The sequence below is a fragment of the Aeromonas sp. FDAARGOS 1403 genome (assembly GCF_019047325.1).
GTDB lineage: Bacteria > Pseudomonadota > Gammaproteobacteria > Enterobacterales > Aeromonadaceae > Aeromonas > Aeromonas dhakensis.
On sequence record NZ_CP077249.1, the window covers coordinates 2,877,998 to 2,991,001 of the forward strand.

The 113,004-nt window shown below is 61.4% G+C and carries 107 protein-coding genes, 3 tRNA genes, 3 other RNA genes and 1 riboswitch (2 of these 114 only partly in view); of the genes, 57 read left to right on the top strand and 56 right to left on the bottom strand.

The window, feature by feature from the left end; translation table 11 throughout:
- On the top strand, positions 1-527 hold the final stretch of the coding sequence (gene purL, locus I6L33_RS13600) for a phosphoribosylformylglycinamidine synthase (protein ID WP_216972693.1). It extends 3,379 nt beyond the left edge of the window; 527 of the gene's 3,906 nt are visible here — the last part of the coding sequence; its start codon lies off the left edge, out of view; the stop codon is at positions 525-527.
- A 60-nt stretch (positions 528-587) separates the two neighbouring features.
- Here the strand turns inward: purL and I6L33_RS13605 are convergent, their stop codons facing one another.
- The 25 genes from I6L33_RS13605 to mepA all read right to left on the bottom strand — a co-directional run bounded on the left by I6L33_RS13605 (position 588) and on the right by mepA (position 25,747).
- Positions 588-2,114 (bottom strand): HD domain-containing phosphohydrolase, encoded by a 1,527-nt coding sequence (locus I6L33_RS13605; protein WP_216972694.1) that lies wholly within the window; start codon positions 2,112-2,114, stop codon positions 588-590.
- Positions 2,115-2,130: 16 nt separating this feature from the next.
- Complete coding sequence (locus I6L33_RS13610) at positions 2,131-3,564, bottom strand: HD domain-containing phosphohydrolase (protein ID WP_216972695.1); 1,434 nt, start codon at positions 3,562-3,564, stop codon at positions 2,131-2,133.
- The gene (locus tag I6L33_RS13615) at positions 3,561-4,691 is read right to left on the bottom strand and encodes an FIST signal transduction protein (protein WP_216972696.1); all 1,131 of its coding nucleotides are present in this window, start codon (positions 4,689-4,691) and stop codon (positions 3,561-3,563) included. The genes I6L33_RS13610 and I6L33_RS13615 overlap by 4 nt, the downstream gene beginning before the upstream one ends.
- A 188-nt stretch (positions 4,692-4,879) precedes the next feature.
- Positions 4,880-6,343, bottom strand: coding sequence for an NADH-quinone oxidoreductase subunit NuoN (gene nuoN, locus I6L33_RS13620; protein ID WP_010634280.1), 1,464 nt, complete (start codon positions 6,341-6,343; stop codon positions 4,880-4,882).
- Between the two features lie 61 nt (positions 6,344-6,404).
- Positions 6,405-7,925: an NADH-quinone oxidoreductase subunit M gene (gene nuoM / locus I6L33_RS13625; protein WP_216972697.1), complete on the bottom strand. Its 1,521-nt coding sequence runs from the start codon at positions 7,923-7,925 to the stop codon at positions 6,405-6,407.
- Between the two features lie 78 nt (positions 7,926-8,003).
- The gene (gene nuoL / locus I6L33_RS13630; RefSeq protein ID WP_216972698.1) at positions 8,004-9,851 is read right to left on the bottom strand and encodes an NADH-quinone oxidoreductase subunit L; all 1,848 of its coding nucleotides are present in this window, start codon (positions 9,849-9,851) and stop codon (positions 8,004-8,006) included.
- Positions 9,848-10,156: an NADH-quinone oxidoreductase subunit NuoK gene (gene nuoK / locus I6L33_RS13635; protein WP_005299823.1), complete on the bottom strand. Its 309-nt coding sequence runs from the start codon at positions 10,154-10,156 to the stop codon at positions 9,848-9,850. The genes nuoL and nuoK overlap by 4 nt, the downstream gene beginning before the upstream one ends.
- Positions 10,153-10,704 (bottom strand): NADH-quinone oxidoreductase subunit J, encoded by a 552-nt coding sequence (gene nuoJ / locus I6L33_RS13640; RefSeq protein ID WP_094696078.1) that lies wholly within the window; start codon positions 10,702-10,704, stop codon positions 10,153-10,155. The genes nuoK and nuoJ overlap by 4 nt, the downstream gene beginning before the upstream one ends.
- 10 nt (positions 10,705-10,714) lie before the next feature.
- Positions 10,715-11,257 carry an NADH-quinone oxidoreductase subunit NuoI gene (nuoI, locus tag I6L33_RS13645; protein ID WP_005299827.1) on the bottom strand — a complete coding sequence of 181 codons (543 nt, stop codon included), beginning with the start codon at positions 11,255-11,257 and terminating at the stop codon, positions 10,715-10,717.
- 128 nt (positions 11,258-11,385) lie between these two features.
- Positions 11,386-12,354, bottom strand: coding sequence for an NADH-quinone oxidoreductase subunit NuoH (nuoH, locus tag I6L33_RS13650; RefSeq protein ID WP_010634276.1), 969 nt, complete (start codon positions 12,352-12,354; stop codon positions 11,386-11,388).
- On the bottom strand, positions 12,351-15,080 hold the full coding sequence (nuoG, locus tag I6L33_RS13655) for an NADH-quinone oxidoreductase subunit NuoG (protein ID WP_216972699.1): 2,730 nt from the start codon (positions 15,078-15,080) through the stop codon (positions 12,351-12,353). Before nuoG ends, nuoH begins: the two co-directional genes overlap by 4 nt.
- A 68-nt stretch (positions 15,081-15,148) precedes the next feature.
- Positions 15,149-16,516: an NADH-quinone oxidoreductase subunit NuoF gene (nuoF, locus tag I6L33_RS13660; protein ID WP_024941389.1), complete on the bottom strand. Its 1,368-nt coding sequence runs from the start codon at positions 16,514-16,516 to the stop codon at positions 15,149-15,151.
- Entirely contained in the window at positions 16,513-17,055 is a 543-nt protein-coding gene (nuoE, locus tag I6L33_RS13665) for an NADH-quinone oxidoreductase subunit NuoE (RefSeq protein WP_010634273.1), read from the bottom strand. Before nuoE ends, nuoF begins: the two co-directional genes overlap by 4 nt.
- A gap of 61 nt (positions 17,056-17,116) precedes the next feature.
- Entirely contained in the window at positions 17,117-18,922 is a 1,806-nt protein-coding gene (gene nuoC, locus I6L33_RS13670; protein ID WP_017780025.1) for an NADH-quinone oxidoreductase subunit C/D, read from the bottom strand.
- Positions 18,923-18,924: 2 nt separating this feature from the next.
- A complete protein-coding gene (locus tag I6L33_RS13675; protein WP_005299840.1) occupies positions 18,925-19,599 on the bottom strand; it encodes an NADH-quinone oxidoreductase subunit B family protein in 675 nt (224 codons plus the stop codon).
- Between the two features lie 29 nt (positions 19,600-19,628).
- Positions 19,629-20,033: an NADH-quinone oxidoreductase subunit A gene (locus tag I6L33_RS13680; protein WP_005299842.1), complete on the bottom strand. Its 405-nt coding sequence runs from the start codon at positions 20,031-20,033 to the stop codon at positions 19,629-19,631.
- 258 nt (positions 20,034-20,291) lie between these two features.
- The gene (locus I6L33_RS13685) at positions 20,292-21,170 is read right to left on the bottom strand and encodes a flagellar motor protein MotB (RefSeq protein ID WP_010634270.1); all 879 of its coding nucleotides are present in this window, start codon (positions 21,168-21,170) and stop codon (positions 20,292-20,294) included.
- Entirely contained in the window at positions 21,145-21,903 is a 759-nt protein-coding gene (locus I6L33_RS13690) for a flagellar motor protein (RefSeq protein WP_005299846.1), read from the bottom strand. The genes I6L33_RS13685 and I6L33_RS13690 overlap by 26 nt, the downstream gene beginning before the upstream one ends.
- Positions 21,904-22,335: 432 nt before the next feature.
- Positions 22,336-22,464, bottom strand: a non-coding RNA gene (locus tag I6L33_RS13695) — RtT sRNA.
- Between the two features lie 54 nt (positions 22,465-22,518).
- Positions 22,519-22,647: non-coding RNA, RtT sRNA (locus I6L33_RS13700), on the bottom strand.
- 53 nt (positions 22,648-22,700) lie between these two features.
- A tRNA-Ser gene (locus I6L33_RS13705) sits at positions 22,701-22,788 on the bottom strand.
- Between the two features lie 177 nt (positions 22,789-22,965).
- Complete coding sequence (locus I6L33_RS13710) at positions 22,966-23,583, bottom strand: TPM domain-containing protein (RefSeq protein WP_216972700.1); 618 nt, start codon at positions 23,581-23,583, stop codon at positions 22,966-22,968.
- A 20-nt stretch (positions 23,584-23,603) separates the two neighbouring features.
- Entirely contained in the window at positions 23,604-24,338 is a 735-nt protein-coding gene (locus tag I6L33_RS13715) for a YgcG family protein (protein ID WP_017787265.1), read from the bottom strand.
- Positions 24,335-24,940, bottom strand: coding sequence for a LemA family protein (locus tag I6L33_RS13720; protein WP_017784544.1), 606 nt, complete (start codon positions 24,938-24,940; stop codon positions 24,335-24,337). Before I6L33_RS13720 ends, I6L33_RS13715 begins: the two co-directional genes overlap by 4 nt.
- A 42-nt stretch (positions 24,941-24,982) precedes the next feature.
- On the bottom strand, positions 24,983-25,747 hold the full coding sequence (gene mepA / locus I6L33_RS13725) for a penicillin-insensitive murein endopeptidase (protein ID WP_216972701.1): 765 nt from the start codon (positions 25,745-25,747) through the stop codon (positions 24,983-24,985).
- 166 nt (positions 25,748-25,913) lie between these two features.
- Between mepA and I6L33_RS13730 the strand changes: the two genes are divergently transcribed.
- Both I6L33_RS13730 and I6L33_RS13735 read left to right on the top strand, forming a co-directional pair.
- Entirely contained in the window at positions 25,914-26,456 is a 543-nt protein-coding gene (locus I6L33_RS13730) for a hypothetical protein (RefSeq protein ID WP_216972702.1), read from the top strand.
- Positions 26,457-26,675: 219 nt separating this feature from the next.
- The gene (locus I6L33_RS13735; protein WP_005299863.1) at positions 26,676-26,954 is read left to right on the top strand and encodes an RNA-binding protein; all 279 of its coding nucleotides are present in this window, start codon (positions 26,676-26,678) and stop codon (positions 26,952-26,954) included.
- A gap of 70 nt (positions 26,955-27,024) precedes the next feature.
- On the opposite strand, the gene I6L33_RS13740 is transcribed toward I6L33_RS13735, so the two are convergent.
- Entirely contained in the window at positions 27,025-27,924 is a 900-nt protein-coding gene (locus tag I6L33_RS13740) for an aldo/keto reductase family oxidoreductase (protein ID WP_216972703.1), read from the bottom strand.
- Between the two features lie 116 nt (positions 27,925-28,040).
- On the opposite strand from I6L33_RS13740, the gene I6L33_RS13745 reads away from it, so the two are divergent.
- From I6L33_RS13745 to ltaE, 3 genes are all read left to right on the top strand, one after another.
- The gene (locus I6L33_RS13745) at positions 28,041-28,448 is read left to right on the top strand and encodes an XRE family transcriptional regulator (protein WP_216972704.1); all 408 of its coding nucleotides are present in this window, start codon (positions 28,041-28,043) and stop codon (positions 28,446-28,448) included.
- An 80-nt stretch (positions 28,449-28,528) separates the two neighbouring features.
- Positions 28,529-29,230, top strand: coding sequence for a short-chain dehydrogenase (locus I6L33_RS13750; RefSeq protein WP_216972705.1), 702 nt, complete (start codon positions 28,529-28,531; stop codon positions 29,228-29,230).
- 90 nt (positions 29,231-29,320) lie between these two features.
- A complete protein-coding gene (gene ltaE / locus I6L33_RS13755; RefSeq protein ID WP_139398367.1) occupies positions 29,321-30,340 on the top strand; it encodes a low-specificity L-threonine aldolase in 1,020 nt (339 codons plus the stop codon).
- A gap of 60 nt (positions 30,341-30,400) precedes the next feature.
- Here ltaE and I6L33_RS13760 read toward each other — a convergent pair whose 3' ends face one another.
- The 4 genes from I6L33_RS13760 to I6L33_RS13775 all read right to left on the bottom strand — a co-directional run bounded on the left by I6L33_RS13760 (position 30,401) and on the right by I6L33_RS13775 (position 33,643).
- Entirely contained in the window at positions 30,401-30,832 is a 432-nt protein-coding gene (locus I6L33_RS13760) for a PAS domain-containing protein (protein ID WP_005299876.1), read from the bottom strand.
- An 8-nt stretch (positions 30,833-30,840) separates the two neighbouring features.
- Positions 30,841-31,875: a response regulator gene (locus I6L33_RS13765; RefSeq protein ID WP_117404237.1), complete on the bottom strand. Its 1,035-nt coding sequence runs from the start codon at positions 31,873-31,875 to the stop codon at positions 30,841-30,843.
- A gap of 54 nt (positions 31,876-31,929) precedes the next feature.
- Positions 31,930-32,868 (bottom strand): LysR family transcriptional regulator, encoded by a 939-nt coding sequence (locus I6L33_RS13770; RefSeq protein ID WP_017787271.1) that lies wholly within the window; start codon positions 32,866-32,868, stop codon positions 31,930-31,932.
- Positions 32,869-32,941: 73 nt separating this feature from the next.
- Positions 32,942-33,643: a DUF2982 domain-containing protein gene (locus I6L33_RS13775; protein WP_208199916.1), complete on the bottom strand. Its 702-nt coding sequence runs from the start codon at positions 33,641-33,643 to the stop codon at positions 32,942-32,944.
- Positions 33,644-33,808: 165 nt separating this feature from the next.
- On the opposite strand from I6L33_RS13775, the gene I6L33_RS13780 reads away from it, so the two are divergent.
- The 4 genes from I6L33_RS13780 to I6L33_RS13795 all read left to right on the top strand — a co-directional run bounded on the left by I6L33_RS13780 (position 33,809) and on the right by I6L33_RS13795 (position 38,058).
- Positions 33,809-35,746, top strand: coding sequence for a bifunctional diguanylate cyclase/phosphodiesterase (locus I6L33_RS13780; protein WP_010634259.1), 1,938 nt, complete (start codon positions 33,809-33,811; stop codon positions 35,744-35,746).
- An 86-nt stretch (positions 35,747-35,832) separates the two neighbouring features.
- Complete coding sequence (gene nfsA / locus I6L33_RS13785; protein WP_042008172.1) at positions 35,833-36,558, top strand: oxygen-insensitive NADPH nitroreductase; 726 nt, start codon at positions 35,833-35,835, stop codon at positions 36,556-36,558.
- Positions 36,559-36,745: 187 nt separating this feature from the next.
- On the top strand, positions 36,746-37,510 hold the full coding sequence (locus I6L33_RS13790) for a hypothetical protein (protein WP_010634258.1): 765 nt from the start codon (positions 36,746-36,748) through the stop codon (positions 37,508-37,510).
- Positions 37,504-38,058, top strand: a complete 555-nt coding sequence (locus tag I6L33_RS13795) for a VOC family protein (RefSeq protein ID WP_216972706.1) — start codon at positions 37,504-37,506, stop codon at positions 38,056-38,058. The genes I6L33_RS13790 and I6L33_RS13795 overlap by 7 nt, the downstream gene beginning before the upstream one ends.
- Before the next feature lie 46 nt (positions 38,059-38,104).
- Here I6L33_RS13795 and I6L33_RS13800 read toward each other — a convergent pair whose 3' ends face one another.
- Positions 38,105-39,313 (bottom strand): MFS transporter, encoded by a 1,209-nt coding sequence (locus I6L33_RS13800; protein WP_216972707.1) that lies wholly within the window; start codon positions 39,311-39,313, stop codon positions 38,105-38,107.
- 93 nt (positions 39,314-39,406) lie between these two features.
- Between I6L33_RS13800 and I6L33_RS13805 the strand changes: the two genes are divergently transcribed.
- A complete protein-coding gene (locus tag I6L33_RS13805) occupies positions 39,407-40,282 on the top strand; it encodes a LysR family transcriptional regulator (protein ID WP_095592934.1) in 876 nt (291 codons plus the stop codon).
- 73 nt (positions 40,283-40,355) lie between these two features.
- Positions 40,356-41,330, top strand: a complete 975-nt coding sequence (gene cysB / locus I6L33_RS13810; RefSeq protein WP_010634254.1) for an HTH-type transcriptional regulator CysB — start codon at positions 40,356-40,358, stop codon at positions 41,328-41,330.
- Positions 41,331-41,408: 78 nt separating this feature from the next.
- Here cysB and ribA read toward each other — a convergent pair whose 3' ends face one another.
- Positions 41,409-42,002, bottom strand: a complete 594-nt coding sequence (ribA, locus tag I6L33_RS13815) for a GTP cyclohydrolase II (RefSeq protein ID WP_010634253.1) — start codon at positions 42,000-42,002, stop codon at positions 41,409-41,411.
- A gap of 249 nt (positions 42,003-42,251) precedes the next feature.
- On the opposite strand from ribA, the gene cmk reads away from it, so the two are divergent.
- The 6 genes from cmk to pyrF all read left to right on the top strand — a co-directional run bounded on the left by cmk (position 42,252) and on the right by pyrF (position 47,509).
- A complete protein-coding gene (gene cmk / locus I6L33_RS13820) occupies positions 42,252-42,944 on the top strand; it encodes a (d)CMP kinase (protein ID WP_017786162.1) in 693 nt (230 codons plus the stop codon).
- A 94-nt stretch (positions 42,945-43,038) separates the two neighbouring features.
- The gene (gene rpsA / locus I6L33_RS13825) at positions 43,039-44,709 is read left to right on the top strand and encodes a 30S ribosomal protein S1 (protein ID WP_005299919.1); all 1,671 of its coding nucleotides are present in this window, start codon (positions 43,039-43,041) and stop codon (positions 44,707-44,709) included.
- 94 nt (positions 44,710-44,803) lie between these two features.
- Positions 44,804-45,088, top strand: coding sequence for an integration host factor subunit beta (ihfB, locus tag I6L33_RS13830; protein WP_005299934.1), 285 nt, complete (start codon positions 44,804-44,806; stop codon positions 45,086-45,088).
- Between the two features lie 156 nt (positions 45,089-45,244).
- Positions 45,245-45,529 (top strand): LapA family protein, encoded by a 285-nt coding sequence (locus I6L33_RS13835; protein WP_005299936.1) that lies wholly within the window; start codon positions 45,245-45,247, stop codon positions 45,527-45,529.
- Positions 45,530-45,538: 9 nt separating this feature from the next.
- Complete coding sequence (gene lapB, locus I6L33_RS13840; protein WP_017765879.1) at positions 45,539-46,705, top strand: lipopolysaccharide assembly protein LapB; 1,167 nt, start codon at positions 45,539-45,541, stop codon at positions 46,703-46,705.
- Between the two features lie 99 nt (positions 46,706-46,804).
- Entirely contained in the window at positions 46,805-47,509 is a 705-nt protein-coding gene (gene pyrF / locus I6L33_RS13845; protein ID WP_139432491.1) for an orotidine-5'-phosphate decarboxylase, read from the top strand.
- A 45-nt stretch (positions 47,510-47,554) separates the two neighbouring features.
- Here pyrF and rrtA read toward each other — a convergent pair whose 3' ends face one another.
- Positions 47,555-48,133 (bottom strand): rhombosortase, encoded by a 579-nt coding sequence (rrtA, locus tag I6L33_RS13850; protein WP_172442662.1) that lies wholly within the window; start codon positions 48,131-48,133, stop codon positions 47,555-47,557.
- On the opposite strand from rrtA, the gene I6L33_RS13855 reads away from it, so the two are divergent.
- From I6L33_RS13855 to I6L33_RS13875, 5 genes are all read left to right on the top strand, one after another.
- Positions 48,063-48,749, top strand: coding sequence for a tRNA-uridine aminocarboxypropyltransferase (locus I6L33_RS13855; protein ID WP_208199920.1), 687 nt, complete (start codon positions 48,063-48,065; stop codon positions 48,747-48,749). The genes rrtA and I6L33_RS13855 overlap by 71 nt on opposite strands.
- Before the next feature lie 22 nt (positions 48,750-48,771).
- Positions 48,772-49,479, top strand: a complete 708-nt coding sequence (queC, locus tag I6L33_RS13860; RefSeq protein WP_216972708.1) for a 7-cyano-7-deazaguanine synthase QueC — start codon at positions 48,772-48,774, stop codon at positions 49,477-49,479.
- A 61-nt stretch (positions 49,480-49,540) separates the two neighbouring features.
- On the top strand, positions 49,541-50,212 hold the full coding sequence (queE, locus tag I6L33_RS13865; RefSeq protein ID WP_216972709.1) for a 7-carboxy-7-deazaguanine synthase QueE: 672 nt from the start codon (positions 49,541-49,543) through the stop codon (positions 50,210-50,212).
- Position 50,213: 1 nt separating this feature from the next.
- Positions 50,214-50,444, top strand: a complete 231-nt coding sequence (locus tag I6L33_RS13870; protein ID WP_216972710.1) for a DUF3820 family protein — start codon at positions 50,214-50,216, stop codon at positions 50,442-50,444.
- Positions 50,441-51,004 (top strand): cob(I)yrinic acid a,c-diamide adenosyltransferase, encoded by a 564-nt coding sequence (locus I6L33_RS13875; protein WP_216972711.1) that lies wholly within the window; start codon positions 50,441-50,443, stop codon positions 51,002-51,004. The genes I6L33_RS13870 and I6L33_RS13875 overlap by 4 nt, the downstream gene beginning before the upstream one ends.
- Positions 51,005-51,071: 67 nt before the next feature.
- Here the strand turns inward: I6L33_RS13875 and I6L33_RS13880 are convergent, their stop codons facing one another.
- Positions 51,072-51,476, bottom strand: a complete 405-nt coding sequence (locus tag I6L33_RS13880) for an H-NS family nucleoid-associated regulatory protein (protein ID WP_005299952.1) — start codon at positions 51,474-51,476, stop codon at positions 51,072-51,074.
- 320 nt (positions 51,477-51,796) lie between these two features.
- Positions 51,797-51,968: riboswitch (Lysine riboswitch) on the top strand.
- Positions 51,969-52,054: 86 nt separating this feature from the next.
- Here I6L33_RS13880 and I6L33_RS13885 point away from each other — a divergent pair.
- Both I6L33_RS13885 and I6L33_RS13890 read left to right on the top strand, forming a co-directional pair.
- Positions 52,055-53,635, top strand: coding sequence for a Na+/H+ antiporter NhaC family protein (locus tag I6L33_RS13885; RefSeq protein WP_216972712.1), 1,581 nt, complete (start codon positions 52,055-52,057; stop codon positions 53,633-53,635).
- An 86-nt stretch (positions 53,636-53,721) separates the two neighbouring features.
- Positions 53,722-54,303, top strand: a complete 582-nt coding sequence (locus tag I6L33_RS13890; RefSeq protein WP_005299956.1) for a thymidine kinase — start codon at positions 53,722-53,724, stop codon at positions 54,301-54,303.
- A gap of 68 nt (positions 54,304-54,371) precedes the next feature.
- Here I6L33_RS13890 and I6L33_RS13895 read toward each other — a convergent pair whose 3' ends face one another.
- Positions 54,372-55,709: a flavohemoglobin expression-modulating QEGLA motif protein gene (locus tag I6L33_RS13895; protein ID WP_216972713.1), complete on the bottom strand. Its 1,338-nt coding sequence runs from the start codon at positions 55,707-55,709 to the stop codon at positions 54,372-54,374.
- A 158-nt stretch (positions 55,710-55,867) separates the two neighbouring features.
- On the opposite strand from I6L33_RS13895, the gene I6L33_RS13900 reads away from it, so the two are divergent.
- The 3 genes from I6L33_RS13900 to I6L33_RS13910 all read left to right on the top strand — a co-directional run bounded on the left by I6L33_RS13900 (position 55,868) and on the right by I6L33_RS13910 (position 56,740).
- Positions 55,868-56,323: a YbjN domain-containing protein gene (locus I6L33_RS13900; protein ID WP_005299960.1), complete on the top strand. Its 456-nt coding sequence runs from the start codon at positions 55,868-55,870 to the stop codon at positions 56,321-56,323.
- A 146-nt stretch (positions 56,324-56,469) separates the two neighbouring features.
- Positions 56,470-56,557, top strand: a tRNA-Ser gene (locus I6L33_RS13905).
- Between the two features lie 54 nt (positions 56,558-56,611).
- Positions 56,612-56,740: non-coding RNA, RtT sRNA (locus tag I6L33_RS13910), on the top strand.
- A 165-nt stretch (positions 56,741-56,905) separates the two neighbouring features.
- Here the strand turns inward: I6L33_RS13910 and I6L33_RS13915 are convergent.
- Positions 56,906-57,484: a TetR/AcrR family transcriptional regulator gene (locus I6L33_RS13915; RefSeq protein ID WP_010633703.1), complete on the bottom strand. Its 579-nt coding sequence runs from the start codon at positions 57,482-57,484 to the stop codon at positions 56,906-56,908.
- A gap of 82 nt (positions 57,485-57,566) precedes the next feature.
- Here I6L33_RS13915 and I6L33_RS13920 point away from each other — a divergent pair, with 82 nt between their 5' ends.
- Positions 57,567-58,418 carry an alpha/beta fold hydrolase gene (locus I6L33_RS13920; RefSeq protein ID WP_010633704.1) on the top strand — a complete coding sequence of 284 codons (852 nt, stop codon included), beginning with the start codon at positions 57,567-57,569 and terminating at the stop codon, positions 58,416-58,418.
- 132 nt (positions 58,419-58,550) lie between these two features.
- Here the strand turns inward: I6L33_RS13920 and alr are convergent, their stop codons facing one another.
- Complete coding sequence (gene alr / locus I6L33_RS13925; protein ID WP_208201317.1) at positions 58,551-59,663, bottom strand: alanine racemase; 1,113 nt, start codon at positions 59,661-59,663, stop codon at positions 58,551-58,553.
- A gap of 1,060 nt (positions 59,664-60,723) precedes the next feature.
- Between alr and hybO the strand changes: the two genes are divergently transcribed.
- The 11 genes from hybO to I6L33_RS13980 all read left to right on the top strand — a co-directional run bounded on the left by hybO (position 60,724) and on the right by I6L33_RS13980 (position 71,790).
- The gene (hybO, locus tag I6L33_RS13930; RefSeq protein ID WP_011706350.1) at positions 60,724-61,857 is read left to right on the top strand and encodes a hydrogenase 2 small subunit; all 1,134 of its coding nucleotides are present in this window, start codon (positions 60,724-60,726) and stop codon (positions 61,855-61,857) included.
- Between the two features lie 2 nt (positions 61,858-61,859).
- On the top strand, positions 61,860-62,885 hold the full coding sequence (hybA, locus tag I6L33_RS13935) for a hydrogenase 2 operon protein HybA (RefSeq protein WP_216972714.1): 1,026 nt from the start codon (positions 61,860-61,862) through the stop codon (positions 62,883-62,885).
- On the top strand, positions 62,878-64,065 hold the full coding sequence (hybB, locus tag I6L33_RS13940; RefSeq protein WP_054544724.1) for a Ni/Fe-hydrogenase cytochrome b subunit: 1,188 nt from the start codon (positions 62,878-62,880) through the stop codon (positions 64,063-64,065). The genes hybA and hybB overlap by 8 nt, the downstream gene beginning before the upstream one ends.
- The gene (gene hybC / locus I6L33_RS13945) at positions 64,062-65,765 is read left to right on the top strand and encodes a hydrogenase 2 large subunit (protein WP_216972715.1); all 1,704 of its coding nucleotides are present in this window, start codon (positions 64,062-64,064) and stop codon (positions 65,763-65,765) included. The genes hybB and hybC overlap by 4 nt, the downstream gene beginning before the upstream one ends.
- Positions 65,765-66,295: a HyaD/HybD family hydrogenase maturation endopeptidase gene (locus I6L33_RS13950; RefSeq protein WP_216972716.1), complete on the top strand. Its 531-nt coding sequence runs from the start codon at positions 65,765-65,767 to the stop codon at positions 66,293-66,295. Before hybC ends, I6L33_RS13950 begins: the two co-directional genes overlap by 1 nt.
- Positions 66,277-66,837 carry a hydrogenase-2 assembly chaperone gene (hybE, locus tag I6L33_RS13955; protein ID WP_017778888.1) on the top strand — a complete coding sequence of 187 codons (561 nt, stop codon included), beginning with the start codon at positions 66,277-66,279 and terminating at the stop codon, positions 66,835-66,837. The genes I6L33_RS13950 and hybE overlap by 19 nt, the downstream gene beginning before the upstream one ends.
- Before the next feature lie 107 nt (positions 66,838-66,944).
- The gene (locus I6L33_RS13960) at positions 66,945-68,576 is read left to right on the top strand and encodes an ABC transporter substrate-binding protein (RefSeq protein ID WP_216972717.1); all 1,632 of its coding nucleotides are present in this window, start codon (positions 66,945-66,947) and stop codon (positions 68,574-68,576) included.
- 11 nt (positions 68,577-68,587) lie between these two features.
- Complete coding sequence (locus I6L33_RS13965; RefSeq protein WP_216972718.1) at positions 68,588-69,565, top strand: ABC transporter permease; 978 nt, start codon at positions 68,588-68,590, stop codon at positions 69,563-69,565.
- Positions 69,555-70,367, top strand: a complete 813-nt coding sequence (locus I6L33_RS13970) for an ABC transporter permease (protein WP_216972719.1) — start codon at positions 69,555-69,557, stop codon at positions 70,365-70,367. The genes I6L33_RS13965 and I6L33_RS13970 overlap by 11 nt, the downstream gene beginning before the upstream one ends.
- On the top strand, positions 70,361-71,149 hold the full coding sequence (locus tag I6L33_RS13975) for an ATP-binding cassette domain-containing protein (RefSeq protein ID WP_216972720.1): 789 nt from the start codon (positions 70,361-70,363) through the stop codon (positions 71,147-71,149). Before I6L33_RS13970 ends, I6L33_RS13975 begins: the two co-directional genes overlap by 7 nt.
- On the top strand, positions 71,149-71,790 hold the full coding sequence (locus tag I6L33_RS13980) for an ATP-binding cassette domain-containing protein (RefSeq protein ID WP_216972721.1): 642 nt from the start codon (positions 71,149-71,151) through the stop codon (positions 71,788-71,790). The genes I6L33_RS13975 and I6L33_RS13980 overlap by 1 nt, the downstream gene beginning before the upstream one ends.
- 346 nt (positions 71,791-72,136) lie before the next feature.
- Here the strand turns inward: I6L33_RS13980 and hypB are convergent, their stop codons facing one another.
- Entirely contained in the window at positions 72,137-72,997 is an 861-nt protein-coding gene (gene hypB, locus I6L33_RS13985) for a hydrogenase nickel incorporation protein HypB (RefSeq protein ID WP_216974135.1), read from the bottom strand.
- On the opposite strand from hypB, the gene I6L33_RS22045 reads away from it, so the two are divergent.
- The gene (locus I6L33_RS22045) at positions 72,878-73,252 is read left to right on the top strand and encodes a hypothetical protein (protein WP_254204933.1); all 375 of its coding nucleotides are present in this window, start codon (positions 72,878-72,880) and stop codon (positions 73,250-73,252) included. The genes hypB and I6L33_RS22045 overlap by 120 nt on opposite strands.
- On the opposite strand, the gene hypA is transcribed toward I6L33_RS22045, so the two are convergent.
- The 16 genes from hypA to I6L33_RS14065 all read right to left on the bottom strand — a co-directional run bounded on the left by hypA (position 73,230) and on the right by I6L33_RS14065 (position 90,031).
- Positions 73,230-73,571 carry a hydrogenase maturation nickel metallochaperone HypA gene (hypA, locus tag I6L33_RS13990; RefSeq protein ID WP_216972722.1) on the bottom strand — a complete coding sequence of 114 codons (342 nt, stop codon included), beginning with the start codon at positions 73,569-73,571 and terminating at the stop codon, positions 73,230-73,232. The genes I6L33_RS22045 and hypA overlap by 23 nt on opposite strands.
- Positions 73,572-73,640: 69 nt before the next feature.
- On the bottom strand, positions 73,641-74,645 hold the full coding sequence (gene hypE, locus I6L33_RS13995; protein WP_216972723.1) for a hydrogenase expression/formation protein HypE: 1,005 nt from the start codon (positions 74,643-74,645) through the stop codon (positions 73,641-73,643).
- Between the two features lie 85 nt (positions 74,646-74,730).
- Positions 74,731-75,849 (bottom strand): hydrogenase formation protein HypD, encoded by a 1,119-nt coding sequence (gene hypD, locus I6L33_RS14000; protein WP_216972724.1) that lies wholly within the window; start codon positions 75,847-75,849, stop codon positions 74,731-74,733.
- Positions 75,843-76,094, bottom strand: a complete 252-nt coding sequence (locus I6L33_RS14005) for a HypC/HybG/HupF family hydrogenase formation chaperone (protein WP_124253047.1) — start codon at positions 76,092-76,094, stop codon at positions 75,843-75,845. Before I6L33_RS14005 ends, hypD begins: the two co-directional genes overlap by 7 nt.
- A gap of 5 nt (positions 76,095-76,099) precedes the next feature.
- Complete coding sequence (gene hypF, locus I6L33_RS14010; protein WP_216972725.1) at positions 76,100-78,538, bottom strand: carbamoyltransferase HypF; 2,439 nt, start codon at positions 78,536-78,538, stop codon at positions 76,100-76,102.
- On the bottom strand, positions 78,535-80,418 hold the full coding sequence (gene selB / locus I6L33_RS14015) for a selenocysteine-specific translation elongation factor (protein WP_216972726.1): 1,884 nt from the start codon (positions 80,416-80,418) through the stop codon (positions 78,535-78,537). The genes hypF and selB overlap by 4 nt, the downstream gene beginning before the upstream one ends.
- A 4-nt stretch (positions 80,419-80,422) precedes the next feature.
- Entirely contained in the window at positions 80,423-81,850 is a 1,428-nt protein-coding gene (gene selA, locus I6L33_RS14020) for an L-seryl-tRNA(Sec) selenium transferase (protein ID WP_216972727.1), read from the bottom strand.
- Between the two features lie 269 nt (positions 81,851-82,119).
- Positions 82,120-82,211: transfer RNA gene (locus I6L33_RS14025), tRNA-Sec, on the bottom strand.
- A gap of 193 nt (positions 82,212-82,404) precedes the next feature.
- Positions 82,405-82,914 (bottom strand): hydrogenase maturation peptidase HycI, encoded by a 510-nt coding sequence (hycI, locus tag I6L33_RS14030; protein WP_216972728.1) that lies wholly within the window; start codon positions 82,912-82,914, stop codon positions 82,405-82,407.
- The gene (locus I6L33_RS14035; protein ID WP_016350983.1) at positions 82,914-83,327 is read right to left on the bottom strand and encodes a formate hydrogenlyase maturation HycH family protein; all 414 of its coding nucleotides are present in this window, start codon (positions 83,325-83,327) and stop codon (positions 82,914-82,916) included. The genes hycI and I6L33_RS14035 overlap by 1 nt, the downstream gene beginning before the upstream one ends.
- Positions 83,320-84,135 (bottom strand): NADH-quinone oxidoreductase subunit B family protein, encoded by an 816-nt coding sequence (locus I6L33_RS14040; RefSeq protein ID WP_005301886.1) that lies wholly within the window; start codon positions 84,133-84,135, stop codon positions 83,320-83,322. Before I6L33_RS14040 ends, I6L33_RS14035 begins: the two co-directional genes overlap by 8 nt.
- The gene (locus I6L33_RS14045) at positions 84,135-84,704 is read right to left on the bottom strand and encodes a formate hydrogenlyase complex iron-sulfur subunit (protein WP_216972729.1); all 570 of its coding nucleotides are present in this window, start codon (positions 84,702-84,704) and stop codon (positions 84,135-84,137) included. The genes I6L33_RS14040 and I6L33_RS14045 overlap by 1 nt, the downstream gene beginning before the upstream one ends.
- A gap of 9 nt (positions 84,705-84,713) precedes the next feature.
- The gene (locus I6L33_RS14050; protein WP_216972730.1) at positions 84,714-86,432 is read right to left on the bottom strand and encodes an NADH-quinone oxidoreductase subunit C; all 1,719 of its coding nucleotides are present in this window, start codon (positions 86,430-86,432) and stop codon (positions 84,714-84,716) included.
- An 80-nt stretch (positions 86,433-86,512) separates the two neighbouring features.
- Positions 86,513-87,466, bottom strand: a complete 954-nt coding sequence (locus I6L33_RS14055; RefSeq protein ID WP_025201576.1) for a respiratory chain complex I subunit 1 family protein — start codon at positions 87,464-87,466, stop codon at positions 86,513-86,515.
- Between the two features lies 1 nt (position 87,467).
- Positions 87,468-89,366: a hydrogenase 4 subunit B gene (gene hyfB, locus I6L33_RS14060; protein WP_216972731.1), complete on the bottom strand. Its 1,899-nt coding sequence runs from the start codon at positions 89,364-89,366 to the stop codon at positions 87,468-87,470.
- Positions 89,366-90,031 (bottom strand): 4Fe-4S dicluster domain-containing protein, encoded by a 666-nt coding sequence (locus I6L33_RS14065; RefSeq protein ID WP_216972732.1) that lies wholly within the window; start codon positions 90,029-90,031, stop codon positions 89,366-89,368. The genes hyfB and I6L33_RS14065 overlap by 1 nt, the downstream gene beginning before the upstream one ends.
- A 985-nt stretch (positions 90,032-91,016) precedes the next feature.
- On the opposite strand from I6L33_RS14065, the gene I6L33_RS14070 reads away from it, so the two are divergent.
- From I6L33_RS14070 to I6L33_RS14090, 5 genes are read left to right on the top strand one after another with little or no spacing between them, the layout of a single operon-like run.
- Positions 91,017-92,261 (top strand): aspartate aminotransferase family protein, encoded by a 1,245-nt coding sequence (locus I6L33_RS14070; RefSeq protein ID WP_213343245.1) that lies wholly within the window; start codon positions 91,017-91,019, stop codon positions 92,259-92,261.
- A complete protein-coding gene (locus I6L33_RS14075) occupies positions 92,261-93,322 on the top strand; it encodes a zinc-binding dehydrogenase (protein WP_017786841.1) in 1,062 nt (353 codons plus the stop codon). Before I6L33_RS14070 ends, I6L33_RS14075 begins: the two co-directional genes overlap by 1 nt.
- Positions 93,323-93,324: 2 nt before the next feature.
- Entirely contained in the window at positions 93,325-93,972 is a 648-nt protein-coding gene (locus I6L33_RS14080; protein WP_244840594.1) for an HAD family phosphatase, read from the top strand.
- Between the two features lie 43 nt (positions 93,973-94,015).
- The gene (locus I6L33_RS14085) at positions 94,016-95,173 is read left to right on the top strand and encodes an MFS transporter (protein WP_164464986.1); all 1,158 of its coding nucleotides are present in this window, start codon (positions 94,016-94,018) and stop codon (positions 95,171-95,173) included.
- Between the two features lie 21 nt (positions 95,174-95,194).
- Positions 95,195-95,779: a DUF1349 domain-containing protein gene (locus I6L33_RS14090; protein ID WP_213343246.1), complete on the top strand. Its 585-nt coding sequence runs from the start codon at positions 95,195-95,197 to the stop codon at positions 95,777-95,779.
- A 393-nt stretch (positions 95,780-96,172) separates the two neighbouring features.
- Here I6L33_RS14090 and kup read toward each other — a convergent pair whose 3' ends face one another.
- Together kup and I6L33_RS14100 are read right to left on the bottom strand one after the other, a co-directional pair.
- Positions 96,173-98,041, bottom strand: coding sequence for a low affinity potassium transporter Kup (kup, locus tag I6L33_RS14095; protein WP_216972733.1), 1,869 nt, complete (start codon positions 98,039-98,041; stop codon positions 96,173-96,175).
- Positions 98,042-98,618: 577 nt separating this feature from the next.
- Positions 98,619-99,491 (bottom strand): hypothetical protein, encoded by an 873-nt coding sequence (locus tag I6L33_RS14100; RefSeq protein ID WP_216972734.1) that lies wholly within the window; start codon positions 99,489-99,491, stop codon positions 98,619-98,621.
- Between the two features lie 571 nt (positions 99,492-100,062).
- Between I6L33_RS14100 and I6L33_RS14105 the strand changes: the two genes are divergently transcribed.
- The 11 genes from I6L33_RS14105 to I6L33_RS14155 all read left to right on the top strand — a co-directional run.
- Positions 100,063-100,662 carry a 4Fe-4S dicluster domain-containing protein gene (locus I6L33_RS14105; RefSeq protein WP_017781341.1) on the top strand — a complete coding sequence of 200 codons (600 nt, stop codon included), beginning with the start codon at positions 100,063-100,065 and terminating at the stop codon, positions 100,660-100,662.
- Between the two features lie 46 nt (positions 100,663-100,708).
- On the top strand, positions 100,709-102,853 hold the full coding sequence (fdhF, locus tag I6L33_RS14110) for a formate dehydrogenase subunit alpha (protein WP_216972735.1): 2,145 nt from the start codon (positions 100,709-100,711) through the stop codon (positions 102,851-102,853).
- 81 nt (positions 102,854-102,934) lie between these two features.
- A complete protein-coding gene (locus tag I6L33_RS14115) occupies positions 102,935-103,333 on the top strand; it encodes a hypothetical protein (RefSeq protein ID WP_005301849.1) in 399 nt (132 codons plus the stop codon).
- 354 nt (positions 103,334-103,687) lie between these two features.
- The gene (locus tag I6L33_RS14120; RefSeq protein ID WP_054544749.1) at positions 103,688-105,817 is read left to right on the top strand and encodes a sigma 54-interacting transcriptional regulator; all 2,130 of its coding nucleotides are present in this window, start codon (positions 103,688-103,690) and stop codon (positions 105,815-105,817) included.
- 11 nt (positions 105,818-105,828) lie between these two features.
- Positions 105,829-106,686 (top strand): formate dehydrogenase accessory sulfurtransferase FdhD, encoded by an 858-nt coding sequence (gene fdhD, locus I6L33_RS14125; RefSeq protein ID WP_043170832.1) that lies wholly within the window; start codon positions 105,829-105,831, stop codon positions 106,684-106,686.
- Positions 106,687-106,811: 125 nt separating this feature from the next.
- Complete coding sequence (gene recR, locus I6L33_RS14130) at positions 106,812-107,414, top strand: recombination mediator RecR (protein ID WP_010633741.1); 603 nt, start codon at positions 106,812-106,814, stop codon at positions 107,412-107,414.
- A gap of 244 nt (positions 107,415-107,658) precedes the next feature.
- The gene (htpG, locus tag I6L33_RS14135; protein ID WP_010633742.1) at positions 107,659-109,572 is read left to right on the top strand and encodes a molecular chaperone HtpG; all 1,914 of its coding nucleotides are present in this window, start codon (positions 107,659-107,661) and stop codon (positions 109,570-109,572) included.
- 254 nt (positions 109,573-109,826) lie between these two features.
- Positions 109,827-110,471 (top strand): adenylate kinase, encoded by a 645-nt coding sequence (adk, locus tag I6L33_RS14140; protein ID WP_005301834.1) that lies wholly within the window; start codon positions 109,827-109,829, stop codon positions 110,469-110,471.
- 114 nt (positions 110,472-110,585) lie between these two features.
- Positions 110,586-111,560, top strand: coding sequence for a ferrochelatase (gene hemH, locus I6L33_RS14145; protein ID WP_216972736.1), 975 nt, complete (start codon positions 110,586-110,588; stop codon positions 111,558-111,560).
- 72 nt (positions 111,561-111,632) lie between these two features.
- Positions 111,633-112,025 (top strand): MAPEG family protein, encoded by a 393-nt coding sequence (locus I6L33_RS14150; protein WP_216972737.1) that lies wholly within the window; start codon positions 111,633-111,635, stop codon positions 112,023-112,025.
- Between the two features lie 179 nt (positions 112,026-112,204).
- Positions 112,205-113,004, top strand: the 5' portion of a protein-coding gene (locus tag I6L33_RS14155; protein WP_010633745.1) for an inosine/guanosine kinase. It continues 505 nt past the right edge of the window; the window shows 800 of its 1,305 coding nt (coding positions 1-800); its start codon is at positions 112,205-112,207; its stop codon lies beyond the right edge, outside the window.

Sequence of the window (113,004 nt, forward strand, 5' to 3'; positions counted from 1 at the left end):
AGCGCTTCTTCGAGCGCGGCGACACCCTCTCCCTGGGTGTGTGCAACGGTTGCCAGATGATGTCCAACCTGCGCGAGCTGATCCCGGGTGCCGATCTGTGGCCGCGCTTCGTGCGCAACCGCTCCGAGCGCTTCGAGGCCCGCTTCAGCCTGGTGGAAGTACAGGACTCCCCGTCCGCCTTCTTCGCCGGCATGGCAGGCTCCGTGATGCCGATTGCCGTCTCCCACGGGGAGGGGCGAGTGGAGGTGCGTGATGCCGCTCACCTGGCGTCGTTGCAAGCCAGCGGCCTGGTGGGGCTGCGTTTCGTCGACAACCGCGGTCAGGTGACCGAGCAGTACCCGGCCAACCCGAACGGCTCGCCGAACGGTATCACCGCCGTGACCACCACCGACGGACGCGCCACCATCATGATGCCGCACCCGGAGCGGGTGTTCCGCACCGTGGCCAACTCCTGGCACCCGGACAACTGGGGCGAGGATGGCGCCTGGATGCGGATGTTCCGCAACGCCCGGGTTCGTCTGGGCTAAGCTCACATCGAAAATAAAAAACCGGCCCTTGTGGCCGGTTTTTTTATGGCGACGTTCCCGCTAGGGGCGGCCGTGACCCAGTTCGTGGGGGATGAAGTCACCGCGATCGAGAATGCGCAGGCAGGCGTCCACGACGGCTTCATCCAGCCGGGTGCCGCGCAGCTGGATGATATGGGCCCTGGCCTGGGGAATGCCGAGGGCGGCGCGGTAGGGGCGATCGGAGGACATGGATTCCACTATGTCGGCCACCGTGAGGATGCGGGCCTCCAGCAGGATCTGCTCGCCCTTGAGCCCGGCCGGGTAGCCGGAGCCGTCGATGTACTCGTGGTGCTGGTGGATCATCTGGGCGATGGGCCAGGGCAGGGCGATGTCCTTGAGCACCTGATAGCCGGCGCCCGGGTGCTCCTTGACCAGGTTGAACTCCTGCGGGGTCAGCCGCCCCGGCTTGGTGAGGATGTCGACCGGTACCTGGATCTTGCCGATGTCGTGCACCATGGCCCCCAGATAGAGCCCTCGCAATCGCTTGTCGTCCAGCTTCAGCTCGCGACCGATGGCCAGCGCCAGGGTGGCGACGTGCTTCTGGTGGCCGGCGGTGTAGGGATCACGCTGCTCCAGCACGGCGGCAATGGCACCGAGGGCATCTTCCAGCGCCAGCTCCAGCTGACGGGCATGCAGCACCTTGTCGCGCTGGGCGGTGAGGTAGGCCTGCTGAGTCGCCCGGGCCTGCAGGCCATAGGCAAGGTAGTCCGCCAGCTGGCTGAATAGGTGCACCTCCTCGTCGGTGAAGGGGCGGGCCTGCTCGCTGTGAATGAGCAGGCCGCCGCGCCCGCCGGTGTGCCACTGCAGCGGCAGCAGCAGGCGGGCGCGCAGGGTGGCCGAATGATGTACCAGCTCGCAGGGGAGCGCCTCGTTGCACGGCATCTCTGTGCTGATGGCCTGGTGCAGGGCGGGATCCCGGGTCAGCCACTCGTCGCTGGCAAACCAGGTTGCGTTGCCCGCCTGCGCCAGCACCTGCAGGGTGTGCTGGTCAGGTTTTTCCTGCAGCACGGTGACGAGGGGGAAACGGCCGTCGAAGGTGATGGCGTCGCAGATCTCCTGCAGCAGCGTCTGCTCGTCGTCCGGCCTGAGCATGGCGTGATGGGCACGGCCGATGGCCTCCAGGGTCCAGGTGTACTGTTGCAGCCGCTCCTGCTGCTGCTTCTTCTCGGTGATGTCATCGAAGAAGACGCCGACGCCGACCACCTGACCCAGCTCGTCGAACAGGGGAAACTTGGTGGTGCTGAGCCAGCGGGCCTCGCCTCCCTTGAGATAGGGTTCCTCGTGGCGCTGGGTGGTGCCGCTGGTCATGACCCTGAGATCGTCGTCCCGATAGCGCTGGGCCAGCTCGGCCGGGAAGAAGTCGGCATCGCACTTGCCGACCAGTTCGGTCGGGGTGAGGGCGAGATCGTCTGCCAGCAGCCGGTTGCAGGCGATGAAGAGGGAGTGGGTATCTTTGAGCAGCACCCGGTAGGGCAAATGATCCATCACCTGACCAAGCAGGGCGGCCGTGGACAGCGGGGTAAAGGGCGGTGCGGGTCTTGAACTCATCGTCATCCAGCCTCGGTCAAAGGGGGGCGAAGCGGTAGCCCGCCTGCCAGACGGCGAAGCAGGCGCTGACTACCTGTTCGTCGTAGTGGACACCGGCATAGCGGGTCAGCTCGGCGAAGGCATCGGTGAAGGAGAGGGCCCGCCGAAACGGACGGTGGGCAGTCATGGCGGCCAGGGAGTCGGCCACCCGGATGATGCGCGCCTCCAGGCAGATGGCATCCCCCTGCAATCCCTGCGGATAGCCGCTGCCGTCCATGTTCTCATGGTGCTGCTGCACTATGGTGGCGATGGGCCAGGGGAAGTCTATCTGCTGCAGAATTTCACAGCCCGCCTGCGGGTGCAGCTTGATGAGCTCGAACTCCACCTCCCGCAATTCGCGGGGGCGGGTGAGGATCTCCGCCGGGATCTGCAGCAGGCCGATGTTGTGCACCATGGCGGCGAGGCCCAGTCCATCCAGCCGCTCTTGCGCGAGTTGCAGATGCTGGCCGATGGCCAGCGCCAGATCGTGCACGCGCCGCTCGTGGCCCGCGGTGCTGGGATCCTTGTGGGCGATGGCGGAGGAGAGCGCCGCTATGGTCTGGAACAGCAGGGTACGTTGCTGCTGCTCGCTCTCCTTGATGTGGGTGATGTCGACCAGCGCGCCTATGATGCCGGCCACCTTGCCCTGATGGTCGTAGAAGAGATCCTTGAAGTTGAGCACCTGATAGCGGCGGCCCTCCCGGTCAAACAGGGTGTGCTCGAAATATTGTGGCTGCCTGCTGCGCAGCACTTCCAGGTCGCGCTGGGTGTATTCGTCGGCCATCTCCGGGGGCAGGAGCTCGTCCACCCGCTTGCCCTGCAGTTCGGCCTTGCTGATGCCGGTGATCTGGGTGAAGGTCGGGTTGCAGCTGATGAAACGCCCCTCGACATCCTTGTAGAACACCGGGATGGGGATTGCCCTTAACAGGGATTCGTTGAAGCGCTGCATGTCGACCAGCTCCGCCTGCTGGCGCAGGGCCAGCTGCTCGCTGTCCCGGCACAGCTGGATGGCGCGGGCCAGGTTGCCGAGGATGGGGCTGAACAGGTGACAGAGCCGCTCCCCCTGCTGTTCCGCATTGGGGGAGAGCAGCAGCATCAGATAGCCCCCCTCGATCCGCAGCCGGTAGGCAAAGGGGTAGGGGCGTGCAGCGGGCAGCGGCAGCGGGGCGCGCAGGATGCACTGCTCGCCGTCGCCGACCCAGTGGGGCAACGCGAGCGGCTCTCCCTGGTGGCTGACCAGCTGCTCATCCCCGAGCGCCTTGATGATCTTGTACTCCCCCTGTGGCAACTGCTGCAGCACCAGCCCGACCGGGCAGGCACAGTGAAACAGAAAACGCTGCAGCACCTTGGTCAACAGGGCGTCCAGAGTGACCTCGCGACCGATGCAGAGAGCGAGATCGCAGACGATGGCCATGGCGTGGTCGTTGTTCATCGCCGTCCCTCCCCGTTGCAGAGAATGGCGCCGTTGTGAAACAGCGGATACTCCCCCGGCCGCAGGCTGCCAATCTCGCCAAGGGAGAGGGCGCCGACCAGCTCGTGGGCACCGCTGTGGTTGAAGAGGGTCTTCAGCTCCAGCGTGCTCTGCTCGCCGAAGTGCTGCTGACGGCCGGCGCAGTAGTAGATCTCGAGGCGCTCGGGGGCGCCGTGCCGGCTCAGCTTTTCGGCCAGCTCGATGGCGTGGGCGGTCGGGCTCTGCGGCGCCTTGAGCAGGGTGAGGATGCTGTGATCCGGCACCTCCCCGACGCAGAGCAGAGCCCCCTCGTCGGTGACGGCGACCGGGATGCGCACGATCACGTTGCCGTTGGCCCGCAGCAGCCCGAGCGGCAGGTGGACACCGTACTGGTAGAACTGATCCGGCGTCAGGCGCTGCTGGAACTGTTGCTGGACCAGGGACTGGTAGCGACTGAAGGCCGGCTCCCAGTCGATGAAGGCAATCTTGTTGCCCTCGCTGCTGGTGGCCAGCATGGGCTGGGCGGTGAGCTGATAGCCGTGCTCGAGCTGCGGGTAGCTGTGGTGGGGCAGCAGGGTGCAGCAGACCGCCTGCGCCAGCAATCTGTGGTTGTCGAACAGGCAGGGCATGGGGCGGAACTGGCCGCTGCCGGCATTGACGCCGGCATAATTGACCCTGTCCGCGAGATGCAGATAGATCCCCTCGAGGAGGGAGGCGATGTTGGGGATCATGGCATCGAAGGTCAGAAAGAGGGTCGGTACGCCCGCGGCCTCTGGCCACTGCGCAAGCTGGGGGAGCAGCGCATCACAAAGGGTGCGGGTCTGCAGGTCTGTGCTGGCGGCGGGATCGAGCGGGATGAGCAGAGGGGCGTGGGAGGCCGGGCGCGGCAGCAGCCAGGCACCGTGCTCATGAAAGCCGTGGCGGCTGATGAGGCGGGGAAAGAGTGCGCCGCTGAGCTGAATATCGAGCCGCCGGCACTGCTGCTGCAACTCGGCCACGTGCCCGGCATCCTGCTCGGCCAGCAAGAGATCGAGCCGCTCCCCGCGATAGGGCTGCAGTGCATCGGCCAGTGGTTGCGCATCGAATGAAAGAAAAGCGGGCTGCATCATCCCTCGGAACTCCTTTCCTGCCAATGGCCAATATATCAGCAAGGCGGGCGAAGTGGATACCCGGTCGTGTCCGATAAGCGCTTATAAGCCGTTATAAAGGCAGATAAATTTGAGATGGCTGGTCAGGCATCCAGTTTTGGGCAGATAAAAAAACCGGCCACCTGGGCCGGTTTTTTGGGGGAGTGAAATCAGCGCAGCACCACGTTCTGGAAGCCCTGCACCAGGCTGATGACCGGCTGGGGATAGAGACCCAGTGCCACCACCAGCGCGGCGGAGAGCAGCACCACCAGACCACCGGAGGTGATGGCCCAGTCCCCCTTGGCGTCGCGCAGCTGCATGCCGGGCTCGCGCAGATAGAGGGTGACCATGACCCGCAGGTAGTAGTAGAGACCCAGGGCACTGCCGAGCACGATGGCGCCGGAGAGCCACCACAGCTTGGCATCGACGGTCACCCCGATCAGGTAGAACTTGCCGATAAAACCGAGCGTCATGGGGATACCGGCCAGCGAGAGCATCATCACGGTCAGCACGGCGGTCAGGTAGGGACGACGCCAGAACAGGCCGCGATAGCTGTGCAGGGAGTCCGCATCCTTGCCGCGATAGGGGCTGGACATCATGCTGATGACGCCGAAGGCCCCCAGGCTGGTGAACAGATACATCAGCAGATAGACGCCGGCCGCTTCCACCGGCATCTGGCCGAGACGGCTCGCCACGATCACCGCCAGCAGGTAACCGAAGTGGGAGATGGAGGAGTAACCCATCATCCGTTTGATGTTGGTCTGCAGCAGGGCCAGCAGGTTGCCGATGACGATGGAGACCACCGCCATGGCGGCCAGCAGCCAGTGGATCATGGGATCCGCGGCGGCGGGCACCGCCAGGTAGAAGCGCAGCAGCACGCAGAACACCGCGATCTTGCTGACGGTGGCGAGGAAGGTGGCCACCGGTGCCGGCGCCCCTTCGTACACGTCCGGGGTCCAGAGGTGGAACGGTGCCAGGGAGAGCTTGAAGGCAAAGCCGACCAGCATCAGACCAAGACCGCCCATCAGCAGCGGGTGGTGGGCCGGGGTGGTGGCCAGGGTCAGCCCCAGATCGCTGAAGCTGAGGCTGCCGGCCTGGGCATAGAGCAGCGCCATGCCGAACAGCAGGAAGGCGGTGGCGGCGGCGGAGAGCACCATGTACTTGATGCTGGCCTCCAGCGAGTGGCGCTCGCGATAGGCGTAGCCCACCAGACCGAACATCGGCAGGGTCAGCATCTCGATCCCGATGAACAGGGAGGCGAGGTGACGGGAGCCGGCCAGCACCAGGCCACCGGCGGTGGCGATCAGCAGCAGCAGGTAGAACTCTTCCCGGTTGTCCGGATAGCCCTTGAGCCAGGAGCGGCCGAAGGTACAGGTGGCCAGGGCGCCGATGAGCACCAGGCCCATGTAGAAGACGGCGTAGCCATCGATCTGCAGCAGCGGGGTGACCCCCTGATCGCCTTGCGCCATCACGATGGGCAGGGAGAAGAGCGCCAGGTTGAGACCGGCGATGGTGACCACGAAGGCAGTGTCATCGCACCGTTTCCAGGCGATGGCCAGCATCAGGGCCACCATGGCCCCGGTTGTCAGCAACAGGGGCAGCAGGGCCAGCAGTTGCGAAGCGGTGAAGGTCATTGCAGTGCTCCTGTAAGGGACAAGGAAGGCAACAGGGCCAGCGGTTTAACAGCGGTCACTCTCATTGCAATGCTCCTGCGAAGGGCAGGGCGTACCAGTGCAGCACGCTCAGCAGGCTGTTGCCCGCGGTGTCGAGCACAGGTTGGGGATAGACACCGAGCAGCACCAAAAGACCGGCAATGGTCATCATCATCACCAGCTCGCGACTGTCGAGCCCCTTGAGCACGCTCTCGTCCTTGGGGGTACCGAAGCAGGCGCGCTGCAGCATGATGAGGGAGTAGACCGAGGCCAGTACCAGCCCGAAGGTGGCGATGATGGTGAGCACGGGGGCAACCTGGAAGCTGCCGATGAGGATCAGGAACTCGCCGACGAAGTTGCCGGTGCCCGGCATCCCCAGAGAGGCGACCGAGAAGAACAGCATCACGCCGGGCAGGTAGCGCAGCCGGCCCCACAGCCCGCCCATCAGGCGCAGGTCCCGGGTGTGCAGACGCTCGTAGAGCTGACCGCACAGGATGAAGAGGCCGGCGGCGGAGAGACCGTGGGCGATCATCTGTACCACGGCGCCCTGCAGGGCCAGCTCGCTGCCCGAATAGATGGCGATCATCACGAAGCCCATGTGGGAGATGCTGGTGTAGGCCACCAGCCGCTTGATGTCGGTCTGGGCGAACGCCACGATGGCGCCGTAGACGATGCCGATGAGGCCCAGCACCATGGCGTAGGGGGCAAATTCGGCGGATGCCTCGGGGAAGAGTGGCAAGGCGAAGCGCAGCAGACCGTAGGCGGCGGTTTTGAGCAGGATCCCCGCCAAGTCCACGGAACCCGCGGTCGGTGCCTGGCTGTGGGCATCCGGCAGCCAGCCGTGCAGCGGCACCAGCGGCATCTTGACCGCGAAGGCGATGAAGAAGCCCAGCATCAGCAGCCACTGCACCCCCTCGCTCATGGGGGTGTTCAGCAAGTCCTGATAGTTGAAGGTGAACACGCCGGTGGCGGCGTGGTGAGTCAGCACCAGGCCCAGGATGGCGACCAGCATGATGAGGCCGCTGACCTGGGTGTAGATGAAGAACTTGGTGGCGGCGTTGATCCGGGATTTGCCGTCGGTGACCGAGTGGCCCCACAGCGCAATCAGGAAGTACATGGGCACCAGCATCATCTCCCAGAAGAAGAAGAAGAGGAACAGGTCCAGCGCCATGAAGACGCCGAGCACGCCACCCAAAATCCACAGCAGGTTGAGGTGGAAGAAGCCGATGCGCTGCACGATTTCCTTCCAGGAACAGAGGATGGCCAACACGCCGATGAAGCAGGTGAGGATCACCATCAGCAGCGACAAGCCATCCACCGCCAGGTGCAGTGAGATGCCAAAGCGGGGGATCCAGGGCAGTTGCAGTTCGGCGACCCAGGCGGATACGCCGCCCTGGGCTGACAGGGTGAAGTCACCGCTCCACCAGATGGCGCAGGAGAGCAGCAGGCAGGCGCTCATCGACAGCAGGGCGACCCAGCGTACGAAGTACTCGCCGAATCGCTCGGTCTGCCAACAGAGCAGACCGCCGATGAAGGGTATTAACAAGATCCAGAGTAAGGTCACGATATCAGCTCTCGTCTATGTTCTAGTCACTGTGCAGGCCCGTGGGCTTGCTGCGAGTTCAGGGGCTGCATCACGGGATCAGCCGAGCAGCAGCAGGGCCAGGATCAGGGCGGCGCCCATCCCCATGGAGGCTGCATACCAGCGCAACTTGCCGGAAACGGTCCAGGCCAGCAGCTGGTGGCCGCTCTGGGCCAGCCAGGCCGGCAGGTTCATCATCCAGTCCAGCGGATCCTTGCCGAGCAGGCGGGTCGCCAGCAGATACGGTTTGACCCACAGCTGATCGTAAAGCCAGTCAAAGCCCCAGGCGTTGAACCAGAGGGTGCTGAGCAACTTGCCCGGCGCGCTGTTGGCTATGCTGCTGGCCAGACGGCGCTCACCCAGGAACAGGAAGGCGGCCAGGGCGATGCCGGCGATGGCGATGACGGCGGAGATGATCTCCAACGCGTGGCGCCCCTCTTCGATGTGATCCCCCGGACCTGCCGGCAGTACCCCCGCCAGCGGCGGCACGATCAGGGCGCCGATGCCGGTGGAGAGCACCATCAGCACCAGCAGTGGCAGCTGGTGGGCCAGACCGTGGCCAGGATGAGCCTCGGTCTTCGCCTCGCCGTGGAAGGCGATGAAGATGAGGCGGAAGGTGTAGAGGGAGGTGAGGAAGGCACCACCCAGACCGGCCCACAGCAGGGCGCTCTGGCCGCTGGCCTGCACCTGCCACAGGATGGCGTCTTTACTGTAGAAACCGGCGGTCACCAGCGGCAGCGCGGCCAGGGCCGAGCCCCCTACCAGGAAGCAGGCATAGACCAGCGGCAGGCTCTTGCGCAAGCCCCCCATCTTGAAGATGTTCTGCTCGTGGTGGGTCGCGACGATCACGGCACCGGCGGAGAGGAACAGCAGCGCCTTGAAGAAGGCGTGGGTCATCAGGTGGAAGATGGCCCCTTCCCAGGCGCCAACACCGAGGGCCAGGAACATGTAGCCGATCTGGCTCATGGTGGAGTAAGCCAGGATCCGCTTGATGTCGGTTTGCACCAGGGCGGCAAAGCCTGCCAGCACCAGGGTAATGGCCCCGACCAGCGCCACCAGATGCAGGATCTCGGGGGCCAGCAGGAACAGGCCGTGGGTACGGGCGATGAGATAGACACCGGCGGTCACCATGGTGGCCGCGTGGATCAGTGCCGAGACCGGGGTCGGGCCCGCCATGGCATCCGCCAGCCAGGTCTGCAGCGGCAGCTGGGCCGATTTGCCGACGGCGCCGCCGAGCAGCATCAGGCAGGCCAGCGACAGGGCGGGGGAGCCTTCGGCAAACAGGGTGGGGGCGCGCACCAGCAGCTCATGGATGTTGAGAGTGCCGAGCTCGCGATAGAGGATGAACAGGCCGATGGCGAGGAAGACGTCGCCGACCCGGGTCACCACGAACGCCTTGAGGGCGGCGGCGCCGTTGTTGCGATCCTTGTAGTAGAAGCCGATCAGCAGGTAGCTGCACAGACCTACCCCTTCCCAGCCCAGATACACGAACAGCAGGTCATCGGCCAGCACCAGAAACAGCATGCTGGCGATGAAGAGGTTGGTGTAGGTGAAGAAGCGCGAATAACCCTCTTCCCCGCGCATGTACCAGGAGGCGAACAGGTGGATGAAGAAGCCCACCCCGGTCACCACCCCCAGCATGGTCAGCGACAGACCGTCCAGTGCCAGGCGGAAGCTGGGGCTGAAGCTGCCCACCGAGATCCACTGCCACAGGGTTTGGGTATAGACGCCGCCCGCCGGCATGGTGTTGAGAAAATCAATGCCGACCCACAGGGTAGTGAGGGCCGACAACCCTATGCTGCCGACGCCGATGAGCGCCGAGGTGCGCTCGCCGAAACGACCGAGGGAGAAGGCCAGCACCAGCCATCCCAGCAGCGGAAACAGAAAAGTCAGGTATAGGAGGCTCATCCGCGCATCTCGCTCACAGTGTCCACGTTGAGGGTGTGGTAACGACGATAGAGCAGCAGTAACAGGGCGAGGCCGATACTGGCCTCCGCTGCCGCCAGAGAAATCACCAGTATGTACATGATCTGGCCATCGGCCTGGGCCCAGCGGCTGCCAGCCACCACGAATGCCAGTGCCGAGGCGTTCATCATGATCTCGATACTCATGAGGATAAACAGCAAGTTGCGGCGGATCAGCAGGCCGCACAGGCCGATGCAGAACAGCACGGCAGCCAGCAGCAGTCCGTGCTCCATGGGGATGCCATTCATTGCTGACCTCCTTCTTGTGATGGACGGGCCTGGGTGCGGGGCACCGAGAGTACTTCGCCGCTCTTGTCTTCACGGCCCAGGTGATAGGCGGTCACCAGACCGGCCAGCAGCAGGATGGAGGCGAGCTCCACCGCCAGCACGTAAGGACCGAACAGGGCGATGCCGACCGCTTTGGCACTGACGTCGGTCAGACCGAGTTCACCGCCGGTGACCCCGAGAATGCCGTAGGCCAGAAAACCCAGCAGAATGAGCGAAAGCAGGCCCGGGCCCACCCAGGTGGTGGGAGTGAGCCAGTGCTTCTCCTGATCCTGGGCCGAGCCCAGGTTCAGCATCATCACCACGAACACGAACAGCACCATGATGGCGCCCGCGTAGACGATCACCTGCAGGGCGCCTGCGAAGGCGGCGCCCAGGCAGAAGAAGATCATGGCCACGGCGATGAGGGAGATGATGAGATTGAGCAGCGCGTGCATCGGATTGCTGGTGCTGATCACCCGCAGCGTGCTGTAAATGGCGACCAGGGCCGCGGCATAGAATGCCAGTTCCATGATTGACTCCTCAGGGCAGCAGGCTCTTGACATCGATGGGCTTGGCTTCGTTTTCGGCATCCCCTTTCGGCTTGCCGTCGATGGCCATCCCGCTCATGCGATAGAAGTTGTAGTCCGGGTACTTGCCGGGGCCGCTGATCAGCAGATCCTCCTTCTCGTACACCAGATCCTGTCGGCGGTACTCGCCCATCTCGAAATCCGGCGTCAGCTGGATGGCGGTGGTGGGGCAGGCCTCTTCGCACAGGCCGCAGAAGATGCAGCGGGAGAAGTTGATGCGAAAGAACTCAGGGTACCAGCGACCATCTTCCCGCTCGGATTTTTGCAGCGAGATGCAGCCGACCGGGCAGGCCACCGCACACAGGTTGCAGGCCACGCAGCGCTCGTCGCCGTCCGGGTCGCGGGTCAGCACGATGCGGCCGCGATAGCGGGGCGCCGCATAGACGGCCTGCTCCGGGTAATTGAGGGTCTCGCGGGGGCGCCAGGCATGGGAGAACACCATCCCCAGGCTGCGTAACTGGGTGCCGACACCCTTGATGATGTTAATAATTTTCATAGTCGTGCCTCACTGCACATTCATCAGCACCACAGCCCGTAGCGGCTGCATCCCGTGCGGGATGCAGGACGGCGGGCAAGCAGACGTTCCAGCCAAACGGCATCACAATTTTTCTGTCCATCGGGGCCTCACTGCGCATTCGCCAGCACCACGGCGCCGGTGACCAACATGTTGAGCAGGGTCAGCGGCAGGCAGACTTTCCAGCCAAACGACATCACCTGGTCAAAGCGCGGGCGGGGCAGAGAGGCCCGCAGCAGGATGAAGAACACCATGAAGCAGGCGGTCTTCAGGGCAAACCAGATGAAGGGCGGCAGCCAGGGGCCGTGCCAGCCACCGAAGAACAGGGTCACGATGAGCGAAGAGATCAGCACGATGCCGATGTACTCACCCACGAAGAAGAGACCCCACTTCATGCCCGCATACTCGATGTGATAACCGTCGGCGAGCTCCTGCTCCGCTTCCGGCTGGTCAAACGGATGGCGGTGGGTGACGGCGACGCCAGCAAACAGGAAGGTGATGAAGCCCAGGAACTGGGGGATGATGTTCCACAGTCCTGCCTGGGCTTCCACGATATCCCGCAGGTTGAAGCTGCCGGTCTGGATGACGATTCCCATCAAGGAGAGGCCGAGGAACACCTCGTAGGAGAGGGTCTGGGCCGAGGCGCGCAGGCTGCCGAGCAAGGAGTACTTGTTGTTGCTCGACCAGCCGGCGAACAGCACGGCATAGACTGCCAGCCCCGCGATGGCCAGGATGTAGAGCAGTCCCACGTTGAGATCGGCCACGCCCCAGGTGGGGGTGATCGGCACCACCGCAAACGCCAGAATGAAGGCGGTAAAGGCGATGATGGGGGCCAGCACGAAGATCCGGCGATCGGCGAAGGGCGGGATCCAGTCCTCTTTGAAGAACATCTTGATCATGTCGGCCGCCAGCTGCAGCAGGCCGAAGGGGCCTACCCGGTTGGGGCCGTAACGATCCTGCCACAGCGCCAGCAAACGGCGCTCGATGAAGCTCATGAAGGCGCCGGCCCCCACGATCCCCACCAGCACGATCAATGCCTTGCCGATCTCCAGCAACAGATCGATCAGAGAGTCGCTCATGCGATGGCCTCCTGCAGGTTGGCGAGATATTGCTGGTGCAGGGCGGTCGGCAGACCGTTGACACCAAGCGGCAGACCCACCAGACCGGCAGCCAGATGCTCGCTCAGACGCAGGGTCAACCTCCAGTGGTGGCCACCCCAGGAGAAGGCGACCTGGCTGCCGGCATTAAGAGAGAGACGGTTGGCGTCGGCCGGGTTCAGCACCAGTACGGGCTCGCTCATGCGGGCCTGGATGACCGGGCTTCTGGCAGAGAGCTCTTCGCCGCCAAACAGCTGGTCATAGCTCACCACCTGCAGCGCCTCTTTGGCGCTGAACGGGGCGGGAATAGTGTCGAACCAGCCGAGGCTCTCCTCGCCCGCTTCCAGCAGACGGCGACCGGGATCCCCGGCGCGCAGGTTGCCACCCACCTCGTCCTGGAACTTGTTCCAGGCGGAGGGGGAGTTCCAGCCCGGCGCCCAGGCGAATGGCACCTGTTGCAGCGGCTGGCGGGCACCGGCGTAGCCTTCCATGGAGAAGTTGAAGGGCGAGTCGGGATCCTGGGCGACTCTCGGCTCGCTCACGTTCTGATCCGCCAGCATGGAGGTGCGGCCACTGTAGCGGTGCGGCTCGCGGGCGAGCTTCATGCCGCGGATGCGCAGACCGGCGTTGGGCGCGGCCTCGCGCATGCTGGTCAGCAGCGGAGCGCTGGCGGCGCAGGCACTGCTCACCTCGTCGAAGGTGTTCCAGCGCAGCGGTTTGCGATCCAGCGCCCCTTGCAGGGCGGCCAGCCAGCGCCAGCTCTCGCGCACCTGGATGTCGGCGTCGTAGAAGGCGGGGGCATAGACCTGGAAGAAACGCTGGGCGCGACCTTCCATGTTGATGAGGGTACCGTCGCCCTCGGCGAAGCTGGCGGCAGGCAGTACCAGGTTCGCCTTCTTGGCGGTGCCGGTGTCCTGATGATCGACCACCAGCAGGTGCTGCAGGCGGTCGATGGCGGCATCGACGCGGTTGCGCGGTGCGCGGCGGTAGAGATCGTTTTCGAGCATCACCAGCGCGAGCTTCTCTTCTTTTTCGATACGCTCGAGGGCGGCTTCCAGCGGGGCGGCATTGCCGGCCAGCATGGCCAGCCCCAGGCTGTTGGCCTCCTGAGCGACCAGGGCGAGCTCCACGGCCTGGCCACGGCCCTTGAGGGCGCGGGCGATGTTGCTGGCCGCCTCAAGCAGCGCCTGGCTACGGGCACCGGTGCCGGCGATGATGAGCGGCTTCCTGGCGCTGCCGAGCAGCGCGGCCCAGTTGGCGGCCAGGGCCTGCTGCTCGGGGGCGAGTTCGGTCAGGGCAGGGGCGCTGCCATCGAGCAGATGGGCGATGGCGAAGCCCAGGCGCGCCTGATCCGCGTGAGGGGCGTGCAGGGTGCCGCTCGCCACGTCGTCCAGTCGGGTGGTGTCGAGACTGGTGATCAGCAGCGGGTAGCGCTCGTTCTGGGCCAGGGTCTGCACCGCGGCGACCTGCCACAGATCCACCTTCAGCTTGCGGGCGATTTCACGGCCCTTGCCCTTGACTGCCTGACGCAGGGCCAGGGCGATGCGGGCGGCGGTCTGGGTGACATCCTCACCGAGCACCAGCACGGCATCGGCCTCTTCCATGTCACGCAGGCTGGGGGTGCGCACACCACCGTGCTGCAGGATCTGCAGCATCTTCTGCAGGCATTCCCATTCGCTTTGCTCGACGCCGCTGTAGAAGTTGGCGGCGCCCACCAGTTCGCGCAGGGCGAAGTTGCTCTCAAGTGACGCCCGCGGCGAGCCGATGCCAATGACGCCACTGGCGGTGCGCAGGGCGTCGGCGGCCCGGTTCAGGGCACCGTCCACAGTGATGGCCAGCTTGTCACTGCCATCCTGCAGCAGGGGCTGGCGCGGGCGGTCGGTCAGATTGACGTGGCCGTAGCCGAAGCGGCCGCGGTCACACAAGAAGTAGTGGTTCAGGGCGCCGTGATAGCGGTTCTCGATGCGGCGCAGCTCGCCATAACGCTCACCCGGGCTGATGTTGCAGCCGACCGAACACCCCTGGCAGATGCTGGGGGCGAACTGCATGTCCCACTTGCGGTTGTAGCGCTCGGAGTGGGTCTTGTCGGTGAACACGCCGGTGGGGCAGACCTCCACCAGGTTGCCGGAGAACTCGCTCTCCAGGGTGCCATCCTCGACCCGGCCAAAGTAGACGTTGTCGTGGGCGCCGTAGACCCCGAGATCCTCGCCGCCGGCGTAATCCTTGTAGTAACGGACGCAGCGATAGCAGGCGATGCAGCGGTTCATCTCGTGGTTGATGAAGGGGCCCAGATCCTGATTCTGGTGGGTGCGCTTGGTGAAACGGTAGCGCCGGCTGTTGTGGCCGGTCATCACCGTCATGTCCTGCAGGTGGCAGGCACCGCCCTCTTCGCACACCGGGCAGTCGTGGGGGTGGTTGGTCATCTGCCACTCCACCACCGTCTTGCGAAACTCCTTCGCCTCTTCATCCTCGATGGAGATATAGGTGCCATCGGTGGAGGGGGTCATGCAGGACATGACCAGGCGGCCGCGCTTGTCATCGGCATTCTGATACTGCTTCACCGCACACTGGCGGCAGGCGCCGACGCTACCGAGCGCCGGGTGCCAGCAAAAATAGGGGACGTCCAGCCCAAGGGAGAGACAGGCTTGCAGCAGGTTATCTGCCCCGTCTACCTCGAACTCTTTACCGTCTACATGAATGGTGGCCATACAACTTCCCTGACTTCAATGAGATAAATTCTGTGGCTCGCGCCGGTTCTGCGGGCGCACTGGGCGCCTTACCAGCGCTCGCCCAGCAGGTTGGGCTGGATACCCTTGAGCTGCTTGTGACTATCCTGCGGCGCCTTGACGCCGGCCTCGAATTCGGACCGGAAATACTTCATCGCACTGCCCAGCGGCTCGATGGCGCCAGGGGCATGGGCACAGAAGGTCTTGCCCGGGCCGAGGAAGCTGACCAGCTGCTCCAGGGTGGCGAGATCCCCTGGCTGACCCTCGCCCCGCTCCAGCGCGCGCAGCAGCTTGACGCTCCAGGGCAGGCCGTCGCGACAGGGGGTGCACCAGCCACAGGACTCGCGGGCGAAGAACTCTTCCATGTTGCGCAGCAGGGAGACCATGTTGATGCTGTCATCCACCGCCATGGCAAGGCCCGTGCCCATCCGGGTGCCGACCTTGCCGATGCCGCCGGCATACATCTGGGCATCCAGGTGTTCGGGCAGCAGGAAGCCGGTACCGGCCCCACCAGGTTGCCAGGCTTTCAGGCGATAGCCGGGCTTCATGCCGCCGGCGTAGTTCTCGAACAGCTCGCGGGCGGTGATGCCGAATGGCAGTTCCCACAGGCCGGGGTTGTTGACCTTGCCGGAGAAGCCCATCAGCTTGGTGCCGTGATCTTCCGAACCCGGCAGCGCCAGCCCCTGATACCAGGCCACACCGTTGCCTATGATGGCGGGCACGTTGCACAAGGTCTCGACGTTGTTGACACAGGTGGGCTTGCCCCAGACGCCGGAAACGGCGGGGAAGGGGGGCTTGGCGCGCGGGTTGGCGCGGCGCCCTTCTAGGGAGTTGATGAGCGCCGTCTCTTCGCCGCAGATGTAACGGCCGGCGCCGGTGTGGACGAACAGCTCGAAGTCAAAGCCCGAGCCCAGGATGTTCTTGCCGAGCAGCCCGGCGGCCTTGGCCTCTTCTACCGCCCGGCGCAGGTTGGTGGCGGCATCGACGTACTCGCCGCGCAGGAAGATGTAGCCACGGTAGGCCTTGAGGGCCTTGGCCGAGATGATCATCCCCTCGATCAGCAGGTGGGGTAGTTGCTCCATCAACAGCCGATCCTTGTAGGTGTTCGGCTCCATCTCGTCGGCGTTGCAGAGCAGGTAACGGATGTTCATGCTCTCATCTTTGGGCATCAGGCCCCACTTCACGCCGGTGGAGAAGCCGGCGCCGCCGCGACCCTTGAGGCCGGCATCCTTGACGGTGCCGACGATTTCATCAGGGCTCATCTGGCCCAATGCCTTGCGGGCCGCATCGTAACCCTGCTTGCTCTGGTATTCATCCAGCCAGACCGGCTGGCCGTCGTCGCGCAGCCGCCAGGTGAGGGGATGGGTCTCGGCCGCGCGGGCGATGCGGTTGGCGGTACCAAGGGATGCCAGACTCATGGGTAAGCCTCCAGGGTCTTGAGCAGGCTGACGGCGTCGAGCCCACCGTAGGTGTCATCGTCGATCATCAGCGCCGGCCCCTTGTCGCAGTTGCCGAGGCAGCAGACCGGCAGCAGGGTGAAGCGGCCGTCGGCGGAGGTCTGGCCGGGGGCCAGGTCCATCACCTCTTTCAGGCCGGCCAGCAGTTGTTCGTGGCCGTTGATGTAGCAGACCATGCTGTCGCAGACGCGGATGATGTGGCGACCCACCGGCTGGCGGAAGATCTGGCTGTAGAAGGTGGCGACCCCCTCCACGTCGCTGGCGGGGATACCGAGCTCGGCGGCGATGGCGTGGATGGCACCGTCAGGTACCCAGCCGCGGGCCTGCTGCACTATCTTGAGCGCTTCGATACTGGCGGCACGGGGATCTTCGTAGTGGTGTTTCTCATGCTCGATGGCATCGCGTTCTGCCTGGCTCAGGACGAAATCGTTCCCCTTGCCCTGACATGAACTCTGTCCCTGCGGGGACGGATTGTGTTGGCACTGACATTGCTGGCTCATGGCATAACCTTTTGTGGCTTGTTCTTGTTGTCGTGTAACGGCGCTTGGTAACAGCCGTTACTCAACGGTCCACATCCGACATAACGAAATCGATACTGCCCAGATAGACGATGAGGTCCGACACCATCTGGCCACGGATCACCGAGGGGATCTGTTGCAGGTGAGCAAAGCTCGGGGTGCGGATCCGGGTCCGGTAGCTCATGGTGGAGCCGTCGCTGGTCAGGTAATAACTGTTGATCCCTTTGGTCGCCTCGATCATCTGGAAGGACTCGGCGGCCGGCATGACCGGGCCCCACGACACTTGCAGGAAGTGGGTGATCAGGGTCTCGATGTCCTGCAGGGTGCGCTCTTTGGGCGGCGGCGTGGTGAGCGGGTGATCCGCCTTGAACGGCCCCTCCGGCATGTTCTTCATGCACTGCTCTATGATGCGCATGCTCTGGCGCATCTCCTCGATGCGCACCAAGGCGCGATCGTAGGCATCGCCGTTGGCACCGACCGGTACCTCGAATTCGAACTGATCGTAGCCGGAGTAGGGACGCCACTTGCGCACGTCGAAGTTGAGGCCGGTGGCGCGCAGACCGCCGCCCGTGGTGCCCCAGGCCAGCGCCTGTTCGGTGTTGTAGGCGGCGACGCCTATGGTGCGGCCACGCAGTATGCTGTTGCGCATGGCGGCCTTCTCATAGTCCATCAGCCGCTTGGGCAGCCAGCTCAGCAGGTTGTCCTGCACCAGTCGCTGCCAGCCGACGGGCAGATCGTGGGCCACGCCGCCGATGCGGAACCAAGCCGGATGCATGCGGGCGCCGGTGATGGCTTCGATGATGGTGTAAATCCGCTGCCGGTCGGTGAAGGTGAAGAAGACCGGGGTCATGGCGCCCACGTCCTGGATATAGGTACCGATGAACAGCAGGTGACTCTGGATGCGGAACAGCTCTGCCAACATCACCCGGATCATGTCGACCCGCTGTGGCACCTTGATGCCGGCCAGCTTCTCGACCGCCAGCACGTAGGGCAGGTTGTTCATCACGCCGCCCAGGTACTCGACCCGGTCGGTGTAGGGGATGTAGCTGTGCCAGGACTGGCGCTCGCCCATCTTCTCGGCACCGCGGTGGTGATAGCCGATATCGGGCACGCAGTCGCGGATCTCCTCGCCATCGAGCTGCAGTACCAGGCGGAAGGCGCCGTGGGCGGAGGGGTGGTTGGGGCCCAGGTTCAAGAACATGTAGTCCTCGTTCTCGTTGCCGCGGCTCATGCCCCACTCTTCCGGCTTGAACATCAGGTTGCCCTGCTCCATGTCCTGCTTGGCGGCATCGAGCATGAAGGGATCAAATTCGGTGGCGCGCGCCGGATAATCCTTGCGCAGCGGGTGACCCTGCCAGCTCTTGGGCATCATGATGCGGGTCAGGTGGGGGTGACCATCGAAATTGATGCCCATCAGATCCCACACTTCCCGTTCATACCAGTTGGCGTTGGGGAAGTGGCGGCTGACGGTGGGCAGCGTCAGATCCCCCTCCTTGAGCGGCACCTTCAACATCAGGTCGGCGTTGCGATCGATGGAGATGAGGTGATAGAAGACGGTGAAGTCGCTGTCGGGCAGGTCGTGACGATGGCTGCGCATCCGCTCGTCGGTGGCGCTCAAGTCAAACAGCATCACGAACGGGGAGGGCAGTTTTTTAAGGAACCCCATCACGTCCAGCAGCAGCTCGCGGGAGAGCCAGACCACCGGCACGCCGGTGCGGGTATTCTGGATGGTGAAGCGTTCGGCACCGAAATGGGCAAACAGCTCGCCGACTACCTGAGCGTCTTTGTGATCACTCGGTTGCCACTGGGCCATGGCGTAGTTGCTGGGAAATTCTCGAGTCAGTTTCATGGTCAGATCTCATCCGGCGTGCGCAGGTTGGTGACGTTGATCCGCTCGCCACGCTTGCGGTCCTTCTCGGCAGGCATCTGGGGGCGATAGATGCCCTGATCGCCCACCACCCAGGAGAGCGGACGGCGCTCCTTGCCGATGGAGTCCTGCAGCAGCATCAAGGCCTGCAGGAATGCCTCGGGACGGGGCGGGCAGCCCGGAATGTAGACGTCGACCGGCAGGAACTTGTCCACGCCCTGCACGACCGAGTAGATGTCATACATGCCGCCCGAGTTGGCGCAGGCCCCCATGGAGATGACCCACTTGGGTTCGAGCAGCTGTTCGTACAGGCGCTGGATGACCGGGGCCATCTTGATGAAGGGGGTGCCGGCGATGACCATGAAATCGGCCTGGCGCGGTGAGGCCCGGATGACTTCGGCGCCGAAGCGGGCCACGTCATGAGGGGAGGTGAAGGCGGTACACATCTCCACGTAGCAGCAGGAGATGCCGAAGTTGTAGGGCCAGAGGGAGTTCTTGCGGCCCCAGTTGACCGTGTCCTGCAGCACCTCTTCGAGGCGCCCGATCATGATGCCGCGTGAGGCCTCTTGAGCCAGGGGATCCTCGACGGTCTGGCGCTGTTCCTGGGGGTAGCGCTCAACCGGCGCATCCGGGTCAATCCGGGTCAGGGTGTACTTCATGGTGCAACCTCAAAGGGATAATCAGTAATTCAGTCTGGCTTCTTGTCGGTCAGGACGCGTTTTTTCGGTGCCCAGTCGAGGGCGCCGATGCGCCACAGGTAGATGAGTCCTACCAGCAGCAAGGAGATGAAGATGGTGGCCTCGATGAAGCCGACCCAGCCGCTCTCCCGAACGGAGACGGACCAGGCAAAGAGATAGAGCGCTTCCACGTCGAAGATGACGAAGAACATGGCAACCAGATAGAACTTGGCGGAGAAGCGCAGACGGGCATTGCCCACGGAGTCCACGCCTGATTCGAAGGGCTTGTTCTTGGCTCGGCCGTAGGCGCGGCCTCCCAGCAGGGCTGCCAGGCCGATCATGATCAGGCAGATACAGATGGCGCCAACTACATAGACAGCAAAAGCCCAATGCTGGACAGCAATATCAGCAAACATAGGAGTTTTCCCTAACCAAATTAATCACGAGACTTAACAAGGATGTTACGTATTATGCCACCTTGATACTGATTTACATGTCATTTCAGGGGATTAATTATTAATCAGCGGGAGGAAAATCGTATTTTGCAAGCGGGGTCAATGTTCCTATTTGAGAATCATTTTCACTCGCTTTTGTAATGGGGGGAAAATCGCAGGGCAGTTCGAAAAATAAACTAATCGAGAAAAACGAGACCCCGCCGGGCGGGGTCTGCTGGATCAGGGTTTGAGGACGGGGAGGGACTCTTCGGCGGCCTTGCCCTGGGAGAGGGTGATCTCGACCCGGCGGTTGGCCTGCCGGTGTTCCGGGGTGTCGTTGGGATAGCGGGGCTGGGCATCGGCCACCCCCTGTGCGATGATCCGGGAGGCATCGAGCTTGGGGTTGGTGAGCAGGGTGTGCACGATGGAGGCCGAGCGCAGCACCGACAGCTCCCAGTTGCTGCGATAGAGCTCTACCGGCGCCTGCGAGTTGTCGGTGTGACCGGTCACCACCACCTTGCCCGGGATATCCGCCAGAATGCCGGCGATCTTGTTGACCAGCGGAATGAACTGGGGCTGCAGGAAGGCGGAATCGGCCGGGAACAGCGCCTTCTCACCGATGCGGATCACCAGCTGGCTGCCGAGCTGTTCCACCTCCAGATCCTTGGATTCAATCTGTGCCTTGAGCTGCTGTTCCAGCTTCTTCTTGGTGACCTGCACCCACTCTTGTTCCTTGGTTTTGTGAGGCCAGGACTCCGTCGCACTCGGTTTCTCAGAGGCGCCTATGGTCTCGTTGAAGGGATCCGAGGCCGCCGCGGGGGCATCTTTCTCCAGCACCGTCTCCTTCTCGGGGCTGCTCGGGGTGGTCTTGGATTCCGGCTCGAGAATGCCGGTCCCCCCTTGCATGACCGGTGAACCGGCGGGAGGAGAGATCAGGCCTATTTTACCCAGCGATTCGATGAAGCCCTGGATCAGTACCCGGGTTTCAGACTGCTTGGCCATCGCGAAGGAGTAGAGCACCACGAACAGGGCAAACAGCAGGGTCATGAAGTCGGCATAGGAGACCAGCCAACGTTCGTGGTTCTCCGGCGCCTCAGCCTTTTTCTTTTTTGCCACCATGGCCTCCTAAGTAGGGTTCGAGGGTGACTTGCAGACGTTGTTGGGATTCGCCGTCCACGATGCAGAGGATGCCGGTCAGGGTCATCTCCTTGTAGTGGCGGATCTGGTGGGCAAAGGCCTTGTAGCGGTTGCCGAAGGGCAGGAAGATGAGGTTGGCGGCCGAAACCCCGTAGATGGTGGCGATGAAGGCCACCGCAATGGCGCCCCCCAGCTTGTCCGGGGCATCCAGCAGGCCCATGGCGTGAATGAGGCCAAATACTGCCCCCACGATCCCCATGGTCGGGCAATAACCCCCCATGGCCTCATAAAACTTGACGGTCTGCTCGAGGTCCTCCTGCTCGAACTCGATCTCGTTCTCCAGCACCTCGTGGATCTTGGTCTTCTCGTAACCGTCGACCATCATCTGTACCCCCTTTTGCAGGAAGGGGTCCTTGATGTCGTCGATCATCCCTTCCAGGGCCAGCATGCCGCTGCGCCTGGCGTTGCCCGCCAGGTTCTCCAACAACTCGGCCTGCTCCTGCATGTCGAGTTTGAGAGGGGTCAGCAACCACTTGAAACGCTTGAGGGTGCTGCCGACGACGGAGAAGGGGAACTGGGTCAGAGCGGCACCGACAGTACCGCCGATCACGATGAGGAAGGCGGGCAGATCGAGCAGGGCGCTGGGGTGGCCGCCCTCGATCATGTTGCCGCCCAGAATGGCGATCAATGCCAGAACCAGGCCGATTAAGCTCATTTATTACGCATCCCTGAAGATTGATAATGGCTAGTGTAGCTACTTAAGTATCAGTTTTTCAAAATGATATCCAATCGGTGAGCAATAACGCGCGCCAGCGTCAGCTGCCGCCTGGGAGAGGTGTTTTCCGGCTGGAAAGGGGTGTGCCACCAAGGTGGACGTTGCTGCCAGCAGAGGGAATTTGGCGGTGCTGTGGTCTTGCGTCTGAGATGCTTGGCTGCAGAGGCTGGCTGGCGGCGGAATGTCACTATCAGCCATCAGGCTGGCCGTTCAAATGGGTGGTGAGATCGGCGCACCATGGGGCGGGTCATAGCCAGCAGGACTGCCTGGAGGATAGATAGAGGCTTCCGGCCTGCTCGACGCTGGGTGAGAGGGCCGCTTTCGTCAGAGTCTGAAAGCAAAAAACCGACCATCGGGTCGGTTCTTTAAATTTGGCGGTGAGGGAGGGATGATTCGCCACTGCGTGGCTCACCCCTTCGGGGCGGCCTGCGGCCGTTCATCACAGCAAGCTGCTCTGCTCGAACCCGGCGAGGGTTCTCACCCTCCCTCTTCGACATGAGCTGATAATTCTTCCCCAAAGCAAAAAACCGACCATCAGGTCGGTTCTTTAACATTTGGCGGTGAGGGAGGGATGATTCACCACTGCGTGGCTCACCCCTTCGGGGCGGCCTGCGGCCGTTCATCGCAGCAAGCTGCTCTGCTCGAACCCGGCGAGGGTTCTCACCCTCCCTCTTCGAGATGAGCTGATAATTCTTCCCCAAAGCAAAAAACCGACCATCAGGTCGGTTCTTTAAATTTGGCGGTGAGGGAGGGATTCGAACCCTCGATACGTTGCCGTATACACACTTTCCAGGCGTGCTCCTTCAGCCACTCGGACACCTCACCAAATTTTGGTCTGTTGTTTAACGTGCTCAGCCAGCACCTCGTTCGTTGCGCCGTTGCGCTGGAACGGGGCGTAATTTAGGGGAAAGGGCTGCCGGGGTCAACCACTTTTCCCCTTATTTTTCATAATCTTTATCGAATGCCTATCCCTTGAACAGAATGCCGGTTTTTTAATCCTGTTCAGGGCTTGTCGAGGATGATCAGGCTGTCCGGCAGCTCGTTCTGGTCCCGGGTGGCGGGGAAGGCGTCGGTCAGAATGGCGCTGGTCCGCTCGATGCACTCGAGGAAACCCTGTTCCACCTCCTTGTTGCGCACCCGGCGGGTGAAGTCATCGATGATCTCCTGCCACTGGGCGTTATCGATGTGCTGGGCGATGCCGTCATCCACCAGGATCTCCACGTAGTGCTCGGCCACCGAGACGAAGATCAGCACCCCGAGCCGATCCCGGGTGCGGTGCAGCCCTTGCTCGACAAACTGCAGGCGTGCCATCAGGGCGGCCCTGTGCTGGCGCACCTGTTTCGGGATCAGGTACATCTTGATGGGGGTCCAGTGGAACAGGATGCTCAGTATCAGCCAGACCGACCACTGCACCAGCAGGATCTCGTACCAGCCGAGCCAGAAGCCGAGCTCGAACACCAGCAGCGGTGTCAGCATGGCCAGCAGGGCCGCCCACAGGGTGGGGATGTAGCGATAGCCGTCACTGGCGGGGGCCAGCACGGTCACCAGCTCGGCATCGGTTGCCTGCTCCGCCTGTTTGACCCTGGCCTGCAACGTGTGAAAGAACTGTTTCGAAATCATGTGTCGTCTCTTAATCCCTGTTACCAACCACCGGAGGCGCCGCCGCCACCAAAACTGCCGCCCCCTCCGCTGAAACCACCGCCACCACCAAAGCCGCCGCCGGAGCGACCGGCACCGAAGCCACCGGCGAGGTAAGCTGCACGACGCCGGCCACCTCGACCACCGCCGCCGCCACCGCCACGCAGGTTGTGCAGCACGATCATCACAATCACCATCAGGATGAACAGCCAGGGGCCGCCCAGCTTGTCCTTGTTGGCGTTGTCTACCGGTTTGTACTCGCCCGCCAAGGCCTGCATGATCGCCTGGCTGCCAGCGACCACCCCGGCCACCATGTCGCCGCGTTTGAACGCGGGCAGGATCCGGGTCTGGATGATGTTGGCGGCGATGGCGTCGGGCAGGGCCCCTTCCAGTCCGTAGCCCACTTCGATGCGCACCTTGCGCTCATCCTGGGCGATCAAGAGCAGTACGCCGTTGTCTTTGCCTTTCTGACCGATCCCCCAGTGGCGGCCGAGCTGATAGCCGTACTCTTCGATGGTATCGCCCGCCAGCGTGTCGATGGAGACCACCACCAGCTGGATGCCGCTGCGCTTCTCGAACGCCGCCAGCTGCTGGGTGAGCTGGTGGGCCTGCTTGCGGGACATCAGGTTGGCCTCGTCCACCACCCGTCCGCTCAGGGCGGGGAAGGTGGGGGTGGCGGACACCACCGCCGTCCACAGCAGCAGGCAGGGCAGCAGGGCACGGATCACGTGGTTCATTGGAAGCTGACCTTGGGCGCCTCATCGGCACCGGGTTTGGCGCTGAACGTGGGTTTGGCCTCCAGATCCGAGTAGAGCAGCTTGGACCAGATGACGCCCGGGAAGGTGCGGATCTCGGTATTGAACTGGCGCACTGCCTCTATGTAGTCGCGCCGCGCCACCGAGATGCGGTTCTCGGTGCCTTCCAGCTGGGCCTGCAGGGTGAGGAACTGCTGATCAGCCTTGAGCTCGGGATAGCGCTCGACCACCACCATCAAGCGGGAGAGGGCGCCGGAGAGCTGGTTCTGGGCCGCTTCAAACTCCTTGAGCTGGGCAGGATCGCTCACCTGTAGGCTGCCGACCCGGGCTCTGGCATCGGTCACCGCCTTGAGGGTCTCCTGCTCGTGGCTGGCGTAGCCCTTGACGGTGGCCACCAGATTGGGGACCAGATCGGCACGGCGCTGATACTGGTTCTCGACCTGGCCCCAGCTCGCCTTGACCTGCTCATCCAGGGTGGGAATGTTGTTCATGCCGCAACCGGTCAGGCCCAGCAGCAGCGTCAGGGTCAACAGGGCGCGGGTTGCCCGTTGCCAGAGTGAAGTGCCCATCTTGTTGTTCTCCATTGATATTTTTTACAGATAACGGCTCACCATAGCAGCTTGTGGTCAACCGCCACAACGGGCGGGCAGCCTGGGTTTGTGATAAGTCATCGAAACCTTGGGCAACTGCGGCTTGTCCTTGAGCCAGGAGGCCAGCTCGGCGCCGCAGCCGTTGCCGGGCGGGATCGGGGCTTGGGGCTGGCAATCCGGGCTGTCGGCCGGGCAGCGCAGGCGCACATGAAAGTGGCTGAAGTGGCCGACCCAGGGACGCAGCTTGCCGACCCAGGGCTCGTCGGCCGCCCGTTTGCATACCTCGGCCTTGAGCACTGGGTTGATGAAGATGCGGGCCACCTCGGGCTTGCTGGCCGCCAGACGCAGCAGATTGAGCTGCTGGGGGCCGAAGCGTCCGGGCAGCACCCGGTAGCTGGGTTCGTCGATCAGCGCCCACTCCTTGGGGGCATCCTGCTCCCAGCGGGAGATGGGTTGGTTGGCCATGCGAAACCAGATGTCGGCATCGAGGCCGGTCTGATGGCTGCGATGGCCGGAGGTGAACGGGCCGCCACGGGCCATGGCGAGATCGGCGATGTAGAGATCCGGCATGCCGGCCATGCGGGTCTGGTTGGCCAGGGTGGTGAGGTAGGCGATGAGTTCGGGGTGGCCGTAGTAGCGCAGTCGTTTGGTGCGGATCACCTGATAGCCGGGGCCGCTCAGCGGCAGCGCTACTCCATTTTTGAGGCAGCCGGCGGCGTAGCCGCCAATGGCCTCGGCCTGGCGGGGGTGAGGTTCGGCAAGAAAGGCACTGGCCATGAAAAGCAGGGTGGTGGTAAGCATGAGACTCCCGACAAGCGTGCAAATGGACTCAGATGGAGGGAATCATATCAAGAGTGCGGCGAAGCCGTCATCCAGCTGGCGGCACGGGTTGCATCCTGCGGGGCGGCTCGCGCACAATGCGCGACAAAAATGGCGCGCCCAAGCGTCTATGAATAAGGAGAGATGAATGAAGGTCAGTGAGCTGGTGAACAAAACGGGGCTGGTCTGGCTGATGCCCCCCGCCCGCCGTTTCTATCCGGTGATGGCGGTTTTGCTGCTGGCGAGCCTGCTCACCGTGCTGGCCGCCATCGCTTTGGGTTACCCACAGATGGGGCTGCTGCCCTGGGTCGGGCTGGTGTTCGGCGGTATCGTGCTGCTGATGATGGTGCTGCCTCGCAGCTGGCAGCGCTGGCGGCTGGCGGAGCTGGCCTGGGACGAGACCCATCTCTATCTGCTCAATGGCAGCAACGATCAGGCGCTGGCGCTGCCCAGGGCGGCATTGGTCGGGGTCGAGCGGGATCGCAAGGTGGGCCACGATGGTCAGTGGCTGGCTTTCAGCCTGGATCTGGCGCTCGATGAAGAACAACTGGCTGCCGCCACCGCGCTGATGGGGCTCGGCCGCGAGGGAACCCACGCCGTGGCGCCCGGTATCTATCGTTTCGGCTTTAAGCGGGCCTGGCATGGCCGGTGTACGCTGCAGGGGCTGCTGGACGCCCTGCTCCCCATATGAGCTGACTATTTTCTCGACAATCTTTGCCAAAGCTCAGATACTGCCATTGACTCGAATTGATCTTGTCCGCTCTGTTCGCCCAACAGATCAATGAGTTGAGTAAACGGAGCGGGGAAGTGCCCGGACACGACGTCCCGGCAGGTCCGGCATGGGGGGTGTGCCCTTACCTTTGTGTTGGTGATTGGATAGAGAAGGCACCTTGAATCGAGAGTGGATGGCATGAAGATTTACGTAGGTAATCTGTCGTACCGGATGACGGCCGACGAACTGAAAACCGTGTTCAGCCAATTTGGGCAGGTAGACAAGGTCGATATCATCATCGATCGCGATACCGGTCAGTCCAAGGGGTTTGGCTTCATTGAAATGCCTGTCAATGGCGAGGCCGAAAAAGCCATCGCCGGTTTGCATGGCACCGAGATTGGTGGCCGTACCATTACGGTCAACCAGGCCAAACCGAAGACAGATGCACCACGTGGTCGCCCCCAGCGTCATCGCTGAGCTGCCTCGATAACGCAAAACGGCATGGGTTTCCCCCATGCCGTTTTTGTTTGCGCCTCTGGCCGGTTCGTCAGGGCACGTCGTAGCCGAGCGCCGCCTTGCGGATGCGGAACCACTGCTGACGGCTGAGGACGATGGACTGGGAGGCCACGGCAGCGGCGATCCGCTCCCGCTTGCCGGAGCCTATCAGCGGTAGCGGCTGGCTTGGCAGCATCATGACCCAGGCATAGACCACCTGCTCGATCTGCTCGACGCCCACCTCATGGCGGATCTGCTCGAGCTCGGCGCGCAGCGGGGCATATTCAGGGGCCTGGAACAGGCGTCCCCCCCCGAGGCAGGACCAGGCCATCGGCTTGATGCGCAGCTGCTGGCACTGATCCAGGGTGCCGTCCAGGGTGGTGCTCTGATTGAGCGGCGAGATCTCCAGTTGGTTGGTCACCAGCGGGAAGGGCAGGCGTGACTGCAGCAGCTCGAACTGACGGGCTGTGAAGTTGGAGACGCCGGCATGCTTGATCTTGCCCGCCTGCTTGAGGGTGATGAAGGCGTCGGCTACCTCGTCGGCATCCATCAGGGGATCCGGGCGGTGGATCAGCAGCAGATCCAGGTGATCGGTGCCGAGCTTTTGCAGGGAGGCCTCGGCGCTGGCGATGATGTGCGCCTTGCCGGTGTTGTAGTGATTCAGCGAGTGCTCCGGCTTGGCGGTGAGGGCGATGCCGCACTTGCTGACGATCTCCATCCGGTTGCGCAGGGAGGGGTCAAGGCGCAGCGCCTCGCCGAAGGCCTGCTCGCACTGGTAGCCGCCATAGATGTCTGCGTGATCGATGGTGGTGACCCCCAGATCCAGGTGGTACTTCATCAGATCCAGCAGGGCGCTCGGGGAGAGCTGCCACTCCATCAGGCGCCAGTAGCCCATGATGAGACGGGAGAAGGTCGGGCCCTCGGGATGGAGGGGGAGGCGAGATACGGACATGGAGGCTCCTTGGCTCATAAGGGTAAAAAGATGCTGCCCGCATCTTGGTCTCTTCTGGTTGGCAAGGCAATAATGCGGCTTTTGTTAATTCGAACTTTGGTTCTGAGGGAGAGGACATGGACGGTTTTGCCGAACGCTTGCAGAGCTTGATAGGAACGGGCAGGGTCAGCGCCTTTGCCCGCAAGGTGGGGTTGAGCGAGGCTCTGATCCGTAAATATCTGAAGGGGGCTGAACCCGGGCTTGGCAAGGCGAACCAGATAGCCATGGCCGCCAACTGCTCGCTGGAGTGGCTCGCCACCGGCTGTGGCTACCTCTATCGGCAGGCGGAGGTGGTGGATCGGGAAGCCCTGGAGGCGGCCGGCAGCCTGTTGCAGGAACAGAAGCCCGGATTGTCGCTGCCGGAAGCAGACGCGCAGGTGATCCTGCTCGCCTATTACCAGTTCTTGCGCAGCCACAAGCAGGCTGACGGGTTTCTCGATCTGGCGCGGGCCCGTGAATTTGGCAGGCACCTGCATGAGGCATAAGCCCGGATGGGGATGGCCCGGCTACGGCCGGGGATTATTCTGATACCCTCTAAACAGATGAGGGCAGCGGGGAGAGGGCGATGGGCTATCTGATCTTGGGCAGCGGCGGCTTGGGCACGGCACTGGCACATGAGTTGTCCGCTCGCGGCGAGGAACTGGTGCTGGCCGGTCGGCAACTGCCAAAAGGGGTGGATCCCGCCTGTTATTTCCCGCTGCAGGAGGTAGACGCCCTCTCCTTCGATGCCCTGTTCACCCTCTATGACACGGCGGCGTTGCCGAGCGTGGTGATCAACACCATAGGTCTGCTGCACGACATCAACTTCATGCCGGAGCGGCGGGTGGAGGAGGTCAACCCCAGGTGGCTGTGCGACAGCCTGCTGGCCAATGCCTGGCCGCACCTGGCTCTGGCCGCCTGCCTGAGCCGGCGCATGACGCCGGATGCCCGCCTCTGGCTCTGCACTCTCTCCGATCTGGCCGGCAGTCTCGGGGCCAACGAGACGGGCAGCCGTTACAGCTACCGGATGAGCAAGGCGGCGCTTAACATGGGGGCGAAAACGCTGGCCCACGAGTGGCGCGAACGCTTTCCCGCCGCCGGGGTGATCACCGTCCATCCCGGGCTGATGGATACCCCCATGAATCAACCCTTCCTGCATGAGCTGGCGACCGAGACCCTGCAGGATCCGGCGCTGGTGGCGCCGCGTCTGCTTGATCTTCTCAACCAGTTGTCGCCGGCCCAGTCCGGCAGCTTCCTCGACTTGCAGGGCCAGCCGCTACCCTGGTAAGCCGTCACCGGCTTCACATTCCGGAAACGGTCCGCTTGCCAAGCCAGCCATGGCTGGCTAACGTCATGCTCCAGCTTCAGGAGGGATGTCATGCGCTATATCGATTTACGAAGTGATACGGTCACCCAGCCCACGGATGCCATGCGCCAGAGCATGCTGCATGCCGAGGTGGGGGATGATGTCTACGGGGAAGATCCCGGCGTCAATGCACTGGAGGCCCGCGGGGCCGAGCTGCTGGGCAAGGAGGCCGCGCTGTTTGTCCCCTCCGGCACCATGTCCAACCTGTTGGCGGTGATGAGCCACTGTCAGCGCGGGGAGGGGGCCATCGTGGGCCAAGGGGCCCACATCTATCGTTATGAAGCTCAGGGGAGCGCCGTGCTGGGCTCGGTCGCACTGCAGGCGGTGCCCATGCAGGCTGACGGTTCGCTGGCGGTGGCCGATGTGGCCGCGGCCATCGCCCCTGACGATGCCCATTTTGTGCAGACCCGGCTGGTCTGCCTCGAAAACACCCACAATGGCAAGGTGCTGCCGCTTCACTACCTGCAGGCGATGCGCGAGTTCGTCGACGAGCGCGGGCTGCAGCTGCATCTGGACGGGGCGCGTCTGTTCAACGCCGCCGTGGCGAGCGGTCACGGGGTACACGAACTAGCCGCTCCCTTTGACAGTATCTCCATCTGCCTCTCCAAGGGGCTGGGGGCGCCGGTGGGGTCGCTGCTGGTGGGCTCTCGCGCCTTCATCGCCCGCGCCAGACGGCTGCGCAAGATGCTGGGGGGCGGCATGCGTCAGGCGGGGATCCTGGCCCAGGCCGGTCTGTTTGCCCTCGAACAGCACGTCGCCCGCCTGGCGGACGATCACCGCCGGGCCAGACGTCTGGCCGAAGGGTTGGCCGCCTTGCCCGGCATCACCCTGGACCTGGCCCAGGTGCAGACCAACATGGTCTTCCTGCAGCTGGCAAAAGAGCAGAGCGGCCCCCTGCTTGCCTTCATGAAGGAGCGGGGGATCCTCTTCTCCGGTTACGGCGAGATGCGGCTGGTGACCCATCTGCAGATAACCGATGACGACATCGACGAGGTGATCGACGCCTTCACCGAGTACCTCGGGGCCCGCTGAGCGCCTCACAACAAAACAGGGCGCCAAGGCGCCCTGTTTTCATTGTGCTGCAAAGAGTCTTCATGCCTGGCGCTGGCCGCTCATCAGCATGGCCTCGTCGGTGGCGTCGTAGATCATCACGGCGATGTGGGTCACCTGGCCGCCAAAATCGGCCAGCGGCACCAGGGTCAGGTTCTGGAACATGTGGGGCGCTGAGCCCGTGATGGGGCGGTAGTTGGAGAAGCGCAGCAGATAGGGTTTCTGTTCCCAGGTGCTAAAGGCGCGGTTGTTGAGCTTGAACACCATGTTGGCCTTGCGTTCGAACCAGGCGCGATCCACGTCGGGGAAGAGGTCGAACAGCACGCCATCGCGCACCTCGCCGGCCAGTCGGCCGCTGTGGCTCTCCATGAAGCCGTTCCACACCTGCACCCTGTACTCCTTGTCGAGTACGACCAGCCCCACGTCCAGGTTCTGGACTATGTTCATCAGCCAATGAAATTCACGGATTTCCATGGTCACTCCTAGAGCATGTGCATGATTTTGTTGTTCATGGTGGCGATGGAATCTTCGGTAAACAGCAGCAGCAGATCGCACTGCACCGCGTAATCCTGGACCCGGTAGTTGATCTCGATGGCCAGCGTGCGGCGCCAGCGACTCTTGTTGGTGTTGATGAGCTCGTTGATGGGCCTGTGCTGGCCGAGCACCACGGGGTGACCTTGGCTGAAGGGGGTATCGAGCTGGCTGGCGTAGCCGCGCAGGAAGGCGCCGATCAGCACGTTGGCGGTGTCCATCAAGAGCTCCAGCTCGGCGTTGCGATCGAGTGTGCCCTGATGGTTCATCAGCCGGGCCAGATCCTTGAAGCTGGAGTCGTGAAACAGGATCAGCGCCTCGCCGGCGATGCCAGCGCCGATGAAGCCCTGGCAGACGGCGGAGAGGGTGTCCGAGTCGGCGGCGGCCGAGAGGGCCATGTGCAGTTCGGATACCTCCAGCACGTTGACGTTGGGGATGGGCAGCACCACGAAGGCGTTGAGCAGGCGGGCCAGCAGGTCAGCGGCCTGACCCATGGAGACGTTGGCGAGCTCCTGATAGGCATCGCGCACTTCGGGGCTGATCTTGATGCCGGTATCTATGCTGCCGGCATCGACCACTGCCTGAGCTGCGGGGCTGGCGGCTTCCGGTACGGCGCTGCCCTTGGCCTGCCACAGATCATGCTGCTTCAACAGGGCGCTGAGGGTCTCCGGGGCGGCCGGTTTCTTGATGAAGTCGAGCGCCCCCAGCCCCATCACCCGCTGATAGGCTTCCGGCTGGATGTCGCCTGAGACCACGATCACCTTATTGCGCAGCCCTTCGCGCTTGAGGGTCTCCAGTACGCCGTAGCCGTCCATCTCCGGCATGGTCAGATCCAGAAAGATCAGATCCCCATGCCCCATCAGAACCTGCTCTATCCCTTCCAGCCCGTTGGCGGCGTAGTGGAGCGTCACGTCCCAGTCGGCGGGGAGGGCGCGGGCCAGCTGTTTACGGGCGAATCCTGAGTCATCACATATCAATACATTCATAGTGTTAGGCCGGCCTGGTCAACGAGGATTGCTATAAGTGTGGCCCGCCAACGGTCAGATGCAATGAGACAGGCTGGTCGCCGGTGAAAATTGGTTGTCCCACTGCAGGCTCCGGTAGCGCGCTGAATATTTTTCAACAAAATCAGCGAACATCTTAACACGCAACGGGGCAAACTGAGGCTGGCAACGCAACATGTAGAAGGGGCGGTTGCCGGTTTTCCAGTCGGGCAGCACCGCGACCAGCTGCTCATCCTGCAGGAAGGGGTGTACGTAGTGGAGCGGGGCGTTGACGATCCCCAGGTGCCGTCTGGCCGCGCGAACGGCGGCCTGGGTCTGGTTGACGGTGAGCCTGGCGGCCCGCTTGATCTGCACCGTCTGCTCCTCCCGGTCGGTCAGTTGCCAGTGCTGATGGGGCCAGCAGTAGATGAGCGCATGCTCCTCCAGCTGGCCCGGATGGGCGGGGGTGCCCATTTTCTCCAGATAGAGGGGGGAGGCAAACAGACCGTATTCGATGTGACCGAGGCAGAGCGCATTGGGCAGAGACTGGGGGAGCTCGCCGTTGAAAAACACCAGATCCCTATCGTTGTCGAACAGGTGTTGGTGATCGTTGGTCTGGGTGATGTCGAACTGCACCTCGGGGTAGCGCAGGCCAAAGTCCGCCAGCATGTCGACCAGGATGGTGTTGGAGAGGGCGATGGGGGCCGCCAGGCGGATCACGCCGTTGAGGTCGGCCTCTTTGCCCTGGATCTCGCCAGTGGCCTGCTCGATTTCACCGAGCGGGGTGCACAGGCGCTCGTAGTAGCGCAGTCCTTCATCAGTCAGGCGGAGTTTGCGGGTGGATCTGTGTAGCAAGGAGCAGCCGAGCTGCTCTTCCAGCTGAGAAATACGTCGACTGATGGTGCCGGTGGGCATGCCCAGTGCGGCGGCCGCGTGGGAGAAGCCTCCCTCTTGTACCACCTTGACGAACAGATAGAACTCTTCGATGTACTTCATAAGCGGTGTTCTGGGTGTAACAAGGCAGTGACCTTAAGAAGTGCGGCCAGCCTTGGCAAGCTCAATCCGGCGTTTAATTGATCTGGATTAGATTCGACTCCCGCTGATACTGGTGCAAAAGTCGGACAAATTCGGCCGGATCCCGGTCCAGGCTGTTGTCCGACACCAGCAGATCGTAGCCGAGCAGATCACGCAGCCGGGTCATGCGGTTGGCCAGCATGGCGATCACCCCCTCATAGCGTTGACCGGAGGGGGAGCGAAAGTGACTCTCTTCCAGCAAGCCTTCCCCCTGAAAGGGGTCGCCGCAGCCCCCGCCGATGCATTCGGGTTGCTCACTGCGCAGTGCCTGCAACAGGACGCCACGCTGCTCGGTCAGCAGACGCACGGCCAATCTGGGTGTGATCAATGTCAAAAAATCGTCGTAATCTTTGATCTTCAAACCTATGTAGGGCAGGGGGACCAGATCCCAGCCCAAATGAATGCGTGGCTGGTCGATTCGCTGAATATTTCTCCATTTCAGGATCCAACCGCCGTATTTGTGGTGATATTGCAGACAATCGTGACAGAGCGACAGGCTGAAATGGGGCTCGACCAGCTTCAATGAGCCGATAAAGATCATCATCAGACCCGCCAACAGGCCGGAGACCGGGGGGATTAGTGGTTGTTCACCGAGTAAAAAAAGTATAAAAATCATAGCAATGCTTACTATGATGCCCAACAATACCAACGTGAGTCCGTTTTTCCTGACCATGGGTTTCACATGTAGCGTTTTCATATGAAGTCAGCCCCTTGCGCATGCTTGTTTCCATTATGGGCTGGATCCGATTTTGTACCAGCATCGGTTGCCCGGGAGGGCTCTCCGCCGCTGGGTTTCCCAGTGATCACATACCATGAATCACCATATTAGATGAATACGCTAGACGAACGGTTATTGAACGGGATGGATGTGTTGCATACCCCAATCTGGGTGTATGACATCCGGCATCACCATATCTATTGGGCCAATCGCGCCGCTTTGAATGTGTGGGAGGCCAGCTCGCTGGACGAACTGCAGTCGCGCGATTTCTCGGCCGACATGGCACAGGCCATCGATCTGCTGTTGCAGCGCTACCTCGGGGACTTTCAGCAGGGGCGCAGCTACAGCGAGTGGTGGACCCTCTCCCCAAAGGGGGTAAAGAAACAGGTTTATTTGCGCCTCTCCGGTATCCAGTTGGCGGGGCGGCTGATGATGATGACCGAGGCGGTCATCGATGCCGACACCCTCTATCAGGAGTCCTCCCTCGCCACCGGCGATACCCTGGCTTGCCTGTTTGACAACCTGGGGCGGCTCGAGAGCGGCAATCACCACTTCGAGATGTGCTTCGGTGATGAGGTACATCACCTCTCCCAGCTCTTCTCCGGCAATGACGACGCCTTCTATCAGAAGCTCTCCCGGCTCGATGAGGTGGTGGCCGAGGGGGAGTGCCGCACCCTCAAGGGGATGCGCTGGTTTCAGTACCAGTTTCGTCACATCCAGCAGGGGGCCCAGATCCTGCTCACCATGCGTGATATCACCGACCGCAAGCTGGAGGAGCTGGAACATCGCCACCTGGCCTGGCACGACTCGCTGACCGGGCTGCTCAATCGCTATGGCTTGATGAAATCGCTGGAAGCCTATTGCGGGCTGGGCGGGCGCTTCGCCCTGGTGTTCATGGACCTGGACAACTTCAAGCTGGTCAACGACAACTACGGCCACAAGGCCGGTGACCGGCTGCTGGAGCGGGTCGCCGGGCGGCTCAAGCAGATCTGTCCGCGCGATGTGGAGCTGGCCCGGCTCGGTGGCGACGAATTTACCGCGCTGGTGCCGCTCAGCCACTCCAGCGATCGGGCGCAGGAAGTGGCCGACCTCATGCTCTCCCAGATGACCAAGCCGTTGCAGCTGAGCGGAGTGCCCGAGGTGACCATCGGCGGCAGCATCGGCATCGCCATCTATCCGGATGATGCGGATGACGGCGACAATCTCATCACCCGCGCCGACATGGCCATGTATCAGGCCAAGCAGATGGGGCGGCTGCGCTGGCAGCGTTTCACCCCCAGCATGCAGCAGACCTTGCATCGCAAGCTGACCCTGAAGCAGTTCCTGGCCAAGGCCATCGGGCGGGGGGAGCTGAGCCTCTGCTACCAGCCCCAGGTGGATGTGGCAAAAGGCAGGTTGCTCGGGTACGAGGCGCTGCTGCGCTGGCACAATCCCGTATTGGGCCATGTCTCGCCGGTGGAATTCATCCCGCTGGCGGAAGAGATGGGGCTCATTCGCGAGATAGGTGGCTGGGTGTTGTCGACGGCGCTGGCCCAGATGGCCCACTGGCAGAAGGAGTGGCGGGTGAGCGTGCCGGTGTCGGTCAATCTCTCCGGCTTTCAGCTCTCGTCCTCCCTGCCGGAGCTGGTGGCCCAGCAGCTCAAGGAGTTTGGCGTGGATGCCGGCCTGCTCACGCTGGAGCTGACCGAGACGGTATTGATGCTGGACATGAAGGGGTGCATCGAGATCCTCGATGGCCTGAGCGAGCAAGGGATCAAGATTGCCATCGACGATTTCGGTACCGGCTACTCGTCGCTGGCCTATCTCAACCGGCTGCCCATCGACACCATCAAGCTGGATCGCTCCTTCGTGGTGGGGCTCAACCTGCCGGTGATCCGGGCCACCGTCGCCATGGCCACCAGCCTGGGCCTTGGCATCATGGCCGAAGGGGTGGAGGACGAACACGAACTGGCCGCCCTGCGCACCCAGGGCTGCCACGTGTTTCAGGGATTCTTGTTCAGCAAGCCGATGTCGGTGGCGCAGGTGGAAGAGAGCGGCTTCGTGGTCAGCTGCAAGGCGGGCAACTATCCGCTGGCCGGTTAGCCGGTCGTGCTGTGACGCGAGCGCGGGGGGCCTTGGGCCCCCCGCTGTTTTTGGGTAGAGTGTGGGCTTCTTCATATGGAGGCAACATGAACCCGACTCTCGACCTTATTCTTGCCCATCGCTCCATTCGTCAATTCACCGCCGACCCCATCAGCGAGGCCCAGCTCGACCAGATCCTGAGTGCGGCACAGGCCGCCTCCAGCTCCAGCTTTCTGCAGGCCAACAGCATCATCCGGGTGACCGACAAGGCCCTGCGCAGCCAGCTTGCCGAACTGGCGGGGCATCAAGCCTATGTAGCCCAGGCGGCCGAGTTCCTGCTCTTTTGCGCCGATTATCATCGCCACTGCGAGGTGGTACCGGATGCCCAGACCGGCTTTGTCGAGCAGTTGCTGATCGGCGCCATCGACGGCGCTCTGATGGCCCAGAATGCCCTGCTGGCAGCCCAATCCATGGGGCTTGGCGGTGTCTACATCGGCGGGATCCGCAACAACCCGGCTGCGGTGAGCGAGGCGGTGGGTCTGCCGCATCAGGTGATCCCGCTGTTCGGGCTCTGTCTCGGCCATCCGGCTCAGGCGCCTGAGCAAAAACCCCGCTTGCCCCGCGCTCTGGTGGTGCATGAAAATCGCTATCAGGCCGAACTGGATCGGGAGCTGCTTGCCAGCTATGACCGGCAGATCGAGGCTTATTACCAGTCCCGCAGCAGCAACAACAAGCAGCAGAGCTGGAGCGGCCAGATCCGGGGCATTCTTGGCAAGGAGGCGCGGCCCTTCATGCAGGATTTCCTGCGATCCCGGGGCTTCAGCCTCAAGTAATGAGCCCGATGGGCGATACTAAGGGTTAATGGCGGTGTCGCCAGCGCCGCGTGATCCCGGTTTTCCCCCGTGTTTGTGCCCACCTTGCGGCACAAATCGGGGGCAAGCCTTGCGGTGCGGACTACCTTAACTAGGTAAGCTGTTGTAGGATCACGCAATTGAATTGGGACAGGAGTTTGGACTTCCTATGATTTTAACCTTGGTATTGCTGTCTATTGGCGCACTCCTGTTTCTGGTCATCGCCTATAACGTGATGCAGCAATATAAGCAGAAGGCAGAGGCCGACAAGCGTCACGCCATCGCTCGCTACAAGTCGGTGGTGGATGAAACCGAAGAGATGCTGCTCAACGTCAACCTGGTGCCCTTCTCCAAGAACATAGTGCTGCTGTTGCAGCACCGGATCCTTGATGCCTATCGTGCCATTGCCCTGGTGATGCCCAATGCCCAGATCAAGCAGCGCATTGTCGACGTGCAGACCCAGATCAAGAACGTGCAGGAGAACTACAGCAGCCAGGATGAGGGGCATTTCAAGACCCCCGAATCGGATCGTCAGGCCATCCAGATGTTGCAGCTGGTCAAGAAGATGCGGGCCGTGCTGCGGGTCGAACACAACAAGGGCAAGATAGATCCGCAGGGCTTTGCCCAGGAGGATCGCCGCCTCGAGCTGATGCAGCTCAAGGTCAACATCGCCAACCTGGTGAAGCGAGCCATGGATGCCCAGATCCAGGGGCAATACGGCACCTGTCGCCAGCTCTACACCAAGGGGCTCTCCGCCCTGGCCAGCGTCGCGGATAAAGATCCCTACCTGATGGCGCGGGAAGAGGACATGCGCCAGGGGCTGGCCGGCCTCGATGCCCATCTGCAGGAGCACAGCGAGAAAGAGCTGCAAAGCATCAAGGACAAAGAGGCGGACGAACTGGACGTCTTGTTCCAACCCAAGAAGAAATGGTGATCATGTCACATCCACTCGATACCACACTGGGGCCGATGGCCCCATTTGTTTGCCAGCTGTTGACCGAGCTGGACGCACTTGCCGTCCATCCCGCCGCCATCGAGGTCGACCACCTCTGCTATCGGGCCGCCACCCTGGTGGAGTACCAGACCCTGAAGGGGCTGCTGGCAACCCATGGCGACTTGCTGGTGGAGGGGATGATCGGCGGACGGCCCATCGCCACCTATCGCCTGCATCAACCAGTGCCCCATGCCCACGGCAGCGTGCCCTGCATCGAGCTGGCGGCGCCCAAACCCGGTCGCAGCCATCAGGCCGGGCTGGAACATATCGAGCTGGTGGTGCCTTCGCTGGATGCCTTGCTGGCAGCCCATCCCGAGGTGGCCTTCAAGACCGGCAACCTGAATGATGAACGCAATCCCGATGTGGCGGTGATGCTGGCCTCTGGGCAGATCAAATTCCATCTGCGCACCTTGGCCGAGGTGATCGAGGAAGAGGGGGCGAGTGGCGCCGTGGTGCCGGTGCCTGCCGGCTACTACGACCAGGCTTGATGAGACGGGGCCGCTTGACTGGCCCCGTCTGATATCAGGAATAACATCAGGGATGACAGATGCGGGGGCGGGCGGGGCGTCCCTTCAAATGGCCGAGCCAGAGGCTCAACCCCGCCGTGATGACCAATATCAGCTCGATGCCGAGCACCAATCCCCCGAGTCCCCCCTGCTCCCAGAAGGGGTGCAGATAAAGTCCACCCAGACTGGCCCCCAGATAGTAACCCACCAGATAGAGCGATGAGGCAAGCGCCCGGTTGTGCTCCACGTGCTGGCCGACCCAGGCGCTGGCACAGGCGTGGGCAAGGAAAAAGCCGAAACTCGAGATGAGCAGGCCTGAGAGGATGGCGCCGAGCGAGCCGCACAGCAGCAGGGCACTGCCGAGCGCCATCAGGGCTATGCCGACCAGCAGCAGACGCTGAGCCCCCCAGCGATGGGCGCAGCGCCCGCTGAGGGAGGAGGCCACCGTCCCCGACAGATAGGTCAGAAACAGCATGCCGAGCCACTGGGTCGGTAAGGAGAAGGGGGGGCTGGCCAGCAGGAAGGTGAGGTAGCTGAATTGGTTCAGAAACACCATGAAGTTGAGGCCGCCGATGAGGTAGGCCCCCACCAGCAGCGGATTGCCGAGGTGGCTGGTGATGGCCTGGCGAAACTGGCCCGGCTTGGCGATGACGGGCACGAAGCGGGTCTGGGCCGGTAGCAGCCAGATGACGAGGGGCAGCAGCGCCAGGCTGATGAGGCCGATGCCGAGAAAGGTGTGCTGCCAGTCGCCGAACCAGCCGGCCAGCAGACCGCCGACCACCCGGCCGGCGATGCCTCCCAGCGAGTTGGCGGCGATGTAGACCCCGACGGCGGAGAGCAGGGCCCGCTTGCTGAACTCTTCCCCCATGTAGGCGATGGCGGTGGCAGGCAGCCCCGCCAGCAGCACTCCCTGCAGGATCCGCAGCAGCAGCAGCTGTTCAAACTGGCTGACCAGGCTAATGAGCAGGGAGATCAGAATGGCGCCGGCCAGGCTCCACAACATGATCCGGCGCCGGCCGAAGCGATCCGCCAGCCGGGCGCAGACGAGCAGCGAGACGGCGAGCCCTGCGGTGCAGCCGGCCAGGGTCCAGCCGGCCGACAGCGAGCTGACGGAAAATACCTCGGCCAGCAGCGGCAGCAGGGGGTGGGTTTGATAGAGATTGAGAAACACCAGGAAGGAACCCAGGCTGAGGGCCAGGGTGGCGCGGATCCATTCACGACTACCGACTTCGATCATATGCAATTGTCCTGACAGCTTTGTTGCAGGTTAGTGCGCGCCAGAACATAAATATAATATATTTAAGTTATCCATCTGATAAACCAAATTGATATGGACCTCAAACAGCTCACCTATCTGCTGGCGGTGCGGGATGCCGGCTCCTTTACCAAGGCGGCCAACGGGTTGCACGTGGCACAGCCCGCCATCAGCATGGCCATAGCCAAGCTGGAGCAGCAGCTCGAGCTGCGCCTGTTCGACCGTCAGGATCGCAACGTGCGGCTCACCCCGGAAGGGGAGGTGCTCTGCCGCCATGCCGAGCGCCTGCTGCGTCAGATGCACCAGGCCGAGGCCGAGATGGCCGAACTCAAGGGACTGGAGCGCGGAGAAGTACGCATCGGCATCCCCTACATGATGGGCTCCTATTACTTCCCGCCGATCCTGATGGCTTTCAAGCACCGCTACCCCGGCCTCAAGATCCGGGTGGAGGAGGCGGGTACCCGCGAGCTGTTGAGCCGGATGGTGGACGGTTCGCTGGATCTCGCCATCCTCATCACCAGCGATCTGCCGCCGGCGCTGGAAGGGGCCCAGCTGCTGCGTGAAGAGATGCTGATGGTGGTGGGGGAGGAGCATCCGTTGCGTCAGGCCAGGAGTGTGTCGCTGAGCGAGTTCTTCAGCCAGGAGCTGGCGATGTTTCGCCGCGGTTTCTATCACCGCGAGCACATGGAAGCGCTGGCTCAGGGGCTGGGCTGCGAGCCCGACATCGCCTTTGAGAGCAACCTCATCCCGCTGCTCAAGGCGGTGGTGAAGCAGGGCTTTGCGGTGACCACCTTCTTGCGGATGGCGCTGGACGAAGAGCCGGACCTGACCGGGATCCCGTTCGTACCCCCGATCTTTCTCGATCTCTGCGTGGCGTGGCGGCGGGGGGATCCGCTCTCCATGGCCAACCGGGCCTTGCGGGATTTTCTGCTGGCGCAGGCACAGCCATAAATGGCCAAGAAGGAAAGGCTATCAGGCAAAAGTTTGTTAGTATTAGTTCAAGTCGCCTTTAGAGCCTAACATCATGAAACTCCAACAATTGCGTTATATCGTTGAGGTTGCCAACCACAGACTGAACGTGTCGGCAACGGCAGAGAGTCTCTACACCTCTCAGCCAGGGATCAGCAAGCAGGTGCGCATGCTGGAAGATGAGCTGGGGATCCAGATTTTCGAGCGCAGCGGCAAACACCTGACCCAGATCACCCCGGCTGGACGGGACGTGATCAAGATTGCCAACGAGATCCTGGGTAAGGTGGAGAGCATCAAGTCGGTGGCGAGTCAGCACACTCATCCCGAACAGGGCACGCTCCATATCGCGACGACCCACACCCAGGCCCGTTATGCACTGCCTGACGTGATAAAAGGCTTCATCAAGCGCTTTCCCAAGGTCTCCCTGCACATGCATCAGGGCACGCCGACCCAGATCAGCGAAGCCGTGGTCAAGGGGCAGGCCGACTTTGCCATCGCCACCGAGGCGCTGCACCTGTACGAAGATCTCATCATGCTGCCCTGTTATCACTGGAACCGCAGCGTGATCGTCCCCAAGGGCCACCCGCTGACCCAGGTCGGCAAGCTCTCCATTGCCGACATCGCCCGCTTCCCGTTGGTGACCTATGTGTTCGGCTTTACCGGCCGCTCCGAGCTCGATACTGCCTTCAACCGGGCCGGTTTCGAGCCCAACATCGTCTTCACCGCCACCGATGCGGACGTGATCAAGACCTATGTCCGGCTGGGGGTGGGGATCGGCGTGATGGCGACCATGGCGCTGGATCCCCAGGTCGATACCGATCTGGTGGCCCTCGATGCCAGCCACCTGTTTGCCCACAGCACCACCAAGATCGGCTTTCGCAAGGGCTCCTTCCTGCGTACCTACATGTATGACTTCATGACCCGTTTTGCCCCGCATCTGACCCGGGACGTGGTGGAGCGTGCCATTGCCCTGCGCTCCAGCGATGACGTGGATGCCATGTTTGCCGATATCGAGCTGCCCATCCGCTAGCGCCGCGGCGATACGAGAGCAACAAAAAACGCCTCCCGATGGGAGGCGTTTTTCATGGCAACGAGCGGCGAGGCGGGATCACTTCTTGAACATGTGATCCAGCTTGTTGGCCTTGGTCGAGAGGTAGAACTCGTTGTGGGGATTGCGCCCTTCCTGCAGGGGCACCCGCTCCGCCACCGGAATACCGAAGGATTCCATCGCCTTCATCTTGCGCGGGTTGTTGGTCATCAGCTTGAGGGATTTCACCTCCAGCTGCTTGAGCATGTCAGCGCAGATGGTGTAGTCGCGCATGTCGGCGGCAAAGCCGAGCGCCACGTTGGCTTCAACGGTGTCGGCGCCCTGATCCTGTAGATGATAGGCCCTGATCTTGTTGAGCAGACCGATGCCGCGTCCTTCCTGACGCACGTACAACAAGACGCCACGGCCCGCCTTGGCGATGTTTTCCAGTGCGGCCTGCAGCTGGAAGCCGCAGTCGCAACGCAGACTGAACAGGGCATCGCCGGTCAGGCACTCGGAGTGAATTCGGCCCAGCACCGGCTCATCACCCGTGATATCGCCCATCACCAGCGCGGCGTGATCCTTGCCGGTGCCGGTTTCCTGAAAGCCGACCAGCGTGAAGGTGCCCCAGGGGGTTGGCAACTTGGATTTGGCCACGAGGGTAACGCTGCTCATAGGTTGCTCCTTACTACAGCTGCTTAAAAAAGGGCGGCCAGTTTAGCGCGCCTTGTCCGGAACAACCATAAGAACAAAACCTTGCACTGTTTAATGGCTTGCCCCGTTGTACACAAAGAGGACAGTTGCGACCGGTTTTGCGCAATTGTGTGTGCTGGCGACTGCCAGGTTCGGCACATTTGGGTATAATCGGCGCCCATTACCCCATCCCTCCCGGGATGTGTGCAACAAGTGTGCAGGAGAGACGTTATGCCGCAGATGGCCCCCGTGATGACAATTGATGGCCCAAGTGGTGCCGGCAAGGGCACCCTGTGCCAGTTGCTGGCGGAAAAACTGGGTTGGCACCTGCTCGACTCCGGCGCCATCTACCGGGTGCTGGCCCTGGCGGCCTTGCATCACGATGTCGAGCTCGATTCCGAAGCCGCGCTGGTCCCCCTGGCCGCCAATCTGGACGTGCAGTTCCAGGTCGATGCCGAGCAGGTGAAGGTCGTGCTGGAAGGGGAGGATGTTTCCCGTACCATTCGTACCGAGGAAGTGGGCAATGCCGCGAGCAAGATTGCCGCCTTCCCGCGGGTGCGCGAAGCTCTGCTGCGCCGTCAGCGCGCTTTTCGCCAGGCCCCCGGCCTCATCGCCGACGGCCGCGACATGGGCACCGTGGTTTTCCCCGAGGCGGAAGTGAAGATTTTCCTCGACGCCAGCGCCGAAGAACGGGCGGCTCGCCGCTATAAGCAGTTGCAAGATAAGGGCTTTGATGTTAACTTTGAGCGTCTTTTAACCGAGATTCGGGAGCGTGACGATCGCGACAGAAATCGCGCCGTTGCCCCCCTGAAACCGGCAGAAGATGCTCTCGTGGTGGATTCAACCGCCATGTCCATAGACGAAGTGCTGACAACGGTGCTCGCCTATGCGGAGCAACAACTCGGCGATGCCAGCGCAAGCTGACATCCGGTCGTCTGCACCATGGATGGCGCAGATTATTTAAAACAACCCCGCTTGTGCTGGATGACAAGTGGATGTTTCATTTGTGACATAAACAATGATCGAATCTTTTGCTCAACTCTTTGAAGAGTCCCTGAATGCCGTTGAAACCCGTCAAGGTTCCATCGTCAAGGGTACTGTCGTTGCTATCGAAAATGGTTTCGTACTGGTTGACGCCGGTCTGAAATCCGAGTCCGCTATCCCGGCTGAAGAATTCAAGAACGCCATGGGCGAGCTGGAAATCAACGTAGGCGACTCCGTTGACGTGGCTCTGGACTCTATCGAAGATGGTTTCGGCGAAACCAAGCTGTCCCGCGAAAAAGCCAAGCGCCACGAAGCCTGGCTGCAGCTTGAAAAAGCTTACGAAGAGCAAGCTACCGTTATCGGTATCATCAACGGCAAGGTCAAGGGTGGTTTCACCGTTGAACTGAACGGCATCCGTGCCTTCCTGCCGGGTTCTCTGGTTGACGTGCGTCCGATCCGTGACACCGCTCACCTGGAAAATAAAGAACTCGAGTTCAAAGTCATCAAGCTGGACCAGAAGCGCAACAACGTTGTTGTTTCCCGTCGTGCCGTGATCGAGACCGAGAACACCTCCGAGCGCGAAAGCCTGCTGGCTAACCTGCAAGAAGGTCAAGAAGTTAAGGGTATCGTCAAGAACCTGACCGACTACGGTGCATTCGTAGATCTGGGCGGTGTTGACGGCCTGCTGCACATCACCGACATGGCGTGGAAGCGCGTTAAGCATCCTTCCGAAATCGTCAACGTTGGCGACGAGATCGCAGTCAAGGTTCTGAAGTTCGACCGCGAGCGTACCCGTGTATCCCTGGGTCTGAAGCAGCTGGGCGAAGATCCCTGGGTTGCTATCGCCAAGCGTTACCCGGAGACCACCCGTCTGTCTGGCCGCGTGACCAACCTGACCGATTACGGCTGCTTCGTTGAAATCGAAGAGGGCGTTGAAGGCCTGGTACACGTATCCGAGATGGATTGGACCAACAAGAACATCCACCCGTCCAAGGTTGTTAACGTTGGCGACGTGGTTGACGTGATGGTTCTGGACATCGACGAAGAGCGTCGTCGTATCTCCCTGGGTCTGAAGCAGTGCAAATCCAACCCGTGGCAGCTGTTTGCCGAAACCCACGCCAAGGGCGACCGTGTTTCCGGCAAGATCAAGTCCATCACTGACTTCGGTATCTTCATCGGTCTGGATGGCGGCATCGACGGCCTGGTTCACCTGTCTGACATCTCCTGGAACAACCAGGGTGAAGAAGCAGTTCGTGAATTCAAGAAAGGCGACGAAATCGAAGCCGTTGTTCTGCAAGTTGACCCGGAGCGTGAGCGCATCTCCCTGGGCGTCAAGCAGATCGAAGAAGACCCGTTCAATAAGTACCTGTCTGACAACAAGAAAGGTGCTATTGTGAAGGGTAAGGTTACCGAGGTTGATGCCAAGGGTGCCGTGATCGAACTGGCTGACGGCGTAGAAGGCTACCTGCGTGCCTCCGACGCTGCTCGTGACCGCGTAGAAGATGCCACTCTGGTGCTGTCTGTTGGTGACGAAGTTGAAGCTAAATTCATGGGCGTTGATCGCAAGAACCGCACCGTGAGCCTGTCTGTCCGCGCCAAGGACGAGGCTGACGAGCGTGTTGCCATCGACAACCTGAACCAACAAGAAGAAGTTGTGTTCAGCAATGCCATGGCTGAAGCGTTCAAAGCCGCCAAGGGTGAATAATCCTTGATGCAAGAAAAGGGCGGCGTGTCACGCCGCCCTTTTTTATCTTGGCGTAATGAATATTGCATGTGATCGGGGAAGGAGATTTAACGTTATGACCAAATCAGATCTCATCGAACAATTGGCTGCCAGCCGCATGCATATGCCGGCCAAAGATGTCGAAGCCGCCATCAAGGAGATCCTTGAGCAAATGGCGTCGACTTTGCAAAACGGCGACCGGATTGAAATCCGCGGATTTGGAAGTTTTTCACTGCACTATCGTGCACCCCGTGTGGGCCGCAACCCCAAGACCGGGGACAAGGTTGAATTGACCGGGAAATATGTTCCGCATTTCAAGCCCGGCAAAGAGTTACGCGAGCGCGTGAACATCATCGAATAATGCAGAAAATGGCATACCTGGGTATGCCTTTTTTGTTTTTACGGTTTCTATTGTGGCAATTGTCCGGTTTTGCCAAGTCTTTTCCCATTCGCTCTAGAGTCTGCCGGTGATTTTAAGGATAATCAGCCTCTCATTAGCTACTGACAGGGAGCTCCTATGAAGCGTATCTTGGCCCTCATTCCACTGGTGCTGGTGTTTATCCTGACGCTGGCTATCGGTTCGCAAAATGGCCAGCTGGTGCAGTTCAATTATCTGATTGCCCAAGGGGAGTTCTCGCTCTCCATGTTGCTGGGATTCTTCTTTGGTGGTGGCTTCCTGCTGGGCTGGCTGGTCTTCGGTCTGCTGTTCTTGCGCCTCAAGATGCAAAACCGCACCCTCAATCGCACCATGCGCCGTCAATCCCGTGAATTGGAGCTGGCCCGAACGGCTGCCAAGGAATAATGTCCCTCGATGCTTGAACTGCTTTTCCTGCTGTTGCCCATTGCCGCCGGCTACGGCTGGTATATGGGGCGCAGGAGTGTTCGCCAGGACACCCAGAAACAGAGTAACCAGTTTTCCCGCCAGTACGTGGCGGGTCTCAATTATTTGCTGTCCGACGAATCCGACAAGGCGGTGGATCTCTTTATCCAGCTGCTGGAAGTGGACAGCGAGACCATCGAAACCCACCTCTCCCTCGGCAACCTGTTCCGTCAACGGGGTGAGGTAGACCGAGCCATCAAGATCCACCAGAACCTCATTACCCGCCAGCTCACCATGGAGCAGCGTCAGCTCGCCCTGCAGGAGCTGGCGAGGGACTTCCTCGCCGCCGGCCTGCTCGATCGGGCCGAGAAGCTGTGGCTCGAGCTCACCGAGGACGGGGACTATGAGGAGACCGCGCTGGCCCAGTTGCAGCTCATCTACCAGCAGTTGCGTGATTGGGAGAAGGCGATCGCGGTGAGCGAGCGGTTGCAAAAATTCCAGGGCAAGAAGCTGGCTCCCACCATCGCCCATTACCAGTGCGAGCTGGCCGACATGGCCCTGCGCGAAGAGAATCGCAAGCAGGCCCAGCTGCGTTTTCGCAAGGCCCTGACCGCCGATGGCAACTGTGTGCGTGCCTCGCTCGGCCTCGGCTGGCTGGCCAAGGGGGAGGGCGATCCGCGCCAGGCGGCCCGCGAGTTTGAGCGGGTGCTGACCCAGGACATCGATTTCGCGAGCGAAGTGCTGGAACCCCTGTGCGAGAGCCTGGAGCTGTGCGGCGAGGAGGCGCGTATCCCCGAGCTGCTCGGCCAGGCCCAGGAGGCGCGGGCCGGCTTCCCGGTCACCTTGCGGCTGGCCGATTATGTGGAGCGCCACAACGGGCGCGAGGCAGCTTCCGAGCTGGTGCTGCGCCAGCTGCGGCGCACGCCGTCGCTACGCGGCTTCCAGCACCTGATGGCGCTGCAGTTGCGTGGTGCCGAAGAGGGGCAGGCCAAGGAGAGCCTGACCATGCTCAAGGCGCTGGTCGACGAGCAGATCAAGATCAAATCCACCCACAAGTGCCGGCAGTGCGGGTTTGCCACCCACTCCCTGTTCTGGCAGTGCCCCTCCTGCCGCCAGTGGGGAGCCATCAAGCCGATCCGCGGTCTGGACGGGGAGTAAGAGCCACAACAATGTCATCAACCAGGCCCCTGTGGCCTGGTTTTTTCAGGCCGGGCCGGACTCGCTCCGGGCGGCGAATAACCATCGATAGGAAGTGAGATGCTAGATCCCAAAGTACTGGTTGCGCTGGATTATCAGCACGAGGCCGATGCCTTCGCCTTCATTGAACGTATCTCCCCGGCCCAGTGCCGTCTCAAGGTAGGCAAGGAGATGTTTACCCTGTTTGGCCCCCAGTTCGTGCGTCAGCTGGTTGCCAAGGGGTTCGATGTCTTTCTGGATCTGAAGTTTCACGACATTCCCAACACCGTCGCCAAGGCAGTCGCCGCCAGTGCCGAACTCGGCGTCTGGATGGTGAACGTGCACGCCAGCGGTGGCGAGCGGATGATGCGGGCCGCCAAGGAGGCGCTGCTGCCTTATGGCGACAAGGCGCCGCTGCTGATCGGGGTGACCGTGCTGACCAGCATGGAGCAGTCCGACATGGCGCCGCTGGGCCTTGATGTGACGCCGGCCGAGCAGGTGATCCGGCTGGCCAAATTGACCAAAGACGCGGGGCTGGACGGGGTGGTCTGCTCCGCCAACGAAGCACACGAGCTCAAGGCACTGCTCGGTGACGAATTCAAGTTGGTGACGCCGGGGATCCGTCCCACCGGCTCGGCTGCCGGGGATCAGCGCCGGGTCATGACGCCGCTGGCGGCGGTGGAGGCGGGTGCCGACTATCTGGTGATTGGTCGCCCCATCACCCAGGCGGCCGATCCTGCCGCCATGCTGGCCGGCATCAACGCGGAGCTTGCGAGCCGCTCATAAAAAGAATGCCGGCCCGATGGGGCCGGCATTGTATCCGGTGTTGGCTCACTCTTTGACGGCGTGGGGGCGCAGGGTGACCGGCAGCAGGCCGAGCAACAGGCCGGCGCCCGAACCAATCAGATGTGATTCAATGTGTACCCTGGCCCCGATGAGGGCGGACACCGGACTTTCCCCCGCACTGTAGAAATCCACCCCAAGCTTGATCGCTACCCCTGCCAGCATCAACCAGCCGGAGTGGCGGCGATAGCGAATATCCTGCAGCGCGCCCCACACGAACAGGCCGTGCAGCGCTCCCGATAGCCCCATGTACCACTGGGTCTGCGGACACCACCACCAGATGCCGAGCCCGACGGCGCTCCCCAGCAGCAGCAGCAGCAGCGGCAGGCGACAGCCTGTCAGGTATTCGCGAAACAGGCTGTAGAGCACGCACAGCCCGCTTAGGTTGAGCAGTAGGTGCCACAGATTGGTGTGGGCCAGATTGCCTGTTATGATGCGCCACCCTTCACCCTGGGCTATCAGGGTGCGATCGAAGGAGAGCTGGTGATTCGGCACGGTGAAAAAGAGCAGCAAACTGGCGAGTGAAAGCGTGATGACCCAGAGCAATCCTGATTTTTCTGACAACATGAAACAGTCCGACGACAACAAGAGTCGATACTGTACACGTTGCACCAGAGCCCTCAAAGCCTGTCTGTGCGATTATATTCGACCGGTTTCACCCCATGCGCCCCTGCACATCCTGCAGCATCCGGGGGAGGTGGGTCATCCCAAGGGGACTGCCGTCCTTTTGGCCGCCTCGCTGGCGCAGGCCCGTCTGCATGTGGGTGAACAGGTAGCCGACGTCCCCGAGCTGGCGGCCTTGTTGGCCGATCCCGCGCTGCAGTGTTATCTGCTGTGGCCGGATGAGGAGGCCATCTCTCTTGCCGAGGTGCGAGAGCGGGAGACGGCCGAGCCGGCTCGCCGAGCCTGTTTTCTGCTGCTCGATGGCACCTGGCGTAAGGCCTACCGGATGCTGCACAGCAACCCCGAGTTGCAGCAGTTGCCGCGAATTGGGCTGGATGCCGTCGCGGGACAGTACTCCATTCGCAAGAAGCCGTTTCCAGAGGCGCTGTCGACCCTGGAAGCGGGCTACCATCTGTTGTCCCAGTGGGAGGGCGCACCGGATCGCTTCGCCCCGCTGATGACTCTTTTTACCCATTTGAACCGGCAGTGGCATGATTTTGCCCAGGGCCGACGCAGTTGAACTGCCCAGAGGAGTGACATACGTGAAAAAAGCCGTCGTGGTATTCAGTGGTGGTCAGGACAGTACCACCTGCCTGGTCCAGGCCTTGTCCCGTTATGACGAGGTGCACGCCATCACCTTCGATTATGGCCAGCGCCATAGTGAAGAGATCGAGACGGCGCGCCGTCTGGCCAGCCGGCTCGGCATCGCCGCCCACAAGGTGATGGACGTGACCATGCTGGGGGAGCTTGCCATCTCGGCCCTGACCCGGGACGAGATCCCGGTGAGCTTCGAGCTGCAGGAGAACGGCCTGCCCAATACCTTCGTGCCGGGCCGTAACATCCTGTTCCTCACCCTGGCCGCCATCTACGCCTATCAGGTGGGCGCCGAGGCGGTGATCACCGGGGTGTGCGAGACCGATTTCTCTGGTTATCCCGATTGCCGCGACGAGTTCGTCAAGGCGCTCAATCAGGCCGTCTCGCTGGGGCTGGATCGCGCCATCCGCTTCGAGACCCCGCTGATGTGGCTCGACAAGGCCGAGACCTGGGCACTGGCGGATCACTACGGCCACCTCGATACCGTGCGCCAGCAGACGCTCACCTGCTACAACGGCATTGCCGGCGATGGCTGCGGTGCCTGTCCGGCCTGCGATCTGCGCAGCCGCGGCCTGCAGCAGTACCTGGCCGACAAGGCGGGCGTGATGGCGCGTCTGCACCAAAAAACCGGGCTCGGTGAGAAAAGCGGATGCTGAGCCTGCGTCTCGGCCATGCTTGGGGTATAATCCGCGACTTTTGCAACCAGCCGTGACCAAGATGCATTACCCAATCAACGAGATATTCCAGACCATCCAGGGGGAGGGGGTCTTCACCGGCCTGCCCGCCATTTTCGTTCGCCTGCAGGGTTGCCCGGTGGGATGCCCCTGGTGCGATACCCGCCATACCTGGGTGGTCGATCCTGCTCGTGAAGTGGGTGTGCAGGCGGTGCTCGACTGCTCCAACGAATCCGATGGCTGGAGCAAGATGAGCACGGCGCAGATCCTGGCCAGCTTCCAGCAACTTGGCTATCAGGCTCGCCACGTGGTGATCACCGGGGGCGAACCCTGTCTCTATGATCTCCAGGAGCTCTCTGCCGCCCTCATTGCGGCAGGCTATCAGGTGCAGATTGAAACCAGTGGTACCAGCGAGATCAAAACCCATGAGCGGACCTGGGTCACCGTATCCCCCAAGATCAATATGAAGGGGGGCCTGCCGGTGCTGGTCTCGGCCCTCGAGCGAGCCAACGAGATCAAGCATCCGGTAGCCACCGAGCGCCACGTGGAGGAGCTGGATGCGCTGCTGGCCACCGCTCGTCTGCGCGACGACGTGGTGATTGCACTGCAACCCATCAGCCAGAAACCCAGGGCGACCCAGCTGGCCATGGCAACCTGCATTGCCCGCAATTGGCGACTCTCCATCCAGACCCACAAATATCTGGATATCGATTGAAATGGAGTGGTTGTCCGACGAGCTGGCCTTGCTGTCTCTGGCCAACAAGATGCCGTACGGCAAATATCGGGGGCGCCGCATCATCGATATTCCGGAGCCTTATCTGGTGTGGCTGGCCCGTACCGGTTTCCCGGCCGGATCGCTTGGTCAAACGCTGGCGCTTGCCTATGAAATCAAGCTCAACGGGCTTGAATCCATGATTGTTCCCATTATTAACAGGATGTCGGTATGAGAATATATACGAGGCAGGGCGACAAGGGCATGACTCGGCTGGCCGATGGCGTGCAACTGGCCAAAGACGATATGCGGGTGGAAACCTACGGCTATATCGATGAATTAAATTCTCATATAGGTCTTCTTATTGCCGAGGTGCCCGCAGCGGAAACCGGATTATTGGCAGACCTGTTATTGCTGCAACAGGAATTGTTCGATCTTGGCGGGGAACTGGCATTTTCCAGTGACGCTCAGGAGGCCGCCATCTGGCAGGTGAATAACGAGTGGACCCTGCGACTGGAACAACAGATCGATGCCTACAGCGCCAATTTGCCGCTGCTGAGCAATTTCATTCTGCCCAGCGGCTCCCGGGCGGCGGCGCAAGCCCATGTGGTGCGCACCCTGACCCGGCGCTGCGAGCGTCTGCTGCTGACTTTGGGCCGCAGCGAACAGCTCAACCCGGCCATTTTGCCCTACATGAACCGACTGAGTGACTGGTTCTTCACCATAGCCCGCTACCTGCTGGCCTGTACCGCGACGCCCGAAGTGCTCTGGGTCAAGGCGGCAGAGCGGGGCTGACGGCAGGCCGCAGACAATAAAAAAACCTCGCAAGGCGAGGTTTTTTTATTGGGCCAATGCTGTTTTATCAGATGGCAAAGTCTTCGACGGATTTACCTTCGGCGACCGCCTTGGCAATCACGGACGGCATGCGACCCTGACCGGTCCAGGTTTTTTCCACGCCGTTGTCCATATAGCGATATTTGGCCGGGCGAGGGGCACGTTTGCTCTTGGTCGCCTTGGCCGGTTCGGCTGCGACTGTGCCAACCAGTTCAGCCGGATCAATACCGGCGGCTTTCAGCATTTCGGCATATTCATTAATTTTGCGCTGATGTTCTTCACGAGCCTGACGCTCGGCGGCTTCATCCTGCTGGCGTTCGCCGACAATCGCGGAGAGTTTTTCCAAGCCTTCTTCCAATTGTTCCAGCGTCAGCTCACGGCAAGCGGCGCGCAGGCTACGGATATTCAGCAGTACTTTCAAAAATTCGTTCATAGTGTTCACCACGCGAGCAAAAGAGTGAATTAAATAAAAATAGTTATTTTGGCTAATTTATACGGCCGTTCGGGATTAAGTCAAGCAAGTCGAATTAATAAATTCATGCCTGGAATTAAGTAATGCAATTGAATTCAGGCCCGATTCAGCAATATTGGCCAGTGGCATACTCGACTGAGTTCCAAGTAGATGAAAATAGCGACAAAATCATAATGTTTGCACCATTTGACTACCTCTTTGCCCTTTTGATCTGGCTTGCTTGGGGATTTAATCAAAAAACTTGCTATAACGTGTCGGCACGATAAAATGTGCCTCGAATACCTTTAAGTAGAGGCGCGCTGCCTATGACTACTTGTGCGGAGGGTGATGCCGATGATGCACAAGGAAAGGAGTCAGCGCCGAAGTGGCCAGGCCATCATACCGGGCTGCTGGTTCTGCATCTAATAGGTGCAGGACTGCCATAGTCATCCACTATGGAGCGCTACCTGAAGGGGCTGAGGAGTATTACCTCCCCATGGGTTTTGTTTCTTTATCCTCTCGGTAGATCTCCACCTGCTGTCTTTAGGTGCAAAGAGATCATGGACATCGTTCACTACGCCGACTCCGGTTGGTCAATCATTCCCCCTCTGCTGGCCGTCGCACTGGCGATCCTCACCCGCCGTGTGCTGCTGTCGCTGGGTGTCGGTATCGTTACCGGCAGCCTGCTGCTGAACCAGTTTTCCCCCCTCGATTCCCTGCATTACATGTTGAACACAGTGCTCAAGATCTTCTGGGTCGACGGGGCGCTCAACCGTGACAACATCAATATGCTGCTGTTCATGCTGCTGCTGGGTGGCCTCATCAGCCTGATGAGCGTCTCCGGTGCGACCCGGGCGTTTGCCGAGTGGGCCGCCAAGCGTGCCAGGACCCGCAAGGGGGCCAAGGCGCTCACCGGCATGATGGTGTTTGCCTTCTTCATCGATGACTTCTTCCACAGCCTGTCGGTGGGGGCCATCTGCCGTCCGGTCACCGACCGCTTCCAGATCTCCCGGGCCAAGCTGGCCTACTTGCTGGACTCCACCGCGGCGCCGGTCTGCGTACTGATGCCCATCTCCTCCTGGGGGGCCTACATCATCGCCCTGGTGGGCGGCATCATGACGGCTCACGGCATCACCGGGCAGAGCCCCATCTCCGCCTTCGTCGAGATGATCCCGATGAACCTCTATGCGGTGTTCACCCTCATCATGGTGCTGGTGGTGATCGCGTTTCAGCTCGACATCGGTCCGATGCGCCAGCACGAGCAGTGGGCGCTGGAAGGCAAGCTGTGGGATGAGTCCAAAGGCCGCCCCATCGGTCTGGACATGGAGAGCCCGGAGGAGAGCAACGGCGGCATGATCGACATGGTGCTGCCGATCCTGACCCTGACCGCGGCCACCGTCTACTTCATGATCGACTCCGGTGCCGCCGTGCTGGCCGCCAATGGCGAGCCGTTCAGCGTCCTTGGCTCGTTCGAGAATACCAACGTGGGTTCCTCCCTGGTCTACGGCGCCCTGTGCAGCCTGGTGGTTTCCATCGGTCTGGCCATGCGTCTGAAGCTCGGTGCCAAGAACTGGCTCAAGGCCGCGCCGCAAGGGGTGATGGCCATGCTGCCGGCCATCAACATCCTGCTGTTTGCCTGGACCATTGGCGCCGTGGTGCGCGATGTGGAGACCGGCAAGTACCTGGCCTCCCTGGCCAACGGCAATCTGCCGGTGGAAGTGCTGCCGGCCTTGGTGTTCGTGCTCTCCTGCGCCATGGCGTTTGCCACCGGCACCAGCTGGGGCACCTTCGGCATCATGCTGCCGCTGGCGGGTGACATGGCGGCGGCCAGCGATGCGGCCCTGATGTTGCCGATGCTGGCCGCCGTGCTGGCGGGGTCGGTGTTCGGGGATCACAGCTCGCCCATCTCCAGCACCAGTATTCTGTCTGCTACCGGCGCCGGTTGCCATCATATCGATCACGTGATGACCCAGTTGCCCTATGCCCTTGCCATTGCCTTTGGCGCCGCCCTCGGTTATCTGGTGATGGGACTGATGCACTCGGTGCTGGCGGGCTTCAGCGTCAGCGCCCTCTGGTTCGTCATCTTCTCCAGCTACCATTTGCGCAAGGCAAGGTCCCAGGCGGACCTGGCTGTTGCTTAAAACGTACAAGGGGCCGCAAGGCCCCTTGGTTTTGTTGGAGGCTTTGGTTAGCATGCGCCCCATAAATTCAGTTTCGGAACAGTATCATGGCTTCACTGCACTACAAGTTTGCCACCATGAATTCAGGCAAATCGACCCAGCTCATTCAGGCGCACTTCAACTATCTGGAGCGGGGCATGCATCCCTTGGCCATGACACCCGCCATCGACGACCGCTTCGGGGTCGGGGTGATCAGCGCCCGGGTGGGGTTGGAGCTGAAAGTCGAAGTGTTCAGAGAGCGCTGTGATCTGTTCGAGATGGTGAAAGCCCGTCATGCCGAGAAGCGTATCGATGTGTTCATCGTCGATGAGGCCCAGTTCCTGACCAGGGAGCAGGTCTATCAGCTGGCCCGTATCGTCGACGAGCAGGACATTCCGGTGATCGCCTACGGCCTCAAGACCGATTTTCGCGGCGAGCTGTTTCCCGGCTCCTATCATCTGCTCTGCCTGGCCGACAAGTTCGAGGAGCTGAAAAGCATCTGCTGGTGCGGCAACAAGGCGCACATGAACTCCCGGGTCAATGAAGCAGGCCAGGTGATGCGAGATGGCGAGCAGGTGGAGATCGGCGGCAACGATCGCTATGTCTCCCTGTGCCGCAAGCACTACCTGGAAGGGCGGGCTTTCAAATAACCCGCGGCTGATGGGGATAACATGAACAAGCAAGGCGCCAATCTGGCGCCTTGTTTGTTTCCGAGGGGTCAATCGATCTCGATATCGACGGGGGCGATGATGGGATCGGCCACCGGCAGGCGGTGGAACAGCTGGCGAAAGTGCTGCTGTACCCGACCGATATCCACCAGCGACATGCCGGAGGCGAAGCCAAACCAGACGTAGAGGCCGGTGAGATCGCGAAACATGGTGGGCAGATAGCGCGGAGCGTCGATAAGCCCCTCCAGGTAGTGCTGATAGAGCACCGGGATGTCGTCCAGGGTCACCTTGCCGACAAACAGCATGGGAAGGATCTCGGGGACTCCCTCCAGTACGGCGCTGCGGATGAAGTTGACCGTCTCCACATAACCCTTCACATAGGAGAGATCCTTGGTGAAGCAGGCCCCCCCCTCGACCATGCCGCCGCGAAACACCCGCTGGGTGATCTTGTAGGCGTCGTGTTCGCTGGCACCCTGGCCGACGAAATGGCGGAACACCTCGATGAAGTCGGCGCCGTGCTCCGCCATATCGATGGCCATCACCCGATCCGAGATGCGCTTGGCCCTGTCCGGAAAGGAGCTGAAAGTGAGGGTCTCTATCAGTACCGCCAGCCCCTCCTGGCAGGCGGTGATGCGCGGCGAGCCGGCACTGAGCCAGGTGGCATAGGGTTGCTGGCGCCCGTTGAGGGTAGTGCCCACATGCACCCAGCCCTCATGGACCTCCAGCACTTGCAGGTCGAGTTCGGAGAAACGGGCGTGGGAGTTGAGCTTGATGTAATCGCCGCCGGCCGCGGCATCCGAGACGATGCCATCGCTCAGCTTGACCTGCACTGTGCCGTCACTGAAGTAGTTCGACAGCTTGCCCTGCAACCTGGCCACCGCCGCTTCCCCCTCGAACTCCTTGGGGTAGGGACGCACCAGGTGGCGGGCGCCGGGCAGGGAGAAGATGTCGCACAGCCTGGCGCCCAGCTCCTTGAGGGTCTTGCGATCGCCGCGCAGGTGATCGCCGGCCGAACCGTAGAGCAGCCGGCTGTAGCGCAGAAAGTCCGGTTGCCCGCGCTGGCGCAGCATCTCGATGACCACCATGTATTGATCCACCGTCTCCTGCAGGATGCGGCCAAGATCATCCTGGGGACCGAGCCGGCGCCGGATCCTGTCCCGCAGCTCCTTGAGTTCCAGGTACTTGTTGCGGGGATCGAAGCCGAGGGGAAGGCCATCATAGAAGGCCTTGTCGACGGCTGGCAGCGTGCGCCCTCCGCTGGCCAGAAAGTCGGCCTGCAGGTGACGGGGCCACTTGATGGCATCCAGAATGCGGATGGGCTTTTGCAGGATCAAGAGTTCATCCGAGAGGGATTTCAGATGCAGACGGTACTTTTCTTGGATGGTCATTTAGCCCCCTGTGGGGCGAGTGTGGCGCTGGAATGGGCTGAGTATATGCAGGCTGCTTGCCAAAAAGAAGCGAGGGCCGTGCTTATCCGGCCAGTGCGCTTTTGGTTGCCGGAAAATTGGTTTAGACTGCGCCCCTTGATCCCAATTGTGTCGTGGAAATGATGAATATCCCCAGCTCCGAAATGATAATGCGTTGGTTGCAGCAGGCTCGTATCGAGCACTATGTCTGTGATCAGTGCCATGGTATCCACATTGTCTCCCTGCAGTCCGTCGAGGGCATCCAGGAGAGCCGGATCTTCGTTGAAGAGGAAGGGGTGCTGTTTTCATCCGAGCTGGAGGTGCGTCCCTCCGCTTTGCTGCCGCTGGTGGCCGAGCTGGGTCGCCTCAACATGCAGTACCCGTCGCTCAAGGTGTTCCTCGACATCATCGATGACAACCTGCCGCGGCTGGTGGTGGGGCATACCGTCTTTACCAAGGCGGGGCTCTCCGTCGAGCAGTTCCTGCTATTTGTCGAGAGCACCATAGCCGCGACCCATGAAGTGGTCTCCGAATGCGAGCGGTTGGGCTTCCTGAATCTGCCGGAAATCCAGGTTGCACCGGAGTCTGTGCACTGATTTGTGCGTTAAATGTGCGAACGGTTCGCCTGATGCAAAAAGCCGTTGACGCCGGCGGGGCTTTCCCCTAAATTACGCCCCGTTCCAGCGCAACGGCGCAACGAACGAAGTGCTGGCTGAGCACGTTAAACAACAGACCAAAATTTGGTGAGGTGTCCGAGTGGCTGAAGGAGCACGCCTGGAAAGTGTGTATACGGCAACGTATCGAGGGTTCGAATCCCTCCCTCACCGCCAAATTTAAAGAACCGACCTGATGGTCGGTTTTTTGCTTTGGGGGAAGAATTATCAGCTCATCTCGAAGAGGGAGGGTGAGAACCCTCGCCGGGTTTGAGCAGAGCAGCTTGCTGCGATGAACGGCCGCAGGCCGCCCCGAAGGGGTGAGCCACGCAGTGGCGAATCATCCCTCCCTCACCGCCAAATAAAACAAAAGGCCCCGTCGCAAGACGGGGCCTTTTGTTTTATTTAGTCATGAATCTCTCGGCATCATCCCCCTGGGAACGAGGGGCAGTGATTTCCCCGCCGGACATGTATCCGGGCTGCTCCGTGCTCTATAGCCCCGTTATTGGGTGCCAAGGCGTGCCATCACTCGGCGGTGCCCATCAATCTGGGTAAGCATGCCAATACCGCATCCAGGGGCTCGCTGCTTTGATGGGCACGGCACAACACGATGGCGCCCTCTATGCTGGCGATGATCCCCAGAGCACAGGCTCTGGCAGAGGCGTCGGCCTGCCCCTGTGCCATCAGGTGATCGGCAATCAGCTGTTGCCAGTGGCCAAAGACCTGGGCCACCGCCTCCTTGATTGGCTCCCCATCCTCTTCATGCTGCGCTTCGATGGCCGCTGCCACGATCGGGCACCCCGCGCGAAAGTGAGATTGCGTCAACCGCTCACGCCAGTGGGATACAAACAGACCGAGACCCTGCCAGGCATCGGCCTGCAGGCAGCGCTGCAGTTGCTCGGATGCCTGGGCGCCGGCCCAGTGTATTGCCTCCGTCACTATCTGATTCTTGCCGCTGGGAAAATGATGATACGTGGAACCCAGGGGGGCATCGGCGAACTTGCTCACTTCACGGATGCTGATCCCTCTCAAACCATGCCGTGCCAGCATGGCGGCAGCGGCCTCAATCACCCGTTGACGCCCGGTCGATGTGCACTCTTTCACGCTGCACCCTCTTGCTATGACGAGTGTCATAGTATAGCGTTCGGAGCATGACTATGACAATCGTCATACTTCAGGGAGGAATATGGCTGCTATCTCGTTTCACACCGACGATGACTATCTGATCCAGGGGCAACTGTACCCGGCAACAGGGCAGGTGCAGGGCAAGATCATCGTCGCGGGGGCTACTGGCGTGCCGCAGGGCTTCTATCGTCGCTTTGCCGAGTTCGCCAGTGAGCAAGGGTTTACCACCCTGACTTTTGACTACCGGGGCATAGGCGCGTCAAAACCCGCGTCACTCAAAGGCTTCGAGATGGATTTGCTCGATTGGGGAAGGCGCGATCTGGCCGCCGCAGTGGAAACCATGAGCGGGGACGATCTCCCCCTGTTCGTCATCGGCCATTCCTATGGTGGGCACGCCTTCGGCCTGCTCCCCAATCATCGGAAAGTCTCCGGGCTCTATGTCTTCGGCACCGGGGCCGGGTGGCACGGCTATATGCCCTTCAGCGAGCAGCTCAAGGTGCTCACCATGTGGAACACAGTGCTGCCGCTGCTGACCTGGTGGAAAGGCTATTGCGCGTGGAGCCTGCTGGGCATGGGAGAAGATTTGCCAAAAGGCGCCTTTGTACAATGGCGGTACTGGTGCCGTTTTCGTCACTATTTCTTTGACGACCCGGCGATGCGTGGCATCGAGCGTGCTTACCAAAGCGTCCAGACTCCCATTGTGGCGGCCAATGCGCTGGACGATCGCTGGGCGATGCCCGCATCACGCGACGCCTTCATGAAGCACTACAGTAATGCTCCCGTGACGCGTGTTGATCTCTTTCCTCATACTTTGGATGGAGCAATCGGCCATATGGGCTATTTTCGCAAGTCTGCCACGCCCCTGTGGCAGGCCAGCCTCGCCTGGTTCAAGTCATTGGAGGGGATTCGCTGAGTCCATGCGGATAAGGTCGTGGCACCTTGCTCCTGAATTCCCCATCAGGCAAAGGCCCCGTCGCAAGACAGGGCCTTTTGCTTATCAGGGGCCGGATTGTCACCTCGCGGTGGCCGCCCTCAGCCTGATTGCTCAGGCCAGCTTCAACATCGGCATCTGTTCGCGGCTGTCGCAATGTGCGAGATGCACCCGGCTGGTCAGGCGGGTGAGCAGCTCGTAGGGGATGGTGCCTATCTTCTCGGCTACCTGCTCCACCGGCAGTCCTTCCCCCCACAGTGTCACCTCATCCCCCACCTTGTCGCTGGCCGCCGGGCCCAGATCGACGGTGATCATGTCCATGGAGACCCGACCCACGATGGGCACCCGACGGCCATTGATCAGCATGGGGGTCCCTTCGGGAGCCATGCGCGGGTAGCCATCTCCATATCCCGCAGCCACCACGCCGAGGGTGGTGTCCCGATTCGCCACCCAGTGACCCCCATAGCCGACCGCCTCACCCTGCAGGCAGGCCCGGGTGGCGATGAGCTGGCTCTTGAGGGTCATGACCGGACGCAGGTCGTGGTCGGCGGCGAGCTGGCCGGTAAAGGGGGAGGCGCCATAGAGCATGAGGCCAGGGCGGATCCAGTCACTGCGCGAGGCCGGCCAGGCGAGGATGCCGGCGGAGTTGGCCATGGCCCGCTCGCCCGGCAGATGGGCAGAGAGGCGGTTGAACTCCTCGATCTGCAGCAAAGTGGCCTGGGTATCCTGCTCATCGGACTGGCTGAAGTGGGTCATCAGCTGGAACGGTTGCACTACGTTGTGGCAATGACTCAGCCGCTCGATAAAGGCGGGCAGCTCCTCGGCGCGCAGGCCGAGCCTGTTCATCCCGGTATCGAGCTTGAGCCACACCTTGATGGGGGCGGGCAGAGTGGCCTGTTCGAGCAGCGCCAACTGCTCCCAGGTATGCAGGGTGGTCTGCAGATCGTGTTTGGCCAGCAGCGGCAGCGCCTCGGCACTGAAGAAGCCCCCCAGCACCAGAATGGGCTTGGTGATGGCGTTGGCACGCAGCACCAGCGCCTCCTCGACCCTGGCCACGGCATAGGCATCGGCCTGGGCGAGGGCATGGGCCACCGGCAGCAACCCGTGACCATAGGCATTGGCCTTGAGTACCGCGATGATCTTGCTGTGGGGGGCGTGGCGGCGTGCCACGGCGAAATTGTGCTGGAGTGCATCCAGATCGATGCTGGCCGTAACTGTGTTCATCATGGGGTCGGGTGTCTGCTCGATGAGAAGTTGGCTGCTGGTCTCAATCCTGATCCTGTGATCCCGGTGGCTGCGACGGGCAAACGGGGGGGTCACCGAACCATGTTGTTTTATATGCTCTAAATTGTGAAAAGATGTTATCAGTTGTTTTTTGGTTGGTAAATTATGTGGCGAATGGGAATGTGAAAATGGGCAAAATACGGGATATTCCTCTGTATAAATTCGCCTGCCGACGCTTTCTCTGGCTCCCTATCGGGCAATATTTATCACTGGTTTTGCCCCTTCAAACGGGAGGGGAATCGCGCCTTTTTCGCACATTGCTGGCGGTTTTTTGCACCGGCTGCGCGAAGGCTGGGTTGCCAACCCCTGGCAAAGGTGCGGGCAGGCGCATGGCAGAGGAGAAAAGCAGGCTGCCAGATCCATGGGAGGTGTAAGGTGGCACTGCCGGATGAAGAGGGCATCCCGTCGAGCCGGTGAGTGGTGTACGCCAGCAAGAAGGCTGGTGGCCGGTTTGGTGGCGCACGTGGCCGGGGGAGGCAGATCATCCGTGGCCAGGGATGGTGAGGCATGATGTGGGTCGGTTAATTAATCAAGCGGCGAAGATCAGCCTTGAACAGCAGGGGGAGTTATTTCTTAAAAGCTGATAATAAATATCGTTCGCGCGTCCATTCCACTTGTTTACACATACTAATACAAATATAAAGATATATATTATCAACCACTTTTGGCGAGGTGAAATAGCCTATGGCTGGTAACATAAAGACCCTGTCAAATAGTGTGACAACGCTTTCATTCTGATTATTTAACATCACGAATTAACGGGTAATTTAAATGGTGTTAATTCTTTAAAATTCAAAAATACCCCCTAGTGGGTATTTTTATCTCTTCGCAAGGGTTTTGTAAGTATATGCTACATATGAAGTTTTTAAATTAACTGTGATGAGTTTCTATTTGAGTAATGCCCCGTCACTTGATGGAGATCAACACAATGCCGGGGGGGAGTACTTAGCATTTCCGCTATTAAGCATTTATCAAACAAGTGCTCACTACGGGAATAAAAAGAATGGTCGAGGATACTTTTTTATCGGCTCATGGAATTAATCGCCGTGACTTTATGAAATTGTGCGCCGGGATGGCCGCAACCCTTGGATTAAGCCAGCACGCCGTGGCCAAGATGGCCACCGCGCTCACCAGCCCCGAGCGGCCACCGGTGATCTGGATAGGGGCGCAGGAGTGTACCGGTTGCACCGAGTCGCTGCTGCGCGCCACCCACCCCACCATCGAGAACCTGATCCTCAACACCATTTCGCTGGAGTATCACGAGGTGCTCTCGGCGGCCTTCGGCCATCAGGCCGAAGAGAACAAGCACAATGCCATCGAACGCTACAAGGGCAAGTATGTGCTGGTGGTGGACGGCTCCATCCCGCTTAAAGATGGCGGCATCTATTGCATGGTGGCAGGTGAGCCCATCGTCGACCATATTCGCCGCGCGGCTGCCGATGCGGCTGCCGTCATCGCCATCGGCTCCTGCGCCGCCTGGGGCGGGGTGCCCGCCAGCGGCGGCAACCCGACCGGTGCCGTCAGCCTGGAGGAGGCCCTCGGCAACCTCGGCACGCCGATTATCAATATCCCGGGCTGCCCGCCCAACCCCCACAACTTCCTCACCACGGTCGCCTACTACATCACCTACGGCAAGCTGCCGGCGCTCGATGCCAAGAAGCGGCCGCTGTTTGCCTATGAGCGGCTCATCCACGAAAACTGCGAGCGTCGTCCGCACTTCGACGCCGGTCGCTTCGCCAAGGAGTTCGGCGACGAGGGCCACCGTCAGGGCTGGTGTCTCTATCACCTGGGCTGCAAGGGGCCGGAGACCTACGGCAACTGCTCGACCCTGGAGTTCTGCGACGTGGGCGGCGGCATCTGGCCGGTGGGCATCGGCCACCCCTGCTACGGCTGCAACGAGCAGGGAGTGGGCTTCAGCAAGGGGATCTTCCAGCTCGCCAAGGTGGAGAATCCCACCCCGCGGGTGAACAAGCCCGACGTGGCCATCCAGGAGGGAGGGCACATGTCGCCCACTGCCACCGGCCTTATCGGAGGGGCGCTCGGGGTGCTGGTCGGGGTGAGTCTGATGACGGTGCGCGAGCTCGGCCGCCAGCAGAAGCGCCATGAAGCCGGGCAGCACACCTCACGGGAGGAGTGACCGTGAACAGACGCAACTTCCTCAAATTCGCCTCTGTCGGTGCGCTGGCGGCGGGCACCACCGTCTCCGGCACTGCCCTGGCGGCGGCCGAGAACAAGCCGCCCATTCCCGGCGCGCTCGGCATGCTCTACGACTCCACCCTCTGCATCGGCTGCCAGGCCTGCGTGGCGGAGTGCCAGCGCCTCAACGGCAACCCGGCCAATCCGGCCGGGGAAGCGACCTGGTCCAACAACGACAAGCTGAGCCCCTACACCAACAACATCATTCAGGTGTGGAAGAGCGGCACGGGTGAGCACAAGGATCAGCTGGTGGATGGCTATGCCTACATCAAGAAGCAGTGCATGCACTGTGTCGATCCCAACTGCGTCTCCGTCTGCCCGGTGCAGGCGCTGACCAAGGATCCCAAGACCGGCATCGTCCACTACGACCCGGACGTCTGCACCGGCTGCCGCTACTGCATGGTGGGCTGCCCGTTCGACGTGCCCAAATATGACTACGACAATCCGTTCGGGGCGATCCACAAGTGCGAGCTCTGCAACCAGAAGGGGCTTGAGCGCATCGATCAGGGCAAGTTGCCCGGCTGCGTCGAGGTGTGCCCCACCGGCGCCGTCATCTTCGGCACCCGGGAGGCGCTGATGGCCGAGGCCAAGCGCCGGCTGCTGGCCACCCCGGGCAGCGAATACGCCTACCCGCGCCAGACCTTCAGCGCCAACGACCCCTACCTGCATGAAGTGCCCAACTACCAGCCTTACGTTTATGGCGAGAAGGAGGGGGGCGGCACCCAGGTGCTGGTGCTGGCCGGGGTGCCCTACAGCAAGCTCGACATGCCTGATTTGCCGGAGCTCTCCTCCGGGGCCCGCTCCGAGCATATCCAGCACACCCTCTACAAGGGGATGGTGCTGCCGCTGGTGGTGCTGACCGGGCTCTCGGTGCTCATTCGCCGCAACACCAAGGACCATCAGGATGGCGACGATCATGACTCGCACGCGGGCCATGACAAGCAATCGGGAGGCAAAAATCATGAGTAATCACAAGGCACATCCGCTGGGAGGCAGGCTGGTCAGCTGGCCGGTCATGGTGCTGGCGCCGTTCGTCATCCTGTGCGGCATGCTGATCCTCAAACGCCTCATCTTCGGGCTGGGCTCGGTTACCGATCTGAACGGTGGCTACCCCTGGGGGCTCTGGATCTCGTTCGATCTGCTGATCGGCACCGGTTTCGCCTGCGGCGGCTGGGCGCTGGCCTGGGCGGTCTATGTGTTCAACCGGGGCGAGTATCACCCCCTGGTGCGACCGGCCCTGCTGGCGAGCCTGTTCGGCTATTCCCTGGGCGGTCTCTCCATCACCATCGACGTAGGCCGTTACTGGAACCTGCCCTACTTCTACATTCCGGGTTTCTTCAACACCTCCTCGGTGCTGTTCGAGACGGCGGTCTGCATGACCATCTACATCGGGGTGATGGCGCTGGAGTTTGCCCCTGTGCTGCTGGAGAAGTTCGGCTGGAAGGCCTCCATGGCGCGGCTCAACAAGATCATGTTCTTCATCCTGGCGCTGGGGGCCCTGCTGCCCACCATGCACCAATCCTCCATGGGCTCCCTGATGATAGTGGCGGGTGAGAAGATCCATCCGCTCTGGCAAAGCTATGAACTGCTGCCGGTCTTCTCGCTTCTGACCGCCTTCATCATGGGCTTCTCCATCGTGGTGTTTGAAGGATCTTTGGTGCAGGCGGGGCTGGCGGGGCGCGGCCCCAACGAGAAGTCGCTCTTCTACAAACTGACCCAGGTGATCGACATCTTCCTGATCCTGTTCGTGGCGCTGCGCTTTGCCGAGATCGTCATCAACGACAAGTCGGAGTACCTCTCCCAGTGGAATCGCTACGCCTTGATGTTCTGGTGCGAGATCGCGCTGATGATCTTCCCGCTGCTGGTGTTCCACTGGGACAAGAGCCGCCGCGATTCGCGCATGTTGTTCCTGGGGGCCCTCAGCATGCTGCTGGGCGCCGCCCTCTGGCGACTGGACTACTCCCTGCTCGCCTTCAACCCCGGCAATGGCTACCACTACTTCCCCTCCGCGGCGGAAGTGCTGATCTCCCTGGGCTTCGTCGCCATCGAGGTATGTGCCTATTTGCTGCTGATCCGGCTCTTGCCGGTACTGCCATCACTTGAACGTGTTCACCAAGATTATCAGGCCCGAGGGAAAGCCAACGTATGAGCCAACGTATCACCATAGACCCCATCACCCGCATCGAGGGTCACCTGCGTATCGACTGTGAAATCGAAGGCGGCGTCGTCACCAAGGCCTGGTCATCCGGCACCATGTGGCGCGGGATGGAGGAGATCGTCAAGGGCAACGACCCGCGCGATGCCTGGATGATAGTGCAGCGCATCTGCGGGGTGTGCACCTCCATTCACGCCATCGCCTCGGTGCGGGCGGTGGAGAACGCCATCGGCGCCAAGGTGCCGGTCAACGCCCAGTACATCCGCAACCTGATCATTGCGGCCCACAACATCCACGATCACATCGTCCATTTCTATCAGCTCTCCGCGCTGGACTGGGTGGACATCACCGCGGCACTGCAGGCCAATCCGCAAAAAGCGGCGGACATGCTCAAGGGGGTATCGACCTGGTCCCTCAACAGCGCCGAGGAGCTCGCCAAGGTACAGGAGAAGATCCGCGCCCTGGTGGCGAGCGGCCAGCTCGGCATCTTTGCCAACGGCTATTGGGGCCACAAGGCGATGAAACTGAGCCCGGAGGTGAACCTCATCGCCGTGGCCCACTACCTGCAGGCGCTGGAGTGCCAGCGCGATGCCAACCGCATCGTCGCCATCCTCGGCGGCAAGACCCCCCACATCCAGAACCTGGCGGTGGGCGGGGTGGCCAACCCCATCAACCTGGATGCGCCGAGCGTGCTCAACCTCGAGCGACTCATGTATGTGAAGAGTTTTATCGACCGGCTCGGCGAGTTCATCGAGCAGGTCTACAAGGTGGATGCCGCCATCATCGCCGCCCACTACCCCGAGTGGCTGAACCTGGGGCAGGGGGCCAAGCACTACCTGAGCGTGCCCGAGCTGCCCACCGACGGTGACGGCGGCAGCTTCCTGATGCCGGGCGGCTACATCGAAAACGGCGATCTGGCCGGCTATCGTCCCATCGAGAGCCATCAGGATGCCTGGCTGATGGATGGCATCGCCGAGAGCAACAAGCACGCCTGGTACAAGGATGACGCCCCCCTCAAACCCTGGGAGGGCAAGACCGAGCCCAACTACACCGGCTGGCAGGATGACGGCAAGTACTCCTGGGTCAAATCCCCCACCTTCTACGGCAAGGTGGTGGAGGTGGGGCCGCTCGCAGACCTCCTGGTGAAGCTGGCGGCCAAGCACCCGGAGACGGTGGCGCATTTCGATCAGCTGAACGGCCTCTACAACACGCTAACCGGTTCAGCCATCAAGACTGAACAGCTGCACTCCACCCTGGGCCGCATCATCGGCCGGGCGGTGCGCTGCTGTGTGCTCAAAGACACCTTGTCTCATCAGTGGAAGGCGCTGGTGGACAACATCGGCAAGGGGGATTTCAGCGCCTACATCAAGACCGAGATCCCGGCGGACAAGGAGTTTCGCGGGGTGGGCTTTGAAGAGGCGCCGCGCGGCATGCTCTCCCACTGGGTAGTCATCAAGGGCGGCAAGATCGCCAACTATCAGGCGGTGGTACCGTCGACCTGGAACTCGGGTCCGCGCAACTTCAACGACGAGCCCGGCCCCTACGAACAATCCCTGGTGGGCACCCCGGTGGCCGACCCCGCCAAGCCGCTGGAGGTGGTGCGTACCATCCACTCCTTTGACCCCTGCATGTCCTGCGCGGTCCACGTGGTGGATACCCAGAGCGGCGACGTGACTCAGGTGAAGGTGCTGTGATGAACACCCTGATCCTGGGCGTGGGCAACCTGCTCTTGAGTGATGAGGCCGTCGGTGTGCGCATCGTCGAGGGGCTGGAGCGTGACTACCGTTTCGCCCCCGGCATCGAGCTGCTTGACGGCGGCACCACCGGCATGGAGCTGATCGAAGCCATGGCCAGTCGCGACCACATCATACTGGCGGACGCGGTGCGCAGCGGCAATCCACCGGGTACTGTGGTGACCCTGAAGGATGAGGAGATCCCGACCCTGTTCGGTCGCAAGATCTCTCCCCATCAGCTGGGGCTGGCGGACGTGCTCTCGGCGCTGCACATGACAGGGGAATCCCCCAGGCGGCTCACCCTGATCGGGGTCGAGCCCGAATCCCTCGAACCCCGCATCGGCCTCACCCCCGTGGTGGCGGCGGCGCTGGGGGAGGCGACGGATCGGATATTGACCCTGCTGGCCAGTCTGGGGGCTCCGGCCACCCCGCTATCCGAGCAGGAGAAGGCCGAGCGAGCGCGGGAGGGCGTATGGCGCAATCCATTGTGAATGAGGCAGTAAACGAGACAGTGAACGAAGCCACGAAAGAGCCGGCGCAGGAGTTTAGCGGTTTTGCCGCGAACCCTGCCCCGCGCTTGGTGGCCCAGTATGAGCGGATCGCGCAGCAAGAGATGCAGGCGCTGCCTTTCTATCACCCGGCCATGCCCATAGTCGCCGAGTGCACCCTGTTTGAAGGGCAGTGGCTCGGCTGCGTGCTCACCCCTTGGATGCTGAGCGTGGTGGTGCTGCCGGGGCCGGAGCAACTCTGGCCGGTACGCAGCAGCAGCGCTCGGCTCGCCCTGCAGCTCCCCTGCGGCAACCTGACCTTTATGGTGGGGGCATTGCCCGAGACGGGGCAGTTGCTGGCCTGCTCGCTCATGTCCCCCATCGACCCGCATCTCGGGGCTGACGAGGGGCGAGCGTTGGTGGGCAGCACCCTCAAGATGTTGCTTTCGCTTCCGGTGCAGCAGGGGGAGGGCGGCGTGAACTTGAGCCGGCGTCGCCTGTTCAGCGGCCGGCGTGGCGACCCTGTGGGCGACACCCAGCGCTAGGTCTCATCTGCAATCAGGTTTAGAATAGGGGCCGTTTTGGCCCCTCACTCGCTTCTGTCGTGCCCCTGTTTTTTGGGTAGTGAGTGGTAAAACGAACAAGGGATCTTATGACCATTCAATGCTTTGGCTGCCATTCAGGCAGCAACGCCGGCCGCCGCAAAGGCCTCTCTGTCACGGCGGCCGCCTTGCTGGCCCTGCTCTCGGGCGGTTTTTCTTCCATGGTGCTGGCTGCCCAGCCCGTCCCCGCCGAACTCAAGCTCGCCATCGGCAGTGAGCCCACCGAAGGGTTCGACCCCCTGCTCGGCTGGAGCCACGGCAGCTACCTGCTGTTGCACAGCCCGCTGCTCAAACAAAACGCCGATCTCAGCTGGCAGAACCTGCTTACCCAGGCGGTGACCCCGAACCAGGATGGCAAGGGGTGGCTTATCCGCCTCAAGCCGGATCTGAAGTTCTCCAACGGCGCGCCGCTCACCGCCGAAGACGTCGCCTTTACCTACAACAGCGCAGCCCAGGGCGGCGGCAAGATCGACATGGGCAACTTTGTCTCGGCCAAGGTGGTGTCGCCCACCCAGGTGGAGATTGCTTTAAGCGCCCCCCAGAGCACCTTCGTCAACGTGCTGGGATCGCTCGGCATCGTGTCGAAACGGGATTACGACGCAAAAGCTTACGCCCGCCATCCGGTCGGTGCCGGCCCCTACCGGCTGGTGAGCTTCCTGCCCGGTCAACAGCTGGTGGTGGAGGCCAACCCCCATTACGCCGGCGGCAACAATGACTTCAAACGGCTGGTCTTTGTCTTTATCGATGAAGAGAGCGCCTACGCCGCCGCCCAGAGCAGCCAGCTTGACCTGGTGCGCATTGCCCCGTCACTGGCGCCCACAGTCCCCGACACCCTCAAGCTCTGGGTACGGCCAAGCGTGGAGAACCGCGGCATCGTCTTCCCCATTCCGCCAGCGGGTGGCAAGGATGCCAAGGGTTATCCCATCGGTAACGACGTGACCTCGGACGTGGCGGTGCGCCGCGCCATCAACTACGCCATCGACCGCAAGCTGCTGGCAGACCAGCTGCTGGAAGGGCATGCCATCCCGGCTTACAGCGCGGTAGAAGGCTTGCCCTGGCTGAATCAAGCCACCGCTTTCAAGGATGGCGATGCGGCCCACGCCAACGGCCTGCTCGACGAGGCGGGTTGGCAGATGGGGAGCGACGGCGTTCGCCATAAAGGCAATCTGCGCGCCGCCTTTACCCTCTGGTACACCAGCGGCGACAGCACCCGCCGGGATCTGGCGGAAGCGGTGCGGGCCATGCTCAAACCCATCGGCCTCGAAGTGAGCCTCAAGTCCGGCAGCTGGGAGCAGGTGGAGCGGGAGATGCACGCCAATCCGGTGCTGATGGGGTGGGGGAGCCTGGATCCCATGGAGCTCTATCATCACTACCAGAGCGGTTCCGCCGGCGTGGAGTTCTACAACCCGGGTTATTACAGCAATCCGGTGGTGGATGGCTACCTCAAGCAGGCGCTGGATGCCCCCGATTGGCAGGCGGCTGTGCCGTTCTGGCAGCAGGTGGAGTGGGATGGCAAGCGTGGCGCCGGAGTGCAGGGGGATGCCGCCTGGGCCTGGCTGCTCAATGTGCAGCACACCTATCTCGCCAACCGCTGCATCGACCTTGGCAAGGGGGCGCCGGAAATTCACGGTAGCTGGTCCCTGCTCAACAATCTGCAGGATTGGCGGTGGACGTGCCGCTAAGTTCGTCCACCATGATGACTGCAACACTGAAAGCCCTGCTGCGGCTGGCAGGGCTGCTCTGTCTGGTCTCTGTCGCCACCTTTGTGCTGCTGAGCTACTCCCCCATCGACCCCATCAAAGCCTATATCGGGAGCGATCTGCTCCATGTACCGCCCGAGCAATACGCCCGCATCGCCGCTCGCTGGGGGCTAGATCAGCCGCTCTGGCTGCGCTACTGGCACTGGTTCAGCCAGGTGCTGCAGGGGGATCTCGGCTACTCCATGCTCTACAACGCACCGGTGGGTGCAGTCATAGGCCAGCGTTTTGCTGCCTCCTTCCTGCTGCTGGCGGGCGCCTGGTTGCTCTCCGGCTGTTTCGGGATTTTGCTGGGCCTCTGCGCCGGTCGCTATCTCAACCGCTGGCCCGATCGCCTTATTTGCCGCTTTGCCTACCTGCTCGCCTCCTTGCCTACCTTCTGGGTTGGCCTGTTGCTGCTGGCGCTGTTTGCGGTGCACTGGCCTTGGCTTCCGGTCTGCTGCGCCTGGACGCCGGGGCTCGCTGCCGATGAGGCGGATTGGGCCATGCGGTTGCGTCATCTGCTGCTGCCGGTGACCACCCTGGCGCTGCTGGGGCTTGGCAATATCGCCCTGCACACCCGGGCGCGGGTGGCAGAGGTGCTGGCGAGTGATTTTATCCGCTATGCCCGCGCTCAGGGGGATGGCGGCTGGCCCATGCTGCGTTTTCACGTGCTGCGCCATGCCCTGACCCCGGCGCTCTGCCTGCAGTTTGCCTCGCTTGGTGAGCTTATCGGTGGATCGCTCTTGGCAGAGAAGGTCTTCTCCTATCCTGGGCTCGGCCAGGCCACCGTGGATGCGGGGCTGCGGGGGGATATCCCCCTGCTGATGGGCATAGTGCTCTTCTGCACCCTGCTGGTTTTTTTGGGCAACACGGCGGCGCGGGTACTGCTGGCCCGCATCAATCGGGGCTGGGAGGGGGAGCATGCTGTTTAATCCGCTTCCCTCCATAGTGCGCCTCGCTGTAGCCCTGATTGGATTGGCGCTGCTGGCCACTTACGGCTGGAGCCTCTCTCATCAGGATGTGCCGATGGATCTGCTGGCGCGCCAGCAGCCCCCCTCGCTGGTGCACTGGTTCGGGACCGATCAGATGGGACGGGATCTCTGGCTGCGGGCCTTTCAGGGTACCCTTACCAGTCTGGAGCTGGGCATCAGCACGGCTCTCTGCAGTGGGCTGCTGGCCATGGTGGCGGCCAGCCTCTCGCTCATTCACCCCAGGTGCGATGCGGCGGTGCGCCTCGTGATCGACGCCATGCTGGCGCTGCCCCATATGCTGCTCTTGATCCTTATCTGCTTTACCGCGGGGGGCGGCATGCGCGGGGTGATCCTGGCGGTGGCGCTCACCCACTGGCCCAAGCTGGCGCTCATTCTCTGTGCCGAGGCGCGGCGCATCGCCAGCAGCGACTACGTGGTGCTGGCGCGCTGTCAGGGGATGGGGGCGCTGCGCCGCTGGCGTACCCACCTGCTGCCGGGGCTGTTGCCCCAGTGGTTTATCGGCACCCTGCTGATGTTCCCCCACGCGGTGCTGCATAGCGCGGCGCTCAGTTTTCTGGGATTCGGTCTGGCGGCCCACGAGGCCTCGCTGGGTCTGCTGCTGGCCGATGCCCTGCGTTATCTGGCAGGCGGCGGCTGGTGGCTGGCCCTCTTCCCCGGGCTGATGCTGCTGACGTTGGTCCTGCTGTTTGATCAGGCTACCCGAGCATTGCAACAACTCTGGTTTGGGGGTGAACCATGCTGAGTTTTGACCAGGTGACCATAGAGGCGGCTCACTACTCCTGGCTGGGGCGGCGCAGCTGGCGACCGCTGTTGACCGATATCAGCCTGCAACTGGCGCCGGGGGAGATAGTGGCGCTGGTGGGGGGGAGCGGCGAGGGCAAGAGCCTGCTGCTGCAAAGCGCCCTGACCCTGCTGCCGGACAACCTGCGCATGCGCGGCACCATCTCCCTCGATGGCGTGCCCCTGTGCGACGCCAGCCGGGCCAGACTGCGCGGTCACACCCTCTGCTATGTGCCGCAGGGGGTGAGCGCCCTCAATCCGCTGCTGACGGTGGAGCGCCAGCTGGGGCGGGCGGCGCGCCTCTGCGGTCAGAGCGGTTCCCGCGAGCGGCTCGGCCAGCAACTGCTGCGCTACCAGCTGCCCGTCACCACTCTGGACAGCTATCCGCGCCAGCTCTCCGGCGGCATGGCCAAGCGCATTCTGGCCTGCACCGCGGCGCTCGGCGGTGCCCGCTACATTCTGGCAGACGAGATCACCGCCTGGCTCGACGAGGGGCTGGCCTGTCTGCTGCTCGGCCAGTTGCGTGAATTGGCCAATCAGGGCAGCGGTATCCTCTGGGTGACCCACGATCTGGCGCTGGCGGCTCGCTTTGCCGATCGCATTGTGGCGCTGCATCAGGGGCAGGTGAGCGATACCTTGAGCTGCCACCATCTGCGCCAGGGGCAGGGGAGCGAGATGCTCAGAGCCCATTGGCAGGCGCTGCCCGAGTTCAATGCGCTCTTCTCTGTGCCGGAGGTCTCCTGATGTTGGAAGTACGAAATCTCACCATCGCCCAGGGGGAACGTCCCCTCTGGCAGGGGTTATCGCTGACAGTGAAAGCGGGCGAACGGCTCGGCATCTCCGCCCCGAGCGGTTATGGCAAGACCACGCTGGGGCGGGTATTGGCGGGTTGGCAACCGGTTGGGGCTGGCGGGAAGATCCTGCTGGATGGGCAGCCGTTGGCCAAACCGGTGAAGGGCTACAACCCCATCCAGCTGGTGCCCCAGCACCCGGAGCGCACCTTCAATCCCTATCGCACCACCGGGCAGGCTCTGTGGGATGTGTGGCGCCCCGATGACGCCATGCTGGCCCGCTTTATGGTCAAGCCTGAATGGCTTGGCCGTAAACCCGGTCAGCTCTCCGGCGGCGAGCTGGCCCGCATCGCGCTGCTGCGCGCCCTCGATCCCCGCACCCGTCTGCTGATTGCTGACGAGGTGACCGCCCAGCTGGATCCGCAAATTCAGCGCCAGCTCTGGCGGGAGTTGATGATGGAGTGCGAGCAGCGCGGGCTTGGCATGGTGATATTCAGTCACCAGCAGGCGCTGCTGCGCCAGATCTGCCATCGGGTGCTGCGCTTTGGCGAGATGCAGCCCGAATCTGGGGAGCTGACCGAAAGCGCAGCTTGATAGTTGGTTCCCCCTCATCCCCAACCCTTCTCCCGCAAGGGGAGAAGGGAGTGGAAGGTGCCATCTCACCACGCTCGGGGTTTAGGGTTTGGAGAACCTTGGGGTTTGAAGATATGGCTGGTTGTTATGCTCGAAGCCCCCTGAGGGGTTTGAGGGCGTCGTATAGCCGCGGCATCCACAAACCGGTTCCCTCTCCCTGGGGAGAGGGCCAGGGTGAGGGGGCGCGAGTATGAAACGTTGGCCATTCTGTACAGAGAGAATCGTTGGCAAAGCGCGCAGATAAAAGAGAGGGAGGCATCGGCCTCCCTCTCTTGTTTTCTACCGTTATCAGCGGCGTTTAGCCGGTTCAGGCACTGGCCAGCCAGTTGAGCCAGGCATCCATCCCTTCGCCTGTGGTGGCGCTGACCTGGATCACCTGAATATAGGGGTTGACCCGTTTGGCGTTCTCGATGCAGCGGGCCACGTCAAAACTGACGTAGGGCAGCAGATCAGTCTTGTTGATCACCATCAGCTGGGCGGCGGCAAACATGTCCGGGTATTTCAGCGGCTTCTCTTCCCCCTCGGTGACGGAGAGGATCGCCACCTTGTACTTCTCGCCGAGATCGAAGCTGGCGGGGCAGACCAGATTGCCCACGTTCTCGATAAAGAGGATGCCCCCTTCATTGGCGGGCAGCTGGTGGCAGGCGTCGTGGACCATCTTGGCGTCCAGATGGCAGCCCTTGCCGGTGTTGATCTGCACGGCAGGGACACCGGTGGCACGGATGCGATCCGCATCTCTGCTTGTCTGCTGATCCCCCTCGATCACCGCGCAGGGGCGCTTGTCGGCCAGCTGGCGCAGGGTTTCGCACAGCAGGGTGGTCTTGCCTGAACCCGGGCTAGAGACCAGGTTGAGCACCAGCTGGTCTGCGGCAGTGAAGTGTTCGCGGTTGTGGGCCGCCAGCGCGTTGTTCTTGGCCAGCACATCCATCTCGATGGCGATCAGCTGGCGCTGCCCCATGCCGGGCACCGACAATCCCGCTTCCCCTTTGCCGTAGTGCAGATCACCCTGCTGATGGTCATGGTCATGGTCATGGTCATGGTCATGGTCATGGTCATGGTCATGGTCATGGCTGTGATCATGGGGATGCGCATGGGAATGGCCGTGGTCATGAGAGTGGGGATGATCATGATGATGGTCGTGGGGGTGATCATGCCCCTCATGGCTTATGGGAGCCCGCACCCCGTGGTAGTGGTGATGGACATCCCCCTGATGGTGATAGTGGTGGTGAATGATGAGGGTGCGCGGCGCACTCTGCTGGTGGTCATGATGGTGATGGGCGTTATGAGCATGATGATGGTCGTGCTCATGACCATGTTCGTGATGATGCTCATGATCGTGCTCATGATCGTGCTCATGGCCGGCGATCCGCGTCTGGCCGCATCCGCATACGCTACACATATCAACTTACCTCGATGTCGGTGATGCGCAGGCTATCACCTTGCGCGACTCGTAATTTGTATCCACCACACTCGGGACAGGCCTGCCCGCGCTCGGTGAGGGTGACCGTCTGGTTGCAGTCGTAACACCAGGCCTCTGCCGCCTGGTGCTGAAAGTGAAGCTGGGCGCCTTGGGCCACGGTGCCCTTGGCGGCCGCCTCGAAACAGAAGGCAATGGTATCCGGGTCGACGCAGGAGAAGCTGCCGACCTCGAGCCAGAGGGCGGTCACCTTGTTAAAGCCCCGCTGGGTGGCCTGCTCGGCCGCCAGATCGATGGCGGCCATGGCCAGAGACATTTCGTGCATGGTGGCTCCTTAACCGATATGGGGAGGAGCAGTGACTCCTCCCTGTAATTGACGGAACGGCATGGCTGCTCAACAGATCCGCGGCAGCAGCTCCCCCTGCGGCAGCTCCAGATAACGGCGGCTGCCCCAGGGGTTGTTGAGGATCACCTTGTGGCGATCGCTCGCCTGCACCACGCCGATCTGGCTTGCCGAAGGGTTGAATTGCCGCAAGATGCCCAGCGCGTCCTGCACCTGTTCGGCAGGCAGAGCAAGCACCATGGTCCCCTCGTTGGCGAGATCATGGGGCTCGAAACCGTAGAGCTCGCACAGGCCGCGCACCGGATCGCACACCGGGATGGCGGACTCCTCCAGCTCGATGGCCACCTGGGAGGCGGTGCTCCACTCGTTGAGCACGGCGGCAAGGCCACCGCGGGTGGCATCGCGCAGGGCGTGAGGGGTAATGCCCGCTTTTAGCAGCGCTTCGACCTGTGGCCAGAGGGTGGTGCAGTCGCTCTTGAGATCAGATCCCAGTTGCAGGGCGTCACGGGCCATCAGGATGCAGGCGCCGTGGCTGCCGATATCCCGCGACACCAGAATGGCGTCACCGGCTTTGAGGCTCCGTACCGAGATGCCCCGGCTCTGTTCGGGCAGCGGGAAGGTGCCGACCCCGCTGGTGTTGATGAATATCTTGTCGGCCGCCCCCTTGGGCACCACCTTGGTGTCGCCGCAGACGATACGGGCGCCGCTCTTGGCAAGCTCTGATGCCATCGACTCGACGATGCGGGCGAGATCGGCGTAGGGGAATCCCTCCTCGATGATAAAGCTGGCGCTCAGATACTCGGGCTTGGCCCCCATCATGGCCAGATCGTTGACCGTACCGGCGATGGCCAGCTTGCCGATATCGCCCCCCTCGAAGAAGAGCGGCGAGACGGTAAAGCTGTCGGTGGTGAAGGCAACGGGGCCGTTTACCGGCAGCAGGGCGGCATCCTCACAGCGCAGCAGGATCTCGTTGCCAAAGTGGCGAAAGAAGAGCTGGTTGATCAGCTGGTTCATCTCCACACCGCCACCGCCGTGGCTTAACTGAATTTCTCTCATCGGGTCTGGTTCTCCACAAGATTGCCGAAACAGGCTGGTTCATCTCCACCCATCACCCGACCACCGTGGCTAAGTTGGATTTCTCTCATCGTTCCTGGATCCCCATATATCGGTAGTAGGCATTGCAGGCCCCCTCGGAGCTGACCATGCAGCTGCCCATGGGCTGGGTCGGGGTGCAGCCCCGGCCAAAGACCTTGCACTGGTTCGGCTTGGCCAGGCCGCGCAGGATATCGGCGCACTGGCAGGCCTTGTGGTCATCGATGGGAGTCTGATCAAGCTGGAAGTGGCGCTCCGCATCGCGCTTGGCAAAGGCATCGCGCAGGCGCAGGGCGGAGGCGTTGATATCCCCCAGACCTCGCCAGCGAAAGTGCTCGCGGGTCTCGAAAAAGCGCTCGACCAGCCGCTGGGCGGCTTTATTGCCGCTGGCGGTGACGGCGCGGCTGTATTGCACCTCCAGCGCGTAACGACCCTCCACCTTCTGGCGCACCATCATCAAGAGTGCCTCCATCACATCCACTGGCTCGAAGCCGCTCACCACCACAGGCACCTGATAGCGATCGACGATGGGCAGGTAGATATCGGCGCCGGTAATGACGCTGACGTGGGAGGGGCCGATAAAGGCGTTCACCTTGGCCACCCCGTCGGCCATCACGGCGTGAATGGCGGGCGGCACCAGCACATGGTTGATATGAAACAGCAGATTCTCGACCCCCTCTGCTTCGGCTGCTGCCAAGAGCGCCGCCGTCATCGGGGTGGAGGTTTCGAAACCGATGGCGAAGAAGACCACGGTGTTGTCCGGATTCTCTTTGGCGATACGCAGGGCATCGAGGGGGTCATAGACCGGGCGGATATCGCTCCCCTTGGCGCGCTGTTGGGCCAATGTGCCTTTGGAGCCCGGCACCCGGATCATGTCCCCCAGGGTGACCAGAATGACGCTGGGCTGGCTCGCCAGCTCGATGGCCTGATCGATGCGCTCTTTGGGCATGATGCAGACCGGGCAGCCGGGGCCGTGGACGAACTCGATGCTGGCCGGCAGCAGCTGGTGCAGGCCGTACTTCATGATGGTGTGGGTATGGCCGCCGCACACCTCCATCACCCGCAGCGGTTCGGGCAGATCTTTGGCGAGTTCAGTGATCTGGGCGGCGAGGGCGCGGATCACCTGGGGCTGGCGAAAGCCCTGAAAGAGGTCATTCAAGGTCAGCATGGCAAGATATCCTGCTCTGGCATCAGGGCCACCATCTGGCGGAAGCTCTCGAGGCTGGCCTGCGCCTCCTCCTGGTCAATCTTGCTCATCACAAAGCCGATATGGAGCAGCACATAGTCGCCCACCTGGAGAGGCTCTTCGAGCAGCATGCAGCTGACGCGCCGCTGCACCCCCAGGGTGTCGACGGTGACGCAGTTATCTTCGGGGTGCAGCTGCACCACCTGAGAAGGGATGGATAGACACATGGATTTCAGGACTCCGACAAGGTGGCACAACCGGTGGTGACAGGCTGATGCGTGGCAAGATGGTGAATGGCAAACCAGAGCTGACCGGCGGCGATGCCACCGTCATTGAGTGGCAGGGTTTCGCTGGTCAATACCTGCCGACCGGCGGCTTCGAGTGCGGGCACCAGCTGGTCCATCAGTACCCGGTTTTGAAACACGCCGCCCCCGAGCGCCACCGGATAGCCGGGGAAGCGCTCCGCCAGGGCGATGACCAAATCGTTGATGGCGCGGATAAAACCGGCGGCCAGGCTGGCGGTGGCGGTGCCTTTTCGCCGCTCGCTGACAAGGGTATTGAGCAGCTCTGCCCACTCGATCTGCAGCGGCCCTTTCGCTGATTGGCTGAGATCAAAGGCGAGGGGGAAGGGCACTTCATCGGGGGCAAGCTGCAAGGCGGCTGCCTCCAGCAGGAGCCCGGCCTCGCCCTCGTAATCCGGGGTGTCGATCACTCCCAAGAGCGCCGCCACCGCATCGAATAGCCGACCGATGGAGCTGGTGTAGGGGGCGTTGCGACCCAGCTGCCAAAGCTGGTGCAGGTTGCTGATCCGCTTAAGGGGCAGTTGCTTGATCAACGGAATATCGAGGGCACTGATCTGCTCAGGACTATGCGATTCAAACAGCAGCCCCAGCAGCTGGCGCACTGGCTCACGAATGGCCGCCTCGCCGCCGACAAGCTTGAAGGGCTGGAGGTGGGCAACCCGCTCGAAGCCCTGAACGTCTGCGATCAGTAGCTCGCCGCCCCAGAGGGTGCCGTCATCGCCAAGGCCGGTGCCATCGAAGGCAACCCCCAGTACAGGGCCCGTGGTGTCGTACTCGGCCATCACTGCCAGCAGGTGGGCGTGATGGTGCTGCACCTCGAGGTGGGTGGCACCCTGATCCTGGCAATAGCCCTTGGCCCACTGATGGCTGAGGTAGCCGGGGTGGCGATCCGAGACCAGCAGTTCTGGCTTGAGGTCGTAGAGTTCGCGAAAGGTCGCCAGGGTCTGCTCGAAGTGCTCCTGCATCGGCAGGCTGTGCAGATCGCCGATATAGGGGCTGTAGATGCGCTGGCGGCCGAAGGCGAGCGCCAGCTGGTTCTTCTGCTGCGCCCCGACCGCCAAGAGCGGCACCCTGACCGCCTCTTTCAGGCTGGGGGTGCAGGGGGCATAGCCCCGGGCGAGGCGCAACGTCTGGCGTCGCCCGCCCGCCCACTGCACCAGACTGTCGTCGCAGGGGTGTAGGATTGGGCGGTTGTGATCCAGGATGCCGTCAATCTCGCGGCCGAGTTCCCTGACCACCGCCTCGCACTCGATGAGGATTGGGCTGCCGCGACCATTGGCGCTGGTGGCCACCAGCGGCATGGCGCAGGCGTCCAGCAGCAGCTGATGGAGCGGGGTATAGGGGAGCATGATGCCAAGGTAGGGGATGCCGGGGGCGATCCCCTCGGCCAGCGGCGCGGCTGGTTGCCCAGTTTCTGAGAGCCGATCATCGTTTTTGCGCTTGCGCAGCAGGGTGATGGGTCTGGCCTGAGAGGCGAGCAGCGTCCACTCGTCTTCGCTGCCGGTGAGATGCAGTTTGGCCTCGGCAAGGGAGCCCATCATCACCGCCAGCGGCTTGCGCACGCGCCGCTTGAGCGTCCGCAATCTGGCGACACTCTGTTCATTGCGGGCATCACACATCAAGTGATAACCCCCCATCCCCTTGACTGCGATAAGCTTGCCCGCTTGCAGGGCGCGGGCGGCGGTGTGCAGCGCATCCTCGTGCTCGGCCAGCGCATCGCCGTGGCCGCTGCGCCAGGTCAGATGGGGCCCGCACTCGGGGCAGCTTACCGGCTGGGCGTGGTAGCGTCTGTCCAGCGGGTCTTCATAGGCCGCCGCACAGCGCGGGCACATGGCAAAGCCCGCCATGGCGGTATGGGGGCGGTCGTAGGGGAGGCGGCGGATAATGGTGTAGCGCGGGCCGCAGTGGGTGCAGTTGGTAAAGGGGTAGTGGTGGTGGCGATCGTTGGGATTGGCCACATCCCGGGCGCACGCCTCGCACATCCCCTGATCCGGCGAGATGGCGACCGTGGCCGCGCTCTGCTGCTGGCTGGCTTTAATTCGAAACTGGCCATGAAATTGGCCATCGAAGTCGGGATCATGAGCAAGGGGCAGCTCCCGCTCGCTGAAGTGATCGATTCGGCTTAAGGGCGGCGCCAGTTCCCGCAGTTCGCGGGTAAAGGCTGTGAGCTGCTCGGGTGATCCTTCGGCACCTATGGTGACGCCGCTCGCGTCGTTCAACACATAACCGGCAAGGCCGTGGCGCAGCGCCAGCCCATAGACGAAGGGGCGAAAGCCGACCCCCTGCACTATACCGTCGATATGAAATTCGCGGCGCAGCCGGTTGGCCACAGGATTGGAAGAGCCAGAGGGGGCGATGGTGGCGCTCATGCCGGCTCCATCTCATCTTGAGTCTGCGGCAAACGCAGCACCCGGCGCTCGTTCTCCTCGCGCCGCACCCAGCCATCCATCTCCATGCGCAGGCAGAACGGAATGGCGTATTTACGCGACAAACCGGTGATCTCCTTGAGGGATGCCATGTCGATCAGATCTCCCACCTGCTGGCCCGCCAGCACTTCGGCGACCATCTGGTTGTAAAGGGTGGCGTCGTAGTAGATGGGGCCATCGAGCTGCACCAGGTACTTGAGTCGCGCCAGATTGCGCAGCTGCTTTTGCAACGCGCCTTTTTGTTGCAAGCCCTGCTGCAGGGCGGCGGGCAGTTTCTGGGTGATAAAGGGGTCCAGCGCCACGCCGCCGGGGCCCAGTTTACCGGGCTCGTAACCCTCCTTGCCTTGATCTCGCACCACCTTGAGCACCAGCTGCGCCTCTTCTCCCAGATCATCTTCCGACTCGCCGCTGCCCGGCTGCCACTTGTCATGGTGCAGGCGAATGTGCTGCTCGCTTTTGAGCTGCTGGAGCAGGGCCTGAATGACCGGCAGGGCTATGCCAAAACGGGTTGTGAGCTCTGCAGCGCTAAGCGGTTCGCTGGCCAGCGTAGCCAGCAGCTGGTCGCGGCTCTGTGCCAGCCAGCAGCTATCCAGCAGCCACTCACCGAGCGGGGTGACCTGCTCGGGTCGCTGGTCAAAGCGGCTAGCCAGTACATAGCCATTGAGCCCCAGTTGCAGGGTGGCCGGGTTGTAGTGCTCAAGCTCATCTGGCAGCTCGCCCAGCAGGGCGTGCAGCGTCTTGCGTCTGGCGGGGTGGATGTCGCCGCACCAGACGATGCGGGCGCCGTGCAGCAGTTCGCTGCTGCCGTGGCGAATGATGGCGAGCGGCTGGCCAAAGAAGCAGGGGATGGGGCTGGTAAAGATCAGCCGCGCCAGCCGGGTATCCTTGATGGGCACGAAACGGGCCCGGCCATGCCAGCTGCCGAGGGCCACTTCCACTTCGCGGTTGCGTTGCTCCCTGATGCTGCCGCCGACCTCGCAGAGCCGCACGATAAGGTGGGTGGCCGCCCCGCACTGACCGGCAGTGCTGGTGAGGCAGTGACCGCGGGCCACCTCCTTGTGGGGCACTTTTTTAAGGCCCACCGCTACCCGGCAGACGGCGCCGATTTCGTCGACGCTCTGGTGATAGGCCTGCAGGGAGCGCACCTGCACTTCCCGATCGGCGGGGTAGAGGCGCAGCTTGTCCCCCACCTTGAGGCGGCCCTGTTGCAGGGTGCCGGTGAGCACGGTGCCGGTGCCGTTGGCGGTAAAGACCCTGTCTACATACAGGCGCGGGGCAGCCCGTTCGCGGGGGGCATGATGCTCGGCCATATCCCCCAGCTGGCGCACGATGGCGGTGTGCAGGGCAGCCATGTTCTCGCTGGTCTTGGCGCTGACGCTGACGATGTCGGGCACCATGCCGCTCTCGTCCATCACCCGCTCCAGCAGGCTCTCTTCAAGGAGTTCCAGCTCGTCGGGCGTTACCAGATCGCACTTGTTGATGCAGACCAAGAGGCGCGGCACCCCCATCGCCTTGAGCAGGCGCAGGTGATCGCCAGTCATCGGCATCCACCCCTCGTCGGCGGCAATCACCAGCAACACCAGATCCAGACTCCAGAGCCCCGCCACCATATTGCGGATATAGCGCTCGTGGCCGGGCACGTCGATGACGCCTATGGTGTTGCCCTGACCGTCGTTAAAGTGGGCAAAGCCGAGATCCTGGGTCATGCCGATGGCCTGCTCATGGGCGCGGGCGGTGGTGATGCCGGTGAGAGCCTTGATAAGCAAGGTCTTGCCGTGATCCACGTGACCGGCAAGGCCGATAACGGCGCGATAGGAAGTCATGGGATCAAGGCTCCTGGCTCGCAGTGATCGGGGTGGGTAGCAGCAGTTGCTTAAGCTGGGCGATCAGCAGCTCCATGTCCTCGTCGAGCAGGGTGGCCATATTGAGCAGTACCTTCTGCTGGCGCACGGTGGCGATGACCGGTACTGGCAGTTTGCGCAAATCATCGAGCAACTGTTGGGCCGGACGCGGGTCGGTGCACTCCAGCGCAGGGGCTGGATAAAACTCGTCCGGCAAGGTGCCGCCGCCCACCACCAGCTGGGCGGGAACCGGCACAAAGCAGCCGGGCAGGGCGGTCATCAGCTGGGAGGCTTTCGCCTGCATGGCGGCCGGGTTGCTTAAAGTCCGTTGGGCGATACCCTCGCCGACGGGGGACTTGTTGAGCTTGTGGATGAGCAGGCGTTCCAGCAGGGAGTGGATGATGCGGCTCGAGCGGAAGGTGCGCATCATGGGGTGTTTTTCCAACCGCTTGATAAGGTCCGCACGGCCGCTGATGATGCCGCACTGAGGCCCGCCCATCAGCTTGTCGCCGGAGTAGCAGACCAGATCCGCCCCCGCCTTGATGTACTGGCGCACCGAGGTTTCGTCCGGTGCAAACTCCTCGGTGGTCAAGCCCGAGCCCTGATCCACTGCCAGCACCACCTGCTCGGGCAGGGCGCGGGCCAGCTCGCCGATGTCGGCGGATTCGGTAAAGCCGCGAATGGCGAAATTGGATCTGTGTACCATCAGCACCAGCGCGGTCTGATCGGTGATGGCATCGAGGTAATCCCGGGCTGTGGTGATATTGGTTGTGCCCACCTCCACCAGTTTGGCGCCAGAGAGGGCCAGAATGTCGGGGATGCGAAAGCCGCCGCCAATCTGGATCTGTTCGCCTCGCGAGACGATTACCTCGCGCCCCTTGGCCACCTCCTGCAGCAGCAAAAAGAGCGAAGCGGCATTGTTGTTCACCACCAGCGAATCCTCGGCCTGGGTGAGGCAACGGAGCAGGGGGGCGATCAGCCCCTTGCGCCCGCCGCGCTTGCCGGTGGCGAGATCCAGCTCCAGATTGTTGTAGCCAGTGTTGAGGTCGCGCACCTCGTCCCACAGATCGCTGCTTAACGGTGAGCGCCCCAGATTGGTATGCACCAGGGTGCCGGTGGCGTTGATCACCCGGGTCTGACGCTGGCGCAACTGCTGTCGGCAGCGTTTGGCTATCAGCGCCTCGATCTGCTCGGGGGCGACGCCGTGCTGGCGAAAATATTCGCTCTGGCGCAGCTCGCTCAGGGTGTCGCGCACCGCCTGGGTCACCAGCGGGCGGCTCAGCGCCTCGATAAAACCTGCGAGAAAAGGTTGCTGCAGCAGCTGTTCCACTTGTGGCAAGCGGCGCTGGTTTGCTGGAGTCGCGGCATAAGAGGCGCTGGGGGCGAGGGAGGATACGTCAGACGGAGTTGGCATGGGATGACCCGGGCTGTGCGTGGGAGTGTCATGCACGCCGCCTTGCCGGGGGAAGGCCGCTGCGACGCTGCTTATTTGCTGCTTTTTGCCATTCATGAATTAATAAAAAAGGCGAATGGATAAATTAATGTTCGAGCAGATAAATAAGGTGGTCGGAGCGCATTCAGATTATATTGGCAATGCGACAGGCGCCTTGTTAGAACAATGTGTGAAACAGTCGTCAACCAGCCTGAAACATAATTGACGGTTTCTCTCCAATATATGAAATTTGGCGGAAGAGGCAGGAATCGAACCTGCCAAAGCCTTCTCGGCTCTCATCGGTTTTGAAGACCGAGGAGGCCACCAGACCCCATCAGCTTCCGCAATGGCCACCATTTTGTGGCAATTTTCTGTGACTGGCAACGCTTTTTTATGTTTAAAAATAGCGAGTTGGCCGACTTTCTGAAAAATGTCCGCGCGTTGATTTATATCAATTTCATGGCAATTAGCCCGATGTTTTTAATTTAACATCGGGCGTTTATATATGCCTTTAGAGGGAGCGCAGACTGCTGCCGTTAACAAGCCGGCAAATAATCGGTGGCCGCGTTGGTGATATTCCACTGGACCAGCCGGTTTATTAACAACTCGCTATCTTTGGCCTCTTCCAGGTGATCGTAGAGATAATCCATGGCCCCGCTCACCATCTCGGTCATCGGGAAGGAGAACGCCACGATGGCCGGTTGTACCCCGACAAAGATCACCTCGGGGACAAAGGTCTTGAGCTCGTCGATCAAAAAATTGAGCGGCATGTTGTGGGTCGAGAAGATAAACATCTCGGCGATGGTCTCGGGGGGGATCACCTGTAGGGTACCCGCCTTCTCGCCGATCTCGGCGGCATCCACCAGCACCACCCGATCTGGTTGCAGCTCCCGCACCTTGTAGACCACATTTTCTGGCGCGATGCCGCCGTCGATATGGATCCATCCGGGCAGGGGGGCGGCCTGCAGCTTGTCGGCGAGATAGGGGCCGGCACCGTCGTCCCCCATCATGGCATTGCCCACGGTCAACACGAGATTGCAGCCCATCAGCGGCTCCTTACCATCAGGTACATATGGGGGTCGTTAAAGAGGGCGGTGAGCTGATCCATAAAGGTATTGGTCCAGCCCAGCTCCTGCTCATCGAGCACATTGTCGGCTTTGCGCAGTCGGTCGAAGGCGCAGGCCAGCATATGGCAGTGCTCGCGATAGATGGTGATCTCGCCAAAGGTGAGAAACCCCTCCATCTTGCGGCGCGCCTCGCTCCCCTCTGGCAGCTTGGCCACCCAGTCGCGATAACCGGTCAGCGAGCAGACCAGGTCTGCTCGCAGGCAATCGACGATGCCGAGGTGGTGGCCGATGGCGAGGCTGTAGTACATCACCTCTTTGGCTTCCTCGGGGACGTCGAACTGCTCGTCGACGAACTTGCGCGAGAGGCGATAGAAGAAAACCTCGTCAGCCATGCACCGCCTCTCCTTTGCCGGCCGCCCGGTTGAGGCAGGCGTTTGCCAGGTTGTTGACGATCTCCGCCAGGCGCGGGTCGTCGTGCTGATCGAGGTAGCTCTGGATGCGCAGATCCACATCCTGCTGGGTCGCACCTTCGAGCAGGGCCATGAATTCGTCGGCGATGATCCGCCCCTGCCGGTAACCGGCCATGCGGCGCGCTTCGCGTTCGATCATCACCCGGATTTCATTGGGGATGCCGGTGTGGCGCAGTTCGACCCGCTCACCCGGTTGCACCTCGTGGCTGGTGGCTTTGAGTTTCTGTTCCAGCAGACCGAGCGCCACGGCAAAGCCATAAATGGTAGCCGCCGGTGTGGGGGGGCAGCCGGGGATATAGACATCTACCGGCACGATTTTGTCGGTGCCGCCCCAGACGCAGTAGAGGTCGTGGAAGATGCCACCGTCACAGCCGCAGGCGCCGTAGGCGATGCAGATCTTGGGATCGGGCGCCGCCTCGTAGGCGCGCAGGGCCGGCACCCGCATCGCCCGGGTCACCGCGCCGGTAAAGAGCAGGATGTCGGCGTGGCGGGGGGAGGCGACCACCTTGATGCCGAAACGCTCGGCATCAAACAGCGGGGTGATGGTGGCGAAGATCTCGATTTCGCAGGCGTTGCAGCCGCCGCAATCGACCCGGTAGACATAGGCCGAGCGGCGAATGTCCTTGAGCAGGGTCTTCTTGAGTTTGGTGATCTCGGGATCCTGTGCCAGCGGCACGGCGCGGGTATGGGCATGGCCGACAACCGGTTCTATGCCTTTGATCTTGCTCATCACATCCACTCCTGTTGTGTGGTCATCGGTGCGGCCATCGGTGTGGCTATCGGTGTGATCAGGGCCGAGTCAGGCTGGCTCAGCATGCTCTGTTTTCGTTTGCAGTCGGGGCAGTGGTGCAGTCGCTCCGGGGTAGTGAGCGGCGTACCCGCCTGCTTGAGGGTGTCCTCCACCAGTGCTACCAGCTTGCTCGGGGCAAAGTAGGTGCCGCACAGGGTGCAGGGGGCCAGCGCGAAGCGGGCCTCCTCATAGAGATCCGCCTTGTTGGTCACCGCCAGCTCGAACTCGGGGGAGAGGGCGATGGCATGGGTCGGGCAGACCTCCTCGCAGCGGCCGCAGAAGATGCAGCGCGCCATGGAGATCTCCCAGCGCCGTTCGCCGGTCTCAATGTCCACTTCCATCACCAGCGCGTTGGCCGGGCAGGCCTTGGTGCAGGCGGCGCAGGCGATGCACTGATCCGCCTGATATTTCGGTTTGCCGCGAAAATCCCGGTTCACCTCATAAGGGGCAAAGGGGTATTTGGCGGTCGGGGTGCCAGCCTTGAGGATGGTCTTGAACAGCTTGATCATGATGACCCCTTATTTCAGCGGAGAGTGCTTGCGATCGATGCCGTAGCGCTCGATCTCCTTGTAGGAGACCACGGTGGATTTGCCCTTCTTGGGGTCGACCAGGGTGACCCGGTCGGTACAGGAGTAGCAGGGATCCAGACTGCCGATGATGAGCGGCGCATCCGCCACGGTATTGCCGCGCAGCATGTAGCGCAGGGCGGGCCAGTTGGCGTAGGTAGCGGCGCGGCAGCGCCAGCGGAACAGCTTCTGGTTATCTCCCGTCATGCTCCAGTGGACGTTCTCGCCGCGGGGCGCTTCGGTAAAGCCCAGCGCAAACTTGCCCGGCTGGTAGGTGAAGCCTTCGGTGAGCAGTGGCCCCTCCGGCAGGTGCTCCAGGCCAAACTCAATCATGTCGAGGGAGTCGTAGAGCTCGTGGATGCGTACCAGTACCCGGGATTGCACGTCGCAACCCGCCTTGGTCTGGATCTCCATCGGCAGCTCGCGGTAGCCGGCAAAGTCGTGGACCCGGCGCACGTCACGTTTGAAGCCGCTCGCCCGCACCATGGGGCCGACGCAGCTGAAATCGCGGGCAATTTGCGGGTCGAGCTTGCCGATGCCGATGAGGCGGGAGGAGATGTTGGCGGTATCCAGCAGCATGGCCACCAGGGGTTTGAGCTCATCACGGAGTTCCCGCACCAGCTGGGCACCCTTGATGCGATCCTCCTTGAAGATATCGCGGCGCACCCCGCCAATCAGGTTGAGACCATAGGTCTTGCGGGCACCGGTCAGCAACTCGGCCAGGGTCATGGATTTCTCCCGCACCCGGAAGAACTGCATGAAGCCGGTGTCGAAACCGGTGAAGTGGCTCGACAGGCCGATGTTGAGGATATGGCTGTGCAGGCGCTCCACCTCCAGCAGCACGGCGCGGATCATCTTGGCCCGCTCCGGCACTGGAATACCCATGGCGTTCTCTACCGAGGTGGTGTAGGCGACGCTGTGGGTAAAGCCGCAGATACCGCAGACCCGGTCGGTCAGAAACGCCACTTCGTTGTAGCCCATGCGGGTTTCCGCTAGCTTCTCCATGCCGCGATGGACATAGAAGAGGCGGTAGTCGGCATCGATGATGTCTTCGCCATCGACGAACAGACGAAAGTGCCCCGGTTCGTCCGAGGTGATGTGCAGCGGGCCGACCGGCACGATGCGGTTGGCATCACTGCCGAGCTCGTTGACGAAGGGGTAGGTCTCGGTGTCGGTGGTGGGCATCGGGCGCTGGCGATAATCCATGGCGTCCTTGCGCAGCGGGTGGATATCCTCCGGCCAGTCATCCGGCAGTACCAGACGGCGTTCGTCCGGCAGGCCGATGGCGCGCAGGCCGTACATGTCGCGGATCTCCCGCTCACCCCACACCGCTGCCGGAATGGTCGGGGTGATGGAGGGGTACTCCTGGGTATCGGCATCCACCAGCACCCGGACTGTGATCCAGCACTTGGTGTCGCCCTCCATGGAGAAGACGTGGTAGACGGCGAAGTGACCGTTGAGGCTGCGCTCGTCATTGGCAAAGGAGAGGGGAAGCCAGCCCCCCAGCTGGTGGAAGATCAGGCTGGCGGTCTCGACCAGACTGGTGGGTTTGACGGTGATGGTGGCCTGATCGGCGGTTTGCCACTCCTCGTCGACGATGGCGTGGGGCAGTTGTGCTCGCACCTGCTGGATGTAGTCGCAGCCGATGCGATCCGAAATGGCGATGGTCATGCAGTTCTCACTTTAATGTTCGGGAATGAGCATTCACAAATGATGAAATCGGAAAAAGTTGCTGTGCTGGCGGGCATGGCTCAGATCCCGACCAGATAGGCGAGCAGCGCCAGCAGGGCCAGCCCCAACCCGTAGCGGGTGAGCTTGTGGGTGCGCACGAACTGGGTACGGGCCATGGCGTTTTCGATGATGCCGGCCAGTAAAAGGGCCACCAGCAGCTTGCAGGCGAGGATCAGCGCCGCGCCGATGAGCGCAGGCAGACTCCAGTTGGCCGCCTTGCCGAAGGGCAGGAAAATGACCAGAAAGAGCTGTACCACCACCAACTGCTTGAGGCCGATGGAGAGCTTGAGCAGGGCCAGGCCCGCACCGGAATACTCGGTGAGCGGCCCCTCCTGCAGCTCCTGCTCGGCTTCGGCGCAGTCAAAGGGCAGCTTGCCCATCTCGACAAACACCGCGAAGGCGCAGGCGGCGCCGGCCAGCAGGGTGGCGATGGGCGCGGCCAGTGGCTGGGTCGCCACATAGCTGCTGATATTGCCCAGATCCGAGCTGCCCACCATCATCGCCATGATGAAGCAGGCGAGCACCAGAATGGGCTCCACCAGAATGCCGAGGGTCAGTTCGCGGCGGGCACCGATCCCTGCAAACATGCTGCCGCTGTCGAGCCCCGAGAGGGAGAAGAAGAAGCGGAAGATGGCGAACAGATAGATATCGGTGATGAGATCCCCGGCGATGGGGAAGGGAGATTCGTGAGTCAGGGTTGGCAGCGCCATCCCTACCAGCAAGAGGGCGGCGATCAGCAGCGCAGGCATCAGGTTGAAAATGATGCCGGCAGGCTCGGGGGTCACCTCCTGGCGGCGCAGGAGCTTGGCGATATCCCGGTAATCCTGCAGCAGGCCCGGCCCCTGACGGGAGTGCATCTTGGCCCGCAGCACCCGGTTGAAACCGGTGGCGAGCGGCGCCAGCGCCAGCATGGCGATGGCCTGGGTCAGGGCGAGGGCAACCATGCCCCAGCTCGGCATTTCAAGAACAGGCATATCAGACTCCTACAGCCATCAGGATAAAGAGCGCCAGCACAACGCCATTTATTAAAGAGAGCAGCAGCTTGCCGGTGTTGCCGCAGGTATCGCTCACCCCGTGCAGGGCGCTGGCCAGATCGAGCTGCGGCTGCTTGCGATAGAGCGGCGCGCAGAGTTGGCGCAAGGTGTGGGTGACACCGCCGGAGGTGAGGCTCATGCGCTCCTCATAGGCGTAACCACAAGCCCACGGGGTGCCGGCGTGACGACGACCGAGTTTGGGCCCCTTGAAGATGGCCAGTACCAGCAGCGGGATGAGGAACAGACCCAGCAAGGTGATGGCGATAACGGGCGGGGAGAGGATCGCCTGGCTGCTGTCGAGTGGCAGCAGGGTGGCGCCGGTGGCGACACTCATCTGGCTGGCAACCAGCGCCTGACCATAGCTGGCGATATGGGGGGCAATCCAGGGGGCGCCCAGACCCAGCACCAGACAGACCGCAGCCAGCAGCAGGGTGCCTGCCACCATGGCCCCCGGCACTTCGCGGGCGTGGCTCGCCTTCTCGCTGCGCGGTGCGCCGCAGAAGCAGATGCCGTAGACCTTGACGAAACACATCACCGCCATGGCGCCGGTCACCGCCAGCATCACTACCGCGAGCGGCGCAACGACAGAGGTGCCGAGTTTGGTCATGGAAAGCAGGGACTGATAGATAAACCACTCGCTGACAAAGCCGTTCAGCGGCGGCAGCGCCGAGATGGCCATGGCACCGATCAGGAACGCCAGCGCTGTCCAGGGCATCAGCTTGGCGAGCCCCCCCATCTTGTCCATGTCGCGGGTGTGCAGGCGGAACATCACAGAGCCGGTGCCCATAAAGAGCAGGCTTTTGAAGATGGCGTGGTTGAGCAGGTGATAAAGCGCACCGAGCAGCCCCAGCACCACCAGCGCCGGCTGCTGGTTGGCGATGCCGATCATGCCGATCCCCATCCCCATCAGGATGATGCCGATGTTCTCCACCGTGTGGTAGGCGAGCAGCCGCTTGAGATCGTGCTCGGCCAGCGCAAACAGCACCCCGAGCACTGCCGAGCAGGCACCGAAGATCAGCACCACATAGCCCCACCAGAGCTGGCTGGCACCGAGAAAATCGATGCTGACCCGCAAGATGCCAAAGAGACCCAGCTTCACCATCACGCCGGACATCAGCGCCGAGATATGGGACGGCGCGACGGGCTCGGCCACCGGCAACCAGCCGTGCAGCGGCACGAAACCGGCGCGCAGGCCAAAGCCGCAGAAGCTGAGCAGGAACACCAGCGAGGCTAAGCCGCCCGCCAGATGGTGCTCGCGCAGTGCGGCGAACTCCTGCGAGCCGCTTTCGCGGCAGAGCAGCCAGAAGGCGATCAGCACCAGTGCCATGCCGATATGGTTCATCACCAAGTAGAGGCGGCTCTGTTTGGTAGCCTCCGGGTTGGTTTTGACCAGCCAGTAGGTGGTGAGGGTTACCAGCTCGTAGCAGAGCAAGAAACCGAGCGCGTTGTCGGCCAGCACCATGCCCACCATGGCAAAGAGGAAGAGGTTCATCAGCGCACCGATGGCCACATCCCCCTTGCCCTGATATTCGCGGATATAGGCAAAGGAGTAGAGGGCGACGGCGACGCCGACGGTGCTGATCACCAGCAGCATCAGTGCGGAGAGCGTGTCTAGATAAAAAGAGCCGAGATGCACCGAACCCAGCAGCCAGAGTTGGCTATCGACGGGTGCGCCTTGGGCAAAGGTCTGGATGGCGGCGACCAGACCCGCGAGCGAGCCCAGCAGGGCAAAACCGCTATTGAGACGGTTGGCCAGTGCGGGCAGTTTTTGCAGCAGCAAACCGGCGGCAGCGCCCAGTAAAAAGAGCAGGAGCGTGGCCATAACAAGGGGGGACAACATCAGCACGCTCCCTCTGTGGTGGATAAATCGGATGCAGGGAGCGCCGTGGCAGGCGCCGAGAAGGCAGAGGCCCCTTGCGGGTTGGTGTCGGCCGCTTGCTGGCGACGGATACGGGCGGCGCGTTCGGTGTCGCCGTCATTGACCAGCTTCAGCGCCTGGGAGGGACAGGCACCGACACAGGCCGGGCCATCGGCGCGAAACTCGCACAGGTCGCACTTGACGGCGATGCTGCGCACGCCCGGCTCCCAGCTCAGCAGATCCTCGCCAAAGCAGCGCAGGCCGGCGGAGGTGGAGGGGTTGCTGGAGCGGATGGAGCAGGGGATATAGGTGTCGTAACTGGTGGCCACGGCCACCGGACGGCTGCCGCCGCTCTGGATGGCGCCAAAGGGACAGGCCACGGCGCAGAGGTTGCAGCCGATGCAGAGCGATTCGTTGAGTTGCACGCAATTGCCGGTCTGGCGAATTGCCTCGACCGGGCACACCTTGATGCAGGGGGCATCGTCACAGTGACGGCACTGAACCGGCATGGTCGCCTGCTCGTGTCGCATAACGGTTAAACGGGGGGCTTGTTGCAAACCTTGCGCCTTGTGTACCTCGCTGCAGGCCGCCATACAGGTGCCACAGCCGATACAAAGCTTGGGGTCAGCGATAACGAAGCGGTTCATAGCCTACCTTGTCGTGTCGCGAACGGAGTGAATAGGGGCAGGTTGGCAAGATACGGGCCAGCTTGAAAAAAGTGACTGAATAGAACTTAACTGATTGTTTTTTAATAAATAAAAAAAGTGGTGATGAAGCGGGGTGGCACTTGTGCGGGTGTCGAACCGTGACGTTCGTCACTTGTGACGAAGAGGGAAAGGGGGTTCGTCACCATCAGCTGGCGCCGGGTTGTCGAAGGTTTGCAGCCTGAGCCACAGACCCGGTTACCACCAGCCGCTGGCCAATGGTGTGGCGCCCTGGATGCCGGTGCCGGTCTGGCCGGGATTGGCCAACTTTCTTCATCCCCTCATAAAAAAGAAACAAAGCACTGTCTTTATGCCAATTTACTGAGAAAAATATGCGCATTTGGTTTTTATTTTGGAATTTTAATCTGGAGTTAAAGTTTTTAATTGCCAGACACCGCCGGATGAAATCGCTTTCGTGGGTTCGCTTGGAAATCATAGGGTGACATGCGAATCCATATGGGATATTTCTATTATTACTGTTTTTGGTGGTGATTATTTATGACGGCAAGACGTACCTGTCGCAGATATATATAAGTATCCAGAGCGCATTCATGCTGCTGTTTATTGGGGGTATCCTCCCCATTTGCACATGCATGTCGATGTTGTTTTTATGAATGGTGTTTTGTTTGTTTAAATGATTAGCCTGGCTATATAAGCCAGCGAATATCATCTGCCGATATATGTAATGGCGTGAACACCCGCAATATATAAGCGAATGGTCAGCTCTGTGCATGGTTGATGCTGGTTATTAAGGCGTTTTGTCAATTATCAAGAGCGGAACCGCAATGACATTGTTCACGAAGGCATGCTGCTGACCCTGTTCGGCTGCGATGGTCTGTGCCTGCTCGTTGTCTGATATATCTGCAGATAAATATAACGTGGCCATCAATGCGCCAAGTTTTATGTATGCAAATCAAGGAGTGTATCAATGGAAGATTTGTTTGAAAAAAGTCTGTCCCGATATCGGGGAGATGGCCCCTATTTGTATGTCGATGATCGGCAGCTCATCGATGCCGCCTCCGGCACCTTCAACCTGCCGCTCGGTTATACGCACAAGCGGCTGGCCGATAAATTGAAACAACAGATTGATCGATGTGCGCACCTGAGCTCTGCTTATACATGGGAGATCTCGCAACATATTCTCGACAAGCTGACCAGATATACACCGCCAGCAATAGACAGGATCTGGCTGCGCGATGTGTCAGGTTCCGGGGCCGTCGAGTGCGCCATCCGGATGGCGCAAAAATACACCAGACGCTCGGGCGTCATCTCGCTCTACCTGTCACACCACGGGCAATCCCTGGCGACGGCCCAGATCTCGGGCAATGCGTTTCGCATCAAGCACTTCAATATCAATATTGCCGGCTCGTTCAAGATCCCCACACCGCCGAGCGTGCTGGCGACGGGGATTGATGAGGCCTCGCTGGCAGGGTATCCCGATCTGGAGCAGATCCTGCAATTGGGATCCAGCGATAATATCGCGTGCCTTATCATAGAGCCGGTAATGGGCAATGGCGGCAATATCGTCATTCCACAGGCGTTTTACCGCGCCCTGCGAGAATTTTGTCACAAGAATGGCATCGTCATTATTGCCGATGAGGTCCAGACCGGATTTGGTCGCACCGGTACTTTCTTTGCCAGTAACGGTTATGCCAAAGAGCTGGACCCGGACATCATCGTATTTGCCAAAGGGGCCGGCGGAATCGGCATTCCCACGGCCGGTGTATTGATGAAACAAAAACTAGACGTACTGGAATCATTTGAACATTCCAGTACCTCAGGGGCCAATCCGTTATCGCTGGTCGCCCTGAATGAGGTTATTGATATCATTGAGGATGAACAGCTGCTCGCCAACGTACAGCAGAATGAGGCATTTTTGCGCAATGGTCTGTTGGCATTGCAGGAGACCCATCCAGATATTTCTGGCGTGCGTGGTCTGGGTTATATGTTCGGGTTTGATACCCCCTCACCGGAATATGCAGCCCAGGCAATCAAGGTCGCAGCCAGTCATGGTCTGATCATTCGTGGTGCCCGTTATGGCAAGAGCAATGCATTGAAAATACGCCCTCCCTTGATCTGTAACCGGCAACATTTGCAGGAAATTCTGACCAGGCTGGATGAAACATTTACCCAGATGAGCCGGATTTATTCCCTGGACAAGGAGGTGGCGTGATGCAGGCATTGAAATATGTGAAGAGATGGCAGGTCGAGGTGGTTGAAAGCGCCGACCTTGCGTGTATCGAAGCGGATGATGTGGTGGTCGATATCGCCGTATGCGGTATTTGCGGGACGGATGTCGGCATCATCAGCGGTGCCTATCCGGTCGCGGTACCGGGGACGACGCTGGGGCATGAAACCAGCGGGGTGGTGCGGCGGATTGGCCGTGGCGTGACCCGGTTCCAGGTCGGTGATCGGGTCGTGGTGAATCCGACCTATGCCTGCGGCGAGTGCAGAATGTGCCAGACGGGCAATCCCAACCACTGCGAGCAAAAGATGGGGACCGAAGCCGGTGTCTCCTACGATGGTGCCTTTGCCCACCAATATCGGGCCAGGGAGGGCTTCCTGCGTAAGCTGGATGACCACGTGAGCATGGAGGCGGCGTCACTGACCGAACCCCTGAGCTGCACCATCACGGGGGTCGACAAGCTGGCGATCACCCACACCAATATCCGGGCCGCCGTGGTGGGGGCCGGCCCCATGGGCATGCTCTATCTGTGGGTCCTGCATCATAAAGGGCTCAAGCCGTTCCTGGTGGAAAACAACCCGGGGCGCAGTGAGTTCGTGAGGGCACACCTGCCGCCTTCGACGAGCATCTATGAGGATTTCGAGCAGGCCCTCGAGCAGGAATATGGCAGCAAGCAGAGCAATATCGACCTGTGCGTGGATACGACCGGACAACTGACCGAGCTCGTCTTCTCCCGGCTGGCACCGGGCGGCAAATTGCTCAACGTGGCCCTGAAAGAGAAGCTGGCCAGGCTGGATGTGCTGCGCATTGCAGACAAGAGCCTGTCGGTGATCGGGTCCATCGACTCGTTGAACAATAGCTTTGAACGGGCCTACGCCATGATCCGGGATGGTGCTGTGCCGGTCGCCGGATTGATCAGCCATGTGTTTGATTTCTCTGACTATCAACAGGCATTCAAGACGGTTGGCTGTGACATTGCCAACCAGGCCATGGTGCCGCTCGTTACACCGAACTGCAAAGTGCTGGTGCGTCTTGCGGATATCCACTGACCATGAGAGACACCATGCAGTCCATGACGGTTATTTTTGATATCGACGGGGTGATCGTCGACAGCGAGCAGCTTCACTTCGATGTGCTGCGCCATCTTGCGCCAGAGCATGCCTGTTATTACCAGCCGCAACAGCTGATCGGCTTGAGCCTGGAGGAGACGCTTGAGCATATGAGGGTGCCACGGGAGCAGCAGGCCGACATCACGGCGAAGACGGTGGCAACCTACAAGGCGCAGCTGAGCGAGGCGTACCTTCGCCCCGGTGTCCGAGCCTTGATCGACGCCTTGCAAGTGGCCGAGATCCCGTTCGGGTTCGTCTCGACGGCCCCCCGGGATATCTGTCTGGCCAATATCGCGCTGCTTGGTTTGCAGGATCCCCCGAGGCTGATCTCCGGTGATGACGTGTTGCGGACCAAACCCAGTCCCGATCCCTATCTGGCCATGCTCGACATCCTGGAGGCGAGGGGGGATCGCGTGATCGTGGTGGAAGACACCGACCTCGGGGTACTGGCGGCAACACGGGCGGGGATCGCCGCCGTGTATGGCTGGCCCCACGGGTTGTCAGAGCAGCAGCACTACCGGGATGCCACCGCCACCATCGAGCGGCTGGGCGATATTGCTCCCTTTGCCGCACTGTGTCCCGCCCTCTGAATCTTTGCTCCCTGGCAGCAGGGAGCATGTTAGGAAGTCAATCATGTCAGAACTAACCATGCCGGTGTTTATCCAGCAGCCCATCCAGGCCACCCGAAAAGCCTTTTTCATAGCCGGTTTCAGCCTGGCAACATGGGCCCCCTTGATCCCGCTCGCCAAAGAGAGGCTCCATGTCGATCACGGTGCCATGGGTGCCATCTTGCTGGCTTTTGGCCTCGGTTCTTTGCTGATGATGCCGTTGTCGGGTCTGCTGGCGGCGCGCTACGGCTGCCGGCGCGTCTTTACCTCCGCCTTGCTGGTGGTGCTGCTCACCATGCCCGCGCTGGTGCTGCTGGATCAGGTGCTGGCGATGGCGCTGGCGCTGTTCGTGTTCGGGGCAGGGGTCGGCGCCATGGATGTCGTGGTCAACATTCATGCGGTCATCACGGAAAAACGGGCCGAAAAGCCCATCATGTCCGGCTTTCATGCCCTGTTCAGTCTGGGCGGCATTATGGGGGCCGGCCTGGCCAGTGCGCTGCTGGCATCCGGGGTGTCGCCGCTCCATGTGATCTTCATGGTGCAGGCGCTGTTGCTGCTACTCATGCTGTCGGCCTGGCAGGGGCTGTTGAATGAGTCACAGCCGCGGGATACCCCGTTTTTTGCACTGCCCCATGGCAGCGTCATCATGCTGGGGGCCCTGTGCTTTATCGCCTACATCATGGAGGGCGCCATGCTCGACTGGAGCGGGATCCTGCTGCTGGGCCTGCCGGATATCCATGCCAGCCAGGCGGGGATAGGGTATACCCTGTTTGCCATCACCATGACCATTGGCCGCTTTACCGGCGATCGCCTGATTGGCCGGTTCGGGCAGCGGCGGGTGTTTGTCGCCAGCGCCCTCTTGGCCACCTGCGGCTTTGCCATGCTGGTGCTCGGTGCGTCACTATGGGGGCTGGCTTGCGCCTTCTTGTTGACAGGTTTCGGTCTTGCCAACATAGCGCCCATGCTGTTCACCGCCACGGGGCGCCAGCAGGCCATGCCGGATGCATTGGCGGTGGCCGCCGTATCGACCATGGGTTATTCCGGCATTCTGATGGGGCCGGCCATGATAGGGGGGCTTGCCCACCTGTTCTCATTGATGGGGGCGTTTGCCTGCATCACGGCGCTCTCTTGCGCGCTGTTTCTCTGTGCCCGCCGGCTCCGGCTGGGTGGATGCCCCGAATAGATTGCTGAGGAGATAACGCCTATGAACAAGGAACTCAATACATGGTCCTGGCTCAACGAGCCGGCCAGCTGGCAGCTGGATGGCGACCGCGTGCGGGTGGTGACCGACCATCGGAGCGATTTTTGGCAACGCACCTGGTACGGTTTTGAACGCCATTCAGGCCACGTCTACGGCTGCGAGGTGGAGGGGGATTTCACGTTTCAGGTGTGTGTGGAGGGGGATTACACCACCCTGTATGACCAGGCCGGTCTGATGCTGATCCACAACGAGCAGCACTGGCTGAAGGCGGGTATCGAGTTCAACGATGCCCAGCCCATGATAGGCAGCGTGCTGACCCATCCCCACTCCGACTGGGCAACCGGGCTCTTCCCGGGCGATGCCCGCCGCTTCTGGCTACGCCTGACCCTGGTCAACGGCGCCTTGCGTCTGCAATATTCCTGCGACAAGCAGCACTGGCCCCTATTGCGCCTGTGTCCCTTTGTGGCCGGCCCCCGCCACTTCATCGGCATCATGTGCTGTACGCCGGAGCGGGAGGGGCTGGCGGTCACCTTCTCCGATATTCGCCTCTCCCCGCCGCTTGGCAAGGCATTGCATGATTTGAGCTGACGCCACCCTCAGCTTGCCATGGTTTGCACCAGGAGGGCCGGGGATGAGGGAAAGTCAGCCATATGGTCGCGGTGCACGGCGCTGCGCTTGTTGCACCCTACGGTGGCGAGTCTGTTCGCATAGAGCCCGTCTGTTTTGAAACCCTAGGTTCGATTAGCGAAGCGTGATCGGACGCTCGAGAGACGCTCGAGAACGGAAACATATCGGCAGCATGCCGGGAGTAGGGGGCAAAGAACAAAATGAATTGCGCTGTTTACAGCATATGGTCGACGTGGTGTGCTCCCTTCTCCCCTCGCGGGAGAAGGGCTGGGGATGAGGGGGCGGCCATCGGGGTTAATGCCAAAAAAAGAGGGAGGCCAATGCCTCCCTCTCTCTTTAGCGCAACTCACGCCATCAGATATCCACCTGGGATCCCAGCTCGATGACCCGGTTGGGCGGGAGCTCGAACTGATCCGGCGCGCGCAGGGCGTTGCGCTGCAGCAGCATAAAGAGCTTGCCGCGCAGGTAGAGATACCAGGGGCGCTCCTTCATGATCAGCGACTCGTGGGCCATGAAGAAGGAGGTCTCCATCATCCGGCAACTGAGCCCCTCGGCGTTGCAGCGGTGGAAGATCTCCTCCACGTTGGGGGTCTCGCGCCAGCCGTAGCTGGCCACCACCCGCCAGAAGGTGGGGGAGAGCTGCTCGATGCAGACCCGGCGCACGTTGTGGACGTAGGGCACCTCTTCCACCCGCAGGGTGAGCAGGATGATCCGCTCGTGCAGCACCTTGTTGTGCTTGAGGTTGTGCAGGAGCGCGTGGGGGATCACGTTGACCACCCGCGACATATAGACCGCCGTGCCGGCCACCCGGGTCGGTGGGGATTTTTCCAGCGAGGCGATCATCGGCTCCAGCGAGTTGCCGTGCTCGTTGAGACGGCGAATAAGCTGAAAGCGCTCGCTCTTCCAGCTGGTCATCACGGTGAACATCACCGCCCCCAGGGTGAGCGGCAGCCAGCCGCCGGAGAAGATCTTGGCGAGGTTGGCGGCAAACAGCGGCACGTCGATGGCCAGCAACGCGATAAACAGGGCGGCCACCAGGTACTTGTTCCAGTGCCAGCTGTGGCGGGCCACCGAGCAGGAGAGGATGGAGGTGAGCACCATGGTGCCGGTGACGGCGATGCCGTAGGCCGCCGCCAGATTGCTGGAGTGCTCGAAGCTCATGATGACGATCACCACCGAGATATAGAGCATCCAGTTGATGACCGGAATATAGATCTGGCCGGACTCCTGCTCGGAGGTGTGCACGATGCGGATGGGTGAGAGATAACCGAGCCGCACCGCCTGCCGGGTCAGCGAAAAGACCCCGGAGATCACGGCCTGCGAGGCGATCACCGTCGCCAGGGTCGCCAGCAGCAGCAGCGGCAGCAGCGCCCATTTCGGTGCAAGCAGGAAGAAGGGGTTGGTGATGGCCTCGGGATGGGCCAGCAGCAGCGCCCCCTGGCCGAAGTAGTTGAGCACCAAAGAGGGCAACACCACCATAAACCAGGCGCGCCGGATCGGGCTCTTGCCAAAGTGGCCCATGTCGGCGTAGAGCGCCTCTACCCCTGTGATGGCCAGCACCACGGCGCCGAGGGCAAAGAAGGAGGCGCTCTGGTACCTGGCAAAAAAGCGCAGCGCCCAGACGGGGTTGAGCGCCCCCAGCACCTCGGGATGCTGGAAGATGCTGTTCAGACCCAGCACCGCCAGGGTGATGAACCAGGTGAGCATGATGGGGGCGAACAGCTTGCCCACGGTGGCGGTGCCGTGTTTCTGGATGGCGAACAACAGGGTCAGCACCAGCACAGAGAGCGGCACTATATAAGGGTCGAGGGAAGGGGCGGCGATGTTCAAGCCCTCGATGGCCGACATCACCGACATGGCCGGGGTGATCACCACCTCGCCATAGAAGAAGCTGCCGCCAATGAGCCCCAGGATGATCAGCAAGGGGGTCCACTTGGCCGGGGTGTTGCGGGTGGCCAGTGACATCAGGGTGAGGATGCCCCCTTCGCCGGCGTTGTCGGCCCGCATCACGAAGGAGAGGTACTTGACCGAGACCACCAGGATCAGCAGCCAGAAGATCAGTGAAAGAAAGCCCAGGATGGAGGCGGGCTCCACTCCGAAACCGAACTGGCCGGAGAGGCACTCGCGCAGGGTATAGAGCGGGCTGGTGCCGATGTCGCCATAGACCACGCCGATCGCCGCCAGCGTAACGCCGGACAGGGCTTGTTTGTGATTACCGTTCATGAAGTTGTCTGTCAGTTTGATGGTGACGATTGGCCAGCACGGGCCGCCCCGTCTATCGGGCGTGCGGCAGGTGCCGCAGGAACGCATTAATGGATTGCGATGGGAAAGGGAGCTAACTGGATATAAAGAGGCTCATCATGGGACACAGTCTGTTCATCTGCCGTTAAGGGTATAATGACACACCCGTCGTGGGTTTATGCTCAGGTATAAATAATCAAAAAGGGGTGGCTAATGAAATTATTAATTGGGCACTGATTGAAATACCCCGTCCAGACCTTGGCAAGTGATTGTTTTAGCTGGCTATCCATTTTTGCCAGCGTTTTGCATCAAGCTGGCTAAGAAATAAACGATAAAATGCTGACCAATAAAGAGGGGCTTTGGCAGTAAAAGAGAAGGGGGTAAGGCTGCAATAGAGTCTTTATTTATCAAGAGACAGCAAGTAGGGTGCAATGAACGAAGTGAATTGCACCGCTAATTAAAAAATGCAAGAGGTGCAATGCGCTACGCTTATTGCACCCTACGATAATAATTTAAAATAGGATAATAAAGTTTCAAGTTTTAGTAGTGTTCGTATCAACTACTCAATTAATTTCCTTTCTTCAATTTTAGCCATTGACTCTCTTTCAAATTTAAGAGCTTCGGTGCGATCACCTAGATACCTTGGTAGGTTACCTAAAGCCATAAACCCACCTAGGCGTTGTTCATGGTGGCCGATTATTAGTCCCCCATAACAATTATGGGCATGACAACCACTAATTAAAGTGGAGTTATTTGTAATTAAGATGTTTTGGGGTCTAACCAATATTTCTACACCATTTTTTAAAAATCTTCCACGATTAACAATTACTTTGTTTGGAGGTTTGAAGTCTATTTCAATCAGTATCTTTCGGTGCGCCTCACGAATCGATAATTTTGTACCTATTAGCTGTATGTCCCAAGGTGTTATTGAGTAATAAAGTTGATTGCTTTTTATATGAAGAACTGGTGCGTTAAATTCATCGAAAATAACTAAGTTTAAAAGTAAGTGACCATCCGCCATAATAAGGCCAATCAAGGGCGTACCGTCAACACTAATGGGTACCATTGCTGTTCCATACCCTTGGTCATCACATGTAAAGCTGTTTCCACCTATTTCAACTTCAGCTGTTTTGCCGGAAAAATGCAAGCTATAGGGTTTAGATACTCCCTTACGAAGATTAAATGGATTTTTATTTGCCTCTCGTACGACTTCTTTTGGGAGTAGACCACCTGTTTTTTCTCTGTGGTGTTGATCACACAATAAAGTTATCTCTTCAGCTACATGGCGTTTAACGTTAGCCCATTCCTCCATGTGCTCATATTCATACAGTGGCATTCCACAGATAACACAACCGAAGCCACAACGTTGTCTAACTTCTCGTTGAATTGGAAGAGGTATATTTCGACTATTTAAATCTTGTTCTTTAGTCATGTAGATTCCTATCATATGCTAGCAATTATTTAAATGGCGAGTACCTGCGTTGTAACTTGATAATCTAAAAATGGTTTTCGTAGCCATCCCTCAATTTCCCCAAGTTTCAGTCATCAGTCTATTTTTGAACCCGTGAGATTGTGTTGCGCATCTGCATGGAAACGCCCCCAACGAAGCAGGTTACCAACTGAAACACATGTTATCCAATCGGGTAGGGGGTAAAAGGTTGAACGGCGCAAAATCTGGTCGAGATCAATAAATAAGTCATTGATTGGCTGTTATTTGTTCGCTTGCGCTGAAAGGGCAGGGTGATATGCCTTTGTCAGCCAGTGTCGACCTCGTCACTTTTGTCATGTCGAGCAGGGGGCTGGCCCCTTCGTCACTCTCGTCATCAGCGGCTAATACTGCCTTTATCATCCAGATTATCTCTTTATTTTCATAGGCTTGCGATTTTATGACGGGCCATCTACCGGTGTTGGTCTGATAAATGCTTTGTGGGGGCAGACCGCGTTGTCGCCTGCTAGGTGGGTGAGGGCGGTCGGGTGTAACGAACCATTTAGGATCCCTCTCTATGAACAGCTTCGTGATTGCAGATCCCAGTCTCTGTATTGGGTGTCGTACCTGTGAGGTGGCCTGCGCCGTTTCACACCAGTCAGGGTCCTGCAGCGGGACCCTTGAGCGGGAGGGCGGCCTGCATCTTGCCATCGAGGATGGACATCTGGTCTCCAAGGACAGCCATTTTCAGCCGCGCCTGAAGGTGATCGTGGGCAGCAAGGTGACCACGCCGGTGCTCTGCCGCCAGTGTGAAGACAAGCCGTGCGCCATGGCCTGCCCCAACAACGCCATCGTCAGCGAGGATGGCTGTGTCAAGGTGCTGCAGGCGCGCTGCATCGGCTGCAAGTCCTGCGTGGTGGCCTGTCCTTACGGCGCCATGGCGGTGGTGGTGAAAGAGGTGGCCCCCACGGCCGATTCGCTCTTCAAGCGCCCGCAGACCAAGGCGCAGGCGCTCAAGTGCGATCTCTGCCAGCACCGCGAGGCGGGCCCGGCCTGTGTCGAGGTGTGCCCGACCCAGGCGCTGCGGCTGGTCACGCCGGCCCACCTTGACACCCTGAACCGGCAGAAGCAGTTGGCCAGTGCCGAGGCCCTGCTGGCGATGCCGGCCCGGGTGTGAGCGGGCTTGCCGAGCCGTTTTTCGTTAACAAACAAGAGTGTGAGTCATGAAAAAAGTCATTACCGTGTGCCCCTATTGCGGCACCGGTTGCAAAATCAACCTGCTGGTTGAAAACGACAAGGTGGTGGGGGCCGAAGGCGCCAACGGCCGGACCAACGAGGGGCAGCTCTGCCTCAAGGGCTATTACGGTTGGGATTTCTTGAACGACACCAACCTGCTGACCCCCCGCCTCAAGAGCCCGATGATCCGCCGCGAGCGCGGTGGCAAGCTCGAAGCCGTCTCCTGGGACGAAGCCATCGAGTTCGCCAGCAGCCGTCTGGCTGCCATCAAGGCGAAATATGGCCCGGACGCCATCATGACCACCGGCTCTGCCCGTGGCCCCGGCAATGAAGCCAACTATGTGATGCAGAAATTTGCCCGCGCTGTGCTTGGGACGAACAACGTCGACCACTGCGCGAGGGTGTGACACGCACCCTCAGTCTCCGGTCTGGAGACAACTGTAGGCAACGGCGCCATGAGCAACGCCATTCCCGAAATTCAAGAGACCAAGTGCCTGCTGGTGTTTGGTTACAACGCTGCTGACTCTCACCCCATCGTCGCCCGCCATATCCTCAAGGCGAAGGCCAACGGGGCCAAGGTGATTGTGTGTGATCCCCGCATGGTGGAGACCGCCCGCATCGCCGATCAGTGGCTGCCGCTCAAAAACGGTTCCAACATGGCGCTGGTCAACGCCTTCGCCAACGTCTTGATCAATGAAGGGCTCTACAACAAAGAGTTCGTCGCCAACTACACCGAAGGGTTCGACACCTTCAAGGCCACAGTGGCCAAGTACACCCCGGCATACGTGGAGGGGATCACCGGCCTCAAAGCCGCCGATATCCGCGCCGCCATTCGCACCTATGCCGCATCGCCTGCTTCCATGATCCTGTGGGGCATGGGGGTGACCCAGTACGGTCAGGCGGTGGACGTGGTCAAGGGGCTGGCGGGGATTGCGCTGCTGACCGGCAACTTCGGTCGCCGTGGCACCGGCTGCGGGCCGGTACGCGGGCAGAACAACGTGCAGGGCACCTGCGACATGGGGATGCTGCCGCACCAGTTCCCGGGCTATCAGTCGGTGAGCGACCCTGCCATCAGCGCCAAGTTTGCCAAGGCGTGGGGGGTGCCGTCTCTTTCCCAGAAACCCGGCTACCGGTTGACGGAGCTTGGCCACAAGGTGGAGGAGGGCAAGTGCAAGGCCTTCTACATCTTCGGGGAAGATCCGGCCCAGACCGAGGCTGACTTGGGTCAGTTCCGCCGTACCCTGGCGGGGATGGAGCTGGTGATCGTGCAGGATATCTTCATGACCCAGACCGCCGAGATGGCCGACGTCATTTTGCCCGCCACCAGTTGGGGCGAGCACGAGGGGGTCTACAGCTCGGCGGATCGCGGCTTCCAGCGCTTCTACAAGGCGGTGACGCCGCCGGACAACGTGAAGCCGGACTGGGCCATCTTCTCGCTGATGGCGACCGCCATGGGGTATCCCATGGAGTATCGCGACACCGAGCAGATCTGGGACGAGCTGCGCGGACTCTGCCCGCTCTACGCCGGGGTCAGCTACGACAAGATGGCCGATCTCAAGAGCGTGCAGTGGCCCTGTCCGACCGAGGATCACCCGGGCACCAGCACCCTGTTCGAGGGGAATGTGTTCACCACCCCGAGCGGCAAGGGCCAGCTGATTGCCTCCGAGTGGCGGCCGCCGCTGGAGCAGCCCTGTGCCGAGTACCCGCTGGTGCTCTCCACCGTGCGCGAGGTGGGGCACTACTCCTGCCGCTCCATGACCGGCAACTGCTCGGCGCTGCAGACCCTGGCCGATGAACCGGGCTATGTGCAGATCCACCCGAGCGATGCCAGGAAGCTCGGGGTGAAGGATCAGGCGCTGGTCTGGATCTCGTCGCGCCGCGGCAAGGTGATCACCCGGGCCAACTACAACGAGCGGGTCAACGCCGGGGTGGTCTACATGACCTACCAGTGGTGGATCGGGGCCTGCAACGAGCTCACCATCGAGCACGTGGACCCCGTCTCCTACACGCCGGAGTACAAGTACTGCGCAGTGAAAATTGAGCGTATCGAGGATCAGCCGGGGGCGGAAGTGTACGTCCAGACTGAATACAGCGCGCTCAAGGCGAAATTGCGCAGCGCCGCCAAAGGGTAATCGTCGTTAATAAAGTGGATCCAGGCTCTGTATACAGGGCCCGGATCCGCTCATCCTTTTTTCAGCTGGCAGGTGTCCATCATGAAAAATGAATTAAATCTTTCGTTCGGGATCTTTTATGTCTCCGCTTATTTGCTGGTGATGTTGTTAGGGATTGGGTGTTTTCTATGGCACGACGAATTGATATTTTTGCTGGGGTTTGCCTTCTTCGGCTGTTTTATCGCCGCGCGCATCGCCATGAGCGCCGTGCTGGCAGCATTGAGCGTGCAGGCGGCCTGGCTCATCGCCTTTCTCTCCACCACCCTGGTCAACTGCCTGCTGGCGGGCGTGCTGGGGCTCGGGGTCTACCTCACCCATCGGGTAGTGTCGGTGGAAATAGCTGACAATATCAGTGGGTTATTGCTGGGGCTTCAGCTCTTTTCGGCCGCCTTCATCTTCGGCGGATTGAAGCTGCACAACTACCGGCTGCTCTCCTCATGAGCCTGCGACAGCGGCAACAGGGGCAGAGGATGGGCCAGTTGGCGGCGATATGCGGCGAATGACGGCGATAGTGACGCCATATTTGAGCGTGGCGGGAAATATCCGCTGACGGAGCTGTAATATGTGCCAGGGCCGGCTTGGTTGTAATGGGGATGGGGCTAACTTATTATGCCAGCCATCCTGCGATAATCTGCGCGATGCTATTTCGGTGCATGTTAGTTTTTATAATTAAGCGTTAAGTTTTTAAAAATTAATTATAACATCTGACTGCGATGGCTGATGCATTGTTTACCGTTGTTGCCGTGCTGCAATTGGCCGGCAAGGGTACCCATCTAGATGTAATGCGAGGCCTGAATGCTGAATGTGAGTGCCATTCCGTTGACCGACATCTCACCCATCTGGGATGACGGCTTTCTCTCCCTCTCCAAGAATCTGCTCTCTGCCGTCACCCTGGACGACTTCATCAAGAAGCTGAACCGGATCCAGCCCTGCTTTCGCCAGGTGGATCGGGTCAACCTCATCCTCAACCTGGGGACAGGGGAGGAAGCGGTCTTCTACTACCTGGGGGAGCAGGGGCCGGCTCACCTCATCTGTCGCAAGGCCGATCTCCATTTTTCCCGTGAGCAGGCCATCGTGCTGCCGGCGAGCCGCTTTCGCCACCGCTGCGAACAGCTGGCGAGCACGCCTGTCTATGACGGCTTGCACTCCTATTGTCAGTTGCCCATCACCACTGCCCGCAGCCACCTGGGCGGGGTGGAGTTCATCAGCCGCGAAGCCAATGCCTTCCCGATGGAGACCCTGGCCAAGCTGACCCAGCTGGCGGCCATCGTCGCCATTGCGCTGGAGAACGTGCTGGACAAGGAGCGCACCCTGGAGCAGGCCAACTCCCTGCGCCTTGAGCGCGACAGCTGCAAGATCCTGGTGGACGTGACCAACGCGGTGATCAAACTGGTGCGCATCGCCGAGCTGCCCCAGAGCCTGTTCACCATACTGCACCACCACTTTGGCATCAGCAGTCTGTGCCTGGCCGAGTACAACGCCACCTCCGACAGCTTCAAGAGCTATCTGGTCAATCAGCAGCAGCGTGAACAGCCCGGCATCATCAACCATTCGTGTTTTGAGAAGAACTGCCTGCAGGGGGCGCTCGGTCACAGCGAGCCCTTCTTCCTCTATCGCGAGCAGGGCCACGGCTGCCAGTCGAGCTGCCGTTTCACCTCCCAGATCCTGCCCCCCGACGCCGACAGCTCCTGCATCCTGCCGCTGCGCTATCGGGGCAACCTGCTGGGGGTGCTGATCCTCTCTCACCCCGAGACGGATTTTTTCGCCGACCTCGATATCTCGCTGCTCGAACAAGTGGCGGCGCGCACGGCGATTGCCATGAACAACGTGCAGGCGCAGCAGGAGATCTCCAACACCACCGGTGCCAGGGAGAAGACCCTTCGGGTCGACGGGCCCGCGCCGCAGGGGGACTTTGCCAACATCATCTACCAGAGCGCCGTGATGGAGAAGGTGCTGGAGAAGGTGAAGCTGGTGGCCCAGAGCGACTGCACCGTGCTCATTCTGGGGGAGACCGGCACCGGCAAGGAGCTGATCGCCCAGGCCATTCACGCCCTGAGTGCCCGCCACGATCACGAGATGGTCAAGGTGAACTGCGCCGCCATTCCCACCGGCCTTATCGAGAGCGATCTGTTTGGCCACGAGAAGGGGGCCTTCACCGGGGCGCTGACCCAGCGTATCGGCCGCTTCGAGCGGGCCCACAAGGGTACTCTGTTCCTCGACGAGGTGGGGGACATGCCGCTCGATCTGCAGCCCAAATTGTTGCGGGTCTTGCAGGAGCACGAGCTGGAGCGGGTGGGCAACAGCAACCCCATTGCTATCGACGTGCGGCTGGTGGCGGCCACCAACTGCGATCTGCTCTCCATGGTCAAGAACAAGCGCTTTAGAAGCGACCTCTATTACCGGCTCAACGTCTTTCCCATCGAGCTGCCGCCCCTGCGCGAGCGGCGCGAGGATATTCCGCTTTTGGTCAACTTCTTCATCAAGAAGATCGCCAAGCGGATGCGCCGCACCATCACCTCCATTCCGGCCGACGCCATGAAGATGCTGGTGTCGCTCCCCTGGTACGGCAACATCCGTGAGCTCGAAAACATCATCGAGCGGGCGGTGGTGATGACCCGCGGCCACGTGCTCAACCTCTCGCCGGAGGAGCTGCTGCCCCTCAAGGGCTTTCACAAGATAGAGACCCTGGTCTATGACGAACCGGCCCGGGAGCTGTTTCGTGAGCCGTTGCCTGCCTTGCCGCAAGGTGAAGAGGCGCAGGGGGAGGATGAGCGGGTCAGCATCATCCGGGCGCTGAAGGCGTGCAACGGTATCGTTGCCGGCGAGCGGGGCGCGGCCCAGCGCCTGGGCATGAAGCGCACCACCTTGCTGTCGAAAATGAAACGGCTCGGGATCTCGGCCAAAGATCCCCGCACCCTCAACTAAGGGGCCACCAGATGTTGCTTGAACTCGACCCCGACACCCCGCAGGCGCTCAGCGCCCATCGCGAGGTGGTCCATTACCATCAGCGCGGCGTCACCACCGACAGCGCCATGCAGCTGCCCTGCGAAACCCCGGTGGCGCTGGTCTACAACGGCATCGCCCACAGCGTGATGATGTGCTCGGCCGCCGATCTGGAGGATTTCGCCATCGGCTTCTCGCTCTCCGAGGGGATCATCGACAGCCTGCTCGATATCCACGACATCGAGCAGCAGAGCGCCTGTCGCGGCATCGAGCTGCACATCACCCTGGCCAATCGCTGCGTTCATCGCCTGAAAGAGAAGCGGCGCACCCTGGCCGGGCGCACCGGCTGCGGCATCTGCGGCAGCGAGAGCCTGGAGCAGGTGGTGCGCGCCCAGCCAAGGCTGCCCGACAGCCAGCGCTTTGCGGTGGGCCATATCGACAAGGTGCTGAACGCGCTGCGCCCGCTCCAGCGGCTGGGGCAGAGCACGGGGGCGACCCATGCCGCCGTGCACGTGGACGGCGAGGGCAACATCCTCGCCATTCGCGAGGACGTGGGGCGCCATATCGCGCTGGACAAACTGGTGGGGCACCTGCAGCGCAGCCAACGGCGCGATGGCGCCATCCTGGTGACCAGCCGCGCCAGCTTCGAGATGGTGCAAAAGTGCGCCAGCGCCGGGGTGGAGATCCTGCTCGCCATCTCGGCCGCCACCGAGCTCGCGGTGGCGCGGGCCGAGCAGACCGGGCTCACCCTGGTGGGCTTTTGCCGCCCGGGGCGGGCGGAGATCTACAGCGGTCGCCAGCGCATCCTGCTGGCGGCCGCGGCATCATCCCCCGCTTCGGCAGAGGGCTGAGGGCACAAGGCCATTGGCGCTCGGGGTTGGCTCGGGTATAGTCCTGCGCCAACAAGATAGGTTCGGTCGCGCTCCTTGCCCGTCAGGGCGCCGCGGCCGACACAGCGTCAAAGGATACCAAGCCCATGAAATTCAGCCCGCTGCTGGATGAGATGATGAAAGCCCTGCAGGTGCTGCCGGGGGTCGGCCCCAAGTCGGCCCAGCGCATGGCATTTACCCTGCTCGAGCGTGAGCGCAGCGGCGGCCTGCGGTTGGCCCAGCTGCTCTCTCGCGCCCTGACCGAGATTGGCCACTGCAGCCACTGCCGTACCTTCACCGAGAACGAGCGCTGCGAGATCTGCGCCAATCCCAAGCGCGAAGAGAACGGCCTGCTGTGTGTGGTGGAGAGCCCGGCAGACGTGGCCGCCATCGAGCAGACCGGCCAGTTCTCCGGCCGTTACTTCGTGCTGATGGGCCACCTCTCGCCGCTGGACGGCATTGGCCCGGAGGAGCTGGGGCTGGAGATCCTGGAGCGACGCTTGAAAGACGAGGCGATCAGCGAGCTTATTCTGGCCACCAACCCCACCATCGAGGGGGATGCCACCGCCTGGTACATCGCCGACATGGCCCGCGCCGCCGGCGTCAAGGTGAGCCGGATTGCCCACGGGGTGCCGGTGGGCGGCGAGCTGGAGCTGGTGGACGGCACCACGCTCTCCCACTCCCTGATGGGGCGTCAGCCTCTCAATTGAGTCAGCGCCAGCCCCTCAACTGAGTCAGCCTCTGTTCTTCAACAGGTCCTGCGTCGCGACTCAGCAGCAATACCAGAACCCGCCTCGGTGGGTTTTTTGTTTGCGCAGGATGGGGCCCCAGCCTCGATTGGCGCAAAAATCGCCACTCGCACAGCTCGTTGCATTTGTCCCCTTGAAATGGCGATCGCCGGCCCCATCTTGGATCGGGAATATGTTCAACCCGAATCGCCTGAGGATAGTGTCGATGACCCAAAGCGTTCATGCCGAAACCCACGGGTTTCAGACTGAAGTCAAACAACTGCTGAGCCTGATGGCCCACAGCCTCTATTCCAACAAAGAAGTATTCCTGCGCGAGCTTATTTCCAACGCCTCCGATGCGGCGGACAAGCTGCGCTTCAAGGCGCTTTCCGATGCCTCTTTGTTCGAAAACGACGGCCAGTTGCGCGTTCGCCTGGTGGTTGATAAAGAAAAACGGACCCTGACCATCTCCGATAACGGGATCGGTATGACCCGGGATCAGGTGATCGAGCACCTGGGCACCATCGCGAAATCCGGTACCGCCGAGTTCTTCAAGAACCTCTCCGGTGATCAGGGCCGCGACTCCCAGCTGATCGGTCAGTTCGGGGTGGGCTTCTACTCCGCCTTCATCGTTGCCGACAAGGTGACAGTGGTCTCCCGCGCCGCCGGTACCGAACCGGGCCAGGGCGTGCAGTGGGAGTCGGAAGGGGAAGGCTCCTTCACCGTGGCCGACGTGACCAAAGAGGGTCGCGGTACCGACGTCATCCTGCACCTGCGTGCCGAAGAGGACGAGTTCCTCGACGACTGGCGCCTGCGCTCCGTGGTCAGCAAATATTCCGACCACATCAGCGTGCCGGTGGAGATGTTCAAAGAGGGTACCCCGGATCGGGAAGAAGACGGTGAAACCATCGTCGGCACCCCGGGCGAGTGGGAGCAGGTCAACCGCGCCACTGCGCTGTGGACCCGCAACCCGAAGGACATCAAGGACGAGGAGTATCAGGAGTTCTACAAGCACGTCGCCCACGACTTCGAAGATCCGCTCTTGTGGGGTCACAACCGGGTGGAAGGGGCGCAGGAGTACACCAGCCTGCTCTACGTGCCGGCCCGCGCACCGTTTGACCTCTACAACCGCGAGCAGAAGCACGGCCTGAAGCTCTACGTGCAGCGCGTCTTCATCATGGATGACGCCGAGCAGTTCATGCCGACCTACCTGCGCTTCGTCAAAGGGGTGCTGGACTCCAACGATCTGCCGCTCAACGTCAGCCGCGAGATCCTGCAAGACAACAAGGTGACCGTCTCCCTGCGCAAGGCCTGCTCCAAGCGCGTGCTGACCATGCTGGCCAAGCTGGCCAAGGATGACGCCGAGAAGTACGCCAAGTTCTGGAGCGAGTTCGGCAATGTGCTGAAAGAAGGCCCGGCCGAGGATTACGCCAACCGCGAAGAGATCGCCAAGCTGTTGCGCTTTGCCAGCACCGCCGGCGAGGGCGAAGCCCAGACCGTGTCGCTGGAGGATTACGTTGGCCGCATGAAGGAAGGCCAGCAGAAGATTTACTACATCACCGCCGACTCCTACGCTGCCGCCAAAAACAGCCCGCACCTCGAGATCTTCCGCAAGAAGGGCGTCGAAGTGCTGCTGATGTGGGAGCGGGTCGACGAGTGGCTGATGAGCCACCTGACCGAGTTCGACGGCAAGCAGCTGGTCTCCGTCACCCGTGGCGAGCTGGATCTCGGCGATCTGGAAGACGAAGCCTCCAAACAGGCACAGGAAGAGGCCGAGAAGGCCAACGCCGGTCTGGTGGAGCGAGTCAAGCAGAGCCTGGGCGAGGCGGTGAAAGAGGTGCGCGTCACCCACCGTCTGACCGACTCGCCGTCCTGCATCGTCACCGATGCCCACGGCATGAGCACCCAGATGATCAAGCTGATGCGCGCCGCCGGTCAGCCGGTGCCGGAGCAGAAGTACATTCTGGAACTGAACCCCGACCACGCCCTGGTGAAGAAGCTCGATACCATCCAGGACGAGGCGCTGTTCGGCGAGTGGGTCACCCTGCTGCACGAACAGGCCCAGCTGGCCGAGCAGGGCGGGCTCAATGATCCGGCGAGCTTCGTCTCCCGTATCAACCGTCTGTTACTCCAGGCATGATGTTTGGGCCCACTGCGTGCAGTGGGCTCTTTCTTTTCTGGCGCCTGCCCCGTTTGGGGCGGGCGCCAGTTGCGTGCAGTGCTGCTGCATTTTCACTCATTTTTCGTAAACGGATCTGCGCCAATGGTCGTATTGCCGTGACGGGAAAATGGTGAAAAATAAGTCACTCACACGGGCCAAGCTTGTGGAAATGAGCGAAACCGTGTAGTTTTTTGCCTTCTCAAGAATTGAATAACCAATCAATAGGAGCGTGTATGCGCATTGTTCTGTTGGGGGCTCCGGGTGCCGGCAAGGGTACTCAGGCTCAGTTCATCATGGAAAAACACGGTATTCCGCAGATCTCCACCGGCGACATGCTGCGTGCCGCGATCAAGGCGGGCACCGAGCTGGGCCTCAAGGCCAAAGCCGTGATGGACGCAGGTCAGCTCGTCTCTGACGACATCATCATCGGCCTGGTCAAAGAGCGTATTGCCCAACCGGATTGCGCCAACGGCTTCCTGCTGGACGGTTTCCCGCGCACCATTCCCCAGGCGCAAGCCATGAAGGACGCCGGTGTTGCCGTGGATTTCGTACTGGAATTCGACGTGCCGGACGAAGAGATCGTCAAGCGCATGAGCGGTCGTCGCGTTCACTCCGGCTCCGGCCGTACCTACCACGTGGTGTTCAACCCGCCGAAAGTGGAAGGCAAGGACGACGTGACCGGTGAAGATCTGGTGATCCGTGCCGACGACGAAGAGACCACAGTGCGCAAGCGTCTGGATGTGTACCATCAGCAGACCGCACCGCTCATCGGCTTCTACGGCAAGGAAGCGGAAGCGGGCAACACCCGTTACGTCAAGATTGATGGCACCCAGCCGGTGGAACTGGTCAGCAAGCAGCTGGCGACCATCCTGGGCTAAGCCCGCCATTGCCATCGTCCCCCAGGGGCCAGCGGCAATGTGCCATTGAGACAAGGGCCCGACAGGGCCCTTTCTTGCATATAAGACATAACAACAGAAAGACAGGAAGCAAACGTGACCACGAAAACCGGGATCTTGCTGGTCAATCTGGGTACCCCAGCCGCGCCCACCACGGCCGCCGTCAAGGCGTTTCTCAGCCAGTTTCTGCACGATCAGCGGGTTGTCGACCTGCCGCGCTACCTCTGGTGCCCGCTGCTCCACTTCATCATCCTGCCGACCCGCTCCCCCAAGGTGGCCAAGCTCTATCAGCAGGTGTGGACCGAGCAGGGCTCGCCGCTGATGGTGATAAGCAAGCAGCAGCGCGCGGCGCTGGAGCAGGAGCTCAGGCGCGAAGGGGTCGAGGTGCCGGTGGAGCTGGCCATGACCTACGGCTCCCCCTCGCTGGAGGAGGGCTGGCAGGCGCTCAAGGCCAAGGGGGTCAACCGGGTGATCCTGTTGCCGCTCTATCCCCAGTATTCGGTCAGCACCACCGCCTCGGTGTTCGATGGCTGGAGCCGGGCGATGAAAAAAGAGCGCAACCTGCCGGTGGTGCGGCTCATTCGTGATTACCATGCTCACCCCGAATATATCCAGGCGCTGGCCATGAGCGTGCGCCGCCACTGGGAGCAGCACGGCCAGGGCGAGCACCTGCTGATGTCGTTCCACGGCATTCCCGAGCGCTATGAGCGGGAAGGGGATCCCTATGGTCAGCAGTGCCGGCGCACCGCAGCCCTGCTGGCCGAGGCGCTCGGGCTGGAGGCCAGCCAGTGGACCGCCAGCTTCCAGTCCCGTTTTGGCAAAGAGGAGTGGCTCAAGCCCTACACCGACGTGACCATCGGCGGCCTGCCGGCAACCGGGATCAAGCGGCTCGATGTGATCTGCCCCGCCTTTGCCGCCGACTGCCTCGAGACCCTGGAGGAGATCCAGGTGCAGAACCGGGAGATCTTCATGGCCGCCGGGGGCGAGCAGTTTGAATACATTCCGGCCCTCAACAGCGATCAGGCCCACATCCGCATGATGGTGTCGCTGATCTGCCGCGAGCTGGCCTGACGGGGCATTGCCCGCACCACTTATCGGTGCGGGACCCTGATCGTTGATTGTCCAAGGAGAAGGAGTTTCACCATGATGCATATCACCCTGATTTACGCCGGCCTCTTGGGGCTGCTGTTTCTGCTGCTCTCCTTCTGGGTGGTCAAGCGCCGCGCCCAGTTCAAGGTGATGATTGGGGAAGGGGAGGCGCCGGAGATGCGCGCCGCCATCCGGGCCCACGGCAACTTCGCCGAGTACGTGCCGCTCACCCTGCTGCTGATGGCGCTGTGCGAGCTGGCGGGAGTCGGTGCCTTCTGGCTGCACCTTGGCGGCGTGCTGTTGCTGGTGGGGCGCATCCTGCACGCCATCGGCATCCAGATCCCCAAGGCGCCGAATATGCCGCGCCTCTTCGGCACCCTCTTCTTCTGGCTCTCGCTCGGGCTCTTCTCGGTGCTGGCACTGGCCAGCGGGCTCGCCGTCAGCTGAGTCTTGTCCGCCCCCAAAACCACCTCCTCGCTAGGTGGTTTTTTTGATGGGTTTTGGTAAACGTTTTCCTCTGCAACCCTTGTCTATACTGACTTCATATTTTAATCAGGCGACTTTTCGGCGCGGCGGATTGTGTTAAAATCCCGCCCCTCTTTCCCCCAGAGCACAAGAACATTGCCATGAAATTTCCCGGTCAGCGCAAGTCCAAACACTACTTTCCAGTGGATCGTCGTGATCCCCTCATCTCCCAGAGTGCGGAGCTCTCGGAGCGGGGCAAGGCCTATGTGGTCGGGATTGACCAGACGCTGGTCGACATCGAAGCGCACGTTGACCTGGCGTTTCTCGAGCGTTACGGCCTGAGCCGCGGCCACTCCATGCTCATCTCCGACGAGGTGGCGGAGCAGATCTACGACGAGCTCAAGAGCAACAACATGGTGGTGAGCGAATTTGCCGGTGGCACCATCGGCAACACCATGCACAACTACTCGGTACTGGCGGACTCCCACTCCATCCTGCTCGGCGTCATGAGCCAGGACATCCGCATCGGCAGCTACGCCTACCGCTATCTGTGCAACACCTCGTCGCGGGTCAACCTCGACTACCTGCAACCGGTAGACGGCCCGGTCGGCCGCTGCTTCACCTTCATCACCGAAGGAGGCGAACGCAGCTTTGGCATCAACGCCGGCAAGATGGACCATCTGGATGTAGCCCACATCCCCGAGGAGATCATCAAGGAGTCCTCCGCCCTGGTCATCACCGCCTACCTGGTGCGCGGTGAAGATGGCACTCCGATGAAGGAAGCTGCAATGGCCGCGGTGCGCTATGCCCGCGAGGCCGGCGTGCCAGTGGTGCTGACCCTGGGCACCCGCTTCGTCATCGAGTCCGACCCCCAGTGGTGGCGCGATTTCATCAGCGAGAACGTCACCGTGCTGGCCATGAACGAGGAAGAGGGCGAGGCCCTGACCGGCTTCTCCGATCC

Coding starts and splice junctions, on each gene's coding strand:
- I6L33_RS13605 (WP_216972694.1), bottom strand. CDS start 2,114: ATGAGTTCAAGACCCGCACCGCCCTTTACCCCGCTGTCCACGGCCGCC.
- I6L33_RS13610 (WP_216972695.1), bottom strand. CDS start 3,564: ATGAACAACGACCACGCCATGGCCATCGTCTGCGATCTCGCTCTCTGC.
- I6L33_RS13615 (WP_216972696.1), bottom strand. CDS start 4,691: ATGATGCAGCCCGCTTTTCTTTCATTCGATGCGCAACCACTGGCCGAT.
- nuoN (WP_010634280.1), bottom strand. CDS start 6,343: ATGACCTTCACCGCTTCGCAACTGCTGGCCCTGCTGCCCCTGTTGCTG.
- nuoL (WP_216972698.1), bottom strand. CDS start 9,851: ATGAGCCTCCTATACCTGACTTTTCTGTTTCCGCTGCTGGGATGGCTG.
- nuoK (WP_005299823.1), bottom strand. CDS start 10,156: ATGAATGGCATCCCCATGGAGCACGGACTGCTGCTGGCTGCCGTGCTG.
- nuoJ (WP_094696078.1), bottom strand. CDS start 10,704: ATGGAACTGGCATTCTATGCCGCGGCCCTGGTCGCCATTTACAGCACG.
- nuoI (WP_005299827.1), bottom strand. CDS start 11,257: ATGAAAATTATTAACATCATCAAGGGTGTCGGCACCCAGTTACGCAGC.
- nuoH (WP_010634276.1), bottom strand. CDS start 12,354: ATGAGCGACTCTCTGATCGATCTGTTGCTGGAGATCGGCAAGGCATTG.
- nuoG (WP_216972699.1), bottom strand. CDS start 15,080: ATGGCCACCATTCATGTAGACGGTAAAGAGTTCGAGGTAGACGGGGCA.
- nuoF (WP_024941389.1), bottom strand. CDS start 16,516: ATGAGTCTGGCATCCCTTGGTACCGCCAACCGCATCGCCCGCGCGGCC.
- nuoE (WP_010634273.1), bottom strand. CDS start 17,055: ATGAGCCAGCAATGTCAGTGCCAACACAATCCGTCCCCGCAGGGACAG.
- nuoC (WP_017780025.1), bottom strand. CDS start 18,922: ATGAAACTGACTCGAGAATTTCCCAGCAACTACGCCATGGCCCAGTGG.
- I6L33_RS13675 (WP_005299840.1), bottom strand. CDS start 19,599: ATGAAGTACACCCTGACCCGGATTGACCCGGATGCGCCGGTTGAGCGC.
- I6L33_RS13680 (WP_005299842.1), bottom strand. CDS start 20,033: ATGTTTGCTGATATTGCTGTCCAGCATTGGGCTTTTGCTGTCTATGTA.
- I6L33_RS13685 (WP_010634270.1), bottom strand. CDS start 21,170: ATGGTGGCAAAAAAGAAAAAGGCTGAGGCGCCGGAGAACCACGAACGT.
- I6L33_RS13690 (WP_005299846.1), bottom strand. CDS start 21,903: ATGAGCTTAATCGGCCTGGTTCTGGCATTGATCGCCATTCTGGGCGGC.
- I6L33_RS13710 (WP_216972700.1), bottom strand. CDS start 23,583: ATGATTTCGAAACAGTTCTTTCACACGTTGCAGGCCAGGGTCAAACAG.
- I6L33_RS13715 (WP_017787265.1), bottom strand. CDS start 24,338: ATGAACCACGTGATCCGTGCCCTGCTGCCCTGCCTGCTGCTGTGGACG.
- I6L33_RS13720 (WP_017784544.1), bottom strand. CDS start 24,940: ATGGAGAACAACAAGATGGGCACTTCACTCTGGCAACGGGCAACCCGC.
- mepA (WP_216972701.1), bottom strand. CDS start 25,747: ATGCTTACCACCACCCTGCTTTTCATGGCCAGTGCCTTTCTTGCCGAA.
- I6L33_RS13730 (WP_216972702.1), top strand. CDS start 25,914: ATGAAGGTCAGTGAGCTGGTGAACAAAACGGGGCTGGTCTGGCTGATG.
- I6L33_RS13735 (WP_005299863.1), top strand. CDS start 26,676: ATGAAGATTTACGTAGGTAATCTGTCGTACCGGATGACGGCCGACGAA.
- I6L33_RS13740 (WP_216972703.1), bottom strand. CDS start 27,924: ATGTCCGTATCTCGCCTCCCCCTCCATCCCGAGGGCCCGACCTTCTCC.
- I6L33_RS13745 (WP_216972704.1), top strand. CDS start 28,041: ATGGACGGTTTTGCCGAACGCTTGCAGAGCTTGATAGGAACGGGCAGG.
- I6L33_RS13750 (WP_216972705.1), top strand. CDS start 28,529: ATGGGCTATCTGATCTTGGGCAGCGGCGGCTTGGGCACGGCACTGGCA.
- ltaE (WP_139398367.1), top strand. CDS start 29,321: ATGCGCTATATCGATTTACGAAGTGATACGGTCACCCAGCCCACGGAT.
- I6L33_RS13760 (WP_005299876.1), bottom strand. CDS start 30,832: ATGGAAATCCGTGAATTTCATTGGCTGATGAACATAGTCCAGAACCTG.
- I6L33_RS13765 (WP_117404237.1), bottom strand. CDS start 31,875: ATGAATGTATTGATATGTGATGACTCAGGATTCGCCCGTAAACAGCTG.
- I6L33_RS13770 (WP_017787271.1), bottom strand. CDS start 32,868: ATGAAGTACATCGAAGAGTTCTATCTGTTCGTCAAGGTGGTACAAGAG.
- I6L33_RS13775 (WP_208199916.1), bottom strand. CDS start 33,643: ATGAAAACGCTACATGTGAAACCCATGGTCAGGAAAAACGGACTCACG.
- I6L33_RS13780 (WP_010634259.1), top strand. CDS start 33,809: ATGGATGTGTTGCATACCCCAATCTGGGTGTATGACATCCGGCATCAC.
- nfsA (WP_042008172.1), top strand. CDS start 35,833: ATGAACCCGACTCTCGACCTTATTCTTGCCCATCGCTCCATTCGTCAA.
- I6L33_RS13790 (WP_010634258.1), top strand. CDS start 36,746: ATGATTTTAACCTTGGTATTGCTGTCTATTGGCGCACTCCTGTTTCTG.
- I6L33_RS13795 (WP_216972706.1), top strand. CDS start 37,504: ATGGTGATCATGTCACATCCACTCGATACCACACTGGGGCCGATGGCC.
- I6L33_RS13800 (WP_216972707.1), bottom strand. CDS start 39,313: ATGATCGAAGTCGGTAGTCGTGAATGGATCCGCGCCACCCTGGCCCTC.
- I6L33_RS13805 (WP_095592934.1), top strand. CDS start 39,407: ATGGACCTCAAACAGCTCACCTATCTGCTGGCGGTGCGGGATGCCGGC.
- cysB (WP_010634254.1), top strand. CDS start 40,356: ATGAAACTCCAACAATTGCGTTATATCGTTGAGGTTGCCAACCACAGA.
- ribA (WP_010634253.1), bottom strand. CDS start 42,002: ATGAGCAGCGTTACCCTCGTGGCCAAATCCAAGTTGCCAACCCCCTGG.
- cmk (WP_017786162.1), top strand. CDS start 42,252: ATGCCGCAGATGGCCCCCGTGATGACAATTGATGGCCCAAGTGGTGCC.
- rpsA (WP_005299919.1), top strand. CDS start 43,039: ATGATCGAATCTTTTGCTCAACTCTTTGAAGAGTCCCTGAATGCCGTT.
- ihfB (WP_005299934.1), top strand. CDS start 44,804: ATGACCAAATCAGATCTCATCGAACAATTGGCTGCCAGCCGCATGCAT.
- I6L33_RS13835 (WP_005299936.1), top strand. CDS start 45,245: ATGAAGCGTATCTTGGCCCTCATTCCACTGGTGCTGGTGTTTATCCTG.
- lapB (WP_017765879.1), top strand. CDS start 45,539: ATGCTTGAACTGCTTTTCCTGCTGTTGCCCATTGCCGCCGGCTACGGC.
- pyrF (WP_139432491.1), top strand. CDS start 46,805: ATGCTAGATCCCAAAGTACTGGTTGCGCTGGATTATCAGCACGAGGCC.
- rrtA (WP_172442662.1), bottom strand. CDS start 48,133: ATGTTGTCAGAAAAATCAGGATTGCTCTGGGTCATCACGCTTTCACTC.
- queE (WP_216972709.1), top strand. CDS start 49,541: ATGCATTACCCAATCAACGAGATATTCCAGACCATCCAGGGGGAGGGG.
- I6L33_RS13870 (WP_216972710.1), top strand. CDS start 50,214: ATGGAGTGGTTGTCCGACGAGCTGGCCTTGCTGTCTCTGGCCAACAAG.
- I6L33_RS13875 (WP_216972711.1), top strand. CDS start 50,441: ATGAGAATATATACGAGGCAGGGCGACAAGGGCATGACTCGGCTGGCC.
- I6L33_RS13880 (WP_005299952.1), bottom strand. CDS start 51,476: ATGAACGAATTTTTGAAAGTACTGCTGAATATCCGTAGCCTGCGCGCC.
- I6L33_RS13885 (WP_216972712.1), top strand. CDS start 52,055: ATGGACATCGTTCACTACGCCGACTCCGGTTGGTCAATCATTCCCCCT.
- I6L33_RS13890 (WP_005299956.1), top strand. CDS start 53,722: ATGGCTTCACTGCACTACAAGTTTGCCACCATGAATTCAGGCAAATCG.
- I6L33_RS13895 (WP_216972713.1), bottom strand. CDS start 55,709: ATGACCATCCAAGAAAAGTACCGTCTGCATCTGAAATCCCTCTCGGAT.
- I6L33_RS13900 (WP_005299960.1), top strand. CDS start 55,868: ATGATGAATATCCCCAGCTCCGAAATGATAATGCGTTGGTTGCAGCAG.
- I6L33_RS13920 (WP_010633704.1), top strand. CDS start 57,567: ATGGCTGCTATCTCGTTTCACACCGACGATGACTATCTGATCCAGGGG.
- alr (WP_208201317.1), bottom strand. CDS start 59,663: ATGATGAACACAGTTACGGCCAGCATCGATCTGGATGCACTCCAGCAC.
- hybO (WP_011706350.1), top strand. CDS start 60,724: ATGGTCGAGGATACTTTTTTATCGGCTCATGGAATTAATCGCCGTGAC.
- hybB (WP_054544724.1), top strand. CDS start 62,878: ATGAGTAATCACAAGGCACATCCGCTGGGAGGCAGGCTGGTCAGCTGG.
- hybC (WP_216972715.1), top strand. CDS start 64,062: ATGAGCCAACGTATCACCATAGACCCCATCACCCGCATCGAGGGTCAC.
- I6L33_RS13950 (WP_216972716.1), top strand. CDS start 65,765: ATGAACACCCTGATCCTGGGCGTGGGCAACCTGCTCTTGAGTGATGAG.
- hybE (WP_017778888.1), top strand. CDS start 66,277: ATGGCGCAATCCATTGTGAATGAGGCAGTAAACGAGACAGTGAACGAA.
- I6L33_RS13960 (WP_216972717.1), top strand. CDS start 66,945: ATGACCATTCAATGCTTTGGCTGCCATTCAGGCAGCAACGCCGGCCGC.
- I6L33_RS13965 (WP_216972718.1), top strand. CDS start 68,588: ATGATGACTGCAACACTGAAAGCCCTGCTGCGGCTGGCAGGGCTGCTC.
- I6L33_RS13970 (WP_216972719.1), top strand. CDS start 69,555: ATGCTGTTTAATCCGCTTCCCTCCATAGTGCGCCTCGCTGTAGCCCTG.
- I6L33_RS13975 (WP_216972720.1), top strand. CDS start 70,361: ATGCTGAGTTTTGACCAGGTGACCATAGAGGCGGCTCACTACTCCTGG.
- I6L33_RS13980 (WP_216972721.1), top strand. CDS start 71,149: ATGTTGGAAGTACGAAATCTCACCATCGCCCAGGGGGAACGTCCCCTC.
- I6L33_RS22045 (WP_254204933.1), top strand. CDS start 72,878: ATGGTCATGGTCATGGTCATGGCTGTGATCATGGGGATGCGCATGGGA.
- hypA (WP_216972722.1), bottom strand. CDS start 73,571: ATGCACGAAATGTCTCTGGCCATGGCCGCCATCGATCTGGCGGCCGAG.
- hypE (WP_216972723.1), bottom strand. CDS start 74,645: ATGAGAGAAATTCAGTTAAGCCACGGCGGTGGCGGTGTGGAGATGAAC.
- hypD (WP_216972724.1), bottom strand. CDS start 75,849: ATGCTGACCTTGAATGACCTCTTTCAGGGCTTTCGCCAGCCCCAGGTG.
- I6L33_RS14005 (WP_124253047.1), bottom strand. CDS start 76,094: ATGTGTCTATCCATCCCTTCTCAGGTGGTGCAGCTGCACCCCGAAGAT.
- hypF (WP_216972725.1), bottom strand. CDS start 78,538: ATGAGCGCCACCATCGCCCCCTCTGGCTCTTCCAATCCTGTGGCCAAC.
- selB (WP_216972726.1), bottom strand. CDS start 80,418: ATGACTTCCTATCGCGCCGTTATCGGCCTTGCCGGTCACGTGGATCAC.
- selA (WP_216972727.1), bottom strand. CDS start 81,850: ATGCCAACTCCGTCTGACGTATCCTCCCTCGCCCCCAGCGCCTCTTAT.
- hycI (WP_216972728.1), bottom strand. CDS start 82,914: ATGGGCTGCAATCTCGTGTTGACCGTGGGCAATGCCATGATGGGGGAC.
- I6L33_RS14035 (WP_016350983.1), bottom strand. CDS start 83,327: ATGGCTGACGAGGTTTTCTTCTATCGCCTCTCGCGCAAGTTCGTCGAC.
- I6L33_RS14040 (WP_005301886.1), bottom strand. CDS start 84,135: ATGAGCAAGATCAAAGGCATAGAACCGGTTGTCGGCCATGCCCATACC.
- I6L33_RS14045 (WP_216972729.1), bottom strand. CDS start 84,704: ATGATCAAGCTGTTCAAGACCATCCTCAAGGCTGGCACCCCGACCGCC.
- I6L33_RS14050 (WP_216972730.1), bottom strand. CDS start 86,432: ATGACCATCGCCATTTCGGATCGCATCGGCTGCGACTACATCCAGCAG.
- I6L33_RS14055 (WP_025201576.1), bottom strand. CDS start 87,466: ATGCCTGTTCTTGAAATGCCGAGCTGGGGCATGGTTGCCCTCGCCCTG.
- hyfB (WP_216972731.1), bottom strand. CDS start 89,366: ATGTTGTCCCCCCTTGTTATGGCCACGCTCCTGCTCTTTTTACTGGGC.
- I6L33_RS14065 (WP_216972732.1), bottom strand. CDS start 90,031: ATGAACCGCTTCGTTATCGCTGACCCCAAGCTTTGTATCGGCTGTGGC.
- I6L33_RS14070 (WP_213343245.1), top strand. CDS start 91,017: ATGGAAGATTTGTTTGAAAAAAGTCTGTCCCGATATCGGGGAGATGGC.
- I6L33_RS14075 (WP_017786841.1), top strand. CDS start 92,261: ATGCAGGCATTGAAATATGTGAAGAGATGGCAGGTCGAGGTGGTTGAA.
- I6L33_RS14080 (WP_244840594.1), top strand. CDS start 93,325: ATGAGAGACACCATGCAGTCCATGACGGTTATTTTTGATATCGACGGG.
- I6L33_RS14085 (WP_164464986.1), top strand. CDS start 94,016: ATGTCAGAACTAACCATGCCGGTGTTTATCCAGCAGCCCATCCAGGCC.
- I6L33_RS14090 (WP_213343246.1), top strand. CDS start 95,195: ATGAACAAGGAACTCAATACATGGTCCTGGCTCAACGAGCCGGCCAGC.
- kup (WP_216972733.1), bottom strand. CDS start 98,041: ATGAACGGTAATCACAAACAAGCCCTGTCCGGCGTTACGCTGGCGGCG.
- I6L33_RS14100 (WP_216972734.1), bottom strand. CDS start 99,491: ATGACTAAAGAACAAGATTTAAATAGTCGAAATATACCTCTTCCAATT.
- I6L33_RS14105 (WP_017781341.1), top strand. CDS start 100,063: ATGAACAGCTTCGTGATTGCAGATCCCAGTCTCTGTATTGGGTGTCGT.
- I6L33_RS14115 (WP_005301849.1), top strand. CDS start 102,935: ATGAAAAATGAATTAAATCTTTCGTTCGGGATCTTTTATGTCTCCGCT.
- I6L33_RS14120 (WP_054544749.1), top strand. CDS start 103,688: ATGCTGAATGTGAGTGCCATTCCGTTGACCGACATCTCACCCATCTGG.
- fdhD (WP_043170832.1), top strand. CDS start 105,829: ATGTTGCTTGAACTCGACCCCGACACCCCGCAGGCGCTCAGCGCCCAT.
- recR (WP_010633741.1), top strand. CDS start 106,812: ATGAAATTCAGCCCGCTGCTGGATGAGATGATGAAAGCCCTGCAGGTG.
- htpG (WP_010633742.1), top strand. CDS start 107,659: ATGACCCAAAGCGTTCATGCCGAAACCCACGGGTTTCAGACTGAAGTC.
- adk (WP_005301834.1), top strand. CDS start 109,827: ATGCGCATTGTTCTGTTGGGGGCTCCGGGTGCCGGCAAGGGTACTCAG.
- I6L33_RS14150 (WP_216972737.1), top strand. CDS start 111,633: ATGATGCATATCACCCTGATTTACGCCGGCCTCTTGGGGCTGCTGTTT.